The 115,343-nt window shown below is 41.2% G+C and carries 95 protein-coding genes, 2 tRNA genes and 2 pseudogenes (1 of these 99 running past the window's edge); 40 read left to right on the top strand and 59 right to left on the bottom strand.

Annotated elements, in window-relative coordinates:
- The 4 genes from R2Q80_RS00490 to R2Q80_RS00475 all read right to left on the bottom strand — a co-directional run.
- On the bottom strand, positions 1-2,225 hold the 5' portion of the coding sequence (locus R2Q80_RS00490) for a TonB-dependent receptor (RefSeq protein ID WP_316797703.1). The gene continues 172 nt to the left of window position 1, outside the view; only the first 2,225 of its 2,397 coding nucleotides appear in the window; it begins with the start codon at positions 2,223-2,225; its stop codon lies off the left edge, out of view.
- Between the two features lie 207 nt (positions 2,226-2,432).
- The gene (locus tag R2Q80_RS00485) at positions 2,433-3,950 is read right to left on the bottom strand and encodes a glycoside hydrolase family 28 protein (protein ID WP_316797702.1); all 1,518 of its coding nucleotides are present in this window, start codon (positions 3,948-3,950) and stop codon (positions 2,433-2,435) included.
- A gap of 88 nt (positions 3,951-4,038) precedes the next feature.
- Positions 4,039-4,401, bottom strand: a complete 363-nt coding sequence (locus R2Q80_RS00480; RefSeq protein ID WP_316797701.1) for a response regulator — start codon at positions 4,399-4,401, stop codon at positions 4,039-4,041.
- The gene (locus R2Q80_RS00475; RefSeq protein WP_316797700.1) at positions 4,391-5,947 is read right to left on the bottom strand and encodes an ATP-binding protein; all 1,557 of its coding nucleotides are present in this window, start codon (positions 5,945-5,947) and stop codon (positions 4,391-4,393) included. The genes R2Q80_RS00480 and R2Q80_RS00475 overlap by 11 nt, the downstream gene beginning before the upstream one ends.
- A gap of 345 nt (positions 5,948-6,292) precedes the next feature.
- Between R2Q80_RS00475 and R2Q80_RS00470 the strand changes: the two genes are divergently transcribed.
- Positions 6,293-6,817 (top strand): hypothetical protein, encoded by a 525-nt coding sequence (locus R2Q80_RS00470; protein WP_316797699.1) that lies wholly within the window; start codon positions 6,293-6,295, stop codon positions 6,815-6,817.
- A 23-nt stretch (positions 6,818-6,840) separates the two neighbouring features.
- On the opposite strand, the gene R2Q80_RS00465 is transcribed toward R2Q80_RS00470, so the two are convergent.
- Positions 6,841-7,518, bottom strand: a complete 678-nt coding sequence (locus tag R2Q80_RS00465; RefSeq protein ID WP_316797698.1) for a DUF421 domain-containing protein — start codon at positions 7,516-7,518, stop codon at positions 6,841-6,843.
- A gap of 271 nt (positions 7,519-7,789) precedes the next feature.
- Between R2Q80_RS00465 and R2Q80_RS00460 the strand changes: the two genes are divergently transcribed.
- Positions 7,790-8,392, top strand: a complete 603-nt coding sequence (locus tag R2Q80_RS00460) for an RNA polymerase sigma factor (protein ID WP_316797697.1) — start codon at positions 7,790-7,792, stop codon at positions 8,390-8,392.
- A gap of 93 nt (positions 8,393-8,485) precedes the next feature.
- Here R2Q80_RS00460 and R2Q80_RS00455 read toward each other — a convergent pair whose 3' ends face one another.
- Together R2Q80_RS00455 and R2Q80_RS00450 are read right to left on the bottom strand one after the other, a co-directional pair.
- Positions 8,486-8,851, bottom strand: coding sequence for a response regulator transcription factor (locus R2Q80_RS00455; protein ID WP_316797696.1), 366 nt, complete (start codon positions 8,849-8,851; stop codon positions 8,486-8,488).
- A gap of 80 nt (positions 8,852-8,931) precedes the next feature.
- The gene (locus R2Q80_RS00450) at positions 8,932-11,427 is read right to left on the bottom strand and encodes a PAS domain-containing protein (protein WP_316797695.1); all 2,496 of its coding nucleotides are present in this window, start codon (positions 11,425-11,427) and stop codon (positions 8,932-8,934) included.
- Positions 11,428-11,690: 263 nt separating this feature from the next.
- Between R2Q80_RS00450 and R2Q80_RS00445 the strand changes: the two genes are divergently transcribed.
- Together R2Q80_RS00445 and R2Q80_RS00440 are read left to right on the top strand one after the other, a co-directional pair.
- Complete coding sequence (locus R2Q80_RS00445; RefSeq protein ID WP_316797694.1) at positions 11,691-12,035, top strand: RNA polymerase sigma factor; 345 nt, start codon at positions 11,691-11,693, stop codon at positions 12,033-12,035.
- Between the two features lie 12 nt (positions 12,036-12,047).
- Positions 12,048-12,209: pseudogene (locus R2Q80_RS00440) on the top strand (RNA polymerase sigma factor); the annotation flags it as partial.
- Between the two features lie 68 nt (positions 12,210-12,277).
- Here the strand turns inward: R2Q80_RS00440 and R2Q80_RS00435 are convergent.
- Complete coding sequence (locus R2Q80_RS00435) at positions 12,278-12,454, bottom strand: DUF6496 domain-containing protein (protein ID WP_316797693.1); 177 nt, start codon at positions 12,452-12,454, stop codon at positions 12,278-12,280.
- A gap of 216 nt (positions 12,455-12,670) precedes the next feature.
- Between R2Q80_RS00435 and R2Q80_RS00430 the strand changes: the two genes are divergently transcribed.
- Positions 12,671-13,021 carry a response regulator gene (locus R2Q80_RS00430; protein WP_316797692.1) on the top strand — a complete coding sequence of 117 codons (351 nt, stop codon included), beginning with the start codon at positions 12,671-12,673 and terminating at the stop codon, positions 13,019-13,021.
- 248 nt (positions 13,022-13,269) lie between these two features.
- A complete protein-coding gene (locus tag R2Q80_RS00425; protein WP_316797691.1) occupies positions 13,270-13,692 on the top strand; it encodes a hypothetical protein in 423 nt (140 codons plus the stop codon).
- Between the two features lie 92 nt (positions 13,693-13,784).
- On the opposite strand, the gene R2Q80_RS00420 is transcribed toward R2Q80_RS00425, so the two are convergent.
- The 5 genes from R2Q80_RS00420 to R2Q80_RS00400 all read right to left on the bottom strand — a co-directional run bounded on the left by R2Q80_RS00420 (position 13,785) and on the right by R2Q80_RS00400 (position 17,849).
- The gene (locus R2Q80_RS00420; protein ID WP_316797690.1) at positions 13,785-14,225 is read right to left on the bottom strand and encodes a hypothetical protein; all 441 of its coding nucleotides are present in this window, start codon (positions 14,223-14,225) and stop codon (positions 13,785-13,787) included.
- Positions 14,222-14,770, bottom strand: coding sequence for a peptidoglycan-binding protein (locus R2Q80_RS00415; protein ID WP_316797689.1), 549 nt, complete (start codon positions 14,768-14,770; stop codon positions 14,222-14,224). Before R2Q80_RS00415 ends, R2Q80_RS00420 begins: the two co-directional genes overlap by 4 nt.
- A complete protein-coding gene (locus tag R2Q80_RS00410) occupies positions 14,689-15,063 on the bottom strand; it encodes a hypothetical protein (protein WP_316797688.1) in 375 nt (124 codons plus the stop codon). The genes R2Q80_RS00415 and R2Q80_RS00410 overlap by 82 nt, the downstream gene beginning before the upstream one ends.
- A gap of 109 nt (positions 15,064-15,172) precedes the next feature.
- Positions 15,173-15,823, bottom strand: a complete 651-nt coding sequence (locus R2Q80_RS00405) for a DUF6266 family protein (protein WP_316797687.1) — start codon at positions 15,821-15,823, stop codon at positions 15,173-15,175.
- 928 nt (positions 15,824-16,751) lie between these two features.
- Positions 16,752-17,849 carry a DUF5700 domain-containing putative Zn-dependent protease gene (locus R2Q80_RS00400; protein WP_316797686.1) on the bottom strand — a complete coding sequence of 366 codons (1,098 nt, stop codon included), beginning with the start codon at positions 17,847-17,849 and terminating at the stop codon, positions 16,752-16,754.
- Positions 17,850-18,577: 728 nt separating this feature from the next.
- Between R2Q80_RS00400 and R2Q80_RS00395 the strand changes: the two genes are divergently transcribed.
- Complete coding sequence (locus R2Q80_RS00395; protein WP_316797685.1) at positions 18,578-19,225, top strand: hypothetical protein; 648 nt, start codon at positions 18,578-18,580, stop codon at positions 19,223-19,225.
- A gap of 663 nt (positions 19,226-19,888) precedes the next feature.
- On the opposite strand, the gene R2Q80_RS00390 is transcribed toward R2Q80_RS00395, so the two are convergent.
- From R2Q80_RS00390 to R2Q80_RS00350, 10 genes are all read right to left on the bottom strand, one after another.
- Positions 19,889-20,299: a LytR/AlgR family response regulator transcription factor gene (locus tag R2Q80_RS00390; protein ID WP_316797684.1), complete on the bottom strand. Its 411-nt coding sequence runs from the start codon at positions 20,297-20,299 to the stop codon at positions 19,889-19,891.
- A gap of 261 nt (positions 20,300-20,560) precedes the next feature.
- Positions 20,561-21,688 (bottom strand): NtaA/DmoA family FMN-dependent monooxygenase, encoded by a 1,128-nt coding sequence (locus tag R2Q80_RS00385; protein WP_316797683.1) that lies wholly within the window; start codon positions 21,686-21,688, stop codon positions 20,561-20,563.
- Positions 21,688-22,722 (bottom strand): LLM class flavin-dependent oxidoreductase, encoded by a 1,035-nt coding sequence (locus R2Q80_RS00380; protein WP_316797682.1) that lies wholly within the window; start codon positions 22,720-22,722, stop codon positions 21,688-21,690. Before R2Q80_RS00380 ends, R2Q80_RS00385 begins: the two co-directional genes overlap by 1 nt.
- Before the next feature lie 92 nt (positions 22,723-22,814).
- A complete protein-coding gene (locus tag R2Q80_RS00375; protein WP_316798523.1) occupies positions 22,815-23,531 on the bottom strand; it encodes an NADPH-dependent F420 reductase in 717 nt (238 codons plus the stop codon).
- A 242-nt stretch (positions 23,532-23,773) separates the two neighbouring features.
- A complete protein-coding gene (locus tag R2Q80_RS00370) occupies positions 23,774-24,679 on the bottom strand; it encodes an NmrA family NAD(P)-binding protein (protein ID WP_316797681.1) in 906 nt (301 codons plus the stop codon).
- Between the two features lie 53 nt (positions 24,680-24,732).
- A complete protein-coding gene (locus R2Q80_RS00365; protein WP_316797680.1) occupies positions 24,733-25,077 on the bottom strand; it encodes a hypothetical protein in 345 nt (114 codons plus the stop codon).
- 138 nt (positions 25,078-25,215) lie between these two features.
- Complete coding sequence (locus tag R2Q80_RS21900) at positions 25,216-25,332, bottom strand: helix-turn-helix domain-containing protein (protein ID WP_410478724.1); 117 nt, start codon at positions 25,330-25,332, stop codon at positions 25,216-25,218.
- 5 nt (positions 25,333-25,337) lie between these two features.
- Positions 25,338-26,099, bottom strand: a complete 762-nt coding sequence (locus R2Q80_RS00360; protein WP_316797679.1) for a LytTR family DNA-binding domain-containing protein — start codon at positions 26,097-26,099, stop codon at positions 25,338-25,340.
- Positions 26,096-26,584 (bottom strand): sensor histidine kinase, encoded by a 489-nt coding sequence (locus R2Q80_RS00355; protein WP_316797678.1) that lies wholly within the window; start codon positions 26,582-26,584, stop codon positions 26,096-26,098. Before R2Q80_RS00355 ends, R2Q80_RS00360 begins: the two co-directional genes overlap by 4 nt.
- Entirely contained in the window at positions 26,581-27,135 is a 555-nt protein-coding gene (locus R2Q80_RS00350; RefSeq protein WP_316797677.1) for a hypothetical protein, read from the bottom strand. The genes R2Q80_RS00355 and R2Q80_RS00350 overlap by 4 nt, the downstream gene beginning before the upstream one ends.
- Before the next feature lie 291 nt (positions 27,136-27,426).
- On the opposite strand from R2Q80_RS00350, the pseudogene R2Q80_RS00345 reads away from it, so the two are divergent.
- From R2Q80_RS00345 to R2Q80_RS00315, 7 genes and pseudogenes are all read left to right on the top strand, one after another.
- Positions 27,427-28,029, top strand: a pseudogene (locus tag R2Q80_RS00345) (TolC family protein); the annotation flags it as partial.
- 126 nt (positions 28,030-28,155) lie between these two features.
- Positions 28,156-28,761, top strand: a complete 606-nt coding sequence (locus R2Q80_RS00340; RefSeq protein ID WP_316798522.1) for a TolC family protein — start codon at positions 28,156-28,158, stop codon at positions 28,759-28,761.
- A 4-nt stretch (positions 28,762-28,765) separates the two neighbouring features.
- Positions 28,766-29,869, top strand: a complete 1,104-nt coding sequence (locus R2Q80_RS00335) for an efflux RND transporter periplasmic adaptor subunit (protein WP_316797676.1) — start codon at positions 28,766-28,768, stop codon at positions 29,867-29,869.
- Positions 29,870-29,906: 37 nt separating this feature from the next.
- Positions 29,907-33,080 (top strand): multidrug efflux RND transporter permease subunit, encoded by a 3,174-nt coding sequence (locus R2Q80_RS00330; protein WP_316797675.1) that lies wholly within the window; start codon positions 29,907-29,909, stop codon positions 33,078-33,080.
- Between the two features lie 343 nt (positions 33,081-33,423).
- On the top strand, positions 33,424-33,879 hold the full coding sequence (locus R2Q80_RS00325) for a DUF2147 domain-containing protein (protein WP_316797674.1): 456 nt from the start codon (positions 33,424-33,426) through the stop codon (positions 33,877-33,879).
- A gap of 31 nt (positions 33,880-33,910) precedes the next feature.
- Positions 33,911-34,831, top strand: a complete 921-nt coding sequence (locus R2Q80_RS00320; RefSeq protein ID WP_316797673.1) for a helix-turn-helix transcriptional regulator — start codon at positions 33,911-33,913, stop codon at positions 34,829-34,831.
- Positions 34,832-34,969: 138 nt separating this feature from the next.
- Positions 34,970-35,647, top strand: a complete 678-nt coding sequence (locus R2Q80_RS00315) for a hypothetical protein (protein ID WP_316797672.1) — start codon at positions 34,970-34,972, stop codon at positions 35,645-35,647.
- A 220-nt stretch (positions 35,648-35,867) separates the two neighbouring features.
- Here the strand turns inward: R2Q80_RS00315 and R2Q80_RS00310 are convergent, their stop codons facing one another.
- Both R2Q80_RS00310 and R2Q80_RS00305 read right to left on the bottom strand, forming a co-directional pair.
- Positions 35,868-36,128 (bottom strand): DNA-formamidopyrimidine glycosylase family protein, encoded by a 261-nt coding sequence (locus R2Q80_RS00310; RefSeq protein WP_316797671.1) that lies wholly within the window; start codon positions 36,126-36,128, stop codon positions 35,868-35,870.
- Between the two features lie 110 nt (positions 36,129-36,238).
- Positions 36,239-36,496, bottom strand: a complete 258-nt coding sequence (locus tag R2Q80_RS00305; protein WP_316797670.1) for a DUF3606 domain-containing protein — start codon at positions 36,494-36,496, stop codon at positions 36,239-36,241.
- Between the two features lie 129 nt (positions 36,497-36,625).
- Here R2Q80_RS00305 and R2Q80_RS00300 point away from each other — a divergent pair, with 129 nt between their 5' ends.
- The gene (locus R2Q80_RS00300) at positions 36,626-37,471 is read left to right on the top strand and encodes a PRC-barrel domain-containing protein (protein WP_316797669.1); all 846 of its coding nucleotides are present in this window, start codon (positions 36,626-36,628) and stop codon (positions 37,469-37,471) included.
- A gap of 32 nt (positions 37,472-37,503) precedes the next feature.
- Positions 37,504-37,869, top strand: coding sequence for a response regulator transcription factor (locus R2Q80_RS00295; RefSeq protein ID WP_316797668.1), 366 nt, complete (start codon positions 37,504-37,506; stop codon positions 37,867-37,869).
- Between the two features lie 138 nt (positions 37,870-38,007).
- Here R2Q80_RS00295 and R2Q80_RS00290 read toward each other — a convergent pair whose 3' ends face one another.
- From R2Q80_RS00290 to R2Q80_RS00255, 8 genes are all read right to left on the bottom strand, one after another.
- The gene (locus tag R2Q80_RS00290; RefSeq protein WP_316797667.1) at positions 38,008-39,663 is read right to left on the bottom strand and encodes an alpha-L-fucosidase; all 1,656 of its coding nucleotides are present in this window, start codon (positions 39,661-39,663) and stop codon (positions 38,008-38,010) included.
- 174 nt (positions 39,664-39,837) lie between these two features.
- Positions 39,838-40,980 carry a TlpA disulfide reductase family protein gene (locus R2Q80_RS00285; RefSeq protein WP_316797666.1) on the bottom strand — a complete coding sequence of 381 codons (1,143 nt, stop codon included), beginning with the start codon at positions 40,978-40,980 and terminating at the stop codon, positions 39,838-39,840.
- 4 nt (positions 40,981-40,984) lie between these two features.
- Positions 40,985-42,616, bottom strand: a complete 1,632-nt coding sequence (locus R2Q80_RS00280; RefSeq protein ID WP_316797665.1) for a S41 family peptidase — start codon at positions 42,614-42,616, stop codon at positions 40,985-40,987.
- A gap of 3 nt (positions 42,617-42,619) precedes the next feature.
- The gene (locus R2Q80_RS00275; protein WP_316797664.1) at positions 42,620-44,599 is read right to left on the bottom strand and encodes a TlpA disulfide reductase family protein; all 1,980 of its coding nucleotides are present in this window, start codon (positions 44,597-44,599) and stop codon (positions 42,620-42,622) included.
- A gap of 12 nt (positions 44,600-44,611) precedes the next feature.
- Positions 44,612-45,982, bottom strand: coding sequence for a RagB/SusD family nutrient uptake outer membrane protein (locus R2Q80_RS00270; RefSeq protein ID WP_316797663.1), 1,371 nt, complete (start codon positions 45,980-45,982; stop codon positions 44,612-44,614).
- Positions 45,983-45,987: 5 nt separating this feature from the next.
- Complete coding sequence (locus R2Q80_RS00265; protein ID WP_316797662.1) at positions 45,988-49,590, bottom strand: SusC/RagA family TonB-linked outer membrane protein; 3,603 nt, start codon at positions 49,588-49,590, stop codon at positions 45,988-45,990.
- 143 nt (positions 49,591-49,733) lie between these two features.
- Entirely contained in the window at positions 49,734-50,918 is a 1,185-nt protein-coding gene (locus R2Q80_RS00260) for a FecR family protein (protein WP_316797661.1), read from the bottom strand.
- Positions 50,919-51,015: 97 nt separating this feature from the next.
- A complete protein-coding gene (locus R2Q80_RS00255; RefSeq protein WP_316797660.1) occupies positions 51,016-51,597 on the bottom strand; it encodes an RNA polymerase sigma-70 factor in 582 nt (193 codons plus the stop codon).
- A 258-nt stretch (positions 51,598-51,855) separates the two neighbouring features.
- Between R2Q80_RS00255 and R2Q80_RS00250 the strand changes: the two genes are divergently transcribed.
- Entirely contained in the window at positions 51,856-54,294 is a 2,439-nt protein-coding gene (locus tag R2Q80_RS00250; RefSeq protein ID WP_316797659.1) for a bifunctional YncE family protein/alkaline phosphatase family protein, read from the top strand.
- Between the two features lie 60 nt (positions 54,295-54,354).
- Here R2Q80_RS00250 and R2Q80_RS00245 read toward each other — a convergent pair whose 3' ends face one another.
- From R2Q80_RS00245 to R2Q80_RS00225, 5 genes are all read right to left on the bottom strand, one after another.
- Positions 54,355-56,343: an ATP-binding protein gene (locus tag R2Q80_RS00245; RefSeq protein WP_316797658.1), complete on the bottom strand. Its 1,989-nt coding sequence runs from the start codon at positions 56,341-56,343 to the stop codon at positions 54,355-54,357.
- Between the two features lie 204 nt (positions 56,344-56,547).
- Positions 56,548-56,621, bottom strand: a tRNA-Ala gene (locus R2Q80_RS00240).
- A 106-nt stretch (positions 56,622-56,727) separates the two neighbouring features.
- The gene (locus tag R2Q80_RS00235; RefSeq protein ID WP_316797657.1) at positions 56,728-56,934 is read right to left on the bottom strand and encodes a hypothetical protein; all 207 of its coding nucleotides are present in this window, start codon (positions 56,932-56,934) and stop codon (positions 56,728-56,730) included.
- A 34-nt stretch (positions 56,935-56,968) separates the two neighbouring features.
- The gene (locus R2Q80_RS00230) at positions 56,969-57,616 is read right to left on the bottom strand and encodes a chloramphenicol acetyltransferase (protein ID WP_316797656.1); all 648 of its coding nucleotides are present in this window, start codon (positions 57,614-57,616) and stop codon (positions 56,969-56,971) included.
- Positions 57,613-58,308, bottom strand: a complete 696-nt coding sequence (locus R2Q80_RS00225; protein WP_316797655.1) for an HAD family hydrolase — start codon at positions 58,306-58,308, stop codon at positions 57,613-57,615. Before R2Q80_RS00225 ends, R2Q80_RS00230 begins: the two co-directional genes overlap by 4 nt.
- A 61-nt stretch (positions 58,309-58,369) precedes the next feature.
- Here R2Q80_RS00225 and R2Q80_RS00220 point away from each other — a divergent pair, with 61 nt between their 5' ends.
- The 3 genes from R2Q80_RS00220 (at position 58,370) to R2Q80_RS00210 (ending at position 60,743) form a co-directional block, all read left to right on the top strand.
- Positions 58,370-58,960 (top strand): Crp/Fnr family transcriptional regulator, encoded by a 591-nt coding sequence (locus R2Q80_RS00220; protein WP_316797654.1) that lies wholly within the window; start codon positions 58,370-58,372, stop codon positions 58,958-58,960.
- A 333-nt stretch (positions 58,961-59,293) separates the two neighbouring features.
- Positions 59,294-59,893 carry a hypothetical protein gene (locus R2Q80_RS00215; protein WP_316797653.1) on the top strand — a complete coding sequence of 200 codons (600 nt, stop codon included), beginning with the start codon at positions 59,294-59,296 and terminating at the stop codon, positions 59,891-59,893.
- Positions 59,894-60,116: 223 nt separating this feature from the next.
- Positions 60,117-60,743, top strand: a complete 627-nt coding sequence (locus tag R2Q80_RS00210) for a carbonic anhydrase (protein ID WP_047801347.1) — start codon at positions 60,117-60,119, stop codon at positions 60,741-60,743.
- 75 nt (positions 60,744-60,818) lie between these two features.
- Here R2Q80_RS00210 and R2Q80_RS00205 read toward each other — a convergent pair whose 3' ends face one another.
- From R2Q80_RS00205 to R2Q80_RS00165, 9 genes are all read right to left on the bottom strand, one after another.
- Positions 60,819-61,586 (bottom strand): SDR family NAD(P)-dependent oxidoreductase, encoded by a 768-nt coding sequence (locus tag R2Q80_RS00205; protein ID WP_316797652.1) that lies wholly within the window; start codon positions 61,584-61,586, stop codon positions 60,819-60,821.
- A gap of 23 nt (positions 61,587-61,609) precedes the next feature.
- On the bottom strand, positions 61,610-62,743 hold the full coding sequence (locus R2Q80_RS00200) for a DUF4861 family protein (RefSeq protein ID WP_316797651.1): 1,134 nt from the start codon (positions 62,741-62,743) through the stop codon (positions 61,610-61,612).
- Between the two features lie 65 nt (positions 62,744-62,808).
- Positions 62,809-63,648 carry a 5-dehydro-4-deoxy-D-glucuronate isomerase gene (gene kduI / locus R2Q80_RS00195; protein WP_316797650.1) on the bottom strand — a complete coding sequence of 280 codons (840 nt, stop codon included), beginning with the start codon at positions 63,646-63,648 and terminating at the stop codon, positions 62,809-62,811.
- A gap of 120 nt (positions 63,649-63,768) precedes the next feature.
- Entirely contained in the window at positions 63,769-64,968 is a 1,200-nt protein-coding gene (locus R2Q80_RS00190; protein WP_316797649.1) for a glycoside hydrolase family 88 protein, read from the bottom strand.
- A gap of 52 nt (positions 64,969-65,020) precedes the next feature.
- The gene (locus tag R2Q80_RS00185; protein WP_316797648.1) at positions 65,021-65,800 is read right to left on the bottom strand and encodes a glycoside hydrolase family 16 protein; all 780 of its coding nucleotides are present in this window, start codon (positions 65,798-65,800) and stop codon (positions 65,021-65,023) included.
- Between the two features lie 225 nt (positions 65,801-66,025).
- Complete coding sequence (locus R2Q80_RS00180) at positions 66,026-66,922, bottom strand: glycerophosphodiester phosphodiesterase family protein (protein WP_316797647.1); 897 nt, start codon at positions 66,920-66,922, stop codon at positions 66,026-66,028.
- Between the two features lie 66 nt (positions 66,923-66,988).
- A complete protein-coding gene (locus R2Q80_RS00175; RefSeq protein ID WP_316797646.1) occupies positions 66,989-68,515 on the bottom strand; it encodes a RagB/SusD family nutrient uptake outer membrane protein in 1,527 nt (508 codons plus the stop codon).
- Between the two features lie 20 nt (positions 68,516-68,535).
- Positions 68,536-71,811: a TonB-dependent receptor gene (locus R2Q80_RS00170; RefSeq protein WP_316797645.1), complete on the bottom strand. Its 3,276-nt coding sequence runs from the start codon at positions 71,809-71,811 to the stop codon at positions 68,536-68,538.
- A gap of 407 nt (positions 71,812-72,218) precedes the next feature.
- Positions 72,219-72,959 (bottom strand): dienelactone hydrolase family protein, encoded by a 741-nt coding sequence (locus R2Q80_RS00165; protein ID WP_316797644.1) that lies wholly within the window; start codon positions 72,957-72,959, stop codon positions 72,219-72,221.
- Between the two features lie 195 nt (positions 72,960-73,154).
- On the opposite strand from R2Q80_RS00165, the gene R2Q80_RS00160 reads away from it, so the two are divergent.
- Positions 73,155-74,474, top strand: a complete 1,320-nt coding sequence (locus R2Q80_RS00160; protein ID WP_316797643.1) for a peptidoglycan DD-metalloendopeptidase family protein — start codon at positions 73,155-73,157, stop codon at positions 74,472-74,474.
- Between the two features lie 22 nt (positions 74,475-74,496).
- On the opposite strand, the gene R2Q80_RS00155 is transcribed toward R2Q80_RS00160, so the two are convergent.
- Both R2Q80_RS00155 and uvrA read right to left on the bottom strand, forming a co-directional pair.
- The gene (locus R2Q80_RS00155) at positions 74,497-75,150 is read right to left on the bottom strand and encodes a LysE family transporter (protein ID WP_316797642.1); all 654 of its coding nucleotides are present in this window, start codon (positions 75,148-75,150) and stop codon (positions 74,497-74,499) included.
- Between the two features lie 16 nt (positions 75,151-75,166).
- Positions 75,167-77,971, bottom strand: coding sequence for an excinuclease ABC subunit UvrA (uvrA, locus tag R2Q80_RS00150; RefSeq protein ID WP_316797641.1), 2,805 nt, complete (start codon positions 77,969-77,971; stop codon positions 75,167-75,169).
- 262 nt (positions 77,972-78,233) lie between these two features.
- On the opposite strand from uvrA, the gene R2Q80_RS00145 reads away from it, so the two are divergent.
- From R2Q80_RS00145 to R2Q80_RS00120, 6 genes are all read left to right on the top strand, one after another.
- Entirely contained in the window at positions 78,234-78,818 is a 585-nt protein-coding gene (locus tag R2Q80_RS00145; protein ID WP_316797640.1) for an RNA polymerase sigma factor, read from the top strand.
- A gap of 139 nt (positions 78,819-78,957) precedes the next feature.
- A complete protein-coding gene (locus R2Q80_RS00140) occupies positions 78,958-79,101 on the top strand; it encodes a hypothetical protein (RefSeq protein WP_316797639.1) in 144 nt (47 codons plus the stop codon).
- A gap of 157 nt (positions 79,102-79,258) precedes the next feature.
- Positions 79,259-80,455, top strand: coding sequence for an MFS transporter (locus R2Q80_RS00135; protein WP_316797638.1), 1,197 nt, complete (start codon positions 79,259-79,261; stop codon positions 80,453-80,455).
- 53 nt (positions 80,456-80,508) lie between these two features.
- Positions 80,509-81,174, top strand: coding sequence for an endonuclease III (gene nth / locus R2Q80_RS00130; protein ID WP_316797637.1), 666 nt, complete (start codon positions 80,509-80,511; stop codon positions 81,172-81,174).
- 132 nt (positions 81,175-81,306) lie between these two features.
- On the top strand, positions 81,307-82,320 hold the full coding sequence (gene recA / locus R2Q80_RS00125) for a recombinase RecA (RefSeq protein WP_047801366.1): 1,014 nt from the start codon (positions 81,307-81,309) through the stop codon (positions 82,318-82,320).
- A 171-nt stretch (positions 82,321-82,491) separates the two neighbouring features.
- The gene (locus tag R2Q80_RS00120; RefSeq protein ID WP_316797636.1) at positions 82,492-83,766 is read left to right on the top strand and encodes an NUMOD4 domain-containing protein; all 1,275 of its coding nucleotides are present in this window, start codon (positions 82,492-82,494) and stop codon (positions 83,764-83,766) included.
- Positions 83,767-83,843: 77 nt separating this feature from the next.
- Here the strand turns inward: R2Q80_RS00120 and R2Q80_RS00115 are convergent, their stop codons facing one another.
- Both R2Q80_RS00115 and tsaD read right to left on the bottom strand, forming a co-directional pair.
- Positions 83,844-84,041 carry a hypothetical protein gene (locus R2Q80_RS00115; RefSeq protein ID WP_316797635.1) on the bottom strand — a complete coding sequence of 66 codons (198 nt, stop codon included), beginning with the start codon at positions 84,039-84,041 and terminating at the stop codon, positions 83,844-83,846.
- Between the two features lie 22 nt (positions 84,042-84,063).
- Positions 84,064-85,065: a tRNA (adenosine(37)-N6)-threonylcarbamoyltransferase complex transferase subunit TsaD gene (gene tsaD / locus R2Q80_RS00110; protein WP_316797634.1), complete on the bottom strand. Its 1,002-nt coding sequence runs from the start codon at positions 85,063-85,065 to the stop codon at positions 84,064-84,066.
- A 117-nt stretch (positions 85,066-85,182) separates the two neighbouring features.
- Here tsaD and R2Q80_RS00105 point away from each other — a divergent pair, with 117 nt between their 5' ends.
- The gene (locus tag R2Q80_RS00105) at positions 85,183-89,574 is read left to right on the top strand and encodes a translocation/assembly module TamB domain-containing protein (protein ID WP_316797633.1); all 4,392 of its coding nucleotides are present in this window, start codon (positions 85,183-85,185) and stop codon (positions 89,572-89,574) included.
- 94 nt (positions 89,575-89,668) lie between these two features.
- On the opposite strand, the gene R2Q80_RS00100 is transcribed toward R2Q80_RS00105, so the two are convergent.
- The 3 genes from R2Q80_RS00100 to R2Q80_RS00090 all read right to left on the bottom strand — a co-directional run bounded on the left by R2Q80_RS00100 (position 89,669) and on the right by R2Q80_RS00090 (position 92,845).
- Positions 89,669-90,880: a bifunctional 3,4-dihydroxy-2-butanone-4-phosphate synthase/GTP cyclohydrolase II gene (locus tag R2Q80_RS00100; RefSeq protein ID WP_316797632.1), complete on the bottom strand. Its 1,212-nt coding sequence runs from the start codon at positions 90,878-90,880 to the stop codon at positions 89,669-89,671.
- Positions 90,881-91,009: 129 nt separating this feature from the next.
- Entirely contained in the window at positions 91,010-92,434 is a 1,425-nt protein-coding gene (locus R2Q80_RS00095) for an LptF/LptG family permease (RefSeq protein WP_316797631.1), read from the bottom strand.
- A 30-nt stretch (positions 92,435-92,464) separates the two neighbouring features.
- A complete protein-coding gene (locus R2Q80_RS00090) occupies positions 92,465-92,845 on the bottom strand; it encodes an START-like domain-containing protein (RefSeq protein ID WP_316797630.1) in 381 nt (126 codons plus the stop codon).
- A 138-nt stretch (positions 92,846-92,983) separates the two neighbouring features.
- On the opposite strand from R2Q80_RS00090, the gene R2Q80_RS00085 reads away from it, so the two are divergent.
- Positions 92,984-93,057, top strand: a tRNA-Met gene (locus tag R2Q80_RS00085).
- Positions 93,058-93,242: 185 nt separating this feature from the next.
- Here the strand turns inward: R2Q80_RS00085 and R2Q80_RS00080 are convergent.
- The gene (locus tag R2Q80_RS00080) at positions 93,243-93,422 is read right to left on the bottom strand and encodes a histone H1 (RefSeq protein WP_316797629.1); all 180 of its coding nucleotides are present in this window, start codon (positions 93,420-93,422) and stop codon (positions 93,243-93,245) included.
- 302 nt (positions 93,423-93,724) lie between these two features.
- Here R2Q80_RS00080 and R2Q80_RS00075 point away from each other — a divergent pair, with 302 nt between their 5' ends.
- Together R2Q80_RS00075 and R2Q80_RS00070 are read left to right on the top strand one after the other, a co-directional pair.
- On the top strand, positions 93,725-94,840 hold the full coding sequence (locus tag R2Q80_RS00075; RefSeq protein WP_316797628.1) for an acyltransferase: 1,116 nt from the start codon (positions 93,725-93,727) through the stop codon (positions 94,838-94,840).
- A gap of 150 nt (positions 94,841-94,990) precedes the next feature.
- The gene (locus tag R2Q80_RS00070; RefSeq protein WP_316797627.1) at positions 94,991-95,464 is read left to right on the top strand and encodes a hypothetical protein; all 474 of its coding nucleotides are present in this window, start codon (positions 94,991-94,993) and stop codon (positions 95,462-95,464) included.
- 61 nt (positions 95,465-95,525) lie between these two features.
- Here the strand turns inward: R2Q80_RS00070 and R2Q80_RS00065 are convergent, their stop codons facing one another.
- Genes R2Q80_RS00065 through R2Q80_RS00055 form a run of 3 tightly spaced genes read right to left on the bottom strand, consistent with a single transcriptional unit; the run spans position 95,526 to position 101,794 of the window.
- Positions 95,526-96,911: an arylsulfatase gene (locus tag R2Q80_RS00065; RefSeq protein ID WP_316797626.1), complete on the bottom strand. Its 1,386-nt coding sequence runs from the start codon at positions 96,909-96,911 to the stop codon at positions 95,526-95,528.
- Positions 96,912-96,944: 33 nt separating this feature from the next.
- Complete coding sequence (locus R2Q80_RS00060) at positions 96,945-98,435, bottom strand: RagB/SusD family nutrient uptake outer membrane protein (RefSeq protein WP_316797625.1); 1,491 nt, start codon at positions 98,433-98,435, stop codon at positions 96,945-96,947.
- 14 nt (positions 98,436-98,449) lie between these two features.
- A complete protein-coding gene (locus R2Q80_RS00055; protein ID WP_316797624.1) occupies positions 98,450-101,794 on the bottom strand; it encodes a TonB-dependent receptor in 3,345 nt (1,114 codons plus the stop codon).
- A gap of 528 nt (positions 101,795-102,322) precedes the next feature.
- Here R2Q80_RS00055 and R2Q80_RS00050 point away from each other — a divergent pair.
- The 9 genes from R2Q80_RS00050 (at position 102,323) to R2Q80_RS00010 (ending at position 113,467) form a co-directional block, all read left to right on the top strand.
- A complete protein-coding gene (locus R2Q80_RS00050; protein WP_316797623.1) occupies positions 102,323-102,994 on the top strand; it encodes a response regulator transcription factor in 672 nt (223 codons plus the stop codon).
- A complete protein-coding gene (locus R2Q80_RS00045; protein WP_316797622.1) occupies positions 102,995-104,347 on the top strand; it encodes a sensor histidine kinase in 1,353 nt (450 codons plus the stop codon). It begins immediately after the preceding gene.
- Positions 104,348-104,403: 56 nt separating this feature from the next.
- Positions 104,404-105,672, top strand: a complete 1,269-nt coding sequence (locus tag R2Q80_RS00040; protein ID WP_316797621.1) for a TolC family protein — start codon at positions 104,404-104,406, stop codon at positions 105,670-105,672.
- A gap of 2 nt (positions 105,673-105,674) precedes the next feature.
- Positions 105,675-106,772 (top strand): efflux RND transporter periplasmic adaptor subunit, encoded by a 1,098-nt coding sequence (locus tag R2Q80_RS00035; RefSeq protein ID WP_316797620.1) that lies wholly within the window; start codon positions 105,675-105,677, stop codon positions 106,770-106,772.
- A gap of 10 nt (positions 106,773-106,782) precedes the next feature.
- Entirely contained in the window at positions 106,783-109,896 is a 3,114-nt protein-coding gene (locus R2Q80_RS00030) for a CusA/CzcA family heavy metal efflux RND transporter (RefSeq protein WP_316797619.1), read from the top strand.
- A 109-nt stretch (positions 109,897-110,005) separates the two neighbouring features.
- Positions 110,006-110,821: a serine O-acetyltransferase EpsC gene (epsC, locus tag R2Q80_RS00025; RefSeq protein WP_316797618.1), complete on the top strand. Its 816-nt coding sequence runs from the start codon at positions 110,006-110,008 to the stop codon at positions 110,819-110,821.
- Between the two features lies 1 nt (position 110,822).
- Positions 110,823-111,695 (top strand): cysteine synthase CysM, encoded by an 873-nt coding sequence (gene cysM, locus R2Q80_RS00020; RefSeq protein WP_316797617.1) that lies wholly within the window; start codon positions 110,823-110,825, stop codon positions 111,693-111,695.
- Positions 111,696-111,757: 62 nt separating this feature from the next.
- Complete coding sequence (locus R2Q80_RS00015; RefSeq protein WP_316797616.1) at positions 111,758-112,690, top strand: glycosyltransferase family 2 protein; 933 nt, start codon at positions 111,758-111,760, stop codon at positions 112,688-112,690.
- Positions 112,691-113,467, top strand: a complete 777-nt coding sequence (locus R2Q80_RS00010) for a polysaccharide deacetylase family protein (protein ID WP_316797615.1) — start codon at positions 112,691-112,693, stop codon at positions 113,465-113,467.
- A 3-nt stretch (positions 113,468-113,470) separates the two neighbouring features.
- Here R2Q80_RS00010 and R2Q80_RS00005 read toward each other — a convergent pair whose 3' ends face one another.
- Complete coding sequence (locus R2Q80_RS00005; protein WP_316797614.1) at positions 113,471-115,243, bottom strand: S8 family peptidase; 1,773 nt, start codon at positions 115,241-115,243, stop codon at positions 113,471-113,473.
- Positions 115,244-115,343: the final 100 nt, after the last annotated feature.

Genomic DNA, 115,343 nt, shown 5'->3' with positions numbered 1-115,343 from the left:
GAGTTGTAGGTATTGGTGTAATAAGACATATCACCATAGTTTCCACCAAGCCCAGCACCAAAACCTTTTAATTTGCCCATCGGGAATCTGTAGCTTACCCAAAAGTTTACGGTAGTAGGTGGACCTGATTGCCCCGGACGTAATCCGTTATTTCTGATATCACTTGCATCGGTAACCTTACTGTCGTTATAGGCATAGCCCGCAACAATGTTCAATCCGGCAAGTGGATTAGCGGTTAACTCCACCTCTACCCCCCTGCTTAGCTGAGACCCATCCTGTATCTGGTAATTTACCGGATCAGAGGGATCCGGACGTAAAATATTTTTCACTTTAATATCGTAGTAACTTATAGTTCCAACCAATTTATGATCGAAAATGTCGGCCTTGGCACCAAACTCCAGCTGATCGGCGTACTCCGCCTCAAACGGGCTGCCGTCTTTCTTTATGCCGCTTTTATTGAAGAACCCATTCATATAGTTACCGAACAATGAAACGTGGTCTTTGTAAACTTCATAGACCAAACCAAATTTCGGCGACCAGCTGGTTTGTGCATATGGACCTGTTTGAACGCCAGCACCACTTAAGCCACCTGAAGTTACCCCTGTAGAAATATTATAAACACCTTTATACTGAAAACGGTTAATGCGTATACTCATCATGGCACTCAGGCGTTCAGTAACATTAAATACATCCGATACATAAGCAGAGTAGGTATTGTCTCTGTTATATTCTTTGCGCAGCGTTCCTCTTGAAGTGAGTGAATCGACCTTAAACTGGCTAACGCGGTAAGTTGAAGGGGTATTGATGAAGTCAACATCCGGCAAGTTAACCGTCACACGATCAAAGTCATTCCAGTTATTGTAATAATCCAACCCGGCAACAATGCGGTTTCTATGGCCTGCAATTTTGAAATCACCAATAAAGTTCTGTTGGATATCTGTAGCGATGAACTGGGTATAACCAACAATCACATTCGGACGGATCGTGGTTTCCGTTCTTCCATTCAAAGCGGTGATGTCGCCATTGATAGATGAACGGGCACGGGATACAATGGTTTGGGAGGTCCACTCTTCCGATATTTTGTAATTGATCTGACCAAAAATATTCATCATCTGCGTGCGATAAGTCAAATCGTTACTTAAAAAGGTTTTATTATACGGAAACCCAATATCAGCAATTGAGCGGATTACCTCTGTTTGACCCGTCGGAACGGCAACGTAAGGATTTAACCTCACCACGGAAGTACCTTTGGCCTGACCAAATTCTACATCGAGTAATAAGGATAACCGATCATTAATCTGATACGAAAAACTTGGGGCTACGCTCACACTATTGGTAAAACCCAAATCCTGAAAACTATGTTCCCAGGTTGTAGCACCATTCAACCTGAATAAGGCTGTTCTGTCGGCATTAATCGGCGTATTTACATCAACTGTTAACCGGTTTAAGTTCCAGCTACCTGCGGTATAACCCACTTCGCCGCCAAAACCATTGTAAGGTTTTTTGGTTACACGGTTGTACAAGCCGCCGTAACTGCTGGCAATGCTGTTACCAAACAAGGTTGCCGAAGGCCCCTTAATGGCTTCAATTCTTTCAAGGTTTGCCGGATCTATAAATGAAAACGCCGCACCCGCCACACCATTTCTTGCATTTGGTTCGGTATCAAAGCCACGGGAGCGGAAAGTTACCCTTCCCTGATTGGCAATCATCGGAATACCAGCACCCGGCACATTTTTAGCTATACTGCCTAAATCGACTGCCATTTGTTCCTGAAAAAGCTCTTTTGGTACCGAATTGTAAACCTGCGGATTTTCCAGGTTCTTTAGTGGTAACCTGGCAATGTAAACAGATTCCTTTTGGGTAAACCTATTGGTATTCCCCGCAACTGTTACTTCCTGTAATGCCTGAACGTTTTCTCTTTCTAACTGGTAATTGACCACAACGGTATCTTTAGCACTTACCTTAACCATAATATCTTTTTGCGCCATCCCCAACACCTGAATGCGGATTGTGTAGTTGCCGGGCATTACATTTTTAAAAGTGTAGTCGCCCTGCTCATCAGTTAAGGTGCTTCTCTTTAGCTGAACGATGGATACTGAAGCAGAAGCGTAAGGCTGTCCATCAACCAGGGTAACTTTCCCTGTAATATTTCCAAAATTTTGTGCGGAAGAACTAAATCCTGCAAGTAATAAGCAGGCCCATAAAATTGCATGTAAAGGTTTCATTAAATAAGTTTCTAATTTGTTTTAGCAGGTCAAAAGTAGCAACTTATTTATAATTAGTCTAATTATCACCCAACCTTTAAATATGCTAAATAAAAAATTATTTTCGCACTAAAATATTGATATTTAATCTTAACTAAGGCGTTCATACTACTGATCAGCTCTTTCTAAATAGCCGGACTGCAAATGTGATTAAGACAATGCGTGTAGTCAGAAATTATTTTTCGTTACAATGGCACCATCCACATTTGGCACATGGATATCGGAAACTGATATTCTTTGTACATCCCGGTATACCATAGCGGGAAGAGGGCTGTTTTCCGGGATAGACACTTTGTGCATCATGAGTCCATTTACATCATCAAATATGATTGCCGGACGGAAATCTTTCCCTTTCAGCATGATTTTGATGTTTTCCAATTTGATTCCTGCCGTATGTCTGACATACAATCCCCAGGAAGGGAGTTCACCAAACATGTTGAAATCGGGATAGCCATTGATATTCTCATTAACCTGGCCTAAAGAATCCAGACTAATAAATGCTTTGTTTTTGTCTGCGCCTCCACCGTAACTGATCTGAATATCTTTGAGTGTAACATCTTCTACCAGGTGTCCCGGAATTCCGGTAATCGATGCCGGTATCAGATTATGGGGAGCAACTTTAGGAGGTGGCCCTTCCAATGGATAGCCGATATCAGGCTTACCTGATGGCACTTCTACAATGAGATCCTCAATCAAGACATTTTTTATTGAACTATAACGCTCGTCTTTGTTTCTGTGCCCAAGTCTTACGAATATGGCATTTCCTGTATTTTTTCCTCGTATATGGCTGATTTTGATGTTTTCAAGAAATCCACCATCTACCGTTTCCAATGCTACCGCTGAACGATAAGTATCGAATACAGTTAAATTTTTAGCAGTAATGTTTCTAAACCCGCCAAGTGAGCCGGTTCCTATCTTGAAGCCATTAGCTGAGGAACGCATGATACAGTTTTCCACCCAAATGTCTTCGCATAATCCACCTGCTATTTCAGATTTTAAACATATAGCATCATCTGCAGAATTGAAATAGCTGTTGGTTACACGAACGTTTTTACAATCTACAATATCCAGCCCATCATTATTCCAGTATGTCGAGCTCAAGACTGTTATACTGTCGATCACGATACCATTACATTCTTTATAATTCTGAACCCAGCTTGCCGCGTCTTTTAAAGTAATGCCCGTTACTTTGATACCTGAACAATCTTTAAAAAAAACAAGGTTTGGCCTGTTTGACTCCTGCGGTCGCTTTGATAAATAAAGTGAGTCAACAAGTTTACCGCCTCGCAAAAGTTCAAACATGTTAATTAACAGTTCATGCGCCTGTCCATTGATGGTTCCCTTTCCGCTAATTGAAATGTTTTTCTGCCCGAAAGCATTCAATACAGCCATTTTCCCTGTAGCGTAATCCAATCTGTGCGTGCTCCCAAGTAAAACAGCACCAGCAGCTAAATGGAGCTCTACATTATTTTTGAGAAAAAGCGGGCCGGTAACAAAATTGCCAGTTGGAACAATAACTTTTCCCCCACCTTTGCTGGAGGCTAGATCAATTGCTTTCTGGATATAAACTGCATTGTTCAATGCTGTTACTCTAGCCCCGTATTGCACAATATTGTAATTTTTCTGGGCGGATACGGTGGTTATTAAGCACGAGAATAGTATCGATATGACTGTCCTGTTTATCATATTTTTGTTGCTCTTGCCATGTTTATATTTTTTTTCGGCATATACCGTAAGCATTTGTTTCTGGCAGATCGTTTGGAAATTCGCCTGACTAATTCAGGTAGTGCTTTATTGTACCTATCAATTCATCGAAATCAAAGGGTTTCGATATGAATGCTGAAGCACCGGCTTCAGCTGCGATCTGCTTTCCCTCCCGGCTGGCGGAGATTACAATCACTGGCAGATGCATGGTTTCAGGATTCTTTCTCAATGTGCGCAACACCTGATCTCCGGATAGTACCGGCATCCACAAGTCAAGAAGAATAAGATCAGGCGATTGGTTTTCAATTAAATGTTTAATATTCAAACTATTTTTTTCCGGAATTATGGTATAACCGGTATCCTCCAGTATAAGTTCAAGCATATCCAGTATTCCTTCATCATCATCGCAGATGAGTATTTTCTTATTCGCCATCCAAATCCCCTTCTTTTATCGGAAGTGTAAAACTAAACGTAGATCCTTTTCCTTTTTCACTTTCAACCCATAAGGTTCCTTCATGATTTTTAATGATCTGATCGCAAATATATAATCCTATCCCCATTCCCGGGAAGCGTTGCTGAATATCCCCTGCTCTGAAGAAACGTTCAAACACTTTTTTTTGATCCTCCTGGCTGATACCCATTCCATAATCTGTTACCGAAAGTTTCACATAATCAGAAATCCTGGAAATGTAAACCAAAACCTCATTTGAGTCTGGAGCATATTTTATCGCATTGGAGACCAGGTTATTTATAACCTGAATAATATGAGATTCATCTCCCCACAAACGAACGCCAGATTGGCCTTTAACAATAATTGTATGTTGTTGAGCAGCTGACTGGATTGCCTCTACTGAATCCAGCACCATTTTATCGAAGTCGAAGGGTGCTTTATGTAATTCAATATTTCCAGTCTGAATTCTGGAAACATCCAGCAGTTCTGCAATCAGGTTATTCAGCCTTTCTACATAAACCGCAGTTTTACCGAGAATCGTTTTAAATTTATCACTCGATTCTTTAGGAGCCATTCGTTCCAGTGCCTGAACATAACCTTTAATGGTGGTTAAGGGGGTTTTTAACTCATGGCTGGCTATCGACAGAAAATCATCCTTTCTCCGCTCAATTTCGCGCCTGTCGGTAATATCCTCAATGGCCAGTAATATCTGATCTTTGTACTGACCTTCCAGCTCCACCCTGTAGGCGTTCAGCAACATTAACTTTCTTCCGATGTGCGGAAAATCGTGTTCCACCTCGAAATCCTCAACCGGATTGTTTGTAGGTAGAATGCTAATTAAAAGCTCTTTCAATTGAGGGATATCCCACTGGTGATTGCCGAGTTCGTATAAATGCTTACCAACAGTTTCCTCCGCATTAACTTTAAATGTTTTAAGGAAATGGCTGTTCGCACTGACCACGAAAAATTTCGGATCCAATACCAAAAGACTTTCTCTAACAGTTTGAATAATACTGGAGAAGAATGCTTCACTATCCCGCAGTTCCTGGGTACGCTCCTGGATCACCCTTTCCATTTGATCCTGTTGCTGGCGAAGATCATGTTCCGCCTTCTTTCTGGCCGACACATCATTTTGCACTCCAATGAAGTGCGTAACTTTACCAGCTTCATCTTTAATAGGCGACATATACAACTCGTTCCAAAACAAATCGCCGTTTTTCCGGTAATTGCGGATATCCACTGTACATTCCAGGCCTTTTGCTATGGCATCCTTAAGAATACCCCTGGCTTGCTGGCCGCGGTCATCTTTCTGAAGAAAACGGCAATTATGCCCTATTATCTCATTTCTCTGATAACCCGCAATTTTCTCAAAAGCCTGATTGCAGTATATGATCGGGTTATCAGGCTGTGTATTGTCGGTAATGATGATACCGGATATCGATGCATCCAGAGCTTTAGACAAAAGCCCGAAATCTTTTTCCCAGTTCTCCTTAGAAAAGTTGAACTTTCCGTATTGAATTTTATCCAAATCTATTTTTTTTCTAAAATATAACTTGTGCGGCAGTTAGAAAGGAAATATTCCTAAATGTTTTTAGTTTATCTCCTGTTACTCTCACCTAATCCCTTTCAGGCGACGTCGTAAACTTTAGTATCGGAAAACCAATGGTGAAGAAACTTTTCAATTCCACTGCAACCAATTATTCCTATTCTTTAGTATTTCATGTGCTAATGCCTGATCAATCGTATTACTGTTATCAATATAGTCTAACCCGTATTGGCAGCAATTGGTTTTACTTTCGAGGATTTACGTCAGTGAAAGAATGGGTACTGCGAATGATCAAACAATCAACCTGGCCCACTTGTTGGAACCAATATGTCAAAGAGAAAGCAGACCAGATCAAAGGAACAGTTCGATGCAGCATTGGAACTGGAAAAGTCTGGCGATACCGGGGGTGCGATGCAACTATACCAAAAGGCAGCCGTAACCCATCCTGCCAATTACCATGCCTGGAACAGGCTGATGATACTCCACAGAAAGACCAGATCCAAAGAAGATGAAGTAAAACTGATCAAGCTTGCCATCACCAGTTACCAGGACGCCCTACATAGCAAACAGGAAGAGTGGGCAAAGCAGAACAGCGAAAAGGCAGAAAGCACACGCGAACTTGCCAGGATACTTGGCCTGCTCGAGCCCACAGGAGTTCCAAAAAATGATGACACTACCATAGAAAAATGGCAGACCAGGTTGTACCTGCTGGAATACCGGATCAAGAATGCCAGGAAAACAAAGCCTGCGAAAAGGAAATCAAAAGCTGTAAAGACCAAGCCGAAAACAGCACTCCGCAAAGCAACACAAAAACCGAAAAGAACCACTGTAAAACCAGGAACCAGAAAATAACCACCGTATTAGATTCTTTAGCGTTAAGATATCCTATGCGTGCACATGGCATCCACCCACTCATCCTGTTTACATCTGGGGCATTCATTCGCAGTATCAAGGAACATTACATTGGCACAGTTTGTACAGGCGTATAAACCTGGAACCGCAACGTGTTTAGACTTTTTTGCAAAAGCCTTTGGAAAAACCGGCAGACCAGGCTTTACTTCATCTTTTTCATAATACAAAAAACTCACCTGCCCATTGGTTTCCAGCACCGCTGTCCTGATCTGGCCGATGTGTTCTACACTTTGCACACGCATTTCAGAGAAAAATTCATCACGTGCAAAATTCGCATCTCCGTTCTCTGCCATCGTAAACCTTCCATCTTCAATAATGTATTGAGGAACACCCTCAAGGATGTTTTCTACTTTCTGATTTTTAACCGCGAAGTAAGTGATTAAACGGTATGTCAACAAGATCACAAGAAAAACGATCGAAGATGGTAAAATAGCTGCTTCGCCGCTCAACATTGGGTCCCCGGCAGCAGATCCCAGGGCAATAATAATCGCAATTTCAAATATACTAAGCTGCCTTACCCCCTTCTTTCCTGTCGACCTGAGAAAAACCAATATCATGGTGAACATAATAACGGTACGTAATCCAATTTCAAGCGCCATAGCTCCATCAAGGCCGTTCAAAAAAATACTACTCCAATCCATATATCACGGGTTAATGTTTTAAAAAGCTTTGCTAATCAACCAACAATAAATGCAATCGTTTGTTTTTAATCCTGTTATGGTACCATTTGCGTTTCGGCGGGCGCTACTTTCATTCGCGCTAGGCCTAATTCCACATTACGATAAAGTTCATTACCATCCTATCAGCAATTTTCCAAAGCAAACATTTGTGAAGACAAATATTCATACCACTTAAAGGAATACAGAGAAACATTTTCTGCCAAATCATGTTGGAGGTTTATAGCTTAAGTTCATGATAAAAACGCTCATCCTACCAACTGTAGAATTTTCCGATGTACTGGAATCCCCCGAACAAAATTTGATTAAGGGACTGGTCGGAAGGCATGCATGGGCTTATAAAAAGCTTTATCAATTGTACTCAACTAACTTACTTGGGATTACTGTGCAAATTGTCGGCCATCAGGAAAACGCGGAAGATGTGCTTCAGGAGTCTTTTAGTAAAATCTTCAGGAACATTGACCGTTTTGATCCTAAAAAGGCTACACTATTCACGTGGATGCTAAACGTCTGCAGGAATACCGCCATAGATCATCTGCGTAAAAGTTCAACCCGCAATGCCCATCGAACCTTTGAGCTAGAGGCAAACTTATCGGAGATTGAAACTCATCTCACCCACTCCATCTCTACTGACTGCATCGGCTTAAAGTCCATTATTGATACTTTACCAGAAAAACAAAGGCGTATAGTAAGTTTAGTTTATTTTCAAGGTTACAGCCAGGTGGAAGCAGCCGAAGAGTTACACCTACCATTGGGAAGCTTAAAAACCTCCCTCAGGTCAGCGGTTATATCGCTTAGGAAACTTTTTAACGAAACTAATAGAAAGAAATCAGCCTAAACCTAAATCAGGGTGAAAGCAAACTTCATCAACATTTAATGTATCAAGAACAATGCTTTTGCAAATCGAGCATGTTACCTGGCATGCTACCAGTTAATTAATGCTCATGGCTTGAGAGACCTTTCTGATCAGTTCATCAATATCAAAAGGTTTGGCAACAAATCCGTCTGCCCGGCAGGATTCCTTGACCAGTTCGTCAGTGGAATGGGCACTCATCATTAAAATTGGGATATACGCGGTATGCTCCCCCGACTTTAACATTTCGCAGACATCAATACCATTACCGTCTGGTAGCATGACGTCGAGCAGGAAAAGATCAGGCATTAAGCCTTTGCCGCCTTTTACAAAATCCGACACACTCGCAAAACCGGTTACTTCGTAAGCTTCCTCGTTCAACAACATTTCGATGACCTCTCTGATGTCGTCATCATCCTCCAGCACACAAATCCGCTTACCCATATTTCCTATTACCTAACATCTATAACTAGTTAACCTCGATCAAACCGCTTTGTTTCAAATATCTTACAACCCGGGAAAAACTATAATGGCAGGGTAAACCAAAAGGTGCTGCCCACTCCGATTTCGCTGTGTGCACCTATTTCTCCACCGTGTTTCTTGATGATCTCAGAACAGATGTAAAGCCCCAGCCCGAGGCCTGAATAGGCCTTACCTGAGTGGTCTACCCGGTAATAGCGATCAAAAAGATTGGGTAGAATATCAGCCTGAATTCCCGGACCGAAATCTTTTACGGAAACTTTTATACTGCTATCCACTTTTTCAACCTCAATTTCGATTGTCATGGAGTCCGGAGCATATTTTACTGCATTATTTACGAAATTAATCACTACCTGATCAATACGGTGTTCATCTGCGTAAACTATAACATCCTTTTCTCCCGAAAGCCTTAGCAAGTGCTTACCCTCAAGCCTAACGTGGTTACAGCTTAGTGAGAGCATATCGTAGAGGTTAAAATTGGTACGTTCCAGCTGCAGCTGATCCTGGCTCACCCTGTTCATGTTCAGTAGTTCATCAACCAGGATGCCCATTTTGGTCACGCTCTTACCTATTTGTTCAATAAGCCTGATATGCATATTTGAATATGAATTGTCCTTAATCCTTTCGAGCAACTGAATCGAGGCCTTTAGCGAAGTAATTGGGGTTTTAAGTTCGTGGCTGGCGATGCTTAGAAAATCATCCTTTCGCTGCTCGAAATACTTAGCTTCTGTAATGTCTAGTGTCATGCCTACCATGCGATCAGCCTTGCCATTTTCGTCAAACCTGGGCCGTCCATGGGCCTGTATCCAATGAAGCGAACCATCCCTCCATTTCACAGGATACTCAGTTTTATATACTCCATTGGTCTCCATTGCGTTTCTGACAAGCCCCCTAACCCGCTCACGGTGCTCGGGCAACATGGCGCTGAACAAATCGGCATAGGTAAACTCTTCATCTGGTGAAAAGCCATAGTTTCTTTTGAATTGATCGGTACTCTTCATCTTTCCGGTTGCGATCACGACCTCGGTTGAACCAAGCCTGCTCGCATCGAGTGCAATTTGCAGGCGTGCGTTCAGATCATCGACCTCAATTTTAGCCTGGAGTTGATCAGTAACGTCATTGGCCACGATCAGTATGGAGTCTGTATTACCTTGTTTATCCAATACCGGCTGATAGACAAAGTTAAAGTAATTCGTTTTTTGAACGCCCTCGTGAATAAGATTAGCTTTTAGTCCCTGCCCATGAAAAGGTTCTCCGCTGGTAAAAACACGGTCCAGGATCCCAAGAAAAGGCTGCCCTTCGAGCTCTGGCAAGGCCTCTTGCAAGGATTTTCCGATAATCTGTCTATCTCTTCCCCATATATCAAGAACCTTATCGTTCACGATTTCAATTATCAAATCCTTGCCCTTTAGAGAGGCCATGGCTACCGGAGACTGCTCAATCATTGCCCTAAAACGCTCTTCACTGTGATTGAGTTCATATAGCAGCCCCTGCAATTGTTCCCTGGAGCCCAACAGTTCTTCATTAGACGCGGTAAGTTCTTCATTAATAGCAGCGATCTCTTCATTGATCTCTTCTTCGCGAATGCGTGACAAAGTTTGAATCGTTACGTCATTGGCCACGACGATGATACCATTAACTGCTCCATCATTACCGAAAAGTGGTTTATAGGTAACATCGAAATACCCTTCGTGCACTTCGCCATTACTCGTTACCGGACCTTTAACCGCATAGCCCATATGCGAAACACCTTCTAACAAAACTTTTCTGATGATCTCCAGATATGGGTGATCCTTTAGTTCAGGTCTTGCCTTCAGCAATGGCAAACCAATAGCACTTGACGGCCTGCCCCAGATGTTTAGCATTTGCTCATTCGCCTGCTCAATAATCATATCTTCTCCACTGTAAATGGCAATGGCAATTGGCGCATGTTCAATAAGTGCCCGGAAACGACTCTCGCTTTGTCTTATCGTAGCATTGGCCGATTGCAGCTGTTCCTGAAAACGAATAAGCTCCTCATTGGTCACATGGTATTCTTCGTTCAAGGCAGATAGTTCTTCATTTGTGGCCTGATATTCCTCGTTAATAGCAGTTAGTTCGTCGTTTAGCTGCTGTTCCCGAATGGATTTTTCTTCCACTTTCAACCAGGCTGCACGGCGTTCAGAAACCTCAAAAGCGGTATGCAGGATGTATCGGGTTTTCCCCTCGGCACATAGAATCGCCTTATATTCAAAGTCAAAATAGAATTCCTGCAGTCGGCCATTGATCTCCAGACTTGCCGGAACATCTTTTGCAACATAGGTTTGGCCTGACTTCCATACTGTTTTAAGAATATCTATAAACGGTTGATTTTTCAGTTCCGGAATTCCCTTTTCCAAGGGCATACCTATTATAGTCCTATCTTTGCCCCAGAGATTTAGCATCGCACCATTTGCGCTTAAGATGATCACATCCTCACCGCTGTAAACAGCCGTGGCGTTAGGCGACTCGAAAAGAACACCAAGAAGTTCTTCGGGCCTGATAAAGTCGGGAGCGTTCATAATGCGCAGAATACTGAAATGAAATGCAAATATAATATAATCCGTTGCATTTATTGAGCTTTAATGTCGGGCTACCTATTTAAAGACTATAGCCTGTGGAAGTAAATTTTTCCTTAAAGAGCAACCTATTGCTAATCCCATGTATCTGAGAAGCAGATTAGCATTTTTTTTTAATTCAGTCAAACAATTTCATTTCCAGATTGTCAGTTTTGAAAGGGAATCCCAGAAAAATTCACCAGTAGTAAAAAGCCCTTCATCTACCCATGAACGACGACGAATTCACCGAAATGATAGAAGAGCATCGTGGCATGCTCAATTCCTTTGCCCTTAAGTTTACAGGCGATATCGACGATGCAAACGACCTCATACAGGATACAATGGTCAAAGCATTACGCTTCTCCGGAAAGTTTGTTCAGGGCACTAACATCAAAGGATGGTTGTATACAATCATGCGCAATACATTTATTAATGACTATCGCAAAAACATGAAAAAAGTTGCCCTTATCACTCAGGAGGAAGAAATTTCATCAGTTAATTTGCTTCCCAGCTCGACTGAAAATCAAAGTGGGAGCGCTTTTGCCATGCGCGATATCCAGTTTGCCCTTTGAAAATTACCAGAATCACTCTCTATACCTTTTATTCGCTATTTCGAAGGTTATAAGTACCATGAAATTTCAGCAGAATTAAACATTCCACTTGGCACAGTTAAAACCCACATTTTTGAGGCCCGCAGACGTCTTAAAAAGCAGCTGACTATGTACCAGAACGAACGGTCAAATTAAATGTTCAGTCTGGTGATTTGCAGTAACCTTTTTAGCAAGCCTGATTCAGAATTAACAATCCAAATCAATTAAGATTTCGTTTTAGGTACCTTTGCCCCCTCTTTTCTGGCCTCGGACAATCCGATCGCGACTGCCTGTTGCTTAGTTGTGACCTTTTTACCACTACCGGATTTAAGTTTTCCCTCTTTCATTTCATGCATCGCTTCTTCTACTTTTTCGGATGCTTTTTGCGAATACTTAGCCATAATAATTGAGTTACAGATATTTAAAAAACCGTTTTACAAAATAATGGTTTTAGAAAAAAACATTTAATTACCCTCTGGATCAATACTTTTAAATACCAAAACATATAGTAGCTACCATTCATATCATTGCTCACGTTATGGATTGGAAATAGACTTCCTGAAACATATGTAGTCAAACTGTTATTTTAATTAAGAGCAATTTTATTATTTTTGAGTATGTCAAAAGTTTTAATTTTGGATGATGACGCAGATATCCGCAACGTTCTCAGGCTGATTTTAGAATCATCTTATGAGGTATATTCCCTAAACAACTCAGACAGTTGGCTACAGGAAATTCATGATTTCAATCCAGATGTAATCATTCTTGACATTCGGCTAGGCAACCTGGATGGTATTGCAATCTGTAAGGAATTAAAATCAAGGCCTGAAACCAGGCACATAAAGGTTATCCTAACAACAGCAGCGCTATATGACATGAAGCCACTTAAAAAAATTTCTGACGGTTTTCTTGAAAAACCTTTTGACATCGATACAGTTGTAAAATTGGTACAGCGTATTTGTGATTAAACTATCAATTCCAAATATTCAGCTATAACCATGTGTTTCTCGTGCAAATCTTTCTCAATTGCTACATACATAGTTTTTTTGACGAGAATTGTAAAACTAACGACCCCGAATTTGCTCTAGCTTCAAACTTAAAAGAGTATTTATGAAAGACAATATGTAAGTGTTTGGTTATTATTATTGTGTTCATTGAACAAAATGAACAAGATCTGAGATAGAAAATAGTCCGTTGATTCTCGAAACCAAACGCGATGAAACTACTTCTATTTTCGATTTCTCTGTTACTTCTCTCTATAACTGCTTATTCGCAAACCGGATGCAGACGTACAGCTACAGGAATAGCATATACGACACAATTGTTCGATGGCAGCTACAACTTCAGTGGACCTTCATTTGATGCATCTAAAATGTGTCTCCCTGTTAACGACAATGGTGTCCCGTGCACGATACGCATACCATTTACCGTGACAACGTATTCAGGTGTTCTTGGAAATTACAACATCCTCAATTGCAATATGGACCATGGTGATTTAATGTTCCTTGCAATAGCAATTAATGCCATATGCATGATAAAAATAGTGAAGAAAGATCGTAGCGGAAACATCCTCCTTTATGTAAGGGAAATCATAAGAAAATATGCACAGAACTTTGTTAACGAAAACTTAAAACGGTAAATTGTCAGCGAACCACTGTGGATCTATTGCATATCGCAAAAACTCGGTTCCGGTCAACTATGCATTTTTGTCTCGCAGGAAAATGATAAAAGTTACCTTCCCACCCTCCACCACACCCACCCCGCAAATACCAACCCACCTAAAACCCAATACCACCAGCTAACCCCAACCCTCGTGCTGCTGACCGCTACCTTCTTTTCCTTTACGCTTTGCTGCACCTGCTGCTTTTGCGTCACAGTAGCCGCTCCTGTTGTTTTTGTTTCTACCTTCCGATTAACCTTTTTCCAAAGCTCCATCATTTCCACCTCGCCTTTGAAACCACTATCAGGAGAATAGTACACGATGCCTTTCGGCCATATGCGCCATTGCAATTCGCTGTTGCTACTGTCATGACTCGTTATTGTCCATTGGCGCGTTGCCTTTAATTCAGTTTGACGGTTGCTATTTTCTGAATAAGAAGAATTTGCACTGTCTTTCCGTAAGGTACTGCAGGCCGCCAGACAGGCGGCCAACAGTAATAGTAAACGCTTCATGATTTGTTCCCTTTCAGCCAGTTGGCAAAATATTTAATGGTGCGGATGTGGCGGTACTTGCTATATACGCCATCACCTTCCCGGCTCCCGACAACATTGGTATTCCCTTCCACGGTAATAATCCATGAGCCACGTTGCATTTTCACGACGCCGCAATGGGCAATGCGCTTCAGGCCCGGAAAGTAAATCCCAAATACATCTGCAGGTTCAGGCTTGCTGGTATGTTTGCCTTCAGGAAACAATGCCGGACTCCAGGCCGTGCGGGGTTGCCCGCAGCCGGCTTGTCCGTATACCCAGCTTACAAATGCTGCACACCAGGGATCGCCTTTTCCGTTGCCCGTATAATACAAAAACTTCTCTACAGCCGGGCCGTCATTGCGGCCGGTGGCTTCATGCACACCCAACTGGCTTTCCGCAACCTGAAGAATCAGCTGCCGGGTGGTTTGATTACGAAATGATGGCTTTAAAACACCGCCGCCAGGCAGCCCACTGCCGATAATAAAAGCAGTGCAAAGCAGGCATAATAGAAACTTAACTGTTGCCATGATGGTAAATTTTTAAATTGTGAAACCATAAAATAAACTGAAGGTAGTGCGAATTGCTTTCGCAAATAGCTGAGCAGACCCAGCGATAACAGCAACAGGCAGAACCAGCAAATCAAACTGAAAAATGCGAGTTGCCAAATACCAGCATCTACCAATCCTACGGTAGCATCGCCAAGGCTTAATATAAATGGCAGGAGCTGCCAGGCAAGTGCCAGGACTAATAATATGATCAGGGTGTAAAACAACCGCTGAAGCTTATCCCAATATTGGAGACATAATAATAAAGTTTTCATAATGAATAAATTTTAAAGTGAAAGAAATACCGCCCGGCTAAGCCTTTTGTTGCCCTTAGCCAGAACCCCGGCTGGCCGGGCGGTAAATCAGGATAAATGATTTAGCCCCTTACAGCACCGTTAACTCGGAGATGTACATGCTATCACTGTTTAAATCGGCAGTGGTAGTAGAGCTAAAAGCCACATAAATGTGAACGGTATCCCCAACAAACACGTTGGGAAGCTGCATGGCATAAGTACCGGCAGATCGCTCTGCTACCAGCGATGCCCTCATGAATTTGGATTTTACCGGGTTGTATATCAATACACTCAAGCTATCGCTGGGCATATAGCGATCATCTTTAAGTTGAACGTCATACTCCCAGCTGATGTTCACAATACCACCCGCAGCCGGTTCTACCAGAAACTCAACCGGCAATTCCAGCGAACCTTCACTGAAACGCACCTTGGTCAGTTCAATTTCGTAATCCGGGTAAATGCCCACGATTGCGTTTTTGATGTGATAAGAAACTGCAACGTTCATCGGTGTAGACACACCTGCCGATGAGGCAAAGCCCCGGGTGATCAGGGCTGCAAACCTGCTCAGGAATGGAGTGACCAATCCAAATTTGAGCTGCACCGACAGTTGCTTTTCCGTTGGCGCTTTTCCGCTACTGCGGGGCAAGCCCCTGATTACATCTAAGCTGCGCCAATAAGCACCAACCACTGTTCCTGTTTTCTTACGGAATCCACCAAGGATCCCCTGTTTAATTACTCCCATTGTTTTATGGATTAAATGAAAAAATTTGTTAACTCGTCGTCCTGTACCTGAAGCTAACCGGTGTGTCCATGCCAGCGGCGACAGAACAAAGGAAGAGGAATAAAAAGCCCTAAAACAGTTCCTTGGGTACGGTACCTTTACCCAAAATGTGCCATAAAATAGAGATAGGGGCCATTTATTTTTATTTTCAATTAATCTGCAGGCCGTATTTTCGCTCAATAGGGTGACATTTGTTACCAGAATTTTTTTTTTTTGGAATTTCAATTGTGATATTTTAAATTTAAGTGTTGGTTCGTCACAACACCTGGCTCTGAAATGAGGGGATGTTTCATTCTTCTCCTGTATTTCAGGCACAACAGTTTTACTTTACCCTATAACTTGTTCGTATTTCGTACGTGTCTTGAACGTGTCTCGAACGTGTCTGCTACGTGTTTTTACGTTTCAGGCCAGTTCCAGGTATGGCCCGGCTATGCTATGACCCCGTACCGGTTATATGCCGTGGTCGAAGGATTATAAAACTAAAACCAAAGGAATTATGACGAAGATTAAAAAAGGAATATTAGGAGGCCTGTCAGGAAAGATAGGCCCTGTTGTTGGCGCAAACTGGAAAGGCAGTTGTTATGAATTGATCTTTTACACAATCAAATGCATACTTATGGTATAAAATTATTTAAGGGGTTAAATAGAAGAAACTCGTGGGAAAACATGTATTTATTTCAACTATTAGCATACTGCCCTGGTAAAAATTGTTTATCGTTAAATTGATCGCCATACTGCTAAACACGCCTACTTGTTTTTCAAAATCGCTTTGCTGATTTATACCGTTCACAATTTTCATAAATCTAAGTCCTTGAAACAGCAGCTTGTATCTCAGCTAGCTCCTGCAACGATAACAGTAGATATTTGGTCAACATGTAAAATCTTATATCTATTTTATATACTTCTTTCTAAGGAATTCGATATTATGGATCGATGCTTTTGAAAAGCGGAATGGTTTTGATTTATCCTTCTTTGATGCTTTATCATAGATCAGAAAAAATGAAAAGGGATCGTCCAATGACTTAATCGATTTGTTCTTCAAGTCATTTTTTTCAATATAATGAGCCATATATGTTCCAGGTACATGTCCGCCGGTATATGGTGTTCCTTTAAAGTAGTCTCTAACATTCAGACTTTTCCTGTTATTAACATCTTGAGAAAATAAACTATCCATTAATGGGAGTATCTTTTTTCCTTCATCAAAAAATTCCTGGAAATATCTTTGGGTGGGCATTAACTTGCTGGCTGTATCAGTCATATATTTTTTGTCTACCATATCTGCTGAACCTTCATTCAATACCCGGTACATTGCCATTACAATGCTATTATCATCTGGTTCAATGTCGAATGACGGCTGTGGTCTGAGCATGTGATGAAGTTCATGTCCACCCAGTGCTCCCAATCTATTTTGATCATTTTTGTAAGCGCATAATAATGTATAGATGATTAAGCCATTTTGTGCATGCGCATCATTATGAATTGGAATAATAGCAACCTTAAGATTTGGCAACTTCTTATGAGCGGTTTTAGGTAAAGCGGAATATGCATATTGGTAAGACTTATCAAAATATGATTTAGGATCAGAATCTATGCGTTTGAGATATTCTTTCATACCATCCTCATCTACTTTATATTGATTGATCATATAAGTGAGCCAATAAGAGTTTGGATCTGCTAATCGATTTTGCAGTATGGAACTGTTTTTTGGCATATAAACAATCTGCATATTTTTCCTGTACGATTCAAAGTACTGTTCATTTACGCCCTGATCAGCCATATAGTCTTTAATTGCTTTATTTGACAGAAACGATTTCCAATCCGACCGGCTTAGGGAGTCACCTTGTTTAAGTTTTGCAGTGATTTCAAAATATTGGTAGCATGTTGAGTCAACAAACGACTGAGCAAAGCCAGATTGCGAAATGGATATTATAATTGTAAATACGATAAAAAGGAAATTAATTTTAGTTGGTTTAAATCTTGCTGACATATTGTTTGCTTGTTTCGACGAATATACCGAAGACGCAGTAAATATTTCACGGAAAACAATTCTTTGAGAGAATAACCTTATGACAAAATTTTACCCAGGATTGATAGATAATTAAGTGAATCAGATGCAATTCTTTTGGTTGCCACCTCAATAAGCACTGCATTTTTTGTCTTTAAAAAAAGTGTAAATTGTTGGGTGTTTATTCAATCTTTTGTGCAATTAAGACGGACGCTAAGCCCCATCTTCTCCAGATTTTAAAAAAATATCCATTGCTGCTTCAGTAATCGCAGATGCGTTTGTTTTTCTATTAAAGAATATTACGAGAAAATTGGTTGTGAACGCGAGAGCATTAGTCACGTTATGATATGCCTTTTTTTACCACAGATTTTTGGATTATTAAAAATCAATTTATTAAATTAGCACTATCCCCATTGTTTCAGATCATCTCATGATTTACACAGCGTTTAAAAACTGTTAAATCTTTTTATCATGAGTAAAATTCTTTCAACTAGTTCGAGGCATCCGGTTACCATCTGTTATGTAGTCTATAAACATGCACCTCCTCATTAGTCTATAAATACACTGAACTATAAACCTAATAGTCTATAAATTAATACATAAACTCTTCCCATTATGAACCCAACAGGTTCAACGGTTAAACCCTTTATCAATTCGTACCATGGGTAACGAAGAACACAACATGAATGCATTTCTTAAAAAACACTGATATGAACAAAAACGCTCCATTCAACTACAAAACTTGCCTGTCGGCACTCCTGTACACCACCCGTGAAATCCAAACACAATTTTATGATTTCTGCTTATTCCTAACCTTCAAGAAAAGCCTGAAGCACTATGGCTATAATTTAAGAGAGTTGGATGAAGAGATATTGGTTCAGGACACCGATTTCTTTGCAACCGTTGAAGATCCGTTTGTGGTAAGATCATACCAATCTATGATTGTTTGTATAACATTAGCAGACGATATAGAATTGAGACACGGCATCACCACATTTGAATGCCTAAATAGTACCGAAATTGAAGAGGCATCATCACGCTATAGCCCGACCATACAGGATCACCTCATCACCAAAAGTTATGCTCAACTCCTGTTCTATTTCATCACCTTCTACGATTCCATTTTACTTAGCCTTTACTATTATGCCTGTGCGCTGAGTTTAAAAAGCTATGATATACCTATACGGATGCGCACACGTCTGGATTATTCTTTTGAAGGAAGCTACAAACACCTCGATTTGAAAAATGCCGATGTAGTAATGATATTGGAAACAATGGAAGGTTTTATTAAAGAGCAGCTAAACATCAAGGATTTGGTTGAGGAATTAAAACCTAATATTAGTTGCCCGAAGGTATAAAGGTAATCTATCAAATAGAACTCAAAACCAAGGCTCAACGCCAGGCGCTTTGAAAAGCTGTTTTACCAGCGGGCATTTTGTCCGTACTTTAAGCCTGAAGCAACGATAAAGGCTAAATTCCCTCATTGGCGAGCTACAGGTTTTAGATCCACCTCCGGCCAGGTATATATTGAACAGGTCTTCGGGATGATAAGAATTTGTTTCTAATTTAAAAAGTTGCAAACATTTTCTCGGGGCTAACTTAAGTCAATTACAGTAGTATTGATTTCACTTGTAAGTTATTTAGCATCTAAGGCTGACTAGAAAATATAGGTCGAACTTAACAATTGTCTCAAAAAACGAATGTTTTTTCCCCGGTCTTGAGAGAAATACAAAGACATTTGGATGTGTCGGTGTCCCATCCGGGTTGTTAACAAAAATTCTCATGTTACTTTCCCTACTAACGTAGTGATTGGTTTTGAGGAAAATTTCAATCGATAATTTTTCGCTGGCTACTCCATCTTTTATTTCACTTCCAAATTTGGCAGTAACTGCACTTCTTAATAAATCGAGTTCATCGGTGGTCAACATTTGGTTAGGCGCTATGGTGTATCACTAATATATTTGTTTTTGAAGACAAAATTTAAACGTAAAGATTTTTTACGTTAACTATTGCCCTGAAGTTTATGAGTAAGGACTCAAATTTCTTAGACGGCTACTCATTCGCTTATGGAGGAGCTGATTGATAGCCAGTAAAAACTTAGTAAATCTGATAGGTTTAGAAAGAAAATGGTCTGCCTCTACCTGAAAGGCTTGCAGCGCATGTTCGGGATGACCGGTTACAAAAATAATGAACCGGACATGCTCACGAATGAGTCTTGCAACATCCAAACCAGACATTTGCATATTAATATCAAGAAAGAGAAAGTCAATATTTTTGAATTTTTCCATCTTTCGCAGCGCCTCCATAGGATTTAGGTAAGATTTTATCAATTGCAACTTTGGAACCAGTGAGATATGCTCTTTTATCACTTCAATTCCGTTTGAATCATCATCAATGATGATACAGCTATATTGTTTTGTTGATTTTTTCATTCATAAAAGATTTAAACATTGTGGATCAACATGGGTACTCGAATGCGCTCAAAACGGATACGAAGCAGATGTTTGTTGAAATGGTGTCGTACAACAAATTGTTAAATCTAAAGGAAATCAATCTAACGTTGTTTTCCCAATGTATTCCTACCCTACAGTGTTATAAACGTAGAATTTTATCTTACGGTTTTTATGAAATTTGCCGCGGCAAATTTGCAACTATAGCCTTTAAGTAGGTATCGTATGAACTGCATATTTGTTTTACCACACTTGTTTAAATTTTGGTTTAGGGATTTCTAAATGCTCCCTCAAAGTTTCTCCCTCATATTCGGTCTTAAAAATGTCGCGCTGCTGAAGAATGGGAACTACAAGATCCACAAAATTTTTCAGCCCATGAGGGTGATCCTGCCTTACCAGTAACATATCCATCGCCCCTGACTCATACCACAGCTGCACCTGATTTGCAACTCTTTCTGCTGAGCCAAAAAAGAGTGGTGCAGGTATACTATTTCGAGGGTGAAATGCCAAGAGCTCTTTATATTTTGCTATTGCCTCCTCATCTGTCCTACCTACAATAGGGTTTTGACTGGTGATTACTACAAAATCTTCTGGCCTACGGCCTTTTTGGATTAATTTTGTTCTGATGCCTTGTGCAACCTGAACTGTATCTTCCATCGTCTGCCCATAGATAAATGCTCCATCGGTAAAGCTTGAAGCATGATCCATAAAGGTCGCAGATGAACCGGCGGTGTAAAGAACTGGCCTACCCTGCACCGACCGGCTTATATTCAATGGCCCCTCTACGGAAAAATACTTCCCTTTGTAATTGATGGTGTGCATTTTCCTGGGATTTAAGTAAATGCCGTGCTCTTTATTCCTTAGAAAGGCATCATCTTCATAAGTGTCCCAAAGGCCGATCAGGATTTCCATAAATTCCCTGTTCATTGGATATTGATCAGCTTTTGTCAAATGTCCACGGCTAAAATTTACCATTCCTCCAGGATTAGACGTCACTGCATTCACAGAAGCCCTGCCCTTACTGATTTTATCAAGTGACAAAACCTGCCTGGCTACATTATAAGGATCTGTATAGGAGGTTGCAATAGTAGCCGATAACCCAATCCTTTCTGTTTTCATGCTAAGGGCCGACATAATGGTCATGCCCTCGAACATGCTCAGGTAATGCGGTATATTGCCTGGACCTATATGACTAACATCGACTAGAAACAGGGTATCAAACTTGGCAGCCTCAGCGAGCTGAGCTTGCTGAACGTAAAAATCTATATTCTCACTGGCATCCGAAGGCATATCCGGATGCTGCCACCCCACAAAGTTCCAGCCTAGACCATCAATGTTAGCAGCAAGTTTTAGTTTTTTTCTTTGTGCCATCAGTCAACGATTTGATTATTAGCAGCTTCAATATTTATCTCGTTCATCACTTCCGAAAAAAGCTTGACAGACTTTATGCGTTCTTCAAAAGAATGTGTTGGCGTAACAATAATGAGCTCATCGACTCCAGTTTCATTTAAGAATAACCTTATTTTTTCTTTAACTGTATTCTTACTCCCAACAAATGAATATTTTAGCATTTGAGACACCGCAGGATGTTTTAGCATGCTTCTGAATTCATCGGTCATTGGTGTTGGTGGCTGCAAAGCTGTACTGGTTCCGGTTAGCACGCCAACGAACATCGCAATCAGGGTTGTAAATAATTTCTCTGCTTGTTCATCTGTATCTGCGACAAATACATTAATCCCTGCTATTGTATAAGGCCTTTGCAAAAACTTTGATGGCTGAAATTCGTTACGGTAAATATCCAGGGCATTGAGCAGGTGCGTAGAGGCAAAGTGGCTGGCAAAAGCATAAGGCAAGCCTTTCTCTGCTGCTAAATGTGCACTATCAGTACTTGACCCTAATATATACATAGGAACATCGGTGCCCTCTGCGATAGCTGCCCTTACTTTGGAACTTTTATTCTCAGTTGAAAAATACTGTTGTATCTTTTTAATCTCATTTGGAAAGGTATGAGCAGCCTGCATAAAATCAGCCCGGATAGCTTGAGCGGTAGTCGTATCTGTCCCCGGTGCCCTTCCCAGGCCCATATCAATGCGGCCAGGATACAAGTGCGCCAGCGTACCAAATTGCTCAGCAATCACCAATGGAGAGTGGTTTGGAAGCATAATGCCTCCTGAACCAACTCTGATTTTTTCAGTATTATCTGCAATATAGCCAATCAAAAGTGATGGCGCATTGCTACCAACATGTTCTGAATTGTGATGCTCGGCGAACCAAATTCGCTCATAGCCGAATTCCTCTGCCTTTTGAGCGAGAGCAAGTGAATCATTGAGCGTTTGCTTGATTGTACCGCCCTCGGGAACAAGCACTAATTCTAAGATCGAATAAGCGATATTTTCTTTTTTCATATTGTATGCATGCTGTATATAATATTTTCGTTGTAAATTATATTTAAACGTTATTTATTTGCTTTTACCCATCTCATGTAAACGATTACCGGCTAAAATTTCTTCATACGTAGCCAGGCCTGTTTTTTTCTCAGGTTATCCATGATGAAGTCCCTGATGGCTGGGGCTTTTCCTTTTTCGGCGTCGGCAAGGGCCTGTTTAAGGTCGGATTCATTCAATTCGGTACAATAGGCCGGTGTGCCAGGTTGCTGTCTCCAAGATTCTGCCAAACTCCCGCCATCAACGGTATCAAAACCTGTGATGTCGACAAGTTCGGTAACTACTTTTTTATGTTCGGGGTTATCACCGGCTATAGAAATCGCAACTCTTGATTCGGCGCCGGCTGCTTTGCCTTTGTATTTCAAGGTGCCCTCAAGCATATTATTGAATACCTTTACAAGCGGTCGATTCAATATTTTAGAGATATATTCACTTTCTGTGATTTGCTCAAGTTCCGGAATATTACCGTCTCTGAAAGGATAATAGTTTGATGTATCCATTACCACTACATTCTGTGGCACCTCTTTCAATAAGTCTTGCGGAAGCTCTTTATAAGCATTGAAAGGCATGGAAAAGATAATGGCATCTACATCCTGTACCACACCGTAAATAGTTGCGGCGCTTGCACCAACACTTGCAGCTATTTTTTCGAGTTCAGCCATTGATCTTGTATTGGTCACTTTAACATGATGACCTGCATGAGAAAACTTTTCAGCTAAAATACTCCCTATAGCACCTGTACCAATAATTCCTATTTTCATATTTTTAATCTTTATTATTTGAATGATGATTTAAATTTTTATCGATGAAATGTAACCGTATTTGAAATTGAGTCTCTTCCCATTTTAAATGAGTTTCCCGGCGCATCCGGGTCAGCATATCCAAAGGAAATTCCAAAGAGCATTTTCAATTCACTGGGCACATTCAATATTTCCCTAATCGTCCCGGCGAAGAAACCGAGCGAGGTTTGGGTTGATTAACGATTGGAGTTAGACACGCTAACCTAATCTGCCTATTTTTGATTTGCAGATTCGATAAGCAGTGCCTTATTTTCAGTCAGATACTCGCGCACCGTTTTTGCCGGTCTGCCCAGGATATAAGGAATATCATTCTGAACCATCGACATATATGACATTCTTCCATCCAGCATCTGTTTAACAAATTCGATATTTGCACCTGCATACCAGCTATCTGCACCATTTGCTATCCAGGCTGCGATAAGTTCTTTGAATTCTTCAAGTCCCTTTTCTTCATATTTAATTTCAAGTCCGGTAACCTCACTCATGAGCTGAGCAATTTCTTTGCCGTTGAAACTTTCCACACTCAGCCAATAATTTTTTCCGGCATGACGTCCCGGCCCGTCTATCAGTACTTTTGCGGCTATCGCAGCGATATCGCTTGAAGCGATATAGCCTACCCTGCGGTCCTGCCAATAAGTGGTATAAGTTAAGTTCTTTGGTAGGTAAGCTCCTGTAATAGCCTCCATGAACATATTTGGGTGGAGGTGCGTCCAGGCAATACCGCTGGCCTCAATGTATTTTTCAATCATTTGATGCCACGCAAAGTGGGCATCGGTAGTATCCCATTCAGCAAATACCCCAACATGAACGATATGGCTGACACCCGCTTTAACTGCAGCATCTACCAGAGTTTTGCTCTGCGTAAGCATACCAACAGTATAACCTGTCAAGAGAAAAACCCTGTCAATGCCGGCCAGCGCAAAAGCAAAAGTTGTTGGATCATCTAAATCGAGAAATCTGCAATCATTCCCTTTCGCGGTTAACTGCTCCACTTCATCTGTTTTACGTGAAGTAATCCGGATATTAACGCCTGGATCCTTCAGTTCGTTTACCACCTGTTTTCCTATCGTACCGCTTGAACCCAATACGAGTATTGTAGAATTTTGATTATTTTCCATTTGTATATAATTCATGCAGGCGTTTACTACTGCCCATTTACTAATCGTTTCTGTTATGATTTTTGATTTGTGCCAATGTCCTTATTAAGAAAATCATTTTGCAGTTCAGCCATTTTTTGGTAAAGACGCTTAAATGATATATTTCCTACTGTTCCATTCGGCAAATATTCGATTATGTATCCCTCAGCCAATTGATCGGCTTTTTGAAGTAAATCAAATATTAATGGAGTGAAAATGGAAGATTCAGCTGAATTCGCATTGTTCGTCCGTTCGGTAATGAGTACTGCAATTTCCCGGTTATTGTCTTGAAATTCTTGTCTAAGCAGTTCCAGATTTCCTATCCGTTCCAGGTAGGATAGCGAGTGGACAACCCTGAAATATGTTTTAAATTGGGCCATCTTGAGCTTTAAGACCGTTTCGAGTATTTCAGGCAAACTTATTCTCCTCACAAGTTTTCTTCCTATTTCATCATATAAATCCTGATTAATGGATCTTATAATCGTAAGAATTAATACGCCCTTATCCTCAAAAAATTTTCACAGGTAGGGTGTCGAGATGGACAACCGCTCTGCAATATCCTTCATAGTAGTCTTTTGGGGGCCATAGTGGCTAATTAGCTGCTTTGCGACATCAAGAATCTGCGTTTCGTCCATCATACCTATCTATCTATCCACCGTTTGAATAATAACGACTTATCTTTACTGATATAAACCTCAGTCTCCGGGAATTTTGACAGCACTAATTTTAGTTTGCCATTAAAATGATTCTGAATTTCTTTTATGCTATTTACGGAAACAAGATGCTGTCTGGAGGCTCTGAAGAACAGGTTTGGATCCAGCTGCTCCTCAACCTCATCCATAGTCAGATTAACAATATGTGTACTGCCATCATTTAATACAAGATGAGTATTTCTAAACTCTGAATAAATGAATTCGACCGTTTCAACTTTAACAGAAACATAACGGTCACCTTTCTGAATCAAAAACCTCGCGCGATAACTTCTCTCAGGGTCTTTTAACATTTTGAGTAAATCTTCAATTCCAGGCTCCTGATTCCTGGCTGAACGTACCTGATCATACTTTTCGAGTGCAGATTGTAATTCTGCTTTGTTGATGGGCTTTAGCAGGTAATCAAGGCTGTTGACTTTAAACGCCCGGATCGCGTATTCATCATAGGCCGTGGTAAAAATCACAAAACTGTTGATGTTGCAGGAAGCGAAGATTTCAAAGCTAAGGCCATCTGATAGCCTGACGTCCATCAGAATAAGATCTGGTTCTTGGTGTTCGGTAAACCAGGAAATGCTTTCTGTCACACTGCTCAAAACAGCCAATACCTCTATGGTGGAATCAATATTGGTTAGCATTTCCTTTAACCTTAGCGCGTTATGCTTTTCATCCTCTACAATTACTATTTTCATCATTCTTCCAGTTTAATTAAAGGCACACATACTGTATACAACTCGCTGCATTCAGTGACTTTCGGCAATTGATCGGTTAATAATCTATATCTGTCTTCCACATTTTTCATACCCGTAGACGTCGATGGTACATTGAAATTTAATCTTTGCAGCGTATTAGTCACTTTTAAATAGTCATGTCCGTTGTTCGCGATTTTAATAATCAATGGCTTGCTGGATGATGCGATATTATGTTTAATCGCGTTTTCGACCAGGAGCTGTAAAGTTATCGGTGGAATGGCTTTGCTTAACGAGGCTCCGCTGACATCCACTTCCAGTATTACATTTTCACCAAAGCGAATCTTCATGAGGTAAAAGTAGGTTTTGGTGAATTCTATTTCTTCTGCTACCGAAACCATATTTTTTTTGACATTGATAGTCATATACCTGTACACATCGGAAAGTTTCTGTAAAAAAAGCTGAGCAGTATCATCATCATATCCGATCAATGCAGACAGCGTACTAAAACTATTAAAAAGGAAATGGGATCCAGTTGCATCCGCAACGACTGCAATTCAAATTCCATCGCTATCCTTTCCAGCTCTTCTGCCTTGATGATGTGATCAAGGGTTTCTTCCCGGGCATCCCGCCATTGCTTTAGAAGATAATAGACCGTTTGACCTGCACTGGTAAGCAATGAAACCAGTACCGTAACTGTGAATGAGGACGTAAGTGAATTGGCATAGACTTCGGATGCAATCGATTTTTCAAAAACGAACACCATCAGACGAATGTAGCAATAGGAAAAAATGACGGTGCCTGTAACCATAGCGCCAAACTGCACTACCGATCTTTTAAGCGGATCATCTTGCCACGGCATATGCCTGTCTAGGAACTTAATGATAAGGATACTGATTTCTGATAGCAAAAAACAAAATATCAGGCCATTGATCACCTCCAGCGAAATTTCTTCAGTGGTGTAGGATTTGTACCACGCTTTTCCCGGCCGCAATAAATACGCCAGCAAGTAGAATCCTATAAATTGTACAGGAATCAACATTAAGCGCAAATTTATTTCCTTCTTTTCTCCAGTCAAGTTTGACATCAGTGATTATTGATTATACAAGATTATTAAAAATGGATAGGTTACATTCATTCGAACTGACTGAGCTGGAAAAATTGGTAACTGGACCATCCTTGATTGCATCTGAATCATCTCCAGGCCTCAAATCATATCGGCAAAAGTTCAGGGATAATTTAAGCTTATTCAGTCGCCAAATCAAGCCTTTCAGTCAGTTTTTAAACTTGTGATAAAAAGCAGACTCTAGATTTGCGCCATTAATTTCAGATCATGACCCTTTTCAAGCCCTTTTTAACTGCTGTAATAATATGTCTGTTATTTCAGCAATCTTCGGCACAGAGCGATAGTCTTCTACGCGACGCCGGACTGGAACAATTGACGCAATATGCACTTCGGCATAAACCCGGAGTAAAACAATCCTACATTGACCAGGAGGTTGGAGAAAGGGATATTAAATCTGCCCTTTCCGGCTGGCTGCCTCAGGTTAACGGAGATGCGAGTTTTAACCATAACATCAAACAGCAGGTTAATGCACTCACTACTGATGGGCAAACAAATTACATTGTTTTCGGCACTAAAAATGTTTCTTCCGTCGTGCTGTAGGCGGATCAGAAATTTTTAGATGCTGGTTTGATTCAGGCCTCGAAAACGGCAAAATATTACAGGCAGCAGTTTAGACAGAACACAGAAAACAATCAGATTAATACCGTAGTTGATGTAAGCAAAGCGTACTATGATATTTTGACAAGTCAGGAGCAACTCAAAATCATTAATGAGATCATTGCCCGGATAGAGAAGCAGCTGAAAGATGCAAATAGCCAGTATTCCTCGGGACTTGTGGATAAAACTGATTCACAGCGTGCACAGATCAGCCTGAGCAATTCCATTGCCGACAGGAAGAGAACGATTGAGCTGCTTAAATCTAAATACGCTTATATAAAATCGCTGATAGGTTACCCGGCAGAGGCTGAGCTGACTTTAAGTTTTGACAATGCGGCCATGGAAAATGGTATCCTGTTAGATACTACAACAGTGCTGGATTACAACAAGCGTGTCGAATACCGGTTACTTGAAACGCAGCAGAAACTCCTGGGGATTAATACATCTTATAATAAACTTACTTATTTGCCAAGACTATCGGGATTTATCAACTACAGTTGGAATTACCTGGATGATAATTTCTCCAGCCTATATCAAAACGCTTATCCGGGATCTATTGTAGGCTTAAGGCTTACTATGCCAATATTTCAGGGCACCAAACGCATCCAGGAAATTCGAAAAGCCCAGTTACTGGAAAAGCGCGGGGAGCTGGACCTGCAGGAATCCAGGAACAATATCAATAGCCAGTTCGAGAGAGCGATGGCCACCTACAAAGCGGGGCTTAACGACTGGAAAACAGCAGGTTCAAATGTAAGTCTGTCAAGGGATGTGTATAAGACTATCAAACTTCAATATGACGAAGGGATTAAAACATATCTTGATCTAATGACCGCAGAAAGCGACCTGCGCACCACTCAACTATATTATTTAAACGCATTATACAACCTGCTTTCTGCTAAACTGGATGTTCAGCAGGCATTGGGAACCATCAATATTACTCCATAATAACATGAAATCATATCAAGCAAATCTATCGCGGCCCATCATTGCACTAATGCTATTGGCCGGTTGCGGAAATAATAAACCAGCAGCACCTACTGCCCCACCGGCAGTAGCAGTAACAACTCAGAAAGTTACTCAGGAAATGATTACGACAACTGATAGCTATCCAGGTGTTGTGGTACCGTTAAATGAAGTGGAACTAAGAGCAGAAGTTGGTGGTTCAGTTACTGCAATCTTTGTAAAAGACGGCCAGAAGGTTTCCAAAGGCCAAAAGCTTTATGAAATTGACCGGACAAACTATCTGGCAGCCTATAATTCTGCGAAAGCAAACCTGCGGGTAGCGAAAGCAAATTATGGCAAATTTAAAAAGGATGCTGAACGATATACTAACCTGGCCAAACAGGAAGCTGTGGCCAAACAACGGGTAGACTATGCATTGACCGACCTTGAAAATGCAGCTTCGCAGGTTGCAGTTGCGGAAGCTGCAATGGAAATGGCAGCAGCAAATTTGAAGCGCTCGGTAATTGTATCCCCTTTGAGCGGCACAATCGGTATTTCGCAGGTAAAACCAGGTGCATTGGTTGTACAGGGTAGTACCCTGCTCAATACGGTATCAACTAATGACCCTATCGCGGTAGATATTTCCATCAACCAGCAGGATATCAATAGATTCCTGAAACTGCAGGGAAATTTAGCGGTAAGGGATTCAATCTTCAGTGTTGAACTACCTGATAAAACAACTTACCGCCTAAACGGAAAAATAGTTGCGGTTGACCGCTCGATTGATCCGACTACAGGGACATTAAAGGTGCGGATCAGCTATCCAAATCCAACCGGAAATCTGGTACCGGGAATGGTGTGTAAATTAAACGTGCTTAATAAATCAAAAACACAGCAAGTTACCATTCCCTATAAGGCGGTAATGGAACAACTGGGAGAAAATCTGGTATATCTTGTCAGCGACAGCAGCAAAGCGCAACAAAGGCTGGTTAAACTGGGAAGTAAATTTGGAGATAAGGTTGTGGTGACCAATGGACTGAAAGCTGGCGAAGTTGTGGTAACTGAGGGTTCCCAAAACCTGCGGGCAGGCACGGTGGTGAAAGCGCAATAGTGACAACTTTAAATTTCGAACAACAATATAGAAATACATGATCTCAGAAATATTTATAAAACGCCCGGTCACATCGATTGTGATATCGATACTTATTGTGCTTGCGGGTGTACTGATCTTAACAGGGCTACCGATCACGCAGTATCCTAATATCGCCCCGCCCACGGTAACTGTAACGGCAAACTACACTGGAGCTGATGCTCAAACTGTGGAACAAACCGTTACCACGCCGATTGAAAGCCAGATTAATGGTACCCCGGGAATGAAATACATTACCTCCAATAGTACCGCTGACGGTCGATCGAATATCACGGTGACTTTTGAAGTTGGAACAGATATCGATGTGGCGGCTTTAGACGTACAAAATAGGGTTGGAATAGCAGAACCTTCGCTTCCCGAAGCTGTGAGGCGTCTTGGGGTAACCACAAAGAAAGCAAACACAGATTTGCTACTGGTATTAGGATTATATTCTCCCAACAAGACCTACGATAGTAAATATCTTTCTAACTATGCTAATCTGTATCTCAAAGACGCCCTTTTACGAGTAAAAGGTGTTGGCGACGTGATGTCCTTTGGCCGGCCCTTCAGTATGCGTGTATGGCTCGATGCGAACAAAATGGCAGCGAAAGGTATCACGCCGTCTGATGTTTCCACAGCAATTGCCGAACAAAATGCAATTATTCCGGGTGGTAGTGTAGGTGGACCGCCGCTCAAAGGCGACCAGACATTTGAATTTTCAATCGTTATGGACGGTGCACTTAATAAGGCAGAGGATTTCGAGAATATTATCGTTAAAGCCACGCCTGATGGAAACGTTGTCCATCTGAAAGATGTCGCCCGCGTTGGATTAGGTGAATTTGCTTACAATATCACCGCAAAACTGAACGGTCAAACCTCAGCCATGATGGGCATTAACCAAACCCCCGGTGGCAATGCTTTGGAGACGTATGAAGGAATAGTAAAGGCGCTGGAAGAGGTTAAAAAATCTTTTCCTGCAGACATGGATTACAAGATTGGTTATGAATCCGTTTCAATTGTTAAAGTATCAATAGACGGCGTAATCCATACCTTAGTTGAAGCGTTGATATTGGTGACCATTGTGGTTTTCTTCTTCTTGCAAAGCTGGCGTGCAACATTAATACCTGTTTTGGCTATCCCGGTCTCTATCATCGGAACATTTATTTTCTTTAATTTACTTGGCTTTACTGTTAATGTGCTCACGATGTTTGGGTTTGTACTGGCCATAGGTATTGTTGTTGATGATGCCATAGTTGTGGTTGAGGCCGTACAGCATTATATGGATCATGATGGGTTATCTGCAAAGGAAGCAACCAGAAGGGCAATGAAAGATATCACCGGACCGGTGATCGCCATTGCTTTGATTCTGGCAGCAGTATTTGTTCCCGTTGGTTTCATCCCGGGTATGGTTGGACAACTTTATCAACAGTTTGCAGTAACGATTGCAATTTCTGTATTAATTTCAGCATTCATTGCCCTATCACTTACTCCTGCACTTTGCTCGCTGCTACTGACCAAATCGGAAATCAAGGCAGATTCACGGGGGCTTAATAAATTCTTTTTCAAATTTAATAACTGGTTCAATAATGTCACCTCTAAATATTCTCGCGGGGTTCAATGGTCTTTGAAGAAAGCACCACTGATGATCGTCATATTGCTTTGTATCTATGTCGGAACGATCGGGATGTTCCAGTATAAAGCCTCTGGTTTTATACCGGATGAGGATGCCGGTGCATTTATCATGGGGGCGACACTGCCGGAAGGGTCGTCGATGAACCGCACAGAAATTTTTTCCAAAGACCTCACTGAACGTATTAAAAAACAATATCCTGAAATACGGGATATTGTTGCCATCACTGGATTTAATATTCTCAACAGTTCATTCAAATCTAACGCAGCAACATTTTTTGTTCAGTTGAAGCACTGGAATGACCGAAAAAAGACCGCATCTGATATTGTTGCAGGCGTTTCGGCCATGTTTGCGGGAGAGAAAGCCGGAACGGTTATCGCTGTTCAGCCGCCACCCATACCAGGGCTTGGAATAAGCGGTGGGTTTAGTATGCAGATACAGGAACTGCAGGCTGGTGATGTGAAAAAATTTGAGGGCGTAGTTGGTAAGTTTCTGGGTGAGGCTAATCAGCATAAAGATATTGGAATGGCTTACACCCTTTTTACTACTAATACACCCAACTACCAAATCACGGTAAACAGGGAGCAGGTTAAAAAAATGGGCGTATCCATTGGGGCAGTCTATAGTACGATCTCTGCTTATTTTGGAAGTAGTTACATCAACGACTTTACCAGGTATGGAAGAAATTTTAAGGTAATCTCACAGGCTGACACCTCATTCAGAGGAAAAATTGAAGACATCAACAACTTGTATGTCAAAAACATGGCGGGAGCATCGGTTCCAATTTCTGCAATGGTATCTTATAAATTGGTAGAAAACCCTGCCATTATTAATCACTATAACCTGTTTCGTTCTATAGAAGTAAACGGTGCCGCAAAACCAGGTTCAAGTAGTGGTAATGCACTAAAGGCATTGGAAGAAATTGCAAATAAGGAGCTTCCATCGGCTTACCGTTACGATTTCACGGGTTTGAGTCAGCAGGAACAGGAAGCTGGAAATGCAACAACTGCCATCTTTGCGCTGATTATCATCGTAGTATTCCTTTTGCTGGCATCCTTATATGAAAGCTGGTCAGTACCGTTTTCTATTCTGCTAAGCGTACCATTAGGTTTATTTGGGGCAATTTTAGCATTGACCTGCCTGCCACATCTAGACAACAATATTTATGCTCAGGTGGGCCTGATCACATTAATCGGACTTTCGGCTAAGAACGCCATCCTGATTGTAGAATTTGCGAAAGAACGTGTGGATTGGGGTATGCCTGTTCTGGATGCTACGATAGAAGCTGTCAGGCTAAGACTGCGACCAATCGTCATGACATCTTTGGCATTCATTCTGGGTGTCCTCCCTTTAATTGTATCACACGGCGCAGGTGCTGTTTCAAGACAAACTATTGGGTGGACAGTGGCCGCAGGGATGCTGACTGCAACCATCTTTGCCCTCTTTATTGTTCCGGTGCTATTTGTATTGATCACTAAGTTAGCCTATGGGAAGAAAAAGCTAGCTGAGATGGCAGCTAATTATCACCCTGAAGATCACAAAGATTCGCTTCATGCAGAATAGTTTGCCTTAAGACCTATTAGCTGGGGTATTGTTTAATACATCAATCAGCTAATAGGTTAATGTATGACCGTAACTGCTTTACTCTATATTGTTAAGGATTCAATGTTGGTGCAGATTGTTTCAACGAATCGGTTATTCTTGAAGCATCTTTACCAGGGATGCTTACCTCCTAGTATACTATTTTCTGAAATATGTAGTGCAAATAGTATCATTCAAAATAACATATAATTTTTATCTTGTTTTCGAACACAAGAAAAGTGGATTTGAACACTTGTGACAATTTCATTTGACTGAACTTTGCATTATAATAAAATAGTTAGTCGCCTTAAAATGAAACGAGACAATGAAACATCTGCTTTTAACAATCCTTTTTCTTAATTTTTGTACCCTGTTATTTTCACAATCGAAAGCCGATGATATTGTTGGTGTATGGTACAGTAAGGTAAAAGAGGGCAATGTGCAAATATTTAAGAACGGTGAAAAATACTACGGGAAACTGATCTATTTAAAAAACGCTGTCGATATTGATGGAAAACCCGTTTTAGACATTAACAATCCTGACAAAGAAAAACGAAAAATGCCGCTGGTAGGCATTCTTTTATTGAAAGAAATTACATTTGATGACAAAAAGAATAGCTGGAAGGGAAAGCTTTATGATTATGATGGGCAGAAGGGTAATACCTATGACTCTTATCTAACCATTACTAAAAACGGCAGCCTCAATATTAAAGGCTTTTGGGGAATCTCTTTCTTTGGCTTAAATCGCGGACTGACTTTGAAAAAAGTTGATGTGAAATAATCTTATATTTAAATCTTTTAAATTGCCCGGAATGAATCAGCAGCAGCCTTACCGAATAACAACAATTAAGGATTACCATAAAATACTGGGTATAGCCAATCCTGAGCATCCGATGATTAGCGTGATAAACCTTACTGAAATAACACCATATCGAAGTGAGGAAACAATCAGGGTGGTTTTTGATTTTTATATTATCTCACTGAAAAAGGTGGAAGAAGGAGATGTGCATTATGGTTATGGACAACAAAAGTATGATTTCGATGATGGCATACTATTTTTTATAGCTCCTAACCAGATATTTTCATTTAAAGCTGATGATGCTTTTAGGAGTGCGGGAAGTATGCTGCTGATTCATCCTGATTTCCTGTGGGGCAACCCATTAGCCAAAGCCATTAAAAAATATGAGTTTTTTAATTACGCGATAAATGAAGCACTTTTTGTTTCTGAAAAAGAAGAAATTGTTTTGAAAAGCCTTATCAAAAATATCGAGCAGGAATATCGTTCACATATTGATCAATTCAGTGAATCGATTATGATCTCTCAGATTGAATCATTCCTCAATTATTCAAATCGGTTTTATATGCGTCAGTTTCTTACCCGTAAAATATCTGGAAATCAAATACTGGATAAACTGGAAAAAATTCTTGACGACTATTTTAACAATGAAGACATTATTAATAATGGATTGCCTACCGTACAGCATATTGCGCAACAGCTCAATTGTTCTCCCAACTATTTGAGTGGTATTTTGAAAACGCTTACTGGTCAAAATACCCAGCAGCACATTCATGGAAAAATCATTACAAAAGCAAAAGAAAAACTTTCCACTACTACACTCACCATTGGGGAAATTGCTTTTCAGCTGGGATTCGAATATCCACAGTCGTTTAGTAAATTGTTTAAGAGTAAAACCGAACTTACTCCGGTTGAATTCAGGGCATCATTTAATTAATTTTAAATTATTAATCGCTTTATGTTGGATTTTCTAGCGCTATTGAAATCGAGAAATGAGTGCTTATTTTATTTTGGGATGCTATGCCTGTTCCTTGCAGTTTTAATCCTGATCCTATCAAAAATTGTGTATATACAGATGAACGGGTTAAATGCATGGTACAAACCGGCCAAATTTGCGCTGTCTATAGGGATTTTTAGCTTAACGATGGGATGGTATACCGGATATCTTGATTCTTATAAATATATCAGCATATACAATTGGTCATTGATTATCTTCCTGGGGTTCGAATTGTTTTACATCACACTTCAGGCTTCCCGGAGTCAGCTGTCACATTATAATTTCAGTTCGAATTTATATACTTCACTTACTGTAGCAATGGCTATTGCAGCAATAGCTGTTACCTTGTATACCGGTTATATCGGTATCCTATTTTGTACCTACAGGTTTGCCACCCTACCGGATTATTACGTTTGGGCCATTCGGTTAGGAATCTTTTTATTTGTTATATTTGCTTTCGAAGGCGCTGTGATGGGTGCAAATGGTTCTCCCAGGATAGGTGCTGATTACGGTAAAACAATACCTTTCCTGAACTGGAGTCTTAAATATGGCGATCTGCGCATCGCCCATTTCATCGGAATGCACGCTTTGCAACTGTTGCCATTACTTGCTGTTTATCTAATCAAAGACCTTAAGATGGTTATTTTTACTGGCTTCCTGTACGCTGTGCTTGCGTTGTTTTGCCTGGTATTAGCGCTTAATGGTAAGTCTTGGCCGAATGCCCGGTCTTTTACTAAAGTGGGTAAATTCCATTGAAGCCTGAAATTAAAAAAGGGGATGGTCATCCGGCACATACCCCTGAGCCTGCTCAGATGCTTAGGTTCGCGAAAATCCTGTTCCTCGAGCTACATCAGTGCACTTGATAAGGTCATAACTATTGTGCCAGCTATAGTGGCACCAAGTAATATGATTAGATAATTTTTGATATCATATATCTTTAAAATTTTCCGATTGTTCCTTACATCAACTATTTGCCTTATTCATAAAGCTTTTGCTCCGAAGTAAAATATGCAGTACTACCCCCGATGGTTTCTGATTTAACGAGCTTCCCTGTGGGAGACCTTTCAATCTTTGCCCCGTGAATTTTCATGAAATCGCGCAGCTCTCCCCGCAGCATCAGATGTAAGCCCAGAATATCGCTTTTGCCAAAATGAAATTGTAAGGTTTTGCCTACACGTGCTACTTTTTCCAATTTTTGCCCTTCCAGCTTGCTTTTAAAGCTCAGCAGATGAGACATTGATTTTTTTAGCTACGATAACGTCGAGCTTTTCTAATTTTTTACCCTTAAACTTATGGTTGAGAATACTGGCAAAGACGGTAAGATCAGGTAGTTCGGCCATAAATTATTTATACGCTTAAATATTTTTTGATTTCCCTTACAGAATTGCCATTAAGCGCTATTGCGCCTTTAAGCGTATCAACGTCGATTTGAAATTGCGCTGCCCAGTAGGCTAAATCATTCGGGTCATCTGCATTTATTTCACGGTGTTCTGACTGATCATCGAAAGGCTCTAACGTATCATCATCGTCTTCGATGGCGTATCGTTCTCTGATCTCATCTGGATCTGGCACTTCACCCATGTTTGGATTTTGATTTTCTTCCATAAGTTTAAAACAGTTTGGCTTAGGTTAAGTTCTGTACAAATTAATTCGACTTTTATAACAATCTCAAAACTATTTACCTACGCTTATGTTAGAAATTCGAATAAGATGATTTATTAGAAACAAAAAGTGATGAATACAGGAAATATAGAATATTTAAACCTTCGGGAATTAGCTAACGAGGACTATGAAATCATTGATGGAGAAGCGGACATTACTGGGTGGCCTGTAGTTGACGAAGGTCAGAATACTGTTGGAAAAGTTAGAGATTTACTTTTCGACCTGGAGCAGAATGCCATCCGGTACATTATTACGGATCTTGAAAATAATGTTTCGTCACCTCCGAATAAAGCTATTCTGATTCCTATAGGAATTGCAACGCTTGGAATTGATAAAAAAGAAGTTATCATACCAGTAATGGATCGTGAACAATATAACCTGATGCCAAACTATATTATTGGGGAGGTTACAAGGGATACGGAAATGAAAATCAGATCAGCGATTGGCAGTCCGGCAGCCTTGAGGATAGAAGAAGAAATTGTAGAAATTGATCATGCTGAATTTTACCAGCACCACCATTTTGACAGGGGTAATGTAATTTCGAGAAAGCAAGAGCTACCTACTGCTGATTTTGTTCCCCAATTAATTGCTGAGGACAGGAAGGAAGAAGAAAATACTATTCACCAGCTTATAGATCATGCACGATCAGAAACAAAAACTGAACAGGAGGTGAACCAACAGGCAGTGGAAGACCATGAAGGTTTTACGGTGAATACATCAGAAGGTACATTTACCATCCAACCACAAACAAACGGAACCTACAGGGTTTTTGAAGGAGAGCGTAAGATTGGGGTGATATATGCAGAGCCTGGTCATGACGGCAGCAAATGGCAAACAATGGATCATTTAGATGAACGCCTGGTAGTGAATTTAGGGGACGCAATTGCTGATCACAACACATCCAGATCAAATAGTTAAAAGAAAACATTTCACTTATTTCTTGAAGTTTTATGGGAAAAATTTTTGTTTTAGAAGACGACAAGGATATCAGAGAAGTAGTTACGATGATGCTTGAATCTGAAAATTACACAGTCGTTTCATTTGCAAATGTACACGATTTTATGCAGCGCGATACGAATGAAATACCAGATCTGTTTATCCTGGACGTGATGCTGCCAGATGGTTCAGGACTGGATGTTTGCGGAAGGCTAAAGGCAGAAAGTAGTTTGGCGGATGCACCTATTATCATTATGAGCGCTCATGCGAGTGTAGAAGAAGTGAAAAATGGCTGCGGTGCGGAAAGTTTTATCCAAAAGCCCTTTGACATGGATTTTTTCCTGGGTAAGGTACGTTCGCAAATCGAAAAGTCTGCTTAACCATATCGATCGGATACATTGATTCACACTATTTTGACTGATCTGCGAAAGGTTAGCGTATCCGCATGGTTTACAATATCGTACCAGCCACTTCATTCAGAAATGACTACTGCATGAACTTAGCTACGGCATTCAAAATCAAATTATTTTAAGTGCAACTGCAAATTTAGGAAGCTTACCATCTTCGGGCAGGAAAACATTTAGGCCAGTCTGGTTACGGATAAACTTCAACGGACGGCCTGTAGATACCATGGTGACCTGACTGATTTTTCCCGGATAATAAGTGCTTTGATCTGCCAGACTTTTGATATGAATAAAATTCCGGCTAAAATCTGAAGACATTACTGTTGCATATAAGGTGCCATCCTTAGTCACAAATCTTACATCCTCTTCGGTGAAAGGCTTGCCCTTACCTTCGTTAAAACCCTGTGCAGAAAGTGCCGCCGCGCCCAGCTGCGCTGGCCCTTCACCAAAAATTACCCACGGCCGTGTGCCATATATACTTTTTCCGTTCTCCCTCATCCAGCCACCAATTTCATTAACGATTTGTAACTCCAGCTCATCCATAGTACCATCACCTCTCAAAGGGACATTAAGCATCAGATTTCCGTTTTTGCTTACCACATCAATCAGGGTATGAACCACCGATCTGGCACTTTTGTATCGCTTATTATCGTAAACCGACCTGTTGTAATGCCAGTCGCCAATGCAGGTATCAGTTTGCCACGGGAGGGGCTCTATACCATTACTCTGGCCACGTTCAATGTCCCATACCATCGCCTGTCTTTGCTCCCCGTTTAATATTTTGCCGGTAATTACCGCCTGCAAACTACCTTTATCCCTGATACTTTTATTGTAAAAGTGCGACGCAATTTTTAAACCGGCATCGTCTATCGGCCATAACGGAAACTGCGAATCATCAAAATAAATCATATCAGGCTGATATTTATCAATGAGCTCGATGGTACGATTGTAGAATTTCTCGATGTATTTTTTATCAGGTTTACTTACGCCGTTACCCCAATCCCATTGCCTGTGAATCATTCCATTATCATAACTGTTTTCACTCAACTGATGTTGCTGGGCATAGAGTTCCTGTGGATCAAGTCCATCCCACCACATGCCTTTGCCTTGCGATTTAGTCAGGTTACCATCGTAAGGTATACCTGCATAGGGGCCCGATTTGTCCGAGCGTTGTGCGGTTTCCATCCAGCTCCAGGTATGGGCAGCATGCACACTCACCGCAAAATGCAACCCTCTTTTTCTGGCGGCGGCAGCCCAGCCGCCAACAATATCTTTTTTTGGCCCCAGTTTAGTTGAATTCCAGTTCTTTTGAAAACGGCTGTCGTACAAATCAAAATTATCATGGTGGTTGGCCAGCGCCATGAAGTATTTTGCACCCGAATGATGATAAAGATCAACGATGGCTTCAGGATCCCATTTTTCGGCCTTCCAGGTGTTAATTACATCCTTAAACCCAAATTTTGAAGGATGTCCATATTTTTTAAGGTGAAATTGATACTGGCCAGACCCTTCCATATACATGTTTCTTGCGTACCAATCCCCTGCCTCAGGCTGGCACTGAGGCCCCCAGTGAGCCCACATGCCGAATTTGGCATCTCTGAACCACTCCGGTGTAACATATTTTCTTAAGGATGGCCAGGTTGGTTGAAATGGATTTTTGGTCTCCGGGCTGGTTACCATGTTTCGTATTAGGGCGGCACTGGCATTATTCGCTAAATAGATGCCTGGGAGGCTCGTGGTAAGAAGTTTAAGCAGGGTACGTCTTTTCATATATCTGGTTAAAGGGCAATACTCAAATATAACAGGTATGATTAAAAAACATTTGCATCATTACGATAAATGTTTGTACTAATCCGACTTTTGCAATAGCTAGTAACTATAAAAAAAAATGCAGGCGACATCCGTCAACCTGCATTGTCATCACTAACTATTAAAATTTGGATACTATTTTCCCTGGAAAATTTCCTTGATTTTTGTCTCCAGTGCTGCTCCACGCAGTTCCTTGGCAATGATTTTTCCGGTAGGATCTATTAAGAAGTTCATTGGGATAGCTTTGACCTCGTAAGCCTGAGCAGCCTCGTTTTCCCAGCCTTTTAAATCGCCCACCTGTTTCCACGTCAGATGATCATCTGCAATAGCTTTGATCCATTTAGCTTTATCTGCTGCTTTATCTAAAGAAACACCCAGAATTTCAAAGCCTTTAGACTTATATTGTTCATAAACCTTTACCAGGTTTGGATTCTCCCGTCTGCAGGGGGCACACCAGGAAGCCCAGAAATCAATCAATACATATTTACCGCGATAGTCGGAAAGCTTTACGGGCTTTCCATCAATATCTGGCTGGGTAAAATCCTGAGCTGCAACGCCCTCTTGTGTTTTTTTAAATGTAGCTATACGTTCTGCCACCTGTTTGCCGAAATAAGAGTTACGGAGTTCAGGACTGACAGTTAGGAAGATTTTTTCCATCTCTACTGCATCAAAGCCTGGAGCAAGTGTAGAATTAAGTGCCATTAACGACATGTACTTATCCGGATGTTGTTTAGCATAACCAATTTTTGCATCGAAAATCTCTTTTTCTATTGCCCGGGCCCTTTTTTCGAGATCAAGAATAAATGTGTTATCCTGCTTCTTAGCTTCAGGAGCATCAGCATATTCCTTATTTAATCCTTGTAGCTTTGCATAAATGGGCCGAAGTAAATCATCTACGTGCCTGCTTTCGTCAGTTAAGGTAGAACCTTTGATGACAGCTGTTTTTACTGAATCTTTGCCGTTAATAGTGATATTTTCATTTCCTAAAATGAGACCAACGCCATCTACTTTGATTCGTTTTCCGGGAGTGTCTATCACATTGTCGTGTTTTAAGCGAATGGTAGCCTCCATGGGTGAAGGAACGGATCCCTTGAAAGTGAAAGAACCATTTACCAATGCAACCGAATCTAGCTGCTCTTTTCCCTCCATTTTGATGAGCAAAAATGCTTTTGCCGGTTTCCCTAACTTGCCTATTTGTCCTTTGATCGTATATCCATTCTGTGCGGATGCGCTCATGGCCACTAAAGCAACCATAACGGCTAATATTGTGTTTTTCATAGAATTATTTTTTGGAGTTTTTGTTTGTTAATGTTGATTTTTTCACACTGCCTGCTGCAAGCAGTTTATCGTAAGCAGATTGTGTATTAATGATGGAAAGTGCGTTGCTAAATGTGCTGCTTGACTCGTTACGAACCCTTAAGGCATACCCTTTACCAGTATATAACATTTCAGCAATTGCTGCTTTTAGTTCCACGCCAATGGTTTTTCGTAGCACCGGATCGTTCTTTGATGGTAGCTTGATGCCCTGGGCCATGGCGCCATCGATGATTTTATCGATCAGCTGCTCATCCGGAGAGAATGTTTGGTCGAAGGTTTCAAATGAAGGATATTTTGTAGTCAGTGAGGCTCGGTTTTGTTGTACATCATTGAAAGCTGCCTGGCTTAGCCTTCCACTGTTCATTAGCCTGTTGAGCCAGCGGCTGTAAATTGCCGTATCAATTGGCACAAACTGATCAGGCATTATACCACCTCCACCATAAACTGTACGCTTGTTTTTTAAAGTGGTATGTTTAAGTGAATCTGGGAAATTAATATGGCCACCTTCGGTAAGTTCTCCCGACGCCATTCTCCGGTTGAAATCTTCAAAATAATCGGTTTTTCCTTTTGCATAAGGTTTTTGAATCGACCTACCTGAAGGCGTGTAATAGCGTGCTGCAGTAAGGCGTATTACGGAACCGTCGCTCAGTTCAAGCCCTTTTTGCATCAGGCCTTTTCCAAAACTTCTTCTACCAACAATTACTGCCCTATCCCAGTCCTGTAGCGCACCAGTAAGTATTTCACTTGAAGAAGCAGTAGACTCATCGATCAGTACCACCAGGTCTCCGGTCATGAACTGCCCAAACCCGCCCGTTAAATAATGATCTTTTACACCAGAATTCGTGACTGAGTAAAACACCATACTCTCTTTTGGCAAAAACTCATCTGCAACACCAATGGCTGCCTCAACCAAACCACCCCCATTCGACTGCAGATCAAGAATGAGCTTTGTCATGCCTTGCGCCTTTAGGTTTTTAAGTGCAGCATCCATTTCCCTACGCGTAGACTGCGAGAAAATCGACAAAGAAATGTAGCCAACATTTTTACTGACCATGTAACTGGCGGCAATGGAAAGTTCGGCAATCTGCTCCCTCATCACGTTGAACTCCAGAGGTGCATTTTGTGCTTTACGGATAATACTCAATTTAACTGCCGTTCCCTTCTCGCCTCTCAGCATGTGCATAACATCCTGATTTTTGAGCTTTTTACCGAAGATGCCTGCACCATCAACCGCGTTGATTCTGTCGCCCACCAGTATTCCGGCTTTGGCAGCAGGCCCGTCAGGATTAACTGCGGTGACAAATGTACTGTCAGCAACCATAACGAAAGTAATTCCGATACCGGCAAAACTGCCTGTCATAGAAGTTTTCATGGCTTCCACATCTTCGCGGTTAATGTAACTCGAATGTGGATCGAGGTCACCGAGCATGGCTTTGATGGCCGCATCAACAACCTGCTCATCATTTACCGGATCAACATAGTTATCCTGAATTAATTTAAGCGCATCCTGCAATTTAGCCTTTGGATTCATTTGCGCCTGTGTAGCAAAGCCCATCAACATGGCCGTTATGCATAACACTGTTATTTTCGTTTTCATAATTTATTTCTCTGCTCTTAAAATTTCCACAGCCATTGAAAGCTCATCCCGAAGCTGGCTCGGGCTGCCCGAATAACCTTCAGAACTGTATCTGACCACACCATTTTTTACAATAATTTTCCTTGGGATTGCAGAAGATTTGAAAAGCGGCACCAGGCTTTTGAACACCTGATCCTGTTCTCCTTTGGGCCCTATAGCATCGTGCAAAAGGTTGAAGCGAAAACCTTCCCCCCGCACATAGTTTACCGATTTGGTTTTATAGTCGCCAAACTGCATGGTACCAATCATGTAAACCCCAACTTTAGGATCTTTTGCATATTGATCTACCAAAAGCTGCATGCCGGGAAATGCCATAATGCATGGGCGGCACCAGGTGGCCCAGAAATCGATTACCACGATTTTATCTGCCCAGTCTTTAGAGTTGACCATCTTGCCATCTGCATCTTCCAGGCTGAAAGGAACCAGGGGATAATTAACCATGTTTGCCATTACATGTGCGCGCATTTCTGCTTTTTTATCATCAGGCATTAGCGAGGCAAGATATTTATCGTAGCCTTCCTCTTTACCGTTGTGTTCAGATTGATAAAGCAGTTTTAACTTATCAAACATGGCTGGTGTAACTGCATTGGCTGCCACACTTTGCTCCAGCAATGTTTTCAACGATTTCTGATCATCCAAGTGCGTTAAGATATTCAGGTGAATGGCATTCAAATCAGCATTACTGTACGGCCCGGATTTCGATAGATATTGGAAATAATGATTTCCCCCGGCATAATCTTCCTGGTTATTGGCTAAAAAGATGTGCGTGAATAAACGATCATTCATCTGGTTATCGGCATTCTCCTGCGCTTTCTGAGCATCATTTCCGAAATCAATAAGGTAAGACTGATCTTTTTGGCGCTGGAGCAGATAAGGGATAATTTTATTACTTACTGCATAAAGCATTTTACGATCTACCTTGCCCATCATTTGCCCTTTGGTAATATTCCAGCGGTAGATTTCATTGCCGGTTTTAAAATTGATATCCTGGTAAAGGGAGAGAAATTTATCTATTTGATTGGTTTCGAAGTAATGCGCACCTAAGCCTCTGTAAATGGTGTAATAAATGTATTCCTGGTAATCGGGTGCATTTTTCCATTCAGCATAAGGGAAATTTTGAAGATAGGCTTCCACATCAGCCTGGTAATTTTTGCTGTTTGTAGCTTTTTGGTAAGCTAAAAACCTCGATGTAGCACTTTTAGGATAATCTTTATAAATGAGCTGCTCTACACCATCAGCACCTTTATCATTTTTAATTTTAGTGTAATAGCGTTGCATCCCTGCAAGAAGTTGCTCGTTAAGATTTCCTTTTTTGATTTCACTTTTCATCACACCATCTGCAAAAACATCAAAATCTGCTGGCGACATGGTAATGCGCTTAAGATCGAGGTAGTTAAACAAAGTTGACCGGAACGAGCCAGAGGAAAGTTTCTCTTCCAGTCGCAGCAACGAATCAATCAATTTTGCATTCTTAACCGGGGTTACAAAACTGTTTAAACTCCACTCTCCGGTTGTACCTGAACGAAGAGCAGCCTCAGCAAGGTAATTCCCGGAAACACCCTTTTTGCCCGCCGACAGTACCTTGCTGTAATAACCTTTTCCTTGGTTATTATCTAAGGCCTCAGGAGTTACCGCTTCACCCTGATAAAATTTTAAAGCTATAAATGAAGCGTTTTCCGGCAACATATAATCTCCGGTCCAATTGTTGTTTTCTTTCTTCAAAACAACGGTATTGGTTTTCCATTTCGAACCATCGTAAAATGCCACCATTGCTTTAGCATCGTCGCTAAATTCTAAATCGCCCCCTTTAGGCTGGTAAGAAAAGGTAATTTGTTTGTTTTGCAGGGGTACTGCAGGATTGAAACTTAGGGTTTGTGCCGCCAGCTGCTGCCCAAAAAACGGGCAAAGCAGTAGCAGACATTTTTTTAAAAAATGTTTTTTCATAGTGATATCAGCTTATCGTGGATTTTGTTCCAGCTCTGGGTTTAAAAGAATGTATTTGTCGCCAATTGGGTATAGATAACGGTTGGAATTGGGCTGCAAAGTGTAGTCGGCACTTTTGAAATTTCTGGTTTTGGTTAAAGCAAAGTCCGCATCGAGGTTCAACCGTTTCTGATCAAACCAGCGCAGTCCTGTACCGAAAAACTCTTTTCTTTTTTCTTCCACCACCAACCGCAATGCATCGGCGGCACTTGATGCCGTAACAGGCACGTAGCTAGCGGTAGTGAATCGTTTGATTCGTAAACTATTTACTAATGCCACCGCATCGGTAGTTCTGCCCGCCCTGGCCAGGCACTCGGCTTTAATCAGCATCATTTCTGGCACCGTTGGACCGTTGTTGATGACAAATTCATTTATCAGGTATTTACATGATGCCCTTCCGGTAAATGCAGTACTGAGCTGTGTACCAAAGCGGCTTCTCACATCAGTAAAAAGTTTGTAACGCAAATCGTTTGCACCCATAGACGTGAGCAGATCGTTACTTACCGGAATAGCTGTATAAGCCACATTCGCAATTTTTGAGAAAATAACTTCAGGATTGCTTAAGCGTACAGGGATTGTACTGGCTGCGCTTTCATAGGTTTTCAAATCAAGCAAACCATTTTGTAAAGCTAAAGCACTATCTGCATACAAACTTGCATTGTTAAAATCGCGCATGTTCAGGTATGTTTTAGCGAATATAGCATAGGCAGAAACTTTTGCCGGCCTCACATTATAATCTGGCAGAGCAGGTAAGCGACTTACAGAAGATCTTAAATCTTTCAGGATAAGCGCATACACATCAGCAACCGAAGCCCTGTTTAATTTGGTGTATAAATTGGGTGTGGTTAACAAAGGTACCCCTAAATCAGCTGAGGCTGTAGCCGCGTTATATTGCTTGCCATACATGTTGACTAAAATCAGGTATGCATAGGCACGGTGCACCAAGGCTTCGGCATAAAGCTTTTGCTTTTCAGCTTCTGTGCCATCCTGCGAAGTCAAGACACCTTCCAACACTTCATTGCAGGTGTAAATGGTTTTATATTGCTTTTCCCAATCGCCATCACTCTGCGACTCTGAAGTATACTTTGCTGCCCAGATATATACGTTACTTAAAATATCGCCAAGGCTATTCTGCCTTGTGGCATCGTTAATTTCAGTATCATCGCCCGATAAAATAGGGTAGGAAAATGTTCCTTCAAGTACACTGTTATTATTTAGGGTGTACCTGAAATCAGAAGTATATTTCAACGTCCTGATAGACAGCTGATCTATTTCTACATATTTTCTGCAGCCTGCCATGGCAACAGCCAGCGCAAACCAAATAATTAAATATCTTTTTTTCATGTTAATTAAAGTGTGGCGTTTATTCCAAAAACATAACTTGGTGTAGGGGTTACACTACCGAAATTTCCGGTGTTGATAAATTCAGGATCAATCCCATCCTTATTTGCCCGCCAGACAATTCCCAGATTCCTGACGTTGGCTGAAAGGGAAATTGATTTTACTGTGTTACGTGGCAGGAACCGTTGCGGAACATTGTAAGATAAGGAGATTTGCTGCAGGCGGATATTATCTGCACTTCTTACCAAAGCATCAGAAAAGCGGTAGCGGTTGATACTATTAAAATTTACCCCTGTTATTCCCGGCACATCGGTAGTCGCCTCATCACCTGGTTTTCTCCAGCGTTCTGCCAGTTCACCCTGACGGCCAAGTACGCCCGTATAAGCAAAATCGGCTGTGGTTGGATAATTGGTAATGGCATTTTTTAAGAATACATGTCCAAAATAACCGGTAAACCTGATACCCAAATCCAGCTGACCATATTTGAAATTGTGGTTAAATCCTGCAGTGTAAGGGGCATACCGCCGGCCTACATAAGCTAAATCTTCTTTTGTAAACGAATTGGTTAAGTTGGTTGTATTGTTGATAATGTTATTGTTGCGGTCGTAAATCTGCGCTTGACCTTTATTATCAAGGCCTGCCCAACGGTAAACATAAAGCGAACCTAATGGCATCCCTTCGATAGTAGCGCTCGTACCCGCAATTGTGCTCGCATTATTTGCATACCTTAACTCGGTAACCTTGTTGGTATTGTATCCAAAATTCAGCAAGGATTTCCAGCTGAACCTTCCTGCTCTTAATATTTCAGCATTGATAGAGAACTCGTAACCATTTCCGCTTAATGTACCACTATTGAAAGATAAATTAGACCAGCCATAAGTTGCATTATAGGCGAATGCAGCCAATATTCCTCTGGTACGTTTGGTATACACATCAAAACTACCGCCTAATCTGCCTTTAAAAAATCCAAAATCAACACCTAGGTTGGCCATTTTGGTCGTTTCCCAACCAAGATCAGAATTTGCTGGTGTTTCAATGCTTGCAATAGATTGTCCGGTTCTGAAATCAGTTCCTGTGACATTAATAATGGCGATATTTGTTCCTGCCTGTGGTACAACACCACTTGTACCCAATGTAGCACGAACGCCAAAAGTATTTAACCAGCTTAAATCTTTAATAAATTCTTCCCTGTTTGCATTCCATCTTAATCCCAGAGACCAGAATGGAACCGCCCTTTTGCTTCTATCCAACCCTAAAAGTGTGTAATCATCAAAGCGAACGCTACCTGTTACAAAATATTTATCATCATAGCTGTAAGATGCATTACTGTAATAGGATAAATAACGTTTTCTGTAGCTGGTTAAATTACTAAGGTTTGCACCCAGCGATTGGGAGTAACCGTACATGGTTGGATATTGTACGGTGGGGTTAACGGTAATAACCGAACGTGTATCTGCATTGTAGCCATACCTGGTTTCTGAAGTATTATCAGAAAAGGTTTCTCTTATTTCGGCGCCCGCGATGGCATTGATCTGATGTTTATCAGCAATCTTCAAATCAGCATTTAACTGCCCTCTGTAGGAAGTTTCAGAAGACGTTCTCCCATTAGTGATATATCTGCCCCCGTAATTGACCGTGTTGGAAGCTTTACCATTCAATAAAACCGTAAACGTGTTAACCAGGATCCGACCTGCGTAACTGTTTAGCTCGTCCAGGGTGTATGCATTCTCTATCATTCGCTGGTTGGATACCGATACATCAGCATTTAACCATTTGGCGATTTTACCATTTAAACCTGCACTCATTCTGAAAACATTGGTTTTATAAATAGAGTTGGAATAATTTAACTCATCTAACGTGTTATAGGTAAAAGGAAGATAACCTTGCGATACCATCGTATTGGCTAAAGATTCACGGATAATGATGTTTCGTCCGATACTATTACCATTGGCATCTAACAATAAGTCATAAGGACGAAGTGCCGTAGTGCTTACTGAAAGCGCATTAACTGCCGCAGCGTTGTACTGAGATTTTGAATACTGGTAATTAATTAAAGCCCTCAGGGTAATTTTCTTGTTCAGAAAATCGGTTGAGGTATTGGCATTAACGAATGCGTTTTCGCCATAGTTACTTTTAAAAATTGGGGTATCTTTCGTGTAGTTGCCAGAGATATAATAGGTACTGCTTTCTGACCCACCTGAGTACGAAAGATTGTACTGGTGGTTCACCGCGTTCTGCAACAAATATTTTTCTATTTGCGCCATTCCATCTCTCGATCCGATTTCTGCCAAAGCTGCATCTCGCTGGGCAATTGTAGCCGTGCCGCGTTTTACTTTAAACATCCATTCGGTAGCCTCACTATTATTTGGCGTGTAAATGGCACTCGATGCTGGCGCCGCTGCCGGATCTACAAGCAATCCTTTATCAACCATTTCCTGCTCCAAATCAATATACTGGGCACTATTCATCCAGTGCAAATCGGCGATAGACGGATTTTTAGAGATACCGAAAAGGTAACTTACATTTAAGGACGGTGCTATCTTTCTGCCTTTTTTAGTTTCAATTACAATTACGCCATTTGCAGCTCTTGAACCCCAGATTGACGTTGCAGAAGCATCTTTTAAAAATGTAATCTGCTCTATATCCGCGATATTTACATTACTGATGACTGAATTGCCAAAAGTATTCCCGCCAACCTGCTTAGTAAGCATTGCCAAATCGCTTGAATTCATTAATGGAAACCCGTCCAGGACAATCAGCGGAATGCCACTACCGCCGCTGTAGTTATTTACGCCACGGATTTGAACACTATTTCCCTTGATATCGAATTTAACCCCGGCAACCTGCCCTTCTAAGCGTTCGAGAATATTAACAGCAGGGTTTGCTTCCAGTTCCTTACCTGAAATTACGGTGTATGCACCTGCAACCCGCTCTTTGCTAATTTTTTGATAACCATTGGAAACTACATTGATATCTTCTAAAACAGCAGATACTGGTCTCAGTGTTACTAAATAAGTGATGGTTTTTCGATCAACAAAAATTTCTTCGCCTTTATACCCCAAATAGGAAACCTGCAGTACATAACCATTTGCGGGAATATCTTTGATCACCAATTCCCCTGCTTTATCGGTAACATACATTTTATTTATGGTTTTATTATAAACATTAGCGCCTGGCAAGAGTCGGTTTAATGAATCTCTGACCACTATTTTAACATTATGGTCGTCAATGATATCAGTTAGTTTATCGATTGCATTTCGTTCTTTGATGATGATGGTTTTACCGTCGACAGAAAAAGTCAAGTCCTGGGCGTTAAGAGATTTTTGAACTGCCTCAAAAACGTTTACCTGGTTGACGCTAATAGATACTGGTTTGGCATTCAGTACAATGTTAAGATCATAGATAATATCGTAACCACTTTGCTTGCGAATTTCTTTGAGCACCTTCTCTAATGGCACACTTTTTTCTACAATAGAAACCCTTTGCGCCATGGTTGCAGCGCTGAGTTGTACCAATGCGGTTAAAAGGATCACAGCTGTTAGTCGCATAACACGTAGCAGTTTACGGAACTGCCTGGCAGGCAGCCGGGGTGAAGTAAAATTTTTATACATTTGTTTGTTTGGTTATTGCACAGGCCAGAAGTTCGAAGGTCGGGCCCTATGCGGTTAATAGTTGATAATTAATTGTCGACAGCCAGATTTATCCAGGGATGCCTGCAAGCATTCCTGGTTTTTCATCCGGTATCGTTTAGGCTTTACTCAGAAACGATCACCCTCCTTCCTTCCAGTTTAAAGTGTACTTTTCCTGTTAATTGGATATGATTGAGCACTTCAGATATATTGGTTCCTCTGGACATCCAGCCCCCAAGCATCAACTGCTCCGGCGCACTTTTTTCATACACCACCTCAACATCATACCATCGGGCTACTTTTCGAAGTGCACTGCGCAAATCTTCCCTGAATACAAATTCTCCGTTTTTCCAGGCGATGGCCATCTCACTATCAGCTTTTGAAAGCTGAAGGTGGCCGGCTGCAAGTGCCGACTGCTGACCGGGTTTTAACATCATTTGCTGACCACCGGAAGCAGCCACTTTTACGCTTCCCTGCAGTAGTGTAGTTTTTATAACGGGTTCATCCTGGTAAGCATTGATATTGAAATGGGTACCTAGTACCTGCACCTCCTGAGCTGGCGCATTCCCTTGTATTACCGATACAATAAATGGTAAAAGCCTGCCCTTCTGTTCCTGGTGGGCCACCTCGAAATAACCTTCGCCGCTAAGTGTTACCTTTCTTGCTGTAGATGCAAAAGCGGTTGGATAACGCAGGGAAGATCCTGCATTCAGGTAAACTTTAGAGCCATCCGGGAGTACGACGGCATACTGACCCCCTGCGGGAGTGCTAATGGTATTAAAGCCTGCTGAGCCAGCTTTGCCTGGCAATGCATTATAAGTAAGCGTGCCATCGGAAGACTTGGTAATTTCAACACCTGCTTCCATAGCTACCCGGGTACCTAAATCCTGATTCAGTATTATTTTCCTGCCATCAGACAGTTGTAAAACTGCTTTGTCTGCACCTGGTGCAAGATCCAGTGTTTTTGAAATGGTAAATCTTTCGTTTACCATATTTTTTTGATTCAGAAGAAAGTAACCAGAACCTGCAATGAGCAGCAAACTTGCAGCGATACCGATTCTGACATATTTGTTTGCGTACGTAAAAAGGTGTTTTAACTTCAGAGACTTCTTTTTGGGCGTGAAATCCCGTGTATCCCCAAGAATACGGTCCCATAGCCGGGTATCGATCTGATCGAAGTCTGGTTCTGGCGCTTGCGTATCCGCCTCCTCTGCCTTCAGCAAATACCAGGTTTCCAGTTTCGCCTGCTGTTGTGGCGAAAGATCATTATTCAGGTAACTTTTAATTAGTTTTTTAGCGTTAGTTTTCATTCATTATATAGGTGACATATAATGATGACAGCCAACTGAGGGTAATGTTGTATACGATATTAAAAAAAAGTTATTTTTCTATTAAATTATAGCAACATTACCATAAAATACCCAGAAATAAAGACAAATGATTACCAAATTTCTTCCTCAAGGTGGATATTGCCTTATTCATTTGTGTTTTTACGGTGAGTTCTGAGATATTCATTACATCAGCAATCTCTTTATAAGAAAGATTTTGTTTTCGTTTCAGCTCAAATACCGCTCTCATCCTCGCCGGGAGCCTCAGGATTTCATCCTCGATAAGCCTGGCCAAAATACGCTCGCGAATGAGGTGATCAGTGATTTCCTGACTGGTGTCCATAAATACAGCTAAATCATTGATATAGCTACTGTGGGATTTATTTTTACTGAAAAAGTTCAGTATTGCATTGCGGGTAGAGACATAGAGGTAAGCACCTAATGTAATTTCATCCTGCAGGGAAGGCGCTTTATGCCAGAAATTGGTAAATACTTCCTGCACCACATCTTCACTTTCACTGTCATCTTTCAACATCCGGTAGGCATGCTTATAAAGGATAGGCCAGTACCTTTTATAAATTTCAGCGAAAGCGACATCATCCCGCTCTTTTAACAGCGCAACGAGCTTCTGATCATCATATTCACTGTAATAGGGACTCATGCAACCGTAAATGTAAAATTATTCGGTTAAAATCTATCATATTTTTTACATTCTGAAATGATGATCTGAATTGTAAGGAATCTAAAAATTACGCATTCTTTTATGGTTGATGGATAGTAAGAAATGAGACACAATGAATATTAGCCGAATTAAGCGGTAGAGCGAAATGCTTCTTTGTAAAATTTTTGTTTTGAGGACAGGTTTAATATTAGATTAATATTCCGAACTTACTTTTAACCATTTGTTAAATACCTCATCATGAAAAAAATCATCGTCCTGTTTATCATCTCCATGATTATTCAGGAAGTATATGCTCAGTGGCCGGGAAAAATTGAACATACCAAACAGGTCCTTTTACCCAACGGCTGGAAATTAAGTCCGGCAGGCCATTCTATTCCCCTTGGCGATTTACCATTGAATATGCAGGTGAGTCCTTCAGGAAAATATATAGCGGTTACCAATAACGGGCAAAGTACCCAATCGCTGCAGTTGATCGATGCGAAAAGTGAGAAGATATTAGATGAAAAGGTTTTGGCTAAATCATGGTACGGGCTTGCTTTCAGCAAAGATGAAAACCACCTTTATGTATCGGGAGGAAACGATAACATCATCATCAAATTCACGATCCGTAATCAGAATCTAGCAGAGAGCGATACTATAAAACTTGGGGAGCCCTGGCCAAAAAGCAAAATAAGCCCCGCAGGCATTGCAGTAAATAAATCAGGTACAAAACTTTTTACCGTAACCAAAGAAGACAGTTGCCTTTATTTTATCAATCCTGAAGATAAACGAATCACACAGAAAATTCAATTGCCGGCGATTGCATACAGCTGTGTCCTTTCAGGCGATGAATCTAAATTATACGTTTCATTATGGGGAGGTCGTGCGGTGGCGGTAGTAAATACCGCTGACGAAAAAATCGTCGCAACTATTCCTGTAGGCGATCATCCCAACGAACTTTTGCTTAACAGAAAGGGAAATTATCTGTTTGTGGCTAATGCAAATGATAATTCTGTTTCGGTGATTAATACGCTAACCAGTAAAGTGATCGAAACAATTGCCACAACTTTATACGCAACTCAGTTAACAGGCTCAACTACAAATGGTTTAGCCCTGAGTGCGAATGAAAAAACCCTGTATATTGCCAATGCAGACAATAACTGCCTGGCAGTTTTTGACGTCAGCCGCCCTGGAACCAGTGAGAGTCAGGGCTTTATCCCTGTTGGATGGTACCCTACTAGCGTTAAGGTTACAGGCTCAAAGATTCTGGTTTCTAATGGTAAAGGCAATACCTCCATGGCAAACCCTAAGGGTCCGCAGCCGGTTTCAAAGGCTGATAACAGTGGCTATCAAATGGGAAGTACGGCCAATAACAAGCTTCAGTATATCGCAGGTTTATTTAAGGGGAGTTTATCCTTTATCGATGTGCCTAAGCCGGAGCAGTTAAAAACTTACACCCGGCAAGTTTATGCCAATACGCCCTTTACTGATAAGAAAGCGATTATGGCGGATGGTGAGGCAGGCAATCCAATTCCCCGTAAGCAGGGAGAGAAATCGCCCATCAAGCACGTTTTTTACATCATCAAAGAAAACCGAACTTATGATCAGGTGCTCGGAGATATGGCAAAAGGTAATGGCGATTCGACGCTAACCCTTTTTGGAAAAAAAATTACGCCGAACCAGCATGCTTTTGCGGAGAATTATGTGTTACTGGATAATTTTTATGTAGATGCGGAAGTGAGCGCCGACGGACATAACTGGAGTACGGCTGCGTATGCTACTGATGTGGTAGAGAAAACATGGCCTACAAGCTACGGCGCACGAGGCGGAAGCACTACTTTTGAAGGCGGCAGACCGGTAACTTATCCTAAAGGTGGCTTTATTTGGGATTACTGTCAGCGGGCCGGAGTGAGCTACCGCAGCTACGGTGAATTTGGAGATTATGCGAAAGCAAATATAAAGTCTCTTCAGGGACATATGTGTCCCGCCTCACCTGGATTTGATATGGACATCACCGATCAGGTAAGGGCTGACGCCTGGATACATGATTTTGATTCTCTTGTGGTTGCAGGGTCCGTTCCACAATTCAATACGCTCCGGGTATCGAATGATCATACCAGCGGACAGAAAAAAGGAAAAGTGTCACCACAGTCTGCAGTGGCAGATAACGATCTTGCGGTTGGCAGAATATTGGAAAGGCTTTCCCACAGCCCGATATGGAAAGAGTCTGTTGTATTTATTCTGGAGGATGATGCCCAGAACGGCCCGGACCATGTGGATGCACACCGCTCTCCGGCCTATATCATCGGCCCGTACGTAAAAAGAAAATCAGTTGTTCACACCATGTATTCTACTTCGGGATTTTTAAGAACGATGGAATTGATTCTGGGATTACCACCGATGAGCCAATATGATGCTGCCGCAGTACCGCTGTTTGAATGTTTTACGGAGAAACCAGACCTTACACCATATAACGTTATCACACCTTCAATTAATCTGAATAACAGAAACGTTGCCGTTAATGAGAGCAGCAGAAGATCAGAACTTTTCAACTTTGCCAAAGAAGACTCGGCGCCCGATCTGGATTTGAATGAGGTGATCTGGAAATCAGTAAAGGGTGAAAATTCTGTAATGCCCGCGCCTAAGAGAAGCGCCTTTGTGATTTTGGAAAAGAGAAAAAAGGATGATGATGATTGATTGCCGGAGCCTAAATTTAATTGTCCGGTCTCCAGACCGCGTGTTATAAAACATTTCGGATTAGGGGTTAGAGACAGGAATACTGAAGAAAAAGGTAGATCCTTTTTGGGGAATACTTTCTACCCATATCCTGCCCTGATGTCTCTGAATAATTTCTGAACACAGATAGAGGCCGATCCCAAATCCGGCTATGCCTGCCGTGTTATTTCCCTCCACCCGGTAATAGCGATCGAACAATTTTTCCAGGTCTTTTTCAGCGATACCCATTCCCTCATCACATACGCTTACCCTGGCGCAACCCTCGTCTGCCACACAGGCAATCCGGATAGTTGTATCGGGTGCGGAGTATTTTAGTGCGTTGCTGATGAAGTTGGTAATGACCTGGCCAATCTTATCCCGATCACCTTCTACCCAGGTTGTTGATACTGACTCGAAAATAATCTGATGAGTAGTATTAGCTGGAATCGTTTCGTCTTGAATTTCCCTTACCAGATCTTTCATATCAAAACGATTTTTGTCTATATGGATTTTTCCAGCCTCCAGGCGGGAGACATTGAGAAACCCGTTGATCATAGTGGTCATTTTACTCACCTGCTTCCTCCCTTTTTCCAGAATGGTTTGTGAGAGGCTATCGTCACCCTTTTTTGCCTTCATTTCGAGTACCTTCAAAAAGCCATTCAAAGAGGTGAGCGGTGTTTTCAGCTCATGGCTAACCATGGCAATAAAATCATTTTTACGCTGATCATCCTCTTTTGCTTCGGTAATGTCCATGACAATGCCCGAGAAGTTGTCCAATTCTCCGTTTTCATCTTGGGTAACCCGGCCGAGCGAGCGTAGCCAAATGATCTTGTTATCGTTAAAGCGCTTTTGCTGATAAGTGATATCATAATCTAAGCCATCTTTGATCGACCTTTCGATATCGGCCTGAATGATTGGGCGGAACTCCTCTGTCACTTGCCCTATAGCCTGCTCATAAGTCATTGGCAAACTGCTTTCATAGCCGAAAATCCTGGCCAGCATATCGTTGTATTGCAGGTTTTTTGATAGCGGGTTAATGTGCCAGATCCCCAGACGAGCTGCTGAAACCGCTAAATTAAATTGCTTGTTCAAGCGTTCCAGATCATTGCGGGCCTTAACCTGTTCGGTTACATTGACTGCCATATCAATTACACCGGTAATTTGACCATCCTCTATGAGGGGGCTATAGGTGAAATCATAGTAACCGGTTTCCTGTTGTCCATTGCGTATCAAAGTTACCTGATTACCATAACCACGAATGGTTTCTCCGGTTGTAAATACTTTAAAAAGCATTTGGTAAGCCTCTTGCCCGGCGAGTTCCGGGATTGCATCAAGTAAAGGTTTGCCCACAATATCTGCGGTTTTACCCAGTAATTCAAGCATTTGAGGGTTGGCAGCCTCAATGTTCAGATCAATACCACGAAATAAGATTATGGCAACGGGTGCCTGATTGATCAGTCTACGTCCACGTGCGTCGCTTAATAAACTGGCATTGAGTAGTCTTTGTTTTTCTTCATCAGCCTCTCTCAACAACCTGAGGTTGCGGCGGAGTTCCATTTTATCCATTACCTGGCGGGCAATGATCCTCAAGGCTTTCTTTTGCGGGTCGGTAAGCTTTTTCGCAACCGAATCGATTACGCAAAGTGAGCCTAAAGCAAACCCTTCCTGATTAACGAGGGGAACGCCTGCATAAAATGCAATATCGGGATGACCTGTTACCAAAGGATTATCGCTAAACCGCTCATCCTTGGTAGCGTCCTCTACTTCCATCAATTCTTTAGGGTCCAGAATAGCATGTGCACAAAAAGAGTAAGCCCTGTCTGTTTCTGCAACCCCAAGGCCATAGTCGGATTTAAACCATTGCCTATCCTTATCCACCAGGCTGATCAGGGCAATTGGTGTACCGCAAATACCAGCCGCCAGCTCAGTCAGGTCGTTATATTCTTCTTCCGGAAGTGTATCTAAAATTTGATACGAATGGAGCGCAAGAAGACGATCTTGTTCATTCTGCGTTTGAGAATAGACTGACATATTTTATTTTTAGAAGTCATCAAATATACACACTTATAAAAATATTCAAAAACACCATAACGAGATGATCGATTGCACTTATGTTAGGCATTGTGAGTGAAAGTGTTACTTATACTGATGATGCGTGTAGTCGCAGATTGAGTCAAATTTAGGAGGGTAAAAATCTTCTAAGTCATTGTTTTTTGAATGACTTAGAAGATGATGTGGAGAATATCGGATTCGAACCGATCACCTCTTCACTGCCAGCGAAGCGCTCTAGCCAAATGAGCTAATCCCCCGATTTCAATTGCAGTACTGGATAAAGCATTTGAGGTGTATCCTGATAAACCGACTATCCTGCTGCGTTGCAAAAATAGTAATAAGTTTAACTAATGCAAATGATATTTAATCTTTAAGTTTAAATGCGAATAAAGCCATAAAGCAAATTACGCCCATGGCCGAAGGTAAAGGATTGGTTATAAATAAGAACAATATAAAAGTGGCAATCAGCATCATCACCATAAACAGCATTCCTTTTTGAAAAGAGTTGATGAAAAAGATGGCGATAATGGCCAGAACATAAAAGGGAATGATGATGGTGGCTAGAAACATTCACCCAAATTAATGCTCCAGTATTAAGCTTAAATTAAGCAGTAATTAAATCCTTAATCTCCTTGTTTAGCAGGGACTGATACTGAGCAACAAACTGTGATACATGAAAACCGTCCATCAGGGCGTGACTTACGTGGATGGAGATGGTCATGATTTTCCTGCCCCCCAGATCTTTTACTTTACCAAAGGATATTTTGGGACAGCTATCCTGGTAGGAGAAGTTACGGGCGTGCGAGAGTGATTTGAAATCGAGCCACGGAAGGGCTGAATAGTGGATTACATTTTCGCCTGAAGAAGACGGGATCAATCCGCTGGTATTTTGCACCTGCTGTATTTCTTTTTCTGCGCCTGCCAGGAATTTATTGAATTCATCGTTGAAATCGATGTAGCCAAAACCGAAAGTTCCGTTGGGCCGGTTGATGGTTGCGGAAGCATGTACCTGATCGTATTTCCAAACCTGGCCATCGATTATGCGGTAACGAAAGGGCTCTACTGCATTGGCAGCCTGAAGGGATTTGTACAGGTAGAGCAAGAAGAATGATTGTTCTTTTTGTTTTGCCTCCTGATAGGTTGAAGTGCAGTCGACTTCTACAGTTACGCCAAAGAAAGGCTCTGTAAAACTGTTAAAAAAGTTAAAGTGATCTTTTCTGATCCAGGTGTTGATATCTATTTTTTCTCTCATTCTAATAATTTAGGTAAAACGTCAGACAGGCTTTCCATCTGATAAAAATTGGCGTGTTCGATGGTATGATCGATATGCTCATGTACCCAGGTGGTATGGTAGGGAATATGTACTGCATATCCTCCAATATTTAATACAGGCAGAACATCTGATTTAAGGGAGTTGCCCAGCATCAGAAATTCTTCAGGCTTGCAATCGAGGTGTTTAAGCAATTTTTGATAATCTGACTCCCGTTTATCGCTCATAATTTCAATGTGGTGGAAATAGTGGTCCAATCCTGATTTGTTGAGTTTCCTTTGCTGATCTAGTAAATCACCTTTGGTTGCCACCACCAGTTGATATTTTCCATGCAGGGCTTTCAGCACCTCCTCTACCCCGTCGAGTAGCTCTATTGGCTTGTTGAGCATTTCCTGACCCAGCTGTATGGCGCGGCTGATCACCTCTGTACTTACTTTTCCTTCGGTGATGCGCAATACGGTTTCAATCATACTAAGCATAAAACCCTTAATACCATAGCCATATAGGGGTAAGTTATCAATCTCCGTTTTTAAAAGCTCGGCTATAATGCTGTGGTGGGGCAAAAAATCCTCCAGCAGTCCGGCAAACTTTGCCTCGGTTTCCCTGAAGTAAGGTTCATTTACCCAAAGGGTATCATCTGCATCGAAAGCAATTACGCTAATTTGATTGTTCATGGTTATTGCACTAATTTCGTGCTGCAAATGTAAATCGCGCTTACCAGATTAAAAAGGACATTTGTCTCAACAGGAAATGATGTTACGCACCAACTTATCACTTTTATCTTTTATTGAGCGTTATTATGCTGGCAATGAGGAATCAAGAATTACCATCAAGTCATTTCCGGCAGGGTTCAGATTTATTGAACAGGGAGAGCAGATACGCAACATCTACATTGTTAGAGATGGAATTACCAAGTGTTTTATTTCTGAGGAAAACGGAAAGGATTTCATTATTGAGTTTTTGGGAAAGGGGGAGCTTGCCGGAGAATTGGAGGCCATTAAAAAAATTAATTGCCTGTGTAATGTGGAAGCCATTACTGAGGTGACGGTGTTTGCCATTCCGGATCATGTTTTTATTTCCCTGACGGAACAAAATATTGAGTTTAACCGCTTGCTGCTTCAGGAACTTTCTACACGGATTATTCAAACCAGTTCAAGGGCATCTTTTCAGCAATTATACACACTGGAATACGGTTTGGAAAAATTGTTGAAGTTACAGACAGACGAGCAGATTTCCATTTCAAAAGAAGACATGGCGGCTTATCTGGGAATATCTACACGGAGTTTTAACAGGGTGTTAAAACTGGTTCAGGAAAAAAATAGTTGATCTATGACAACAATGATTTTAGATAGCAAAGTCTGCGGGTGCATGGAAGGGTATCATTGGTATAGTTATTGTGTGTAAAATATTTTTTTGCTACTGTAGCGAAATCAAACAAACAAACGTTTTAAGCTTAAAATGATCTGCTGGATACATTATAAGCACACACACAAATGAACAACCATGCAAAAAAGAACCTTTACATTCACCATTGACATTTCCGGAATGATCCCCAAGGGCGCATCCTAAAGTATTTCAATTTCCAGATATCCTTATTTCGTATAAAAATCACAGGAATTATTTCCTGATAATAACTGATCTATTAGTAATCTTAAAATTATGAGCGCTTTTATTCACATCTACTCAAACTCACTCACTGACGAACTTATTCCAACCCTGTTAAAACGACTAAATGAACATGAAACTGTTTTGGATATGAATCCATCATTTTCTTTCAGAAACCCTTCAGGTTCATTGGCAATGGTTTTTAAATGGGACAAACCCAGCATCACCTCTTTCAATGAAAATAACCTGAAGTTAAATTTCAGTACGGGAATGCAGTCTTTCGATTTAAAAGAATATAAAAAGAAGCTATTTAAAGACAAGCTGGTAAGGCAAAACTTTTTGCAAAAACTGTTTAAAAAGAAAAAAAAGAAGGCTTCGCCACCGGTAAAATTAACTCCAGAAATTGAAGGGCAACTGGAAAAATACAATAAGGTTTTCTCACTGAAGTACTATAGTGGCAACTTATTCGAAAGCCATTTCGCTACCCTTATTGGGGCAATAATTACCGAAATGGGGATCGGTGTGTGTCATTTTACCCACGAGAATACCTGGTATACGCACAAAAATGTGTTGGGTGAATGTCTTTCTAATCTTTACACCTTAGAAGAACTACCAAAACACATTAATAAGAATGCAATTGCTGTAGCCAGCTAAAATCTATTTCATCTACCTATGTAAGGTCCTGGCATTATACCAGGACCTTTTTTTATTGTAAAAACATATTCACCATCGCTGTTGTTTCTGGATAGCCTGAGTATTTTAATACATACAATACAATTACTGAAGAAGAACTCATAGAAATCAGGAAATCTTTCTTTAGTTTTATAATAAATTAATAGTTCATTACACTAATAAAAACAAAAATCAGATATAAAATATGAATGTAGCAGACGTATTTAAAAACAATGAGCAATGGATCACCGATAAACTGGCCATCAATCCTGATTATTTTACAGAACTGGCAAAAGGGCAAACCCCTGAATTTTTATACATCGGCTGTTCGGATAGCCGCGTAACGGCAGAAGATTTAATGGGTATAAAACCAGGAGAGGCCTTTGTACACCGTAACGTAGCTAATCTGGTAAATAACGTAGACTTAAATGTGATGACCGTTTTAAACTACTCTGTTCGCCATTTAAAAGTGAAACACGTTGTGGTTTGCGGGCATTATAACTGTGGTGGTGTGAAAGCCGCTATGCAGCCTGCAGACATGGGTATCTTAAATCCATGGTTAAGAAACATCCGTGATGTGTACCGGACCCATAAAGATGAGTTAAATGCGATTGAGGATGAAGGAAAACGCTATGACCGTTTAGTGGAGCTGAATGTTCAGGAACAGTGTGTAAACCTGCTTAAAACAGCTGCAATTCAACAAGCGATTACAGAACGTGGTTTAACCGTTCATGGCTGGGTATTTGATATTCGTACCGGCAAGCTTATCGATCTGAAACTGGATTTCAAAGCGGTATTGAAAGACATCAAAGAGATTTATGACCTATACTAGTTTGGTTATAAATTAAAAATGGAAAAGTCCGGAGTTCAGGTTTGATGACCAGACTCCGGACTTTTTTTTCAGAGACTATCTTCCCATCCAGCCACCGTCGACCGTTAGGATCGTACCGTGAACATAGTCGCTTGCACCAGAGGCAAGGAATAAGGTTGGACCTTTGAAATCCTCCGGAGTTCCCCATCTTCCGGCGGGTATACGTGCCAGTATCGATGTGCTTCTATCCTGATCTTCCCTTAAAGCAGAGGTGTTATCAGTAGCAATGTAACCCGGAGCGATTGCATTTACATTAACCCCTTTAGCTGCCCATTCATTGGCAAACGCTTTGGTTAATGATGCAATAGCGCCTTTACTGGCAGCATAGCCCGGAACGGTAATACCACCCTGAAACGATAAAAGTGAGGCGGTAAAAATAACCTTTCCGCTTCCCCTGTTTACCATATCGCGCCCGATCTCTCTGGTTAGAATAAATGGTGCAGTCTGATTAACGGCAATCACTTCATCCCACATTTCATCAGGGTGTTCGGCAATTGGTTTACGCAAAATTGTTCCGGCATTATTAACCAGGATATCAATTACCGGATGATCGGCCTTTACTTGTGCGGTAAATTTAAGGGTAGACTCACGATCGCTGAAATTACATTGATAAGCATAAAACTTCCTTCCCAGGGAGATCACTTCCTGTTCTATTGCGCTTCCCTGCAGTTCAAGATTGGCAGAAACCCCGATAATGTCGGCACCGGCTTCGGCAAGGGCCAGCGCCATTGCTTTACCAATTCCCCTTTTGCAACCGGTAACGAGCGCAGTTTTACCACTTAGATTGAATATATTTTGTGACATAAGATCTTAATTTGTATGATAGTTTATTTGACGGTTATTTTTAATGGTGTTTTTAATTGTTGCTGAAATTCTTTTAAGTATTTAAACCACGCGGTTTCATCAGCAATTCGACCACCCTTATTCCATGCTGCACCGGCATAGTAAACATAAGGGATGTTATTTTTAACTTCAGTTATGGCTAAGAGTTGTTTTGGGTCTGCCAGGGTGGTCGTGAATGATTTCCCACTTACAGCACCTACGCCGGTTATCCCATCCGCTCCGTGTACCGGTTCCCAATATCCGAATACACCACTTCGGTCCTGCAGCGCCTTCATATTTTTTTCGCCTCTGGTTGCCAGACCGATGGCAACAGGCAAACTGCCGCTGCCTGACCAGGTGTATACATTTTCGATTTTGTTTAATTGTGAGCCTGCATCGATCGATATCGTTTTGGTTACCTTTACCTTCCTCCCGGCAACATCCCATTCATCGTAACTAAGCTGAAAAGTGGAGCGCAAGGGACCATTATCCAGCACTTTGGAACTGCGGTAATTACCCGAATAGTAAACTTTGTTATTCAGGTATGGCGCCATACTTCCGGCACCGAGTGTAAAGCCAACGCTATAATAATCCAAACCATCGCCATGATCTTTATGATAATCGTTCTTTTTATAGCGGTCGTTCACCACCAGTTTATCTGTGCTTTTCACCCATACATCGATGCCATAGGCATCTTCTGATGTTTTCTCTAAAGCCTTGCCATACATCCTGAAAGCGATACGGTCGTTTTCCCATGCAAAATCATCTTTACGTTCGGGCACATAGCGGGCAAAGGTTTTTGCTGGAACCGGTTTGGCTTTAGATGCAAAGATAAGTAGCACCAGGCTTTCCTGCGCTTTTACAGAAACCTGCAACAAGAGGTTTTGTACTGTTTTTTCGCCTTTGTATTCGAGCTGATGCGGAATTTCAGTTTCTGTATTTTTATTCATTACCAGAAACTTTGCGGTATCAATTTTAGGGTCTGCTTTTAAAACCTGTGCCCAGGGAATAGACACCACTGCATCGGTTCTGTTGATTGAGGAATTATTTTTAACGGTGATGGTTGGGTATTTCTGCTGTGCAAATGCATAGCAGGAAAATAGTAAAAGCAATACAATACAGTGAAAGAATTTTTTCATTGTGAATAGGATTGAGGTAAACAAACAATAAGCCCGGGATAGAACCCAGGCTTATTATGAATAACTTATTTTAATTCGGTAATGGCACAGTGGTCCATGTCGCCATAGTCGAGGTTTTCACCTGCCATGCCCCAGATAAAGGTATAGTTACTGGTTCCTGCACCGGAGTGTATTGACCAGTTTGGAGAAATAACGGCCTGATCGTTCTGCATCCAGATGTGGCGTGTTTCCTGAGGCTGCCCCATAAAGTGACATACGCTTTGTCCCTGAGGCACTTCGAAATAGAAATAGGCTTCCATTCTGCGGTCGTGTGTATGGGCCGGCATGGTGTTCCATACACTGCCTGATTTTAGTTCGGTCATTCCCATCTGCAACTGGCAGGTAGGCAATACGCTATTCACCAAAAGCTTATTGATGACGCGGTGGTTTGCGGTTTCAGGTGTACCCAGTTCAACAATCTCTGCATCTGCCTTGCTCACTTTTTTTGTTGGGTAGGTATGGTGTGCAGGTGCCGAATTGATGTATAATTTTGCAGGCTGTGCAGCATCTGCTGAAGCAAATGTTACAGATTGTGTACCTTTCCCTATGTATAAAGCTTCTTTATACTCCAGTTCGAATGTTTCAGCATCAGCAGTTACGATGGCTTTACCACCCACATTGATGATGCCCAGTTCCCTGCGTTCCAGAAAATAAGTGGCATTCAGATCATCAGGATTAGGTAGTTCAAGAGTTTGACCAACCGGCATTGCACCACCTACGATATACCTGTCGAAGTGAGATAATGTTAAGTTTACCTGATCAGCCTCAAAAACATTTTCAATCAGGAAGTTTTCCCGCAAAGCAGCGGTATCCATTTGTTTTACTTCTTTAGGGCTTTGAGCGTAACGGCTTTCGAATTTATTCATTGGTTAAAATTTGAGATAAGGTGAAACAATAAGTTCCGGTAGCAAATATATTTATACCATGCTTATTATTTGAATGAATACCGAAATTATTGAAAATTAACGTATAACCAACGTTTAAGTTTACTTCTGATTTCCCAGATACCATTTTTTATAACGGGCCAGTGCTTCCAGGTAGTAATAATCGGCATAGATGAGCGGTACATCAATTTCGCTATTGAGCGGGTAGGCGCCTGTGCTGTGCATAAGCAGAAAACCACCGTTAGTTCCCGGCTTTGCCCGGTAGGCATCGGTTGATAAGGAATAGATCATGGTTTCGGCTGCAGCCTTGTAAGTTTTCGTTTCCTCTTCCTGCGTGTATTGAGCCAGTTCGAGGAGTGCTGAAGCAATCAAAGCACCTGCAGAAGCATCACGTTTGGCATATGGAATTCCCTGTGCATCAAAGTCCCAGAAGGGTATTTTATCTGCCGGCAGATTGGGGTGATTCAGTATAAATTTTGCTATTCCCCGTGCCTGCGCCAGATAAGCCTCGTTTTTAGTGAAACGGTACATCATGGTGTAGCCATAAAGTGCCCATCCTTGTCCGCGTGCCCAGGCCGAGCAATCGGCTGCGCCCTGCCATGTTGCTTTCCGCCTTACCGTTCCCGTTTCCGGATTATAATCGATGACGTGGTAGGAGCTGAAATCAGGGCGAAAGTGATTCTTCAGTGTGGTATTCGCATGGTTGATAGAGATAGCCTTATACTTTGGATCTCCACCCTGATCGGATACCCAGTTCATCATTTCGAGGTTCATCATGTTATCGATGATGACCGGATATTCCCAATACTTGCTTTTATTCCATGATTGAATGGCTTTTACCGGCTCATGGTAACGGCTGGCCAGCGATTCTGCCGACCGGTTAATGATTGCTTTATATTCAGGTTTGCCCGTGATGCGGTAAGCATTTCCAAAACTACAGTACATCATGAAACCCAGGTCGTGGTTGCCCGTATAGGTTTGATTGGGTTCGATCAGTTTCAAGGCCTCTTCGGCCTGTTTTTTTATGGCAATGTCTTTGGTTTGCTCATAGATATACCATAAACTTCCCGAATAGAACCCGCTGCACCACCAGGTAATTTCTTTGTTTACTGCTTTACCATCCTGATAACTTTGGGGTGTTTTACCCGGTGTAATGTTATGTGCAAGGACTTTGTACTGGCTGGAGGCAAACTTGAATTCTTCATCGATCAGCTGTGCCATTGGCTTTATAGCTGTTTTTTGTGCGGAAGTGCTTACACCTGAGAAAAGCAGGAGGCTAAAGATCAGACTTTTGTTAATCATATTGGTTTGTTAGGGTTTTAAGTTGAGGGAGAGATTGATGATGCTGATGATTTTACTTGTACACACGCACATAATCCACTTCATAAGTTAACGGTAAAATACGATCGTCGAGCCGGCCGCCGAGCGTGCCTTCCCGCCCCAGTGCCATATTGAGCAGGAGATAGAATTTCCTTCTGAAAGGGTTATAATCTTCATGATCTGCTTTACTCAGGTCGTAGGTGAAGTAACATTTGTCATCATAGTAGAACTCGATCTTCTTTTTGTCCCAATTGATGGTATATACATGGTAATCTTCCCATGGTTTACCCACAACAGGCTTTTCAGTCTGATAATGGTATACATCATCTTTATCCGTATAATGTGTGGTTCCATAAACCTGAGTTGAATCCTTCCCTACATACTCGAGGATATCAATTTCACCACAGAAAGGCCATTTGACTTCCTGGCGGTTTACGCCGAGCATCCATATGGCGGGCCAGGCGCCAATGCCTTTGGTGACTTTAGCCCTCACTTCTACCCTGCCATAACGAAAATGTTTTTTTCCCAGGGTAATTAGGCTCGCGGAGGTATAGTTTGCGCCTTTGTAAGATTCTTTGATGGCCTGGATTATCAGTTTTCCATCTGCTACCCTGGCATTTTCGAGACGCTCTCGCGTGTAGTATTGCGGTTCTTTATTGCGGGCGAATCCGGTTTCATAATCCCATTTACGTTGATCAGGTAAACCGGTATAATTAAACTCATCGAACCAGATTAGTTTTCTTTTAGGTCCGTTACTTTGGGCAAAGCCCGTTACACATAGAAACGATAATAATGCAGCAAGTACAATTTTCATAGATGAAGGAAAAAACCGGCTACACCTGTTAAACAGCGTAGGTGCAGCCAGTAAATTATTAAACAAACAATTATTTCATATGCTTTATGTTACCTTAAAGCGATACAAACATATTTGTTAAACTTGCTTTCCTTGGGTGATTATCCTAAACAATTAGGGTGAAATTCCTAAACATTGTAACAAATAGCACACAAAAACGCGGTTTGGAGCGGTAATTTGATTTTTTTATTGGTGTGCATGATTTGCTTTCAAATACGATATCAGATCTGCCGGGCGATCGCTTTGGATCACCAGAGGCTTAAGTTCCAGTAACCAGGCCCAGCTCCCTTTTGTATCTTTTTGTTCAACGGCGCGATCATCGTCGTGCCCGCCGTTAAGTGAAGGCCACAAGCTATTGAGCCATATGACCTGACTTTTTGCAATAGCAGGAAGTGATTTTAAAGTAGATAAAGTATCGGTGTTAAAAATGGGCTGGATAACACTTTTTGGAAAAGCTTTGTAGCTTTTGATTAATTCAATGGCATCGGGGCCGGCCATGTTGACTACGACCATCAGCGCGGCATCTGCAGGGACCTTTTCTGTCGAAATCAATTTACTGTAGCTGATGTTATCTCCAACATTTACGATGGCCTGATTTAAGGTTCCGGTTTCATTTAATACTTTGAATACTTCAGTGAGGTGGTCGTTGCCTTTGTCTACATTGATGAGTATTTTACCTTTTGCGGCAAGCATCATTTCTTTAAATGTGGGAATGGGGTTTGACGTTACCCTGCCAAGACCGTTTTTAAGTCTGAATTTGCTTATTTCATTGAAAGTATAGTCGCTCACTTTGCCTTTTGCATTGGTAGTGCGGTCGATGGTTTGGTCGTGCATGACCACCAATACGCTGTCTTTAGTCATTTTCACGTCCAGCTCCATCATATCAAAACCTTTATCAATACAATTTAGAAGTGCATTAAGGGAGTTCTCGGGTGCATTGCGCCAATCTCCGCGGTGTGCAGCAACGAGTATGTTTTTATGGTTTAAATTAAAAAGGGAAGTCAGTTTAGCTGCAGGTTGCTGGGCGAAAGTATTCAGGGCATTTAAAACCAGCGCTGATGCAATCAGGATTTTGTATTTCATCTTTAAAAATCTAAAAAGGGCGATTGATTGCTCAATCGCCCGGGGGTTTGCCATTTATTAATATTTCTAGTAGCCGGGGTTCTGGTACATTTTTTCCGGATTCAGTTTATACTCATCAAAAGGGATTGGGAAATACCTGTCTTTTGTGGTAAAGTTGCTGAGTCTGGCATTCCCAAAGTTGGCTTGTGATTTAGCTTTGAAAAATGTTACCAGTTCAGCTGTGGTGAAGAAACGCAGCAAGTCGAACCACCTGTGGTGTTCGAATGCTAACTCTACACGACGCTCGTGTAAAATAGCCAGTTTTAAAGTTGGATATTTAGCATTGTAAGTAGCGTTTGTGCGTGCTACAGCATATAATGGAACACCTGCCCTTGCCCTCACCATATCCAGGTAATTAATGGCCGCGGCATCGTTGCCTTGTAACATATTTACTTCTGCCAGCATCAAGATGATATCTGCGTAGCGCATGATTGGGCAGTTGTTACCGCCGTAGCCGTTTACGCCTGCATTATCACTAACATCGCGGTACTTGGTTACAAACCAGTCTAATACACGCGTATCTGCAGCATACTTGATTGAAAAATCTTTACGTGGATCACGAGTTTCATAATCCAGCACTAAATCGGGCGTAACGTTACCACCCACGTTTGTAGCTGCCTTTTTGGAGTTGATCGTTTCGCCCCATGCCTGATTATTTGCAGCAATGCTGGAAGCATAACTGGCATTACCCTGAATATTTACAATTTCAAAGATAATTTCGGGGTTACTATTTTTCTTTGTTACGTCGAAAACATCTGCGTAAGGCACTGCTGTTAATGAAGCAAAGGGTTTTAAATTGTAAGCTGCCGTTAAGTAAGTATTAGCGTTAGCAAGATTTTCTGTTTTACCCGCATCCAATGTGGTTGCCATGGTCAAATACACCTGACCTAATAAACCATTTATAGCCGCTTTAGAGACTCTTCCGGCATTTGCTCCTGTGGCTAGGTTTGGAATTAAAGTACTTGTCAATGCATCCTTCAGGTCAGATACAATCTGCGCATAAACTGCTGTTTGTGGTTGCCTGTAAGTATTTTCGGTTACCTCTGCTGTTGAGTTTAGTTGTTTGGTAACCAATGGAACGTCGCCCCATTTTCTAACCAACTGGAAATACATCAATGCACGGAGGAATTTGGTTTCTCCCAAATACTGGATTTTAATTTCCGGATTTGTAAATGGAACATTATCAATATTCGATGTGATGATGTTGCACCTGCTGATTGTTTGATAAAGACTTCCCCAGTGATTTTTCAAGTAAGCATTACTAGGTGAAATACTAAAGTCTCCAAACTGAAATGGCTCGCCTGCATTACTCTGATTATCATTTGTACCTGTATCATCAGAACGCTGATCGGTATACAAGCCACTGTTTTCACCAATATTATCTCCACTTCTCAACGATGCGTAAGCACCATTCACCGCAAGTAGTACGTCGTTTTGCGAAGTATAGTATTGTGCAATATTTGATGCATTTGGATTTTCCTGTTCCAGAAAATCTTTTTTACAGGCCGACAACGATATCAATCCTATAAAAACTATCAATATATTTTTTCTCATTTTATTTGAATTAATAATCATTAGAAGGTTAATTTTATTCCGAGGTTATAAGCGCGTGCTAAAGGATAGTTTCCATAATCTACCCCTGGAGTTAAGTTAGCACCGCCATTATAATCTACATCAGGATTATAACCTTTATAATTAGTGATGGTAAATGCGTTATCTACGCTACCGAATATCCTGATATTCTCGACATGGAGATTTTTGGCTACGGCCTTAGGAAAATTATAGCCTAGGGTCATATTTGTACATCTTAGATAAGAACCATCCTGAATGTAGAAGGATGATAGACGGGTACTGTTGCTCTGCGTTCCGGCGCGGGATGCCCGGTAATTTAAGCCACTTCCAGGGTTAGCTTCATTTCTGTAACGATCAGCCACTTCTACATATTGATTTCCTGATCCCTCAAAGTTGTACAGGTAGTAATCCTGCCCATCCAATACGCTGTTTCCTTGAGAACCATTAAATGACGCTCTAAAATCTATTGCTCTATAACTTGCATTTACTGCGAAGCCATAGGTAAAGTCGGGATAAGGACTTCCAATGATCTTTTTATCAGCATCGTTAACTATGCCATCTCCATTGGTATCTTCAAAGTATAAATCGCCAACTTTATATGGATTAGATTGTGCTGAGGATCGGGCCACCTTACCTAATAATTCCGGGGTTACTCTACCCGCTACCTGATAACCATAAAACATACCAACGGGCTGGCCTTCCATCGTTACGTGTGTAATGTAAGAACGTTCGGCACCGTTTGTAAATATGGTACTGTTTCCACCCAGATTAAGTACTTTATTCTTATTCAGCGAAATATTACCACTCAAACCCAAAGTGAAGTTATCGTTGTTAATAATGCGGCCATCCAACTGAAGATCAAAACCTTTATTCCTGACCCTACTGTCTTTAAGATTTGTTAAGATTGTTGAAGAACCTGAAACTGCTGAGATAGGTTGATTAAATAAGAGGTTATACGATAAACTGTAATAGTAGTTGGCCATTACCGACAAACGTCCGTTCAAGAAGCTTAGATCAGTACCAAAGTTATATTGTGATGTTGATTCCCATCCCAGATTCTGATCTTTAATTCCTCCAGCCCACATGGCTGTTGATACAGCTGTTCCTGCTCCGAAAACAGATCCTCCGGGAGAGTTCATGGTTTGGGTATGGTTGTAATCGCCGATATTGTTATTGCCACTCAACCCCCAGCTTGCTCTCAATTTAACCGATGAACCTCTACCTAAGAAATCATTATACCACTCTTCCTGAGACAGGTTCCAGCTTGCGGCAACTGATGGGAAAGACCCCCACTTATTATTAGGGCCAAAACGTGAAGAACCATCTGTACGGAATGATCCGGTTAAGAAATATTTACCATCGTAATTGTAGCTAAACCGACCAAAATAGGAAAGAAGCGTAGTCACTGTTTTTCCGGTTGCAGATCCTAAAGTAAATAAATTGGCATCTGCCGGCTTGTCTGTAATCTCGCCGATTTTATCGCTGGTAAAACCGGTAGCACTGATGCGTACTACATCAGTTGCAGTATGCTGGGCCGAATAGCCTCCCAACACGTTCAGGTTATGTTTACCAAATTTTTTATCATAATTTAATGTAAACTCTGCCAGCTTATCTATTCTTGTCAGGTTTTGGGCAATCGAATTAGACGCTGCAATTGAAGAAGCTGAATAAGGTGCATTTCCACTACCATTGCTTAAACTACCCGGGCGATAGTAATCATATTTTTCACTATAATTCTGCGTACCTAAATTAGCTTTAAAGTTTAGGCCATTCAGGATTTCATAGGTAGCATATGCATTGTAGTTGTTGCGGTTTCCCAGACGATTAATTTTCATTTCATTAACCGTAGCAAGCGGATTTTCTAAACCCTGATAGCCATACTGATCGCCTAAAGCAGCCATGCCATATTTGATGGGGTTACCATTTGCATCCGTTGCCGGCAAATAGGGAAGGTAAAGTAACGCAGACATCATCGGACTGAAACGGCCTTCACCAACTTCTTTATTATTCGTTTGGGTTAAGGCAATGTTTGCCCCTACCTTAAGGCGTTTGCTTACCTGACCTTCTATGTTAGAACGGAAGTTTAAGGAACGCATTGCGGTATTGGTTACAATACCATCCTGATCCTGATAACCGCCACTTACATAATATTTAATATCCTTATTACCGCCTGAAAAAGAGAGGTTATGACGTTGAAAGAAGGCATCTCTGTAAAGTACATCCTGCCAATCAGTATCGTATTTCGGAGCAATGGGTGTTTGCGTTGCGAAGTTATAGATATCTGTTGGAATACTCACAGACGAGCTGTTCCCCACATTTGCTGTACGGGCTGAATTGCTATCCGAAAACATTCCATCGTTCCAGGTTTTTCCGGCGTTCACAACTAAATCCTTGTAGGCATTGTTACGACCATCAATCATCAACTGAATGAACTGTTCCGCATTTAATAGTTTTACTTTCTTTGCTAGTTGAGTGATTCCAGCCTGCACATCATATTCAAAACGGCCTTTACCTTCCTTTCCCCGTTTAGTGGTAATGATCACTACACCGCCCGATGCTCTTGAACCGTAAATAGCCGCAGATGCTGCATCTTTCAAAATGTCGATGGTTTCAATATCTTCAGGATTGATGAAAACGTTATTTCCTGATGGATAACCATCAATTACATATAAAGGATCGGAGCTGGCATTGATTGAACCGACGCCTCTTACCCGTATTTTTGTACCAGCATAAGGTGCGCCTGTGGTTTGCGACACCTGTACGCCCGCTACTTTACCCACGAGTGCCTGACCAACTGTTGGTGCACTAAGGTTCATTTCGCTGGCTTTAACGCTGCTGATTGCACCGGTAACATCCGATTTCCGGATTTTCTGATACCCGATGGCAACGACTTCATTCAGCGTATTACTGCTTTCTTTTAATTGTACATTAATCGTTTTACTAGTTCCAACCAAAAGTTCTTGGGTTTCGAAGCCGATATACGAAAATGTTAGGGTGGCGCCATTTGTTGCATCGATGGTAAATTTACCATTAGCATCTGTAGTGGTTGTTTTTTTGGTTTGTTTATCATAAACACTCACACCAGGAAGGGGCTGTCCCTTCTCATCGGTTACCGTTCCGCTGATAGCAGCTAAATGATTATTGAGTTTAATAGACGGAAATAATTTAGCATTACTGGCTGCCAGGACCGGAGTATTGCAAAGGGCGAATACCCCGAGTGGCAATAGCAATTTCCTACAGGTAGTTTTGATACCTGTTACTGAAAAAAATGAAATCATCTTTTTGATTTAAGTAATTGTTTGAGAAATAGAAATTCGTTTATGTTATTGAAAGGCGTACATTTTCAAATTTACATAGGCAAATGTTTTAATTAAATATTTGTTTGGGAGAGCTTTTTACGTGGGCAAAACTAGGCTTGCTGTTTTAAGAAAACATTGCCGGCAGGTTAACACTACAATAACAAGAAGGCAGCAATGTTAAGGGTAGATTAACAGTTTTGTGGCCAGGTGGTATAAACAGCAGTTAAGGTATCCGCGGGGCGGAGGTAGGTTAAACGTGGCGAAAAGGTGGGGTAAAGGCGGATGGGATGGATGAGATGCAAAAATCCCGCAAGGCCAGACCATATTACTAAATTTCTTCAGCATTGGCAAGGATTTGCGGGATTTATTAAGGTGTAAAGCCGGAATTATTTCAGCAATTCGGCCAGGAATGCGGCGGTGTGCTTCCAGGCCCTTTTCGCCATAATTTCGTTATAATCAGCAGATTTAGGATCTGTGAAGGTATGTTTACTGTGAGCGTAGGTAATGATTTGCCAGTCGGCATTTCCTTCATTCATTTCAGCAATGAGTTTCGTCATTATTTCGGGAGTTACGCTTGCATCATCAGCCGGATTTTCGACTAATATTTTGGCTTTTAACGGCCCATTAGGTCTGTCAGCAGCTTTACCTAAACTACCGTGAATGGAGATGACGCCTACAACGGGCAAACCTGTACGGGCAGTTTCCAGTGCACCGGCACCACCGAAACAATAGCCGATTACGGCGATTTTATCTGGAAGTGCTCCGGCTTTCTTTAGTTGCTCCAGCGCCAGACTAATCCGTTTCTGGTAAGCCTGATAATCCTGTTTGTACTTTCCAGATAGTTTAGCTGCAGCCGCATTATCAGCAGGAATATTGCCTTCGCCATAAATGTCGGCAACAAAAGCTATGTATCCTTGCTTTTGCAGATCGAGCGCAGCAGTTTTGGCTTCCTCATCAATTCCTTTCCATGCCGGTAATACCAATACACCGGGAAGTTTTTTGCCAGCATTTGGGGTTACCAGGCCATTTAACTTCTGATCTCCGTCGGCATAGCTAACTGCCTTCAATTGTTGTGCATTTGCTAAGCCACTGACTAACATCGCTGCTATTAACATTAATTTCTTCATTTTCTTTATTGATTTATAGGTTTCTAAAATACGATTCTGGAATGGTTGTGCCATCAATCAAAACAGGAAATTACCTGATAGGTTTGTTGAGGCTTGAAAAATTTAAATCTGCATGGTGTAAAACAAGCCGGTAATATCACTGGCGGGGTAAAACTATCAACACAGGGGCTTGTTATTTAAATAAATTATCATTTTATGTGGAAGCGACATCTCCCTTTTATATTGGCTACGCTTGTTATTATGGCTGTTTACTCCTGTAAATCGGGCTCTGTTAATTTGTTCAAAGCGGTCAATCCTCACGAACAATACCGTCGGAAACTGGAAACAGCCGGACTCGACAAAACTGCCATGGGCGCGGCGTGGATTAATTCATCATTATTAAGTTTACAAAAGGCGTTGACGATTAGTTTACCTTACCGGGAGACCGGATTTTTTGGCGCAGATAAGGTGCAGGCGGTTACTTATAGATTCACGGCTACCAAAGGGCAAAAGCTGACGATCGCTTTAGCAAAGAAACCTGCAGAAACTGCACTATACCTGGACTTATGGTACCTTTCTGAGGTAAACAATCCTAAACTTATTGCTTCTGCCGACACCTTAAACCGACAGCTACAACAGGAAATAAATGATACCGGAACTTACCTGATCCGTTTGCAGCCTGAACTTTTACAGAGTGTGGAATATACTCTGGAGATTACCACTGGTCCATCGCTCGCCTTTCCAACACAATCGAAAAGTGGTAAAAGCATTGGAAGTTATTGGGGTGATGGGCGCGACAATAATGCCCGCAAACATGAGGGTGTAGACATTTTTGGAACTTTTAGAAGCCCTGTAGTAGCCATTGCCGATGGTACGGTAACCCGGGTAAACGAAAACAATTTGGGGGGTAAGGTGGTGTGGCTAAGACCAAAAGGCCGGGATTACACGCTTTATTATGCGCATCTCGACCAGCAGATTGCTACTGAAGGACAAGATGTTAAAACTGGTGATACGCTCGGTTTAATGGGCAATACCGGAAATGCTAAAAATACACCGACGCATCTGCACTTCGGGATTTATACTTCCGGCGGGGCAATCAACCCGCTTCCATTCATTGATCCGGTTACGAAGACACCCGCTCCTATCACGGCATTATTGACGAACCTGAACAGGACATTGCGTACTATAGGAAGAACCAGTTTGCTGAGCACACCACAAAGTAAATTAGCGGTTGCATCGAACCTTTCGCCGGCAACGGTTCTTCGTATTAACGGCGCTACGGGCAACTATTACAGGGCAGAGCTGCCTGATGGCAGCAGCGGATTTATTTCAGGTGGTGAACTGGTACAAGCCAATAAACCTTTACAAAAAATAAAGATCAATGCGCAACAACAGCAGGTTTATAACGAGCCTGATACCCTGGCCCCTGTTAAACTACATTTAAAAACAGGGGAAATGGTTAGTTTATTGGGCAACTTCAACAATTATCAGCTGGTGAGTAACGAGAAAAATGAGGTTGGCTGGATTGTGAAGTAATGAGTCCGAATGCTTTTAAGTCTTAAAATATCACTATCGCTTGTTTCACCAATAAATATGCAGCAAGCACATAAAGAAATATGGCGATGGACTTATTGATGATCAGGCTGCTCAAGGCAAACTTTTCCTGAATGAAAGTAGCAAAATGTGCATAAACATACAATGCCAGTGCCGAACCGAATCCCGACCCGACAGCAAAAATCACCAGGGAGAGGTAATCCGTTTCGATCCATTCGTGCAGAATGACATAGTTGCCGAAGAATAGCCAGAAAGGAATTTGCACCGGGTTGAGCACACCGAGGATTAAACCATAAAGCACGCTGCCGCTGCGTTTATCTTCTTCAGTATTACTTGTTTTAGGGACTTTTTTACGGTTTACCCAAGTGATGGTACCCATGGTAATGAACATCAGAATCATGAAGCAATCGACCAAAGTGCCAAGCCGGACTTCGCTTACTGCGGCATCGGGATTGATATCACTCATGGCCCACCGGGCGAAACGCATCATCCCGAAGGTAAAAAAAACCTCCACGCAGGAGAATGACAGTATGAAATACCATACCTGTCGCATCCCTTTGTTAATGGCCAGCTGCGCCACGGTAAGATTGATATTACCGGGCGGAATATAGCCCATGGCGTTGAGAAGAATACCTATAATAAACGTTAAAAATAGCATGGACGAAATTAGGTATTTATTTTAAATGGCTTGCCAGGTATTTACCGGTATAGGAATTTTTCTGCTTAACGAGATCTTCAGGTATTCCTTCGAATACCAGTTCACCTCCCCCATCGCCACCTTCGGGACCTATATCGATCACCCAATCCGCACACTTAATCATATCCATGTTATGCTCAATTACCAAAATGGTATTGCCTTGCTCAATCAAGGTGTTGAGTGCTTTTAACAGCTTTTTGATGTCGTGAAAGTGAAGTCCGGTAGTTGGCTCATCAAAAATGAACATCGTTTTATTGGCATTGTTCCCTTTAATCAGAAAGGATGCAAGTTTGATTCGCTGTGCCTCTCCACCTGATAAGGTATTGGACGACTGCCCAAGATGTACATAGCCTAAACCAACATCTACAAGCGGATTCAGTTTATTAAGGATTTTTGGCTCATCTTTAAAAAACTCAACGGCCTCATCAATGGTCATATCCAGAATTTCGGATACATTTTTCTCTTTATATACCACATCCAGTACCTGCTGCTTGAAGCGTTTTCCGCCGCAAGCCTCACAAGGCAGATAAATATCGGCCATAAACTGCATTTCGATTTTCACTTCGCCTTCACCCTGGCAAACGTCGCAACGTCCGCCCTCTACGTTAAAAGAGAATGCTGCCGGCTTTAGTCCCGCTGCTTTAGCTGCCGCCAGTCCTGAGAATAATGAACGGATATCATCCCATGCTTTCACGTAAGTTACCGGGTTGGAGCGGCTGGAACGGCCAATTGGATTCTGATCGACAAGCTCCACGGCACTCACCAGTTCATAATTACCGAATATTCCATCATAGGCTCCCGTTTGTTCACCGGCATAATTACCGATGGCTTTTTGCAGTGCAGGGTATAATATTTTTTTAACCAGACTGGTTTTTCCGGAACCCGAAACCCCGCTTACCGCTGTAAATACACCCAACGGGAATTTGACATCAATATTTTTCAGGTTATTTTCCCGTGCCCCTTTGATCAGGACATGATCTTTCCATTTCCGTCGCTGTGCAGGGATTGCAATTTTCTCTGCGCCCGACAGGTACCGGCCGGTTAAGCTGTTTTTATCTTTCAGGATGGATTCATAGTCGCCACTGAATACCAGATTACCGCCATGGGTACCGGCTTCAGGGCCGATATCGATGATGTAATCTGCAGCGCGCATCATTTCCTCTTCGTGCTCTACAACCAGTACGGTGTTACCCACATTACGTAGGGATAACAGTACTTCTATCAGTTTATTGGTATCGCGGGGGTGTAAGCCGATGCTTGGTTCATCCAGGACATAGATGGAACCCACCAGACTACTGCCCAGGGAAGTGGCCAGGTTAATTCTTTGGGATTCGCCTCCTGACAGGGTATTAGATAACCTGTTCAGCGTTAGATAACCAAGGCCAACATTATTCAGATAAAGGAAGCGGTTGTCGATCTCTGCCAATAAACGTTTAGCCACTTTAGTATCTGTAGCATTAAGCTTCAATTCATTGAAGAAAGCCAGGCCTTTCGACAAAGGCATCAATACCACATCTATAATCGACTTTTCGGCAATTTTAACATACGACGCATCTTTACGCAAGCGGGATCCTTTACATTCAGGACAAGTCGTTTTGCCGCGGTAACGCGAAAGCATCACCCGGTATTGTATCTTATAAGTTTGTTCTTCGAGTTCTTTAAAGAAATCATTCAAACCTGAGAAGTGTTTGTTTCCGGTCCACAGCAGCTGCTGCTCCTTTTCAGTAAGCTGACTATAAGGGCGGTGAATAGGGAAATCGAACTTCGCAGAAGCTTTAATGAAGTTTTGCAGCCAAACGCCCATTTTCTCACCGCGCCATGGCGCGATGGCATTATCATAAACGCTCTTGCTCTTATCTGGAATCACAAGATCTTCATCAATACCGATTACATTTCCGTATCCTTCGCAACGTTTACAGGCTCCATAAGGATTATTGAATGAAAAGAAGTTTGGTGTAGGTTCTTCGAACCTGATTCCGTCGAGTTCAAATCGGTCGCTAAAGTGTTTGGTAGTGCCTTCTACTTCTACATAACAATCCCCTTTTCCTTCAAAGAAAGCAGTTTGTACCGAGTCGGCCAGGCGGCTTAAGGTTTCTTCTTCCTGATTGGTTACGATCCGGTCGATCAGAATCTGAACAGTTTTATCATCTGTAAGTTCAGCATCTTTGAAATCAACATCTTCTAAAACAGATTCGATTTTTAAAATTTTCTTATCTATTAAAACCCTTAAAAAGCCTTTTTGGAGTAAAATAGCGAGTTCTTCCTTTATTGTCCGGTTATTGTGTGGGTATAAGGGGCAGAAAATCGTTACTGTGGTACCTTCCGGCAGGGCGTTTACATAATCCACTACCGAGCTTACCGAATCTTTTTTAACCTCTTTACCTGAAACCGGTGAGATGGTTTTGCCGATGCGGGAAAAGAGAAGCTTCAGGTAATCGTATATTTCAGTAGACGTACCCACGGTTGAACGCGGGTTTGATGTAATCACTTTTTGCTCAATGGCAATGGCGGGTGCAATACCTTTGATATAATCTACATCTGGTTTGTTCATCCTTCCCATAAACTGACGAGCGTAAGAAGACAAACTTTCGACGTAGCGGCGCTGCCCTTCAGCATACAAAGTATCAAAAGCGAGAGAAGATTTCCCGGAACCTGACATTCCTGTAACCACTACCAGTTTATTTTTGGGGATGGCGACATCGATGTTTTTAAGGTTGTGCACACGAGCACCTTTTATAATAATATTTTTATGCGGATCTTTTTCGGCTTCTTTTTTGCTCATGAATAATAAAGGATTTTAAAACATAACCCATTTAATAAATGTAGGGTTTTAAAAACATACAAAAATAGGGTACTGAGGTCGTTAATTTATTTTTTAACATTTTATTTTTTGTTTTTTGATAAAAAAATAACTTTCTTTGGATATTAACAAGCTCAGAACCAAACTAACAAGAATCAAAAAAGCATAGGAGAAAAGCTATAGAAATTAAACATCTACAAATTAATTTTTAGCAAATAGTACGGGATTTAGTGTAGGTAAACCTATGGATTTACAATCATATAACGATCAGGACCTGGTAAAATTGTATATTACCGGGAACGAAAATGGATTGCAGGAACTTTTAAGAAGACATAAAAGTAAAATTTATACTTCTATCTACCTATTGGTAAAAGACCAATATCTGGCAGAGGATATTTTTCAGGATGCCTTTATAAAAGTCATTAATACCCTGCGATCAGGACGATACAATGAGGAAGGCAAGTTCTTACCTTGGGTAATGCGTATTGCGCACAACCTGGTTATCGATTATTTCAGAAAAGAAAAAAGGACGCCAATTATCACCAGTTCTGATGGAATGGATGTATTCAATATGCTACACTTTTATGATGAAAGTGCGGAGGAAAGGATGTTACGCGATCAAACACATAAAGATTTGAAAGCCATGATCCATTTGTTACCGGATGAGCAGAAAGAGGTGCTTTTAATGCGTCATTATGCAGACCTTAGTTTCAAAGAAATAGCTGATTTAACAGAAGTGAGCATTAATACCGCTTTGGGCCGTATGCGTTATGCATTAAGCAATCTTCGAAAAATGCTGAAGACCAAAGAGATGACCTACAAAGGGTAATGAAAAAGTTACATATTTTGTTTAAGGGATTGAAATAAAGCATCTAAACAATCGTTAAGTTTATAAAACTTATCACATTTAGGTGCTTATGACAAAAACCTCTACATCGAACACAAATGTAAATTTACCCAATCATCCTATGTTTCAGCATAAAACTGATATAGAATCTGATGCGGAAATCGACTTATTTTATGATCAAATCAAAACTAAGTTAGATCGGCTGGCTAAAAATCCAAGTGATGAAACCATCAACAAGATTTTAGCCTACAGCAAATCCAAATAAGAAATTTACACGAGCTACAAGCTGCCCTGAAACCGGGGCAGCTTTTTTTTATTTTCCGCCGCTTGTATCATTCATTTGCCATCATCTGTATGGTGTGTTCCATCTTCAGCTAAAAACAGCTACTTTTGCTTAGTGTAATCAGAACACTAAGCATAACATGAACAAAAATCTTATCCCGTTAACTTTAGGTGGTTTAGGCATTGGTATTACAGAATTTGTAATGATGGGTTTACTGCCCGACATTGCGACGGATTTAAAGGTGAGCATTCCAGAAGCCGGACACCTGATATCTGCTTATGCACTGGGTGTAGTTATAGGTGCGCCATTACTGATCATGATTGCGGGTAAATATCCACCAAAGAAAATCCTGATTGCGTTAATGGTGATGTTTACTGCTTTTAATGCCTTTTCGGCTTTTGCCCCAACTTTTGATACTTTATTTATTGCCCGGTTATTATCCGGCTTACCACATGGTGCCTTTTTTGGCGTGGGCTCTGTAGTGGCGAGCAGGATTGCGGAGAAAGGAAAAGCTGCACAAGCCGTTTCCTTGATGTTTATGGGTTTAACAATTGCCAATATACTAGGGGTTCCGCTGGGTACTTTTATAGGCCATAACTTCTCGTGGCGGATTTCATTTGCAGTAGTGGTATTTGTAGGGCTGGTTACTTTGCTTTTCCTGAAATTATGGCTTCCTGCCCTGCCTGCTACCGAAAACCGAGATTTGAAATCTGAACTCAGCTTCTTTAAAAAGAGAGATGCCTGGATTATCATTTTTATGATTTCCATTGGTACGGGCGGATTGTTTACCTGGTACAGCTATATTGCGCCGCTCATGACTATTGTAGCCGGCTTTTCGGCTAATGCTGTTACCTACATTCTGATGCTGGCCGGCGTTGGGATGTTTATCGGAAATTATCTTGGTGGAAAACTTGCGGACCGCTTTTCGCCAGCTAAGGCTTCGGCAGTGTTGTTAATTGCGATGGTGGTTACTTTGGTTATTGTACACTTTCTTTCTTTTAATCAGCCACTGGCTTTAATCATGACTTTTATAACCGGTGCCGTTGCTTTCGCGCTGGCCTCTCCAATTCAGATGTTAATGATTCAATCGGCCAAAGGTTCTGAAATGCTCGCTGCCTCGGCAAGTCAGGCGAGCTTTAATATCGGGAATGCTTTAGGTGCGTTTTTCGGGGGACTTCCGCTGGTTTATGGATTTGATTATACCTCACCTGCATACGTGGGTGCCGCAATGGCGCTTGTAGGTGCATTTTTTGCATTCTGGTTAATTAAAAGAAACACATTAAAATCACCTGAAGAGCAAGTGGCTTCGAAATCCGAATACGTGCCAATGCATTAGGTAATTACGAATTGAATTTATGCATCCTTAGCGGGCTTTCCCTATATTTGCCCATGCTTAAAAAAGAACGTTATAAACTTTTTGTAGAACATTTTTCTGCCAAACAACCAGATGCGGAAACAGAATTGCATTATAATAATCCATACCAGCTTCTGGTGGCCGTAATTCTTTCGGCACAGTGCACCGATAAGCGGGTGAACATGGTTACGCCAGCTCTTTTTCAGCGCTTCCCAAATGCCAGAACACTTGCGGAGGCTACCCCAGATATTGTATTTGACTACATCAGAAGCATCAGCTATCCAAACAATAAAGCAAAGCACCTGGTCGGAATGGCTAACATTTTACTGCATGAATTCAATGACGTGGTACCCTCGGATATTAATGACTTGCAGAAGATGCCTGGTGTCGGGCGTAAAACGGCCAATGTGATTGCATCCGTCATTTATAATGCTCCGGCTATGGCCGTTGATACTCATGTTTTCAGGGTAGCGAACCGGCTTGGCCTTACCAATGGGAAAACACCTCTGGCTGTTGAAAAAGATCTGGTCAAACATTTACCTGAACAAGACATCCACATTGCCCACCATTGGCTTATTCTCCACGGGCGATATGTATGTTTGGCGAGAAGCCCGAAGTGCGCTGTTTGTGAGATTACCTATATGTGCCGGTATTTTGAACGGATGACGGTGCAAAATGCGCGAGATAAGAAAGAGGCATAAAATATTTTTAATAATACTATTGACATTAGCTAAAAAACATTTAACTTAGCTAAATATTTTAGTATATAGTTATAAACATTCAGACTTATTAGCTGACAATTCAAGTATATTTACAGCAACAAATTAAATAAAATGGCAAGCGCAAATCCTGATAAATTAAAAGCCCTACAATTAACCCTCGATAAGTTAGAAAAATCTTATGGAAAGGGTACCATTATGAAACTTGGCGATACTGCAATTGAACCTATAGATTTTATTTCTACGGGATCAATCAGCTTAGATATTGCATTGGGTATTGGTGGTATTCCAAAAGGAAGGGTTATTGAGATCTATGGTCCGGAGTCATCTGGTAAAACAACCTTAGCGACACACATTATTGCTGAAGCACAGAAAAAAGGGGGTATTGCGGCATTTATTGATGCAGAGCACGCCTTTGATCAGTTTTATGCAAAAAAACTAGGTGTGGATACAGACAATCTTTTGATTTCACAACCGGACAATGGTGAGCAGGCGCTGGAAATTGCAGACAACCTGATTCGTTCGGGTGCTATTGATGTAATTGTAATTGACTCTGTTGCTGCTCTGGTTCCTAAAAGTGAAATTGAGGGTGAAATGGGTGACAGCAAAATGGGACTACATGCCCGTTTGATGAGTCAGGCTTTACGTAAACTAACAGGTACCATTTCGAAAACAGGATGTTGCTGTATTTTCATCAACCAGTTGCGTGATAAAATTGGTGTGATGTTCGGTAACCCGGAAACTACCACCGGTGGTAATGCATTGAAATTCTATGCTTCCGTTCGTTTAGATATCCGTCGTACTTCTCAAATTAAAGATTCTGATGAAGTTTCTGGTAACCGCGTTAAAGTAAAAATTGTTAAAAATAAAGTTGCACCGCCTTTCCGTATTGCTGAATTTGATGTAATGTTTGGAGAAGGTATTTCTAAAAATGGTGAAATCATCGACTTAGGCGTAGACTTTGGAATTATTAAAAAAGCAGGTTCATGGTTTTCTTACGGGGATACCAAACTTGGTCAGGGTAGAGATGCAGTGAAGCAACTCTTAAATGATAATCCGGAATTGGCTGAAGAATTAGAAATCAAGATTAAGGCTGAAGTTACTGGTGAGCATTTAGCTGAAAAATAATTTAAACCGTATCTTTTTGAATAAAGGGGCAGCCACAAACTGCCCCTTTATTGTTGCTAAAAATAGCATTTATGTTACAATAGATATTTAAATGCCATAAAAATGTTAAAGAACGTTAAAGCGCATTACATTCTTTGAAGTTTTACGTTTATAAGTCATAATTCGATTATTATGAAGTTACATGCTTATACGGACCTCTCATTACATACAAGAGAAAACGAGTATTGGAAAGATATTGTTGGACTTGAAGGACATTTTCAAGTATCAAACCACGGGCGCATTAAAGCGCTGACCCGACAACTGGAAAACCGTTTAGGTGTCAAACGACAGTTTCCGGAAAGAATCCTTAAACAAACCCAAAATAAAAGTTACAATAAGTTCACTGGAGATACCAGAATTTACCTTCAGGTATCGATGAGTATGGCAGGAAAGATTATCAATTTCAGTGTTCCGCGTTTAGTATACTATACTTTTGTTAAACCTTTTGATCTTGCCGACAAAAACACCTATATATTTCCTACCGACGGCGACACGCTGAATGCAACGGCTGAAAACCTGTTTATGGGCGGCCAGGAGATTAAACAAAAGCGCATGGCTGAAGCAGGACGGAAAGGCAATGTTTTCGCTACCATGAGCCAGACTGACCGTTTGGTGATGCAGGCCAAGATTAATGCAAAGCGGGCAGAGAATCCTAAAGACCAGATCAGCCGTTATTCTTTATCCGGCAAGCTTCTGGAAACCTATCACAATGCAGAAGTGGCAGCTAAAGTTTTCGGTTGCAGCGCTAACCTGCTCTCAAAAGCCACGCGGGGAAAGCCGCTTACATACAAGAGCTATATATGGAGAAGAGGTGCTAATGAGGAAATTGACATTAATGAATTTGCAGGAACAACGGGTATCTGGGGCTCCCCCCTTTCCAAATACATCCACAATATCGGCCAGTATAGTTTACAGGGAAAACTGATTGCTACATTTGGAACCATAAAGGAGATAGAAAGCAAGTTGAATCTAAACTACAATCAACTTTCGGGAAGTTTAAATGGAAGAAATATAACTTGTGGCGGATTTATCTGGCGCTACAGCACCAAGCCTACAATCAATATTAAACAGCTGGAAAAATTACCAGGCTTTAAACATTCATCGGTGTATTCGGAGCATAACAAAATCAGCCGTTATGATCTTGATGGAATCTGGAGAGGAACCTATGCAGGCGTTTCTGACGCAAGTCGAAAAACTAAAGTAGATTCAAAAAGCATTCATATTGTATTAAAGGGTGATGGCATTACGGCAGGTGGCTACCTATGGGCAAAGGGGGAAGCATTAAGGCTTAATCCCAATTCATTCAGGCAACATAGTCATTTTGAGCATTCGTTGTTACAACGTTACATGAAGCAAAAAAATCAAAGGAATACCAATACAGCTTCTCAACAAATGCAGGCGCTTTAGGTTAAGACCGCTAAGATGAGAACACACAAATAGCCATCCCGGTTTGAAATGGCTATTTGTGTGTTATAGCAATGTATTTAATTCTGACTAAAAACCGTACTAAAATCTTTTGTTACGTATACAATAACCAGTAAAGCGGCAATAACAAGCCCTCCAAGAATAATCACTCCCCAGGTGCCCTTTAACTTATTTTTATCTTTTCTAATCAGATAGTACAACAATCCGATAAGGGGAATGGCACAAATAAGCCAAAAAATCAATGATGCTCCAGTCATGTAGGTATATATAAAATATTATTTAAAACTCCATTCTCGCTTTTGGGGCGATGTCGTGGCCAACAAAATCATTGGCTAAAAACTTTTGATAACCTGCGATGGCAATCATGCCTGCGTTATCGGTGCAATATTGAAAAGCAGGAATAAATACTTCCCATCCGAGTTGGCCGGCAAGCTCTTGCAGACTATTCCTCAAACCGGAATTGGCTGATACTCCACCCGCTATGGCAATCTGTTTAATGTTGTACTGCTTTGCTGCTTTCTTCAGTTTACTTAATAAGATCTGAACGATGCTGTGCTGCACAGAAGCACAAATATCCTCTAAATTTTGGGTAATAAAATCAGGATTCTCAGCTTCTTGTTTTCTGATAAAGTAAAGAATAGAGGTTTTAAAGCCGCTAAAACTAAAATTCAGATCTGCAATCTGAGGTTCTGCGAACTTGAATGCTAATGGATTTCCATTCTTTGCATGTTTATCGATTAAAGGACCACCAGGATATGGGAGTTTCAGAATTTTTGCTGTTTTATCAAAGGCTTCACCTGCGGCATCGTCGAGGGTTTCGCCAACAATTTCCATATCGAAATAGTCGCGTACCAGTACAATCTGGGTATGTCCGCCGGATACGGTTAAACATAAGAAGGGAAATTCAGGTTTCGGATCGTCGATGAAGTGCGCCAGAATGTGGGCGTGCATATGATTCACAGAAATTAACGGAACCCCCAGGGCAAGTGCAAAAGACTTAGCGAAGGATACCCCTACGAGCAGGGAGCCTAAAAGGCCGGGACCTTGTGTAAAAGCAACGGCACTGATGTCCTGTTTTGTAACCTCAGCATTTTTCAACGCCTGTGCAATTGTAGGCACAATATTTTGCTGATGTACCCTGGATGCCAGTTCAGGGATTACCCCTCCATAATTTTCATGAATTGTTTGGTTTGCAATAACATTGGCCGTAATTTTGCCGTTGTTACATATGGCAACCGAGGTATCGTCGCAAGAGGACTCTATAGCAAGTATAACAGACAATTTATTTAATATTTAAGCTGCAAAATTATTAAAAAACTATTTAAAATACTCCTTTGGGTAATTGCATCAATAATTTTGCTGCTTGCGCTAATCATTTTCTCACTACAGTTTAAGCCCGTGCAAACTTTTTTTGCGCAAAGGGCCGCTGCATATCTATCTAAGGAGCTTAAAACAACCGTATCTATCAAAAGTCTTTACATAAAGCCTTTCAAATCGGTTGTACTTGAAGACTTACTTGTACTAGACCTACAGAAAGATACTTTGTTGAGTACCCCTAAATTCATGGTCGATATTAATCAACTCTCTATCGACAAGAAAATTATTGACATTAGCACTGTACAAATTAACAATGGCCAGTTTTTCCTAAAGGATTTCAAAGATAAGTCTTCTAACCTCGATTTCATCATTGATTATTTTGATTCGGGTAAGCCTACTGTAAAGAAAAAGAAAAGTAAACCTTTTGATGTTGGTTTAGGGCGTTTAATCCTGAATAAGTTTGCCTTCCGTTACAAAAATTTTGCAGCAAAAGATACCGCACAGGGGAGCGCTGTGAATTTTGATAATGTAAGTGTAAAAGAGCTTAGCGGGATTTTCGAGGGGCTCGACATGAAGAATCACCTCCTAAAAACGAATATTAAAAACTTAACCTTAAAAGAGAAAAGTGGTTTTTACCTGAAAAACCTGACCGCTGAGACGACTATTGACAGCAATGCCATTGAATTAAAAAAACTGTTGCTGGAAACCAACCAAAGCAGGTTGACCAACTATTATCAAATGAAGTTTAAAGGCTACCGCGATTTTAACCACTACATTGATAACGTGAGAATGAAAGCTGTTTTCAAGGACAGCCACCTTAGCTCAAGAGATGTGGCATTTTTTGCTCCGGAGCTTAAGGACATGAAACTGGATTTAGATGTTGACGGACAAATTACAGGGCTGGTAAATAATTTAAGGGCAAGAAACCTTTCTGTTAAAGCGGGTAAAGCGACCTATATTAAAGGAGATTTCATTTTAAAAGGGCTTCCGAAGTGGCGGGAAACTTTCATGGACCTGAAAATAGAAATGGCAGGCACCAATAAAACAGATCTTGACGAGGTATTGGCAGGCATTACCAACAGCAAAAAGAAACTTATTCCTGTAATTATCAATAAGTTTGGCAACATTAACTTTAACGGTAATTTCACCGGTTTTCAGGATGACTTTATCGCTTACGGGGAGTTCAAAACCAAATTGGGTCGCATTGTTTCGGATGTTAACATGAAGATCGACAAAAATGATGTGCCATCTTATACCGGAAGTGTTAAAACTTATGATTTCAATATTGGTAATTTAATCGATGAGCGTAGTCTTGGCCGTATCACTTCATCATTAAATGTAAAAGGAAGAGGAACGGAGCTTAAAAACCTGACTGAAAAACTTGATGGCGACATCGCATATATTGACTTTAATGGTTATCGCTACCGTAACGTTAAAATCGATGGTACATTTGATAAGAAATACTTTGATGGCAAGCTAAGCATCAATGACAAGAATATTAAACTGGCTTTTGACGGAGGGGTAAACCTAAATCCTAAACTTCCTGTATTTAACTTTAATGCAACCATTTCGAAGGCAAAACTAAAAGCCTTGAAACTGATGAAAGATTCATTAATGGTTGATGCAAAATTTACCACTAATTTTTCGGGAACCGATCTGAACAATATAGAAGGGAATTTACTCATTCAAGAAATTACGTTTAAAAACCCCAAAGGCACTTACAATGTAGATTCTGTTCAATTAATGGCTGCCGGTACAGGACCAAACCGAAATTTAAACATCAAATCAGACATACTTGATGCCAGTATTGTTGGTGAATACGACCTTAACTCTATTGTGTCGTACTATAAGGCGATAGCAAAAACCTATATCCCATCATTACAGACCAACATTATTAAATATAAAAACCAGATATTTCAGTTCAACCTGAGGGTTAAAAAATTCGAGGCACTGGCACAGCTGATCTCTCCCGGCCTTACCCTGGATGACGGGGCTACCCTGATTGGTGATTTTGATTCAAGGAATAACACCGCAACACTTAATGGCTATGTTAAAACCTTAAAGTATAATGGCATTGTGGTCAATAATATCATTCTTGATGAAAATACTACTCCTGAGCAACTTCAACTTATCGTTACATCAGACCGTGTTCAACTCAATGATAGTCTGTTTATCAAAGATGTAAACATTTCGAACATCCTGCGGAACGACAGCCTGGCTTTCAACGTGAAGATGTCGAATTCTGATGAGGCCAATCAGCTTGATTTAAACGGATTGGTTGAGTTTACTAAAAACCAGGATACGACTGCACGATTGAGTATCCTTCCGTCGATTTTGAAAATCAACAGCGAGGAGTGGCGGATTCAGGAAAAAGTTCGTATTGTACTTAATAATGGTAAAACGGAAATTAGCAATTTCGACCTGACGAACGGTTCACAGCAGCTTACCATTGATGGACTGATCTCTAACGACCCGAAAGACTTGATTAAGGTTGGCTTTACGGATTTTAACCTGAAAACTTTAAACCCTTTTACCAAAGGATTTGGCGTGAAACTGAGCGGGGCTGTTAATGGTGAAACCAATCTATATGGCATATTAAAAGGTCCGAGGGTAAATGACGACATTAAAATAGATTCCCTAAATTTCAATGATATCTATATCGGTACACTTACCGATACTTCATCCTTCAATAGTGAAAGCAATAAGGTTAGTATTTTCACCCGTGTAGTGACAGAAAATTCCGAGACTTTCAAGCTGACCGGGAATCTTGATCTGAAAGCTAAGGAGATTGACCTGAATTTACGGATGAATGAAAGTAAACTTACCATCCTTGAACCTTTTGTTAAGCAGCTGGTATCAAACTTAAAGGGGAATATATCGGCTGATCTGACAGTGAAAGGAAGTTTTGATAAGCCACAGATTAATGGAACGCTTGCCCTGGACAAGGCTGAACTAATGGTCAACTACCTCAAAACGACTTACGTGATCAGCAATGAGGTAAAAGTTGACAATAGTGTCATTACGCTTAAAGATTTTGAATTAAGTGACCTTGAAGGCCATAAAGGTATGGTGGAATCCGGAACGGTTGATTTGAATGACATTAATGACCCTACGCTAAATGTAAGTCTGAAAGCGGACAATTTAATGGCGCTGAATACAACTGCGAAAGACAATTCGATTTATTACGGGAAGGCTTATGGAACAGGTGTATTCAAATTTAACGGGCCAACGAGCAAGATGAAAATTGACATCAATGCCAAAACAGAAAAAGGTACTGTTTTTAATCTTCCATTAAACAGTTCTGAAACGGTATCAGATAAAGATTTCATTAATTTCATCAGCAGGGATTCTTCGGTAGCAAAGGTAAAAAGGACGACTAATTTCGATGGTTTGACGCTGACTTTCAAGCTGAGTATTGATCCGAACACCACAGCAAACATTTACACTACCCTGGGTAATTTGAGTGGAAAAGGAAATGCAGACTTAAGTCTGAACATTAATAGTCTGGGCGATTTTGAAATGTCTGGCGACTACATTATTGAATCAGGAAGTTTTGATTTCACGGCTCAGGAAGTGATCAATAAAAAATTCGAAATCAGACAGGGCGGAACAATCAGGTGGACAGGCAATCCTACAGCTGCACAAATTAACTTAAAAGCAGTTTATGCACTAAGGGCCAACCTGAGTGATCTTTTTAAAGCTGCAAACCGTGATGCCAGTAGTAATGCCAACCAGCGTGTGAATACGGAAGTTGAAATGGGACTTACGGGTTTACTTTTACAACCAGATATTAAGCTGGATATTAACTTCCCTGCCCAACCTGCTATTAAAGAAGAGTTGCAAACATATTTCAGCGATGTGAATAACCTGAACCTTCAGGCCTTCAGTTTAATCATCAGACGAAGTTTTGCACCGGGCAATGGCGGAGAATCAATCGGTAATCAATTAAGTTCGACCGCAGCGAGTACGGCGACCGAACTTGTTTTTAACCAGTTCAACAATGTGCTATCCTCATTAAACCTGAATTTTGTCGATTTAAACGTTCGCTCACTGAGTGAGGCAAGTGCATCGGTGAAATTGTTTAACGATAGGTTAATCATCAATGCAGGTATTGTGGACCGGAATAGCTTAAGTGACCTTTCTCTCGACTTTTCAAAAAGTAATGTTGGTGGAGAACTTGAGGCGGTATTCCTGATCAGAAAAGATGGTAGTTTAACAAGTAAAATTGCGAATAAACCTCCTACCATTCAGAGTGTATTTGCAAACCCTGGCATTGACCAGAACAGGAATGTAACTTCGTTCGGATTGGTATATACACAACAGTTTGATACCTTTAAGGAATTTATACAAAAGATTTCCGGTTCTTACCGCAGAAATTTGAAACGAAACCAAAAACAAGCACCTGTAAAAACGAATAAATCAATCAATAAAGAAGCAATTCTCAACGAAAATAAAAACAACCCGAGGAGATAATACCGGGTTGCAAAATGACAGGTATAATAAAAAGGGTCATCAATTTAAATTGATGACCCTTTTTTCTTTCGAGGAAGTTCGTACTAAAATAAAACTATCCTTTCATAATCGAATGTCCCATTTTATCACGCTTGGTGGCCAGGTAACGTTCGTTATGTTTATTGCTGGCAATTTCAATCGGGATGTTTTCGACCACTTCCAAACCATAGCCGATCAGGCCTGCTCTTTTAGTAGGGTTGTTGGTCATCAGGCGCATTTTGGTTACCCCTTCAGATCTCAGGATCTGGGCTCCTACCCCATAATCGCGTTCATCGCCTTTGAAACCCAGTTTGATATTTGCTTCAACGGTATCAAAACCGGCATCCTGAAGATTGTATGAGCGGAGTTTATTGATTAAACCAATTCCTCTACCTTCCTGGTTCATGTATACAACAAGGCCTTTGCCTTCTTTTTCGATCATTTCGAGGGCTTTGTGCAGCTGTGGACCACAATCGCAGCGGCAGGAACCGAATATATCGCCGGTTACACATGAGCTGTGTACGCGTGCTAAAATCGGTTCGTCCTGACTCCAGGTACCTTTTGAAATGGCCAGGTGTGTTGCATTGTTATCCAGCTGTGTATAAGCGGTCATTTTGAAATCACCCCAGGCTGTTGGCAAATCTATTGTTACTTCCTGTTTAATCAGACTATCGATCTTTAACCGATAAGCAATTAAATCTTCAATAGAGATAATTTTTAACTGGTGTTGTTCGGCAATTTTAAAGAGGTCAGGTAAACGAGCCATCTCGCCGTCTTCTTTTAAAATCTCTACCAGTAAACCAGCAGGCTTCATCCCCGCTAAACGTGCTAAATCTACTGCTGCTTCTGTATGACCAGCACGTCGAATCACCCCACCGTCTTTAGCGATGAGCGGAAAAATGTGACCTGGCCTGCCAAGTTCCTCCGGATCAGTTTCGGGATTTACTAAAGCCAACATCGTTTTAGAACGATCGCTTGCTGATATACCGGTTGTACAACCATGGCCAACCAAATCTACAGAAACGGTAAAGTTGGTTTCGTAGGCTGCAGTATTTTTACCTACCATGAGGTTAAGATTCAGTTCTTTGCAACGCTCTTCAGTAAGTGGGGCACAAATCAAGCCCCTGCCATAAGTAGCCATAAAATTGATCACTTCTGGCGTAGCATTTTCGGCTGCAGTTAAGAAATCACCTTCATTTTCTCTATTTTCGTCATCTACAACAATGATTACTTTTCCGGCTTTGATGTCGGCGATGGCTTCTTCAATTGTATTTAATTTTGTTTGCATTGTTATTAAAGCATAATGTCGCAAGCCCTCAACAACCTAAAAGCATTGATGTTTGCTTGCACAAAGGTACAACCTTATTGAGCATTCTAATGATTAAAATAATCATTTGGAAGTAAATGTAGCGGGTACTTATTTCTCCTTTTTCTTAAAGAATTTAGTAAAAAAAAGCTTGTAAGCATTAATATCGAACAGTGCGGAATCTACTGTGGCTTTGTAGGTTAGAAAGGCAGCCAGCGGAGAGAGTACGATGACGGCGATCCACATACCAAAAATAGGGTTCAGATTTCCTTCACGGGCAGTTTTCTCTGCCACAGTGGTGATGATGTGGTAGACCAGGAAAAAAGATATTGCCATTACTACGGGAAGGCCCATTCCACCTTTCCTGATAATTGCACCCAACGGCGCTCCGATAAAAAATAAAAGGATACACGAAGCGGCAAGTGTAAACTTGCGCTGATATTCGACCTTTGTAAATATCCACTCCCCTGTTAAATCGTTTTGACGCGGCGCCCAGTTCGGCACATGCTGCATAATACCCGCCACCACGTTGGTTGCATTTTCCAGACTCTGTTTCCTCGATCCGTTGGGTATATCTTTCAGAATTACATCGTCGATTTTTTTAGGAGCGGTTTTATACTTTGTATAACCTTTTGTGGTGTTGAACTGTTTAAAATTCCCAGTGAAACTGGCAATGGTATTGATTTGCAGGGTATCGAGCTGGCGCTTTAATGAATCTCTTTTTTTCACCAGGCCTTTCAGGTTAAGCATTGGTGTACTGTTTCCGAAAGCATTTGGATCGGTTGTATTTCCATCAAAAGAAGACATATCAAACTCCGGGGCAGTTTCCTTGAACCTCCTTCGCGAAAATACCTGCCTGGGATTGTACATGCCATTATTTTTGGCCTGTTCTTCGTACTGAACGCCATTTTTAAGTCTGAGAATAAGTGATTTCCCATCGGCAGTTTTCTCCATTTTGCCTTCTTTCGCTAAAATAACCTTAGGGATACCATTATTATCCTTATGATCATAAATCATAATGCCATGCAACATTCCATCCTCATCCTTACTGTCTACACGAATGGCATAGCCGGGGATTGCATTGTTGAATACACCTGGTTTGATCAGAAAAGAAAGTTTTTTGTTTCGTATATCGTACAGCAAGGAGCCAAACTTTAAATTGGCTTTGGGCAGCATGTAATTGGAAAACAGAAAGGATGCAATGGTAAGCATTAAAATCACAACCAACAGTGGCCTCATCGCACGTTGTAACGATATCCCCGCTGATTTGATGGCTACCAGCTCATAGTTTTCGCCGAGGGTACCGAAAGTCATGATAGAAGATAACAGTACAGATAATGGCAAAGCCATGGAAACATTAGCCGCAGAAGCATAATACATCAGCTCCAGAATGGTATACCACTCGAAGCCTTTGCCAATGAGGTCATCTATCCACTTAAATAAAAAAAACATCAAAAGAATAAACATCATCACAAAGAATGTGGCAATGAACGGTCTGATGAACGCTTTTATTAAGAGAAGATGTATTTTTTTCACCTTACAAAGGTAAACATTGCCCGGCTATTATTATGCACCTAAAACACTAATAAGGTAATCGATCTGGTTGTCCCAGATCAATTTTTTCTCTGCGAGAAGATCGTCTGTTGTAAAATCGGTAATGGAGAGTGCAACGTCATTGGTAAGTTCATCCTGAACAATTTCCATCTCAAAGTAGCATTGAGGTTCATCGTCAAGCCATTTGAACTTCACTAATTTGTTTTCTTTTATAGAAACCAGCTTAGCTTTTTGTTGTTCATCGTCCCAAGTAAAAGTAAACACCTGATCGCGGAAAATCACATCATCGGCAAACCATTGTGAAAGGCCATTAGGCTCACTAATAAAACTATACAATATTCTTGGTGACGATTTAACCTCGTACTCGAGCGTAAATTTTTTCTTATCTGCCATGTTAATTCATTACCAGAATAAATCCGGACTTAATTTTTTTTATTTTATTTTTCTAAAGAAAGGTAAATTATTCTATATTTGCAACTCCAAAAAATAACCACCTAAAATATTTGATAATATAGCAAATATTTTTTACCCGGCGGGGTAGCTCAGATGGTTAGAGCGCAGGATTCATAACCCTGAGGTCGGCAGTTCGATCCTGCTCCCCGCTACTAAAATGGCAAAAAGCCTTGAAGTTCGAACTCTTTCGTTGAAAGAAGCTCAAATTCAAGGCTTTTTCATTTTATGATATTTCATAATAGAAATCAGGATTTTTTATAAACGCCTTATCTATTGAAATGGTCAAAAAAAAGTCCCGGCCAATGGCCAGGACTTGTATTCCCAAAACAGCTTTATTCTATTTATCGCTATTTTTCTTTTCTGTTACCTCGGCTCTGATTTCCTGAGCTAAAACTTTCAAATCCTGCATTGCTTTACGAACACGTGTACCTGCTGCTGCATTTCCACCATCATAAAATTTTGCAGCATCAGCCTCAATTGCTGATACTAATTCTTTTACTTTTTCAAATTTTTCCATAACTGTTTTCTTCTCACCAGCGAACTGGTTTGTGTATTTTGTAAATTGATTTCGCTATTAAACGATTTGCAAAGGTAATAATTGCGCTTAAACGGCCAAATTTTGAAATGCAGAACTCTTTTATCATTGTTTTGTCGAACAATTTTCGAAATGATATAACCTCTATAGAATAAATCTATGCGTGCTGAGTTGGCATTTACTTTCCTAAGACCCATAAAATTCAGGAATGGGTGTGTTGATTTATGGCTGTTGAAATAACAAAAATCCAGACTATTTTTTACAAATTGCGATTTCCCTTTTTTATGAGACACGACCAGAACAGTGAACTAACCACCAAACCGCACTACCCTATATTAGATGGCCTTCGTGGCATCGCAGCCATTATTGTTGTCACCTTCCACTTAACGGAACCTCTTGGAACAGGGCATCTGGATATTCTGGTGAATCATGGCTACCTGGCAGTAGATTTTTTCTTTTTACTCTCTGGATTTGTAATGGGCTATGCTTATGACGACAAGTGGCCTAAAATGACCTTTGGAAATTTCATGAAGCGCCGTGTGGAACGTCTTCAACCCATGGTGATTTTGGGTATGACCCTTGGTGCTATCGGATTCTATTTTACAGATTCTACTATATGGCCGCTTATCCATACCATCCCTTTGTGGAAAATGTTGCTGGTGTTACTAATTGGGTATACCATACTTCCCGTTCCATTGTCGCTGGATATACGCGGGTGGCAGGAGATGCATCCACTGAACAGCGTGGGCTGGTCGCTTTTTTTCGAATATATTGCCAATATACTTTATGCGGTGTGGATCAGAAAGTTTTCTAAAAATGCATTAATTATATTGGTTGTCATCGCTGCAATTGCGCTGGCATACCTGGCCATTACCAATGGCGATGTTAGTGGTGGATGGACATTGAATGTGGAACAGGTGAAGGTGGGTATAGTCCGGACGATGTATCCCTTCTTTGCCGGTTTATTGCTTTCCCGTATTGCAAAGCCAACCCGGATTAAAAATGCATTTTTATGGTGTAGCCTTTTAATAGCAGTGGTTTTGTATATGCCACGTATTGGTGGAGCGGATCATCTCTGGATGAACGGCATTTACGAATCCGTGTGTATTATTGTTGTTTTTCCACTGATCGTATACCTTGGCGCAAGCGGTATCATTCAGGGTGAACGTGAAAAAAGAATCTGTAAATTTTTAGGAGATATTTCTTATCCGCTTTATCTGGTGCATTACCCAATCGTATATTTTTATGTTGCCTGGATCAGCAACAATAAAGGCACTACAATTATCCAGGCCTGGCCTTATGCCTTACTAATTTTAATGGGAGGGATAGTTCTGGCTTATGCTACATTGAAATGCTATGATGAACCTGTTCGTAAATGGCTAAGAAGAAAGTTAGTCTAAATCTGCAAGCTCATAGGATTGATAGCATCTTCAAGATATAAGATGTGAGGCCAGAAAGATCAATACTGACGCCAGGAACGGCGATAGCCCTTTAGGGCTACTGAACAAAATGGACAAAACTTTGTCGTTAAAAATCTGTTACTTTAATCAATGAAAACGATTTTTACGCTCTCCTTTCTGCTATTTAGCCTATCTGTTCTTGCACAAAGCAAACAGGACATCCCAAATTCAAACCTTGAGATTGCCGGCGTATTGAGCGATACAGACGAGGAGACCATGCCAGTTATTGCGGAGAAAATTACCGCGAAAATTGAGCATAATGAGCTTTACGAGAACTCTAAAGGAATGATGATCTATCCTAAGTTTAAGATAGACAACAGATGCGGAAAAGAGGTAATGCTTAGAGTTAAACTTTACCGCGAAGGCAATAGTGTGATGCAATGCATGGAAGACCAGGCATTACAGTTGAGTGATGAAGGAGATCCATTTATTTTTATTCCTTACTGCAGCCTTAATTTAGAAAAGAATAAGGTACATAAAATCCGTTTTGAGCTTCAGGCTTATTGCCAGGGAAAGCTATTGAAACGGAGTACGTCTTACAGAGCAATCATCAATATGTTATAATCATTAAGGCCTGTGTTTCTCAAATAAGAACACAGGCCTTAATCTTAAGTATTGATCTGGACTATTTTACCGACCAGTACGGAGATTCAGTACGCGCCGTAAGCAGATAATTTTCTATCTTTTTTACTACTTCAGGCTGTTCAGAAGCAATATCGCGTGTTTCGCTAATATCGGTATCAAGGTTATAAAGCTCCAGTTTATTGTGGCGCTTTACTCCTTTCCATTTGCCATAACGTACTGCCTGTTCAAACCCCTGTTCAAAAAACTCCCAGTAGAGGAAACGATCCTCCTTCGACTTTTCTCCTTTAATTGCGGGATAAATACTGGAGCCATCAGTTTTGAAACCTGTTGTTTTGCCAGCAATTTCTCCGAATGTTGGCATAATGTCGGCAAAGTAGCCTGGTACATGACTTACTTTCGGTGCGTTTTTAATAAAGGGTGCCCAAACCACAAATGGCACTCTGATTCCACCTTCATATACATCGCGCTTGTATCCTTTAAGCTGACCATTTGAATCGAAAAATTCTGACACTGCCTTTAACTGTGATGTGGGTTCGGAACGGGGACCATTATCAGAAGCGAAAAACACAATGGTATTTCTCGACAAACCACTTTTCACCAAGTAATCTTTAACTTTTGCAACGGATTGATCCAGGTAATAAACCATAGCTGCATAAGTTCTCATGTCTTCCGGCCAGTCTTTATTTTTATAGATCGCCTGATCGGGCACATCCAGCGGAGAATGTGGGTTATTAAAATTGAGCATCAGAAAGAAAGGTTTTTTGTTATCTTTTTTAGTTTGGAGATAAGCTAATGCTTCATCTGTACACAAATTGGTTTCGTAGTAACCTTTTCTTTGATTGGTATTAGGTTCAATCGTTTCGAGCTTCCCATTTACGAAACGCTTTTCGGGCCAGTAGGTGCTGGCATAAGTTTCGGGAATATTAATCAGCCAGCCCGAGAATTTATTAAAACCACGTTGCAGCGGTGTAGCCAGCGAATCATAACCATCTACGTGCCACTTGCCTACCAGCGAAGTTTCGTAACCGGCATCCTGCATTAAGTTTCCGATGGTGTAATCATCTTTCGTGAGGTTAGCCCTGTAAACCACATTCTTGCCCTTTTTACCTGCAATACCCCCATGATCTGTAGCATTCCCCCTGATGGTGGCGTGCCCGGTATTCAAACCTGTCAGCAACGACCCGCGGGAAGGAGAACAAACAGGTGCACCAGCATAGAAGTCAGTAAATTGCGTTCCTTCTTTTGCCAGTTTATCGATATTGGGGGTTTGAATGAGTTTTTGTCCGTAAATGCCAACGTCACCATAACCTAAATCATCGGCCAGGATGAAAACAATATTAGGTTTCTGGCCGCTCTGCTGCTGAGCAAATACCATGTTGCTCACCAGCAGCATTAAACAGAAAGGCAATAATTTCTTTATCATCATATTTATTTAATTTATAAGCATTTGGGCTTAACGCTAATTATAACCCGGATTTTGGGTGTATAAGCCAGGTACCGTTTGCAGTTCACTTGCCGGAACTGGATAGATTACATAATTGGCCACAATGGGATTGATCTTCGTAATGGCATCGGCTGTTCTCCACGCATTCATTTGCGTTACAGCCAATCCCGACCTTACCAGATCGTTCCATCTCAGTCCTTCGCCTAAAAACTCCCTTTGCCTTTCCTGCATCAGTGTTTCGAGGGTAACATTAGCTATGCTCCCCACGCCTGCCCTGTTCCTTACCCTGTTCACTATGGCATCAACATCAGCCTGCGTTCCGGCAGCACCGTGCAAAATACATTCGGCTTTCATCAGTAAAATATCGGTGTAGCGCAATACGATAAAGTTTACCGGCCAGTCTTTGCCACTTGTTCCTTTTTTCGAAATATCGATATATTTTTTGATAAATGGGCCAACTGTGTAGGCGGTGGCTACGTTGAAAGGATAACGCAGATCTGTTCCGCTTACGGTGTTAGTGGTGTATGATGTTACCAAACTTTTAGAAACGGGAAAAGTGCTGGCGCCATAACCATTTCCATAACTGTTCGAAATGCCCTGCCCTGTCCAGTATGCCACAGGTACAAGATGGGATGGAAAGCCGGCGCCGTTTAAGCTCGAAGCAAACTGTACATCAAAGACGACCTCAGGATTATTTTCATTGGAATACGAAAAGATATTGGTATAGCTGGTTCCAAAACTATACGGGCTTCCTGTGATGATCTGATCAAATAATGCCGCTGCCTTTGCATATTCATTGCTGTTTAATCCCGGCCCACTGATACTATAGGTAGGGCCTGATTTTGTAAGATAAACCAAACCCAGAAGTCCTTTTGCAGCATAAGAAGTTGGCCGCCCGAGATCGACACCTGTAAAAGAAGCAGGTAAATTGCTTGCCGCAAATTGCAGATCTGATTCGATTAATGCATATACATCGGCAACGGGACTGCGTGGAATTGTGGCCACCTCAGCAGCGCTTTTTACAGTAGATACCAACGGAACCTGACCGAAAGTACGCACCAGCGAGAAGTAATAGAACGCCCTGAGGAATTTAACCTCTGCCTGATAGCGCGTTGCATTGGCCACGGTTAAAATACTTCCCTTACTTTCTAAGGCAGCTAAAACCGTATTGGCGTTATAGATACCGTTGAAGTTGGCCTTCCATGCGGTTGAAATAAAACCTGTTGTGGCAATATCGGGTGTAAAGTTATTAATGCCGTCCCAATCACGGTTACCATCGGAGGTAGCGTTTAAGTTATCGCTACGCATTTCACTTAACCATAGGGCCTGGCTTGGGTAATTGCTCAATTGCGAATACACACCATTTACGGCCTGCAGGAAATCGTTGTTATTGGTAAAGAAGTTTTCGGTTGCCAGGCTAGATACCGGTAACTGATCTAATTGCTTATCACAGCTGCTGAATATTAGCAGAAGCGTAAAAAGACTTAAATATGTTTTTGTTTTCATTACTGTAATCTCTTTTAAAAACCGATGTTTAGACCAATGGAGGCAGTTTTACTTAATGGCAGTGAGCCATAATCACCCGAAATGGCATAACTGGTGTCACCACTCACATTGGTGTTTTGTGCTTCCGGATTTGCGCCTCCTTTATATTTATCATGAGAGAAATAGTTTTCGAGTGCGACGTAAATTCTTGCCGACGAAATAAACGGGGTTTTAAACAGTTTTTTCAGATCATATCCAAGCGTGATATTTTGTACACGGAAAAAATCGGTTGAGTAAACCCAGTCTGATGTGACCTGAGGATAGGTATAACTTGCGCCAAGTTTGCCTCTTGGCGCACTGTAATCCTGATTGGTGGTTGACCATCGATCTCTCCACACGCCTAAAACATTTGCTGTGGTGCTTCCCGAAAAATCGATTGCCCTGCCTAGATAAGATAGGATTGAGCCTCCTTGCTGGCCATAGAGCTGAATACCCAAATCAAAGCCTTTGTATTTAAAGTTGTTTGACCATCCCCAGGTATATTTTGGTGTTGGCTGTCCGCCAATTACCCGATCGGCAGCGGTAATTTTACCATCGCCATTATTATCAACATATTTCGCATCTCCAACGGTTTGTCCCGTTACTTTGGCCACACCTGGGTTGGCAATGTCAGCTGCTGTTAAAATCCCATCAGTTTTGGTAATGTAATAACTGAATGCAGGTAAGCCTTCTTTTAGCAAATACGGGGCATTACTTCCGCTATAAGCTGATGCAATCTGAATATCGGCATGTGTGGGACCAAGATCGGTTACCTTGTTTTTGTTGAAAGAAATATTCGCATTCATCGTCCACTGAAAATCAGAAGTTTTGATGTTTACGGTGTTAAGGCTAAACTCTAAGCCCGTATTTACCACTGCACCAATATTCTGAAGACTGGTACTGAAACCGCTTGCCGAAAGTACCGGCAGATTCAGCAGCAAATCGGTATTCTTTTTATGATAGGCATCAAAAGTGAAGTTAATCCTGTTGGCTAATAAACTAAGATCCAGGCCTAAATCGTAAGTGCTGGAAGTTTCCCATTTTAAAGCTTTGTTTGCCAAGCCGGAAACCACCTGCCCGGTTGCAGTTGTTGGTGTGTTTCCGCCGAATACATAATTAGAACTAACCAGGGTACTGATGGCGTTATAATCGCCGATATTGTTGTTACCCGATTTACCCCAGCTCAACCGAAGCTTCAGATCGCTGATTGCTTTGACGTTTTTAAGAAAGGTTTCTTCCGAAATTTTCCATCCGGCAGATAGTGAAGGGAATGTACCCCATCGGTTCTCTGAGCCGAATTTAGATGAGGCATCTCTTCTGATACTTCCAGAGAAAAGATACTTATCCTTATAAGAATACTGTAAGCGGCTATAGTATGAAAACAGCGTATTATTCGATTCGGTAGAGGTACCGGTTAAGGTTACCCCTGCTGAGTTTGCAATGGCATTACTTAAGGTTTTTACAATGTCATTTGCAAAACCGCCGGCTGTTGCCAAACTTGCGCCTTCCAGGTGAACAATGTTATAGGATACCCCTGCAAGCGCCGTAAGCTTGTGGTTTTCGGCAAAAGTTTTGGTATAGCTTAAGGTGTTTTCATTCAGGAAATTCTGTTTTTTGTTTACAATATAAGCACCTGTTGAATAAAGACCCGGACTGGTGGCGAGGCTTGAAGCAGCACCTACGGTTACCTGATCAGATTTATACTGCGAGTTATTGCGGTCGATATTATCGTAATTTAAGGTCGACTTTAGCGATAGCCCATCGATGATCTGATATTCACCGTAAACGGAGGTAAGCAACCTGGAGGTTTTAATGGTATTGATTGCGGTTTCCAGATAAGCGTAAGGACTGATTAATCTTGGACTTGCCCAGGTATACGTACTGTTGCCATAAGCGCCGGTGTTTAACCCAACTGAACTTTCGACCACCGGAACCATTTGGAGGGCATTCATCAGCTGATTATCTTTTCCTTCTCCGGGCGCAGCATTGTTTACCGAATATGAGGGCGCGAGGTTAAGTCCGAATTTAAGTTTTTTACTGGCATTAGCCTCGATGTTTGCTCTTAAACCATAGTTTTTATAGTTGGAATTGATGAGTATTCCATTTTGGTTAAGGTGATTGGCAGAGATAAAATAGTGGACATTTTCTGAGCCTCCGCTTGCCGAGATTTCATAATTCTGATAAGGTGCCTGCTGATAAATGGCGTCTTGCCAGTCAACATAATCCAGGCCGGGGTGTCCGTCCTGCGCCCAGCGTGGATCGGTCATATAACTGGTATTTATAGTACCTGCTGCAAGTCCGAGGATAGCTGCCCTTTGTGCATTGGTTTGTGAAGCTGTTCTTCCGGTGCCCGAAGCCACCCAGGCTGCGTTTGCGAGTTGTGTAGCCTGTGCTACCCATTCGTCGGCACTTAGCATATCTACCTTTCTGGATACACTGGCAACACCTGCATTGGCATTAACACTAATTTTCGCCTTCCCTGTTACCCCTCTTTTAGTGGTAATGATCACCACGCCATTGGCTGCCCTCGATCCGTAAATGGCACCTGCTGCTGCATCTTTCAGCACCTGAACGCTTTCAATATCGTTAGGGTTAAGGTTATCAAGGGGACTATTATTAATACCACCTGCCGAATTCTGACTGGCTATATCCAGTGGAAACCCATCGAGAACGTACAATGGTTCATTGCCGGCTGTAATCGATCCGGCACCACGTACCTGAATGCTCAGGGCAGCGCCAGGCATACCACTTTGCTGCCTTACCTGTACGCCCGACAGCTGACCAATTAGCGCCTGTTCTACTCTGGCGATTGGTTTTTCCTCAACGGATTTGGCATCGAAACTGGCAACAGCACCTAACACGTTCCCTTTTTTCTGAGTCGCATAGCCTACCACTACAAATTCCTGTAAAGAGTTGCTTTCAGGTTCCAGCTGAACGGTTAATGTTTGCCCGGTATAAAGCACTTCTTTGGATTTATAACCAATGTAGGTAAACTGCAGCGTGGCATCATTCTGTTCTGTAGTCAACCTGAAATCACCATTATTATCGGTAGATACCGCTTGCCTGGTACCTTTAATTCTCACACTAACCCCGGCAAGTGGAAGCTTTTTCTCATCTACAACCTTTCCCTGTATGGTGATCGCGTTGATGTTCCTACGGTTTGAGCGGGTTGGTGTGTAGGTATGAAATGAATGATTAATTTCAGTATTATTTCCTTTAGCCAGTGCTGAGAACGGAGCCAATGAGGTTAACAGAAAGAATCCTGTGAGTCCGGTGAGCAAAAAAGGTTTGGTCAATAATGAGCTTTGAGAGTCCTTCCAGGACTTTCCGCTTATTTTCATAATTATAATAGTTTGTGCTAATTATGATACTGCTAAAGAAGATATTAAAGTTGATAGTCTCCCGCAATTTTCATAAATTTAACAAGATTCATGGAATAGTTTGACCGGACGCAACGCCAATTGATAGCCGGTTAAATGATTGTAATCGGGGAAAATGGATTACATTTTCCCTTTTCTAATGTGTATTTATGTTTTGCTTTATTTCCTCCTTTCTACTCTTCAACATCGATAATTGAAGGTATTTTAATGGTGTTTTATCACACACCGGTATTTCTTTTTTTTAACGTTTCAAGAGCGACAACAACAGCGACCGTTGTTAGATAGTGTCAAATATACATTAAGTCTATGTATTTGATAGAATATTTTTAAATGTTTTAGTAACATTTATTATAAATATGTCCATGATGGCTTCTAATCCTCTTTGTGAAACTTTTTTTTGAATTCGGAAGAGCGTGTTAAGAATTAAGCCCCTACGTTAATAGCCAATATTTTTAACTTCCTTTTAAGATTGGTTCCTTATTTTTGTTTATGTTCAAAATCGGAGTCGCAGAAGATGATCCTAAAATTTCAGCACTTCTGAAGTCAGCTTTAGAAGAAAACGGGTACGAAGTACTATCGGCAGCAGATGGAATAAGTGCTTTGCAACTCTTTTCGGCTTCCGTTTTTAACCTGTTGATTATTGACATTATGATGCCGGGGCTGAACGGATTACAGCTTTGTAAAAGAATCAGAACAACCGATCAGCAAACACCAATACTGATGCTTACAGCTATGGGAAGCATTGAAGATAAGGTTACGGGACTGGAAACTGGGGCTGATGATTATCTGGTTAAACCGTTTCACCTGCGGGAACTTCTGGCAAGGGTAGCTGCTATGCTGAGGCGCCAGGGGCAAGAGACAAATGAGCACCTGATTTGCTTTGAAGACTTGTGCCTGAATACCCAAAGCAAGGAAGTAAGCAGGGGCGGCAAGCTTATTGACCTTAGCGCCAAAGAATTTACACTGCTTGAATTGTTCATGAATAATCCGAACCGCCTGCTTTCAAGGCAATTTATTGCTGAAAAAGCCTGGGATATTAATTTTGAAACCGGAACGAATGTGATTGATGTTTATATTAATTTTCTGCGAAAGAAAATTGATAAAGGTTTCGAACGGAAGCTCATTCACACCAAAATAAATATGGGGTATATTTTAAAATAGATGAAGATCAAAGACCGCATTGCTTTATACTTTACATTGATTACCACCTCAATGCTTCTGGCTGTGCTTTGCGTAATCTACTTTACCTTCATGAAGTTTTTACAAGCTGATTTTTTTGAACGGCTTACCGATCGCACTATGGTTACTGCGAAACTTTATTTAGAAGCAGATGAAATCAGCCGCGATGCCTTAAACAGTGTGAGGCATAAATACCTGCAGAAGCTGAATGGTGAGGTAACCCGAATTTACGATTACAAAAACAGGGCGACGTTTATCGGCGATACGACCCAATACTGGACAAAAGCGACCATAGATAAGGTGAGAAAGAACGGCAACCTTAAATACGTTGATGGCCAGAGACAGGTAGTTGGAATTTACTATAAAGATAATCAGGGGGATTTTGTAATCCTTGCTTCGGCTGATGATCAGGGATCGCATAACCGTTTAAGCAAGCTGCTTAAAATTATGATTTTTGTATTTGTTTTGATCTCTGTTGTAGTGCTGATATTAAGCAGATGGATTGCGGAGAAAATGCTCAAGCCACTCAAAAATCTGACTAACGAGGTAAAACAGATTGATGCACGCAACATGGAAGTAAGGCTGGGAACTACTAAAAACAAGGATGAAATTAACCTGATAGCTGAAAGTTTTAACCAACTGATGGGCGAGCTTGAACAGGCTTTTATTCTACAGAAAAGCTTTGTTGCCAATGCTTCGCATGAACTGAGAACGCCGGTAACCCGGCTGATGATGACCGCTGAACTTGCCCTTTCCAAAGACCGGGAGATCAAAGCTTACCGCGAGGTGCTATTGTCGGTTCTTGAAGATGCCGAAAAAATGGAACACATTATCAACGGCCTTCTGGCACTCGCTAAAATGGATCTTGAGTTGATTAAATCGCAAAGCTATCCTATTTCTTTAAACGAAGTACTAAAAAAAACACAATACGAATGGCAAATCAATAAAGTCCTTCCCCTTGAACTTGACCTATCAGGAGCATCTCATGAGCAGGCATTTATTTTAGCGAACCATATTTTACTGCAAATTGCTTTAGACAATATTATCTCTAACGCTTTTAAATTTTCCGATGGACATCGGGTTATCTGTTCGGTCCGGGAAAATAATCAGCATATCCAGATCACCATAACAGATCAGGGTATCGGAATCCCGGCCTCAGAAAAAGAGGAAATTTTTAAAGCATTTTATACGCGTGCTGCGCAAGCGGGGCTGCAAGGTGAAGGAATGGGGCTATACATGACTAAAAAAATCATTGAGCTATTTCATGGCACCATTGATATATCCGATAATGAAGATGCCGGATCAACTTTTACCCTAAACTTCCCAAAGCTTTAACTCGTCTTTAATTTGAGTTTAATGCCGCTTTAATGCGGCTGAAATAGCTTTGCCGCATGAGACAAATATGTTTTTTGCTGCTGATTTTTTTAGCATTACAGTCCGGAAAGGGCCTGGCACAAACCGATACCCTCCGACTGGATATTAAACAGGCTGAATATCTTTTCAGGAAACAGAATTATGATTTACTGGCTGAAAATTTTCAAATCGACCAGGCCAGGGCAGATATTATTACTGCCAGATTGTGGGATAATCCTGAACTGGAACATGAAAATCTTTTCTACAACCACGAAACCAAAAAGTTTCTGCAAACCTCATACGAATACGGACAATTTGCCAGTTCGGTCTCACAGTTGTTTAAGCTGGCAGGTAAGCGGAATAAAAATATTAAAATGGCGCAGTTTGGAGTTAAAATGGCCGAATTTGCCTACTTCGATCTGATCAGGACATTGAGCTTTGAATTGCATCACACTTTCTATAATGCCTATTTTACCCAACAATCGGTACGGATTTACCAGCAACAGATCGAAGCAACAAGCCAGTTACTAACGGCTTACGAAGTACAGATGAAGATGGGCAATGTGGCACTTAAAGATGTGATCAGGATTAAATCGTTAATACTCAATCTAAAGTCGGAATTGACATCGGTGCTCAACGAGCTTGAGGACAACCAGAGAGATTTAAGGCTAATTTGTGGATTAACACCTTCAGCGGCAATCGAGCTGCAGCTTTCAGCTCCCGGAAATGATATTTCAATTTCCAGCCTCCACTATCAGTCGTTAGTCGATTCTGCCCGTGTAAACCGCTCAGATTTAAAGCTTGCAAAAACTGATCTTGAATTTCAGAAAATGAACCTTAAACTCCAGAAGGCCATGGCTATTCCTGATGTAGAACTTTCTTTGAGTTACGATTTGAAAGGTAATTATCCTGAAAAATACACCGGATTGGGCATAAAAATTCCCTTGCCTCTTTTTAACCGCAATCAGGGTGAGATTAAAAAAGCAATGACCGGAATCGACGCCTCTGAGAACAACATCAGGAAACAGGAATCTATACTTGAGAATGAAGTATTCAATGTTTATAAAACCGTTTTCAGAAATGAAAAGCTCTGCAATGAAATTGATCCATCGTTCAGTACTGATTTTGATAAACTGATCAGCGCACTAATTAAAAATTTTAAAGCCAGGAACATCAGCCTCATTGAATTCCTGGACTTATTCGATTCGTATAAAGAAAACTCACTCCAACTCAACAAGCTTCAGCAAAACAGAATGAATGCCAGAGCTGAACTCAATTTTGTAACCGGGACAACCATTTTCAGATAAACATGACACTTATTAGCCATAAAATCAAAAGCATACTGATGCTTTCAGCCATCAGCTTCGGCATCGCCTGCACAAATCATAAATCAGAAGGGGTAAAAGAGAAATTTGCCATTACCGATTCCTTGCTCAATCGCTTATTAATTGATACTGTACAACAAGCCAATGGAAAATCAAACCTGGTGTTCTCGGCCAAAATCACTGCGAATGAGGAAAAAAAATCTGATCTCTATCCTATGGTTAGCGGATCGGTAAACCGCGTAAATGTAAGGCTGGGAGATAAAGTGGCTGCCGGGCAAACACTTGCCAACGTACTAAGTGCAGAGGTATCTGGATTTGATAAGGACGCCATATCTGCTACAGCAGAGTTCAAAAATGCGGAGAGAACACTGAGTCAGGCTGAACAGCTTTTTGAAAGTGGCTTATCGTCGTCCAGGGAGCTTGAAGAGGCGAGAAATGATTTTAAGATCAAGAAAGCTGAATTAAAAAGAGCCAGCGCTGTTTTAAAACTAAATGGGGGAAGCAGCTCGGGCATGTACGCCATCAAATCTCCAATTGGTGGATTTGTGATCGAAAAAAACATTACTGATCATATGCAGATTCGCAGTGATAACGATAAAAGCCTGTTTACCATCGCCGACCTTTCAAACGTTTGGGCAATGATCAATATTTACGAGTCAGACATCTCCAAAATTAAAGCCGGTGATGAGGTGGAGCTTTCTACGCTCTCCTATCCGGATGAAACATTCAAGGGGAGAGTAGATAAAATTTACAACCTCATTGACCAGGAAAGTAAGGTAATGAATGCCAGGGTAGTGATTCCAAACCCTCGTTTTTTACTAAAACCCGGAATGTTGGGAACAGTGAGGGTTAGCGGAAACAATAATGTAAATCTACCGGTAGTAAACTCAAGAGCGGTAATTTTCGATGACAATAAGAATTATGTTTTATTGATTACAAAAGACCGGAAGGTAAAGATACAAGCCATAGAAATTGGCAGAAAAGCAGGCGATAAGATTTATATCAGTAAAGGCCTGCAGCCCGGAGATAAGTTAGTTGCATCTAAACAGGTTTTCCTTTTTGAAAGTTTAAAATCCCAATAATCCCTTCTGTATGAATAAAATCATTAAAAATGTGATCGGGTTTGCACTGAAGAACAAATATTTTATATTTTTTGCAACCTTTATTTTAATCCTGGCGGGATACCTCAGTTTTAAAAATACAACCATTGATGCTTTCCCGGATGTTACAAACACTAATATTACCATTATTACTCAATGGCCTGGAAGAAGCGCTGAAGAGGTAGAAAAATTTGTGAGCCGGCCGCTTGAAATTGCGATGAACCCAACCGAAAAGCGAACCAGCATCCGTTCATCATCTTTATTCGGCCTTTCTATCGTTAAGGTAAGTTTTGAAGATGACGTCGATTATGCCGAAGCACGTGTTCAGGTGAACAACCATTTGGAAGAAGCAGATTTGCCGGAGGGTATTCAACCTGAGGTGCAACCACCATATGGTCCTACAGGCGAGATTTTTCGGTATACCTTATCCAGTGACCAAAAAACAGTGCGGGAATTAAAAACCCTCCAGGATTGGGTGATTCAGCGGGAGCTGTTATCGGTTTCCGGAATAGCTGATGTGGTAAGTTTTGGTGGAGAAGTAAAAACCTACCAGATTACAGTTGACCCGCAAAAAGCTATTCAATACGGCGTTAGTGCAACAGAACTTTTCGATGCCGTGTCTAAGAGCAATATCAATGTTGGCGGCGATGTGATTGTGCAAAGTAACCAGGCTTATGTAGTACGTGGAATTGGTGTACTGAATAACATCGATGAAATCAGAAATGTGGTAGTTGACAACATCAATGGGACACCTATTTACGTGAAAACGATTGCAGAGGTGGCTGAATCAGCTTTACCTCGACTGGGACAGGTAGGTAGAGATGATGATCCTGATGTGGTAGAGGGGATTATTGTGATGCGTAAAGGTGGCAATCCGAGTGAGGTTATTGCACGTCTGAAAGAAAAAATTAATGAGATCAATGCGAGTATTCTGCCTGACGATGTAAAGATCAAACCATTTTACGACCGCGAAGACCTGGTTAATTACTCGGTACATACCGTAATGGGAAATATGCTGGAGGGAATTTTATTTGTAACACTCATTGTTTTCCTTTTCATGGCCGACTGGCGTACGACATTGATTGTATCCATCATTATTCCGCTTGCATTGCTTTTTGCCTTTATTTGCTTAAAATTAAAGGGTATGCCAGCCAATCTGTTATCGATGGGGGCAATAGATTTCGGAATTATTATAGATGGTGCCGTGGTAATGGTAGAGGGAATATTTGTGGCCCTTGACATGAAAGCTCATCGCGAAGGAATGGACCGTTTTAATAAAATGAGCAAGCTGGGCATTATTAAAAAAGCCTGTCTGGAAAACGGTAAGGGAATTCTTTTTGCCAAGCTAATTATCATTACCGGCCTGCTTCCAATTTTTACCTTTGAAAAAGTAGAGGGAAAAATGTTCTCGCCACTGGCATGGACATTGAGCTTTGCGCTTCTCGGGGCCTTAATTTTAACCTTTACCCTTGTGCCGGCTTTATCGAGTGTTTTGCTAAAGAAAAACGTTAAGGAAAAGCACAATGTATTTTTGGTATGGATGACCTCCGTTACCCTAAAGTTTTACGACTTCTGTTTTAAGAGAAAACGTGCGGTATTTTTCAGCTCACTGATTGTGCTCATTCTAGGGGTTTTTAGTTTCAACTTTCTGGGGACGGAGTTCCTGCCCAATCTGGATGAGGGATCGATATATGTTCGGGCAACCGGCCCTTTGAGCATATCGTTGAATGAAACTAAAAAACTTTCGAATGAAATGCGTAAAATATTTCTGTCGTTCGACGAGGTAAAACAAGTCATGTCGCAAACTGGTCGACCAAATGATGGAACGGATGCTACGGGCTTCTACAATATGGAATTCCATGTGGATATCTATCCCAGGAAAGAATGGAAGCGAAAGCAGAGCAAGGAACAGCTGATTGAACGCATGCAGGAGAAACTAAAAAGTTTCCCTGGGATTAGCCTGAATTTTTCTCAACCCATATCAGATAATGTAGAAGAGGCGGTATCGGGTGTGAAGGGCTCGATTGTAGTAAAAATGTTCGGGGAAAACTTCGAATATATTGAACAGGAGGAAGAAAAAATCGAATCCATTCTAAAAACTGTTGATGGCATTGAAGATCTTGGAATTCTGAGGAACCTCGGCCAGCCGGAACTACAAATTAATCTCGATCAGAAAAAAATGGCGCTTTATGGGGTAAGCACCGCCGATGCAAACGCTGTGATTGAAATGGCCATTGGGGGAAAAGCGGCAACGCAAATTTATGAAGGGGAAAGGAAATTCGATCTGATTATACGGTATCCTGAAGATTTTAGAAGCGACGAGAGTTCGATCAGCAAGCTAAAGGTGCCTACCCTCTCAGGTTCAAATGTACAATTAGGGGAAATTTCGACTATCAGAAAAATCACCGGTCCCAGTATGATTTATCGTGATAAGCACAAGCGCTATGGGGCGATTAAATTTTCCATCCGTGGCAGGGATATGGGTAGTGTAATTGCAGAGGCTCAGGAAAAAGTGAATAAAGCCATTAAACTTCCAAAAGAATACAAGCTGGAATGGGCAGGTGATTTTGAGAACCAGCAAAGGGCGACAGCGCGGTTATCGCAGGCGGTTCCCATTAGCCTGGTGCTCATCTTCTTCATTCTCTTTGTATTGTTCGGAAATATCAAAGATGCCCTGCTGGTACTGAATAATGTTCCATTTGCCATGATCGGAGGAATTCTGGCACTACTTATTACCGACATTAATTTCAATATTTCTGCGGGTATAGGTTTTATTGCCTTATTTGGAATTTGCGTGCAGAACGGGGTGATCCTGATTACCAAATTCAAAACTAACATGGCCGAAATGAAACATCAACCAGAATGGACTTTCAATGATGCTATGCGCGACGGAATTGCAAGTAGATTCAGACCGGTTCTGATGACAGCTATGATGGCTGCCATAGGGTTGATGCCTGCGGCGCTTTCTACAGGAATTGGTTCTGAAGCTTCAAAACCGCTGGCGATTGTTGTCATTGGGGGCTTAATCACCAATACCTTATTTAACCTTTTTGTTTACCCAATCGTATTTTACTGGTCTTACCATAAAAACCTCAAAGCCGTGTAGGCTCAATGCAAAAAATTACAATAATAAGTCTATAAATTCTATGGGCTTATTATTGCAACCTTATCAATTTTCATAACTTTGCCTGTAACACAAAACAGATTCAAAGGCAATGGATGATGAGTTTTTCAGTCTACTGGCTGATCGGCCATTTTATGGCAACAATGTTCCTTCAAATGATACCGTCTCGAACTGGGCACTAAAGCTCATCCGCTTTCTGTATCCGGATAATCTGCAAAAATCCACCCCTGCTTATTTATTAAAAACAGAGGCACTGGTTTTGCAGAACGAACTTGCTGAAATCATCAAGGCTAATTGCGCAGCTGACAGCATTAATTGCACCGAGATTGCCTTGCATTTTTTCGATCACCTTCCCAAGCTCTATGCTATCCTCAACAGTGATATACAGGCGATATTTAATGGAGATCCTGCTGCACAAAGTGAATTTGAAGTGATACGTACCTATCCTGGTTTTTATGCCATTTGCTTTTACCGGATCGCGAATATCCTCTCTGTTGCCAGGGTGCCGCTGATTCCCAGAATCCTCACTGAACATGCACATTCAAAAACAGGTATCGACATCCATCCTGCCGCTACTATCGGTGCCTATTTCTATATCGACCACGGAACCGGAATTGTAATAGGGGAAACAACAGTTATTGGTAATCATGTAAAATTATATCAGGGGGTTACTTTGGGTGCATTAAGCGTCCGTAAAAATCTCGCCGGTGCTAAACGTCACCCTACAGTCGAAGACCATGTCATTATCTACTCTGGTGCAACCATTTTAGGAGGGGAAACGGTTATTGGCCATAACAGCGTTATAGGGGGGAACGTATGGATTACCGAAAGTGTCCTGCCCTACTCCACAGCCTATCATTCTCCAATTGTAACAGTAAGAAAAATTAACGAAACCAACGAAATATAAAATGGCAGGCATTATCGATTTAATCGGAAATACACCAATGGCTGAGCTCAGCCATCTTAATCCCAACAAAAATGTAAGGATATTTGCCAAGCTCGAAGGCAATAATCCCGGAGGAAGTGTGAAGGACAGAGCCTCATTAAATATGATTCGCAGTGCGATGGAACGCGGCGATATTACCGCGAATACCAAACTGGTGGAAGCGACCAGCGGCAATACCGGTATTGCGCTGGCGATGATCGCAAGTTTATTTGGATTAGAGATTGAATTGGTAATGCCAGCTAACTCCACACGCGAACGTACCTTAACCATGGAAGCATTCGGCGCGAAAGTAACCTTACTGGAAAGTATTGAAATCTGCCGTGATTACGCCGAGGAGAAAGGTGCAACTGAAGGTTATTATCTGCTCAATCAGTTTGCAAACAGTGATAATTACATGGCACATTATAAAACCACAGGGCCTGAAATATGGAAAGATACTGATCAGAAAATCACCCATTTTGTTAGCTCAATGGGTACCACTGGTACCATCATGGGCTGCTCACGCTTTCTGAAGGAGCAAAACAATGAAATCCAGATAGTAGGTTGCCAACCCACTGAAGGCGCATCTATACCAGGAATACGGCGGTGGCCAATCGAATATCTGCCAAAGATTTTCGAACCTGAACGTGTAGACCGCGTGATGGACATCACACAGGGGGATGCTGTAGATATGGCCAGAAAACTGGCTAAAGTGGAGGGAATATTTGCCGGCATGAGTACGGGAGGGGCCTGCTCTGCTGCCCTGAAGCTAGCTTCAGAACTTAATGAGGGTGTGATTGTTTTCATTGCCTGCGACAGAGGAGACAGATATTTAAGCAGTGATTTGTTTGGATAAGCGTTTGTAACAGATTGATTACTTTTTGGTAATTATCCTTATATTCGTGCATTCAATCACAAATGAAAAAATTAGTTTCAATAGTCATCCCTGCTTACAATGAAGCCGATAATATTTTCGTAATTGCAGAAAGCATTAAGCGTGTTTTTTCTACAATCCAATACGATTACGAACTCATTTTGGTGGATGATGGAAGTAAAGACCATACGCTGGAAAAAATAAGGGATTACGCCCTTACCGCAGAAAATATATTTTTCCTTGAATTTTCTAAGAACTTTGGTCATCAGTTGGCGGTAAAAGCAGGTATGGACCATGCTTTCGGCGACTGTGTCATTTCTATGGACTGCGATATGCAACATCCGCCGGAGATGATTCCAGAGATGCTTCAGAAATGGGAAGAAGGCTATGAAGTCGTTTACACAGTACGGGAAGAAGATAAAAGCCTATCGAAGGGTAAAAGAAGCTCCTCCAGTCTTTTCTATAAAATTTTAAACTGGCTATCTGACATTGAGTTAGAGCCCGGTGCAGCCGACTTTCGGTTATTGGACCAAAAGGTGGTCAACGTATTCAGAAATTTTCATGAAAATGAGCCTTTCCTGAGGGGACTCGTTAAATGGCTTGGTTTTAAACAGTATGCCGTCCGCTATCATCCGGCGGCACGGTTCTCAGGAAAAAGCAAATACACTGTTAAAAAGATGTTTCGTCTGGCCTTGCACGGCGTGACTTCATTTAGCATTAAACCCTTATATTCTGCTGTCTATTTGGGCTTTATATTGTCTTTCGCATCGGTCTTGTACGTCCCATACATTATTTATGCTTTTGCCAACGATGTGGAAGTATCCGGTTGGGCATCTGTAATCATGACCATCGTTTTTTTTGGAGGCTTGCAGCTAATCATCCTGGGTATCATAGGAATCTATGTAGGAAAGATGTTTATGCAAAGCAAAAACCGGCCTAATTATATTATTCGTTCAACCAATATTCAAAATAACTAAATGGTTCTTTTAAGTTTCGATATTGAAGAATTCGATATGCCTTTCGAATATGGGAAAGATATTTCCTTTGATGATCAGATCTCTATATCCAGAGCAGGCACGATATCTATTTTAGATTTATTGGATAAGCACCAGGTGAAAGCAACCTTTTTTTGTACAGTAACATTTGCTGAAAATATACCTGACCTGATTAAAAGAATTACAGATTCAGGGCACGAGCTGGCCTCCCATGGCTACTATCATTCAGATTTTAAGGTAGAGCATCTACGACAGTCGAAATTAAGACTGGAGGAATTATCAGGACAGAAGATTACTGGTTACCGTATGGCAAGGATGATGCCTGTAGATGAAAAGGAAATTGAAAAGGCTGGATATACATACAACTCATCAATTAACCCGACTTATCTTCCCGGGAGATACAATAACTTCCATATTTCTAGGACTTATTTTACCAAAGAAAATGTAATGCAGTTGCCGGCATCTGTTAGTCCATTGGTTCGTTTTCCATTATTCTGGTTGTCCTTCCACAATCTTCCGCTTTGGGCATATAAAAAAATGGCAAGCTGGACGTACAATCATGATCATTACCTGAATATCTATTTTCATCCATGGGAATTTACAGACCTGGATGATTTCGACAGATTTGGCTTTCCAGGCTATGTCAGAAAAGCTACAGGGAACAAAATGATCAAAAGAATGGATGAATTCATTTCATGGCTGAAATCAAAATCATATCCTTTCGGCACCATTCAATCCTTCATTTCTAATATAAAATAGGCCTTACGGATATGTTGCCGCTAGCTTAAGTGCATTATAAGCATTTACAACACCCCCACTTACGCAGATCTCGCTAAACAAGGCTTTCTCATTTTCACCTTTTTCATTTTTATACCTGACTTTGTGAAGCACTTTTGAAACAGACTTTATAATGATTTCCCTAACCTGAGCAGGTTTAAGGTGTGGATAATAGCTTAGAATAAGTGCGGCCAAGCCAGAAACTACCGGTGAAGCCATACTTGTACCATCTGCTTCTTCATATTTGCCGTCAGGTACTGTAGAATTGATCATGAAGCCTGGGGCAAATACATCTACATTATATTTTCCATAGTTAGAAAAATCTGCCTTCAGGTTATCATCGTCTTTATAAGCACTTGCACCAACCTCAATCCAGTTAGATGCATGGGGTAAGGAAAATTTAGCTGAATCAAGCGGCACAGGTTTAACTATTGGAGATCTGTTATAGCCAGGAGACATCCCCATCATATTGCCAGGTTGACCGTTACGTTTCGGAGGAACAAAATCAGGTTTAACAGCCATTTTATGAGCATCTTTGTAGGCATCCGCTTCTTTTCCCTCAAAATATTTGTTAGGGAAGTTCTCGTCAACATCATTATTCCGATAATCGTTACCGGCTGCATGTACCAGCAGCACACCTTTTTCCTCAGCATATTTAACGGCTTCATCGACTACTTTTTTATTCCACTTATAAGCTTTACCAAAACTCATATTGATCACTTTTGCACCGTTATCCACAGCATACCGAATCCCATTAGCCACATCCTTATCACGTTCGTCGCCAGTTGGCACCACGCGAATAGCCATGATGCTTACGCTATTGGCCACGCCCATAATCCCTAGCTCATTATTTCGGTTTGCTCCAATAATACCAGACACGTGTGTGCCGTGGAAAGCATCCGGACCTTTAACGTCGTTATTACCGTAGTCCTTTTGATCCGCATTTGAATAATCATCGCCAACCAAAGCCGAACGCATATCGTATTTAGGATTTAGGTTATATTTTAGCATGGCATCATACTGTTTATAGCCTTCCTTGATATTTTTATAAAACTTTTCAAAACTCCCATCTTCCCTCGCTCCCTTACGAATAATGGTTTTGACCTGTTGTTCAGTTTCGTCATCAGGTGTGTAACGGTCAATATCTTCAAAACTGGGAATATCCTTATGGTTAACTTTTGCTACCGAGTCAAGTACTTTATTGATCGCGAGCAGAACAGAAAAAGTATTACTTGCATCTTCATATTTCTTGCCGAAATCGCCAACCATTTTCTTATATAACCTGAACTCTTCTTTCTGGCTGCTATCAAGAGGTGTCAGGTTAGTTGTGGATTGATATTTCGGTGTATACATCCTTAAGAGCCTGACTAGTTCCAGATTATCGAATTCAAGATTACCCTTTTTTGAACCGATAAAGTTCCAGCCATGGATGTCGTCAATATATCCGTTTCCATCATCATCGATTCCGTTGCCAGGAATTTCTTTTGCATTGGTCCAGAGTACATCTTTCAAATCAGGATGGCTTGTATCTACGCCACCATCAATCACCGCTACTATGATATTCTGCTTAGGCTTAATGTCTTTCAGTAACTCTTTGTATGCTTTTTCGGTACTGATTCCGAAATAACCATTCTCCGTTAAATCCAGGTTAAACCAATTGGCGGGAAGTTTAACATTTTTACTTTGTGCGAAAAGGGATAGCTGGAAGCACAATATGAAAATGAGCGAGATTGATTTCTTGAAATTTAGAGGTATCATATGCAGATGTACGTATTACTACAATAATACGGTTTTATTGTATCTGACTTAAAAGAATTAGCATTTTTTAACCCTTTGCCTTAAACAAACCCCGTGGGGG

It is taken from the genome of Pedobacter frigidisoli, from assembly GCF_032678525.1.
Lineage (GTDB): Bacteria > Bacteroidota > Bacteroidia > Sphingobacteriales > Sphingobacteriaceae > Pedobacter > Pedobacter frigidisoli_A.
This window is presented reverse-complemented; position numbering and strand designations above follow the sequence as displayed.

Bases quoted from the DNA above. Each gene is read 5' to 3' on its own strand.
- R2Q80_RS00485 (WP_316797702.1), bottom strand. From the start codon at position 3,950: ATGATAAACAGGACAGTCATATCGATACTATTCTCGTGCTTAATAACC.
- R2Q80_RS00480 (WP_316797701.1), bottom strand. From the start codon at position 4,401: ATGGCGAATAAGAAAATACTCATCTGCGATGATGATGAAGGAATACTG.
- R2Q80_RS00470 (WP_316797699.1), top strand. From the start codon at position 6,293: ATGTCAAAGAGAAAGCAGACCAGATCAAAGGAACAGTTCGATGCAGCA.
- R2Q80_RS00465 (WP_316797698.1), bottom strand. From the start codon at position 7,518: ATGGATTGGAGTAGTATTTTTTTGAACGGCCTTGATGGAGCTATGGCG.
- R2Q80_RS00460 (WP_316797697.1), top strand. From the start codon at position 7,790: ATGATAAAAACGCTCATCCTACCAACTGTAGAATTTTCCGATGTACTG.
- R2Q80_RS00455 (WP_316797696.1), bottom strand. From the start codon at position 8,851: ATGGGTAAGCGGATTTGTGTGCTGGAGGATGATGACGACATCAGAGAG.
- R2Q80_RS00450 (WP_316797695.1), bottom strand. From the start codon at position 11,427: ATGAACGCTCCCGACTTTATCAGGCCCGAAGAACTTCTTGGTGTTCTT.
- R2Q80_RS00445 (WP_316797694.1), top strand. From the start codon at position 11,691: ATGAACGACGACGAATTCACCGAAATGATAGAAGAGCATCGTGGCATG.
- R2Q80_RS00435 (WP_316797693.1), bottom strand. From the start codon at position 12,454: ATGGCTAAGTATTCGCAAAAAGCATCCGAAAAAGTAGAAGAAGCGATG.
- R2Q80_RS00430 (WP_316797692.1), top strand. From the start codon at position 12,671: ATGTCAAAAGTTTTAATTTTGGATGATGACGCAGATATCCGCAACGTT.
- R2Q80_RS00425 (WP_316797691.1), top strand. From the start codon at position 13,270: ATGAAACTACTTCTATTTTCGATTTCTCTGTTACTTCTCTCTATAACT.
- R2Q80_RS00420 (WP_316797690.1), bottom strand. From the start codon at position 14,225: ATGAAGCGTTTACTATTACTGTTGGCCGCCTGTCTGGCGGCCTGCAGT.
- R2Q80_RS00415 (WP_316797689.1), bottom strand. From the start codon at position 14,770: ATGGCAACAGTTAAGTTTCTATTATGCCTGCTTTGCACTGCTTTTATT.
- R2Q80_RS00410 (WP_316797688.1), bottom strand. From the start codon at position 15,063: ATGAAAACTTTATTATTATGTCTCCAATATTGGGATAAGCTTCAGCGG.
- R2Q80_RS00405 (WP_316797687.1), bottom strand. From the start codon at position 15,823: ATGGGAGTAATTAAACAGGGGATCCTTGGTGGATTCCGTAAGAAAACA.
- R2Q80_RS00400 (WP_316797686.1), bottom strand. From the start codon at position 17,849: ATGTCAGCAAGATTTAAACCAACTAAAATTAATTTCCTTTTTATCGTA.
- R2Q80_RS00395 (WP_316797685.1), top strand. From the start codon at position 18,578: ATGAACAAAAACGCTCCATTCAACTACAAAACTTGCCTGTCGGCACTC.
- R2Q80_RS00390 (WP_316797684.1), bottom strand. From the start codon at position 20,299: ATGAAAAAATCAACAAAACAATATAGCTGTATCATCATTGATGATGAT.
- R2Q80_RS00385 (WP_316797683.1), bottom strand. From the start codon at position 21,688: ATGGCACAAAGAAAAAAACTAAAACTTGCTGCTAACATTGATGGTCTA.
- R2Q80_RS00380 (WP_316797682.1), bottom strand. From the start codon at position 22,722: ATGAAAAAAGAAAATATCGCTTATTCGATCTTAGAATTAGTGCTTGTT.
- R2Q80_RS00370 (WP_316797681.1), bottom strand. From the start codon at position 24,679: ATGGAAAATAATCAAAATTCTACAATACTCGTATTGGGTTCAAGCGGT.
- R2Q80_RS00365 (WP_316797680.1), bottom strand. From the start codon at position 25,077: ATGGCCCAATTTAAAACATATTTCAGGGTTGTCCACTCGCTATCCTAC.
- R2Q80_RS21900 (WP_410478724.1), bottom strand. From the start codon at position 25,332: ATGGACGAAACGCAGATTCTTGATGTCGCAAAGCAGCTAATTAGCCAC.
- R2Q80_RS00360 (WP_316797679.1), bottom strand. From the start codon at position 26,099: ATGATGAAAATAGTAATTGTAGAGGATGAAAAGCATAACGCGCTAAGG.
- R2Q80_RS00350 (WP_316797677.1), bottom strand. From the start codon at position 27,135: ATGTTGATTCCTGTACAATTTATAGGATTCTACTTGCTGGCGTATTTA.
- R2Q80_RS00340 (WP_316798522.1), top strand. From the start codon at position 28,156: ATGGAAAATGGTATCCTGTTAGATACTACAACAGTGCTGGATTACAAC.
- R2Q80_RS00335 (WP_316797676.1), top strand. From the start codon at position 28,766: ATGAAATCATATCAAGCAAATCTATCGCGGCCCATCATTGCACTAATG.
- R2Q80_RS00330 (WP_316797675.1), top strand. From the start codon at position 29,907: ATGATCTCAGAAATATTTATAAAACGCCCGGTCACATCGATTGTGATA.
- R2Q80_RS00325 (WP_316797674.1), top strand. From the start codon at position 33,424: ATGAAACATCTGCTTTTAACAATCCTTTTTCTTAATTTTTGTACCCTG.
- R2Q80_RS00320 (WP_316797673.1), top strand. From the start codon at position 33,911: ATGAATCAGCAGCAGCCTTACCGAATAACAACAATTAAGGATTACCAT.
- R2Q80_RS00315 (WP_316797672.1), top strand. From the start codon at position 34,970: ATGAACGGGTTAAATGCATGGTACAAACCGGCCAAATTTGCGCTGTCT.
- R2Q80_RS00310 (WP_316797671.1), bottom strand. From the start codon at position 36,128: ATGTCTCATCTGCTGAGCTTTAAAAGCAAGCTGGAAGGGCAAAAATTG.
- R2Q80_RS00305 (WP_316797670.1), bottom strand. From the start codon at position 36,496: ATGGAAGAAAATCAAAATCCAAACATGGGTGAAGTGCCAGATCCAGAT.
- R2Q80_RS00300 (WP_316797669.1), top strand. From the start codon at position 36,626: ATGAATACAGGAAATATAGAATATTTAAACCTTCGGGAATTAGCTAAC.
- R2Q80_RS00295 (WP_316797668.1), top strand. From the start codon at position 37,504: ATGGGAAAAATTTTTGTTTTAGAAGACGACAAGGATATCAGAGAAGTA.
- R2Q80_RS00290 (WP_316797667.1), bottom strand. From the start codon at position 39,663: ATGAAAAGACGTACCCTGCTTAAACTTCTTACCACGAGCCTCCCAGGC.
- R2Q80_RS00285 (WP_316797666.1), bottom strand. From the start codon at position 40,980: ATGAAAAACACAATATTAGCCGTTATGGTTGCTTTAGTGGCCATGAGC.
- R2Q80_RS00280 (WP_316797665.1), bottom strand. From the start codon at position 42,616: ATGAAAACGAAAATAACAGTGTTATGCATAACGGCCATGTTGATGGGC.
- R2Q80_RS00275 (WP_316797664.1), bottom strand. From the start codon at position 44,599: ATGAAAAAACATTTTTTAAAAAAATGTCTGCTACTGCTTTGCCCGTTT.
- R2Q80_RS00270 (WP_316797663.1), bottom strand. From the start codon at position 45,982: ATGAAAAAAAGATATTTAATTATTTGGTTTGCGCTGGCTGTTGCCATG.
- R2Q80_RS00265 (WP_316797662.1), bottom strand. From the start codon at position 49,590: ATGTATAAAAATTTTACTTCACCCCGGCTGCCTGCCAGGCAGTTCCGT.
- R2Q80_RS00260 (WP_316797661.1), bottom strand. From the start codon at position 50,918: ATGAAAACTAACGCTAAAAAACTAATTAAAAGTTACCTGAATAATGAT.
- R2Q80_RS00255 (WP_316797660.1), bottom strand. From the start codon at position 51,597: ATGAGTCCCTATTACAGTGAATATGATGATCAGAAGCTCGTTGCGCTG.
- R2Q80_RS00250 (WP_316797659.1), top strand. From the start codon at position 51,856: ATGAAAAAAATCATCGTCCTGTTTATCATCTCCATGATTATTCAGGAA.
- R2Q80_RS00245 (WP_316797658.1), bottom strand. From the start codon at position 56,343: ATGTCAGTCTATTCTCAAACGCAGAATGAACAAGATCGTCTTCTTGCG.
- R2Q80_RS00235 (WP_316797657.1), bottom strand. From the start codon at position 56,934: ATGTTTCTAGCCACCATCATCATTCCCTTTTATGTTCTGGCCATTATC.
- R2Q80_RS00230 (WP_316797656.1), bottom strand. From the start codon at position 57,616: ATGAGAGAAAAAATAGATATCAACACCTGGATCAGAAAAGATCACTTT.
- R2Q80_RS00225 (WP_316797655.1), bottom strand. From the start codon at position 58,308: ATGAACAATCAAATTAGCGTAATTGCTTTCGATGCAGATGATACCCTT.
- R2Q80_RS00215 (WP_316797653.1), top strand. From the start codon at position 59,294: ATGAGCGCTTTTATTCACATCTACTCAAACTCACTCACTGACGAACTT.
- R2Q80_RS00210 (WP_047801347.1), top strand. From the start codon at position 60,117: ATGAATGTAGCAGACGTATTTAAAAACAATGAGCAATGGATCACCGAT.
- R2Q80_RS00205 (WP_316797652.1), bottom strand. From the start codon at position 61,586: ATGTCACAAAATATATTCAATCTAAGTGGTAAAACTGCGCTCGTTACC.
- R2Q80_RS00200 (WP_316797651.1), bottom strand. From the start codon at position 62,743: ATGAAAAAATTCTTTCACTGTATTGTATTGCTTTTACTATTTTCCTGC.
- kduI (WP_316797650.1), bottom strand. From the start codon at position 63,648: ATGAATAAATTCGAAAGCCGTTACGCTCAAAGCCCTAAAGAAGTAAAA.
- R2Q80_RS00190 (WP_316797649.1), bottom strand. From the start codon at position 64,968: ATGATTAACAAAAGTCTGATCTTTAGCCTCCTGCTTTTCTCAGGTGTA.
- R2Q80_RS00185 (WP_316797648.1), bottom strand. From the start codon at position 65,800: ATGAAAATTGTACTTGCTGCATTATTATCGTTTCTATGTGTAACGGGC.
- R2Q80_RS00180 (WP_316797647.1), bottom strand. From the start codon at position 66,922: ATGAAATACAAAATCCTGATTGCATCAGCGCTGGTTTTAAATGCCCTG.
- R2Q80_RS00175 (WP_316797646.1), bottom strand. From the start codon at position 68,515: ATGAGAAAAAATATATTGATAGTTTTTATAGGATTGATATCGTTGTCG.
- R2Q80_RS00170 (WP_316797645.1), bottom strand. From the start codon at position 71,811: ATGATTTCATTTTTTTCAGTAACAGGTATCAAAACTACCTGTAGGAAA.
- R2Q80_RS00165 (WP_316797644.1), bottom strand. From the start codon at position 72,959: ATGAAGAAATTAATGTTAATAGCAGCGATGTTAGTCAGTGGCTTAGCA.
- R2Q80_RS00160 (WP_316797643.1), top strand. From the start codon at position 73,155: ATGTGGAAGCGACATCTCCCTTTTATATTGGCTACGCTTGTTATTATG.
- R2Q80_RS00155 (WP_316797642.1), bottom strand. From the start codon at position 75,150: ATGCTATTTTTAACGTTTATTATAGGTATTCTTCTCAACGCCATGGGC.
- uvrA (WP_316797641.1), bottom strand. From the start codon at position 77,971: ATGAGCAAAAAAGAAGCCGAAAAAGATCCGCATAAAAATATTATTATA.
- R2Q80_RS00145 (WP_316797640.1), top strand. From the start codon at position 78,234: ATGGATTTACAATCATATAACGATCAGGACCTGGTAAAATTGTATATT.
- R2Q80_RS00140 (WP_316797639.1), top strand. From the start codon at position 78,958: ATGTTTCAGCATAAAACTGATATAGAATCTGATGCGGAAATCGACTTA.
- R2Q80_RS00135 (WP_316797638.1), top strand. From the start codon at position 79,259: ATGAACAAAAATCTTATCCCGTTAACTTTAGGTGGTTTAGGCATTGGT.
- nth (WP_316797637.1), top strand. From the start codon at position 80,509: ATGCTTAAAAAAGAACGTTATAAACTTTTTGTAGAACATTTTTCTGCC.
- recA (WP_047801366.1), top strand. From the start codon at position 81,307: ATGGCAAGCGCAAATCCTGATAAATTAAAAGCCCTACAATTAACCCTC.
- R2Q80_RS00120 (WP_316797636.1), top strand. From the start codon at position 82,492: ATGAAGTTACATGCTTATACGGACCTCTCATTACATACAAGAGAAAAC.
- R2Q80_RS00115 (WP_316797635.1), bottom strand. From the start codon at position 84,041: ATGACTGGAGCATCATTGATTTTTTGGCTTATTTGTGCCATTCCCCTT.
- R2Q80_RS00100 (WP_316797632.1), bottom strand. From the start codon at position 90,880: ATGCAAACAAAATTAAATACAATTGAAGAAGCCATCGCCGACATCAAA.
- R2Q80_RS00090 (WP_316797630.1), bottom strand. From the start codon at position 92,845: ATGGCAGATAAGAAAAAATTTACGCTCGAGTACGAGGTTAAATCGTCA.
- R2Q80_RS00080 (WP_316797629.1), bottom strand. From the start codon at position 93,422: ATGGAAAAATTTGAAAAAGTAAAAGAATTAGTATCAGCAATTGAGGCT.
- R2Q80_RS00075 (WP_316797628.1), top strand. From the start codon at position 93,725: ATGAGACACGACCAGAACAGTGAACTAACCACCAAACCGCACTACCCT.
- R2Q80_RS00070 (WP_316797627.1), top strand. From the start codon at position 94,991: ATGAAAACGATTTTTACGCTCTCCTTTCTGCTATTTAGCCTATCTGTT.
- R2Q80_RS00065 (WP_316797626.1), bottom strand. From the start codon at position 96,911: ATGATGATAAAGAAATTATTGCCTTTCTGTTTAATGCTGCTGGTGAGC.
- R2Q80_RS00060 (WP_316797625.1), bottom strand. From the start codon at position 98,435: ATGAAAACAAAAACATATTTAAGTCTTTTTACGCTTCTGCTAATATTC.
- R2Q80_RS00055 (WP_316797624.1), bottom strand. From the start codon at position 101,794: ATGAAAATAAGCGGAAAGTCCTGGAAGGACTCTCAAAGCTCATTATTG.
- R2Q80_RS00050 (WP_316797623.1), top strand. From the start codon at position 102,323: ATGTTCAAAATCGGAGTCGCAGAAGATGATCCTAAAATTTCAGCACTT.
- R2Q80_RS00045 (WP_316797622.1), top strand. From the start codon at position 102,995: ATGAAGATCAAAGACCGCATTGCTTTATACTTTACATTGATTACCACC.
- R2Q80_RS00040 (WP_316797621.1), top strand. From the start codon at position 104,404: ATGAGACAAATATGTTTTTTGCTGCTGATTTTTTTAGCATTACAGTCC.
- R2Q80_RS00035 (WP_316797620.1), top strand. From the start codon at position 105,675: ATGACACTTATTAGCCATAAAATCAAAAGCATACTGATGCTTTCAGCC.
- R2Q80_RS00030 (WP_316797619.1), top strand. From the start codon at position 106,783: ATGAATAAAATCATTAAAAATGTGATCGGGTTTGCACTGAAGAACAAA.
- epsC (WP_316797618.1), top strand. From the start codon at position 110,006: ATGGATGATGAGTTTTTCAGTCTACTGGCTGATCGGCCATTTTATGGC.
- cysM (WP_316797617.1), top strand. From the start codon at position 110,823: ATGGCAGGCATTATCGATTTAATCGGAAATACACCAATGGCTGAGCTC.
- R2Q80_RS00015 (WP_316797616.1), top strand. From the start codon at position 111,758: ATGAAAAAATTAGTTTCAATAGTCATCCCTGCTTACAATGAAGCCGAT.
- R2Q80_RS00010 (WP_316797615.1), top strand. From the start codon at position 112,691: ATGGTTCTTTTAAGTTTCGATATTGAAGAATTCGATATGCCTTTCGAA.
- R2Q80_RS00005 (WP_316797614.1), bottom strand. From the start codon at position 115,243: ATGATACCTCTAAATTTCAAGAAATCAATCTCGCTCATTTTCATATTG.